The 113,618-nt window shown below is 63.0% G+C and carries 104 protein-coding genes, 3 tRNA genes, 1 other RNA gene and 1 pseudogene (2 of these 109 only partly in view); 38 read left to right on the forward strand and 71 right to left on the reverse strand.

The genetic code is table 11. From position 1 onward, the window contains the following. The 9 genes from EB812_RS05960 to EB812_RS06000 all read right to left on the reverse strand — a co-directional run. Positions 1-257, reverse strand: the start of a protein-coding gene (locus EB812_RS05960; protein ID WP_130957931.1) for a branched-chain amino acid ABC transporter substrate-binding protein. The gene continues 877 nt to the left of window position 1, outside the view; the window shows 257 of its 1,134 coding nt (coding positions 1-257); the start codon lies at positions 255-257; the stop codon falls past the left edge of the window. A gap of 94 nt (positions 258-351) precedes the next feature. Beyond that, on the reverse strand, positions 352-1,749 hold the full coding sequence (gene der / locus EB812_RS05965) for a ribosome biogenesis GTPase Der (RefSeq protein ID WP_118229211.1): 1,398 nt from the start codon (positions 1,747-1,749) through the stop codon (positions 352-354). 95 nt (positions 1,750-1,844) lie between these two features. After that, positions 1,845-2,999 carry an RluA family pseudouridine synthase gene (locus EB812_RS05970; RefSeq protein ID WP_242621216.1) on the reverse strand — a complete coding sequence of 385 codons (1,155 nt, stop codon included), beginning with the start codon at positions 2,997-2,999 and terminating at the stop codon, positions 1,845-1,847. 102 nt (positions 3,000-3,101) lie between these two features. Continuing rightward, positions 3,102-4,475, reverse strand: coding sequence for a sensor domain-containing diguanylate cyclase (locus tag EB812_RS05975; protein ID WP_118229210.1), 1,374 nt, complete (start codon positions 4,473-4,475; stop codon positions 3,102-3,104). A 140-nt stretch (positions 4,476-4,615) separates the two neighbouring features. Further along, positions 4,616-5,365, reverse strand: a complete 750-nt coding sequence (locus EB812_RS05980) for an energy-coupling factor ABC transporter ATP-binding protein (protein WP_118229209.1) — start codon at positions 5,363-5,365, stop codon at positions 4,616-4,618. Continuing rightward, positions 5,358-6,119, reverse strand: a complete 762-nt coding sequence (gene cbiQ / locus EB812_RS05985) for a cobalt ECF transporter T component CbiQ (RefSeq protein WP_130957932.1) — start codon at positions 6,117-6,119, stop codon at positions 5,358-5,360. Before cbiQ ends, EB812_RS05980 begins: the two co-directional genes overlap by 8 nt. Before the next feature lie 10 nt (positions 6,120-6,129). Continuing rightward, positions 6,130-6,834: a cobalamin biosynthesis protein CbiL gene (locus EB812_RS05990; RefSeq protein WP_242621217.1), complete on the reverse strand. Its 705-nt coding sequence runs from the start codon at positions 6,832-6,834 to the stop codon at positions 6,130-6,132. A gap of 28 nt (positions 6,835-6,862) precedes the next feature. Continuing rightward, positions 6,863-7,471 carry a cobalt transporter CbiM gene (gene cbiM, locus EB812_RS05995; protein WP_118229207.1) on the reverse strand — a complete coding sequence of 203 codons (609 nt, stop codon included), beginning with the start codon at positions 7,469-7,471 and terminating at the stop codon, positions 6,863-6,865. Between the two features lie 71 nt (positions 7,472-7,542). Continuing rightward, entirely contained in the window at positions 7,543-8,313 is a 771-nt protein-coding gene (locus EB812_RS06000; RefSeq protein WP_118229206.1) for a DUF4198 domain-containing protein, read from the reverse strand. Between the two features lie 266 nt (positions 8,314-8,579). On the opposite strand from EB812_RS06000, the gene EB812_RS06005 reads away from it, so the two are divergent. Together EB812_RS06005 and EB812_RS11665 are read left to right on the forward strand one after the other, a co-directional pair. Next, positions 8,580-9,281, forward strand: coding sequence for a glutamine amidotransferase (locus EB812_RS06005; RefSeq protein ID WP_130957933.1), 702 nt, complete (start codon positions 8,580-8,582; stop codon positions 9,279-9,281). Positions 9,282-9,539: 258 nt separating this feature from the next. Further along, a complete protein-coding gene (locus EB812_RS11665) occupies positions 9,540-9,683 on the forward strand; it encodes a hypothetical protein (RefSeq protein ID WP_165450900.1) in 144 nt (47 codons plus the stop codon). Between the two features lie 626 nt (positions 9,684-10,309). Here EB812_RS11665 and EB812_RS06010 read toward each other — a convergent pair. Genes EB812_RS06010 through EB812_RS06045 form a run of 8 tightly spaced genes read right to left on the reverse strand, consistent with a single transcriptional unit; the run spans position 10,310 to position 17,873 of the window. Beyond that, complete coding sequence (locus EB812_RS06010; protein ID WP_118229204.1) at positions 10,310-11,023, reverse strand: ferrous iron transport protein A; 714 nt, start codon at positions 11,021-11,023, stop codon at positions 10,310-10,312. Then, a complete protein-coding gene (locus tag EB812_RS06015; protein ID WP_118229203.1) occupies positions 11,017-13,179 on the reverse strand; it encodes a heavy metal translocating P-type ATPase in 2,163 nt (720 codons plus the stop codon). The genes EB812_RS06010 and EB812_RS06015 overlap by 7 nt, the downstream gene beginning before the upstream one ends. Next, entirely contained in the window at positions 13,176-13,409 is a 234-nt protein-coding gene (locus EB812_RS06020; protein ID WP_118229202.1) for a hypothetical protein, read from the reverse strand. Before EB812_RS06020 ends, EB812_RS06015 begins: the two co-directional genes overlap by 4 nt. Continuing rightward, complete coding sequence (locus EB812_RS06025) at positions 13,393-13,737, reverse strand: YtxH domain-containing protein (RefSeq protein WP_130957934.1); 345 nt, start codon at positions 13,735-13,737, stop codon at positions 13,393-13,395. The genes EB812_RS06020 and EB812_RS06025 overlap by 17 nt, the downstream gene beginning before the upstream one ends. Positions 13,738-13,750: 13 nt before the next feature. Then, complete coding sequence (locus EB812_RS06030) at positions 13,751-14,143, reverse strand: magnetosome protein MamC family protein (RefSeq protein ID WP_118229200.1); 393 nt, start codon at positions 14,141-14,143, stop codon at positions 13,751-13,753. 37 nt (positions 14,144-14,180) lie between these two features. Next, complete coding sequence (locus EB812_RS06035) at positions 14,181-15,332, reverse strand: hypothetical protein (RefSeq protein WP_130957935.1); 1,152 nt, start codon at positions 15,330-15,332, stop codon at positions 14,181-14,183. A gap of 13 nt (positions 15,333-15,345) precedes the next feature. Next, a complete protein-coding gene (locus EB812_RS06040; protein WP_207287325.1) occupies positions 15,346-15,663 on the reverse strand; it encodes a hypothetical protein in 318 nt (105 codons plus the stop codon). After that, positions 15,660-17,873 carry a heavy metal translocating P-type ATPase gene (locus tag EB812_RS06045; protein WP_130957936.1) on the reverse strand — a complete coding sequence of 738 codons (2,214 nt, stop codon included), beginning with the start codon at positions 17,871-17,873 and terminating at the stop codon, positions 15,660-15,662. Before EB812_RS06045 ends, EB812_RS06040 begins: the two co-directional genes overlap by 4 nt. Before the next feature lie 510 nt (positions 17,874-18,383). Between EB812_RS06045 and EB812_RS06050 the strand changes: the two genes are divergently transcribed. From EB812_RS06050 to EB812_RS11830, 3 genes and pseudogenes are all read left to right on the forward strand, one after another. Further along, on the forward strand, positions 18,384-18,638 hold the full coding sequence (locus EB812_RS06050; protein ID WP_130957937.1) for a type II toxin-antitoxin system HicA family toxin: 255 nt from the start codon (positions 18,384-18,386) through the stop codon (positions 18,636-18,638). After that, positions 18,635-18,973, forward strand: a complete 339-nt coding sequence (locus EB812_RS06055; RefSeq protein ID WP_118229197.1) for a type II toxin-antitoxin system HicB family antitoxin — start codon at positions 18,635-18,637, stop codon at positions 18,971-18,973. Before EB812_RS06050 ends, EB812_RS06055 begins: the two co-directional genes overlap by 4 nt. A 289-nt stretch (positions 18,974-19,262) precedes the next feature. Continuing rightward, positions 19,263-19,385: pseudogene (locus EB812_RS11830) on the forward strand (tyrosine-type recombinase/integrase); the annotation flags it as partial. A 135-nt stretch (positions 19,386-19,520) separates the two neighbouring features. Here EB812_RS11830 and EB812_RS06065 read toward each other — a convergent pair. The 18 genes from EB812_RS06065 to EB812_RS06150 all read right to left on the reverse strand — a co-directional run bounded on the left by EB812_RS06065 (position 19,521) and on the right by EB812_RS06150 (position 35,311). Beyond that, positions 19,521-19,596: transfer RNA gene (locus EB812_RS06065), tRNA-Val, on the reverse strand. Between the two features lie 21 nt (positions 19,597-19,617). After that, complete coding sequence (locus EB812_RS06070) at positions 19,618-20,049, reverse strand: ACT domain-containing protein (RefSeq protein ID WP_118229196.1); 432 nt, start codon at positions 20,047-20,049, stop codon at positions 19,618-19,620. A 27-nt stretch (positions 20,050-20,076) separates the two neighbouring features. Further along, on the reverse strand, positions 20,077-20,289 hold the full coding sequence (locus tag EB812_RS06075) for a twin-arginine translocase TatA/TatE family subunit (RefSeq protein ID WP_118229195.1): 213 nt from the start codon (positions 20,287-20,289) through the stop codon (positions 20,077-20,079). Between the two features lie 141 nt (positions 20,290-20,430). Beyond that, positions 20,431-21,726, reverse strand: a complete 1,296-nt coding sequence (rho, locus tag EB812_RS06080) for a transcription termination factor Rho (RefSeq protein ID WP_118229194.1) — start codon at positions 21,724-21,726, stop codon at positions 20,431-20,433. Between the two features lie 177 nt (positions 21,727-21,903). Continuing rightward, a complete protein-coding gene (locus tag EB812_RS06085; RefSeq protein WP_130957938.1) occupies positions 21,904-22,419 on the reverse strand; it encodes a CarD family transcriptional regulator in 516 nt (171 codons plus the stop codon). 396 nt (positions 22,420-22,815) lie between these two features. Next, on the reverse strand, positions 22,816-23,415 hold the full coding sequence (pth, locus tag EB812_RS06090; RefSeq protein WP_130957939.1) for an aminoacyl-tRNA hydrolase: 600 nt from the start codon (positions 23,413-23,415) through the stop codon (positions 22,816-22,818). Positions 23,416-23,546: 131 nt separating this feature from the next. Continuing rightward, a complete protein-coding gene (locus EB812_RS06095; RefSeq protein WP_130957940.1) occupies positions 23,547-24,449 on the reverse strand; it encodes an alpha/beta fold hydrolase in 903 nt (300 codons plus the stop codon). 88 nt (positions 24,450-24,537) lie between these two features. Continuing rightward, entirely contained in the window at positions 24,538-25,143 is a 606-nt protein-coding gene (locus tag EB812_RS06100; protein ID WP_130957941.1) for a 50S ribosomal protein L25/general stress protein Ctc, read from the reverse strand. Between the two features lie 74 nt (positions 25,144-25,217). Next, positions 25,218-26,165, reverse strand: coding sequence for a ribose-phosphate diphosphokinase (locus EB812_RS06105; protein WP_118229190.1), 948 nt, complete (start codon positions 26,163-26,165; stop codon positions 25,218-25,220). Between the two features lie 95 nt (positions 26,166-26,260). Then, a tRNA-Gln gene (locus tag EB812_RS06110) sits at positions 26,261-26,335 on the reverse strand. Positions 26,336-26,340: 5 nt separating this feature from the next. Then, a complete protein-coding gene (gene ispE / locus EB812_RS06115) occupies positions 26,341-27,246 on the reverse strand; it encodes a 4-(cytidine 5'-diphospho)-2-C-methyl-D-erythritol kinase (RefSeq protein ID WP_130957942.1) in 906 nt (301 codons plus the stop codon). 26 nt (positions 27,247-27,272) lie between these two features. After that, positions 27,273-27,806 carry an ATP-dependent protease subunit HslV gene (hslV, locus tag EB812_RS06120; protein WP_118229188.1) on the reverse strand — a complete coding sequence of 178 codons (534 nt, stop codon included), beginning with the start codon at positions 27,804-27,806 and terminating at the stop codon, positions 27,273-27,275. Beyond that, the gene (locus EB812_RS06125) at positions 27,806-29,215 is read right to left on the reverse strand and encodes a beta-barrel assembly-enhancing protease (protein WP_242621218.1); all 1,410 of its coding nucleotides are present in this window, start codon (positions 29,213-29,215) and stop codon (positions 27,806-27,808) included. Before EB812_RS06125 ends, hslV begins: the two co-directional genes overlap by 1 nt. A 317-nt stretch (positions 29,216-29,532) precedes the next feature. Beyond that, positions 29,533-30,984, reverse strand: a complete 1,452-nt coding sequence (gene cysS / locus EB812_RS06130) for a cysteine--tRNA ligase (RefSeq protein WP_118229187.1) — start codon at positions 30,982-30,984, stop codon at positions 29,533-29,535. 27 nt (positions 30,985-31,011) lie between these two features. Beyond that, positions 31,012-31,449: a ribose 5-phosphate isomerase B gene (rpiB, locus tag EB812_RS06135; RefSeq protein WP_118229186.1), complete on the reverse strand. Its 438-nt coding sequence runs from the start codon at positions 31,447-31,449 to the stop codon at positions 31,012-31,014. A 44-nt stretch (positions 31,450-31,493) separates the two neighbouring features. Next, on the reverse strand, positions 31,494-32,288 hold the full coding sequence (locus EB812_RS06140) for a hypothetical protein (RefSeq protein WP_118229185.1): 795 nt from the start codon (positions 32,286-32,288) through the stop codon (positions 31,494-31,496). Continuing rightward, positions 32,285-34,048: a tetratricopeptide repeat protein gene (locus EB812_RS06145; protein WP_118229184.1), complete on the reverse strand. Its 1,764-nt coding sequence runs from the start codon at positions 34,046-34,048 to the stop codon at positions 32,285-32,287. The genes EB812_RS06140 and EB812_RS06145 overlap by 4 nt, the downstream gene beginning before the upstream one ends. Continuing rightward, complete coding sequence (locus EB812_RS06150) at positions 34,049-35,311, reverse strand: sigma-70 family RNA polymerase sigma factor (protein WP_242621219.1); 1,263 nt, start codon at positions 35,309-35,311, stop codon at positions 34,049-34,051. Positions 35,312-35,510: 199 nt separating this feature from the next. On the opposite strand from EB812_RS06150, the gene EB812_RS06155 reads away from it, so the two are divergent. The 6 genes from EB812_RS06155 to EB812_RS06180 all read left to right on the forward strand — a co-directional run bounded on the left by EB812_RS06155 (position 35,511) and on the right by EB812_RS06180 (position 41,745). Beyond that, positions 35,511-37,919 (forward strand): homocysteine S-methyltransferase family protein, encoded by a 2,409-nt coding sequence (locus EB812_RS06155; protein WP_130957943.1) that lies wholly within the window; start codon positions 35,511-35,513, stop codon positions 37,917-37,919. 88 nt (positions 37,920-38,007) lie between these two features. Next, entirely contained in the window at positions 38,008-38,478 is a 471-nt protein-coding gene (locus tag EB812_RS06160) for a TlpA family protein disulfide reductase (RefSeq protein WP_118229182.1), read from the forward strand. Next, positions 38,475-38,978, forward strand: a complete 504-nt coding sequence (locus tag EB812_RS06165) for an N-acetyltransferase (protein WP_118229181.1) — start codon at positions 38,475-38,477, stop codon at positions 38,976-38,978. The genes EB812_RS06160 and EB812_RS06165 overlap by 4 nt, the downstream gene beginning before the upstream one ends. Next, positions 38,971-39,519, forward strand: coding sequence for a hypoxanthine phosphoribosyltransferase (hpt, locus tag EB812_RS06170; RefSeq protein WP_118229180.1), 549 nt, complete (start codon positions 38,971-38,973; stop codon positions 39,517-39,519). Before EB812_RS06165 ends, hpt begins: the two co-directional genes overlap by 8 nt. A gap of 84 nt (positions 39,520-39,603) precedes the next feature. Continuing rightward, on the forward strand, positions 39,604-40,317 hold the full coding sequence (locus tag EB812_RS06175) for a zinc-ribbon and DUF3426 domain-containing protein (RefSeq protein WP_130957944.1): 714 nt from the start codon (positions 39,604-39,606) through the stop codon (positions 40,315-40,317). Positions 40,318-40,353: 36 nt separating this feature from the next. Beyond that, on the forward strand, positions 40,354-41,745 hold the full coding sequence (locus tag EB812_RS06180) for an amino acid permease (protein ID WP_118229178.1): 1,392 nt from the start codon (positions 40,354-40,356) through the stop codon (positions 41,743-41,745). A 328-nt stretch (positions 41,746-42,073) separates the two neighbouring features. On the opposite strand, the gene EB812_RS06185 is transcribed toward EB812_RS06180, so the two are convergent. The 6 genes from EB812_RS06185 to EB812_RS06210 form a co-directional block, all read right to left on the reverse strand. Next, entirely contained in the window at positions 42,074-43,285 is a 1,212-nt protein-coding gene (locus EB812_RS06185; protein WP_118229177.1) for a cyclic di-GMP phosphodiesterase, read from the reverse strand. 197 nt (positions 43,286-43,482) lie between these two features. Then, complete coding sequence (locus EB812_RS06190; protein WP_118229176.1) at positions 43,483-44,667, reverse strand: HD-GYP domain-containing protein; 1,185 nt, start codon at positions 44,665-44,667, stop codon at positions 43,483-43,485. Positions 44,668-45,145: 478 nt separating this feature from the next. Beyond that, positions 45,146-46,369: an aspartate kinase gene (locus tag EB812_RS06195; RefSeq protein WP_118229175.1), complete on the reverse strand. Its 1,224-nt coding sequence runs from the start codon at positions 46,367-46,369 to the stop codon at positions 45,146-45,148. 107 nt (positions 46,370-46,476) lie between these two features. Beyond that, positions 46,477-46,959, reverse strand: a complete 483-nt coding sequence (gene tsaE, locus EB812_RS06200) for a tRNA (adenosine(37)-N6)-threonylcarbamoyltransferase complex ATPase subunit type 1 TsaE (RefSeq protein ID WP_118229174.1) — start codon at positions 46,957-46,959, stop codon at positions 46,477-46,479. Next, the gene (locus EB812_RS06205) at positions 46,947-48,692 is read right to left on the reverse strand and encodes an NAD(P)H-hydrate dehydratase (RefSeq protein WP_130957945.1); all 1,746 of its coding nucleotides are present in this window, start codon (positions 48,690-48,692) and stop codon (positions 46,947-46,949) included. The genes tsaE and EB812_RS06205 overlap by 13 nt, the downstream gene beginning before the upstream one ends. 2 nt (positions 48,693-48,694) lie before the next feature. Next, positions 48,695-49,066: a holo-[acyl-carrier-protein] synthase gene (locus EB812_RS06210; RefSeq protein ID WP_118229172.1), complete on the reverse strand. Its 372-nt coding sequence runs from the start codon at positions 49,064-49,066 to the stop codon at positions 48,695-48,697. 86 nt (positions 49,067-49,152) lie between these two features. Between EB812_RS06210 and EB812_RS06215 the strand changes: the two genes are divergently transcribed. The 5 genes from EB812_RS06215 (at position 49,153) to EB812_RS06235 (ending at position 54,171) form a co-directional block, all read left to right on the forward strand. Then, on the forward strand, positions 49,153-50,547 hold the full coding sequence (locus EB812_RS06215) for a UDP-glucose dehydrogenase family protein (protein WP_270229153.1): 1,395 nt from the start codon (positions 49,153-49,155) through the stop codon (positions 50,545-50,547). A 163-nt stretch (positions 50,548-50,710) separates the two neighbouring features. Beyond that, complete coding sequence (locus EB812_RS06220) at positions 50,711-50,914, forward strand: dual CXXC motif small (seleno)protein (protein WP_118229170.1); 204 nt, start codon at positions 50,711-50,713, stop codon at positions 50,912-50,914. A 187-nt stretch (positions 50,915-51,101) separates the two neighbouring features. Then, positions 51,102-52,094 (forward strand): ATP-binding protein, encoded by a 993-nt coding sequence (locus EB812_RS06225; RefSeq protein ID WP_130957946.1) that lies wholly within the window; start codon positions 51,102-51,104, stop codon positions 52,092-52,094. A gap of 10 nt (positions 52,095-52,104) precedes the next feature. Further along, the gene (locus EB812_RS06230) at positions 52,105-53,496 is read left to right on the forward strand and encodes a vWA domain-containing protein (RefSeq protein WP_242621220.1); all 1,392 of its coding nucleotides are present in this window, start codon (positions 52,105-52,107) and stop codon (positions 53,494-53,496) included. A 192-nt stretch (positions 53,497-53,688) separates the two neighbouring features. After that, entirely contained in the window at positions 53,689-54,171 is a 483-nt protein-coding gene (locus EB812_RS06235; protein ID WP_118229167.1) for a hypothetical protein, read from the forward strand. Between the two features lie 8 nt (positions 54,172-54,179). On the opposite strand, the gene EB812_RS06240 is transcribed toward EB812_RS06235, so the two are convergent. After that, positions 54,180-54,416: a zinc ribbon domain-containing protein gene (locus EB812_RS06240; RefSeq protein ID WP_118229166.1), complete on the reverse strand. Its 237-nt coding sequence runs from the start codon at positions 54,414-54,416 to the stop codon at positions 54,180-54,182. A gap of 151 nt (positions 54,417-54,567) precedes the next feature. Between EB812_RS06240 and EB812_RS06245 the strand changes: the two genes are divergently transcribed. After that, positions 54,568-55,149: a DJ-1/PfpI family protein gene (locus tag EB812_RS06245; protein WP_118229165.1), complete on the forward strand. Its 582-nt coding sequence runs from the start codon at positions 54,568-54,570 to the stop codon at positions 55,147-55,149. Positions 55,150-55,392: 243 nt separating this feature from the next. On the opposite strand, the gene EB812_RS06250 is transcribed toward EB812_RS06245, so the two are convergent. The 5 genes from EB812_RS06250 to EB812_RS06270 all read right to left on the reverse strand — a co-directional run bounded on the left by EB812_RS06250 (position 55,393) and on the right by EB812_RS06270 (position 60,254). Beyond that, positions 55,393-56,112: a flagellar basal body L-ring protein FlgH gene (locus EB812_RS06250; protein WP_118229164.1), complete on the reverse strand. Its 720-nt coding sequence runs from the start codon at positions 56,110-56,112 to the stop codon at positions 55,393-55,395. 47 nt (positions 56,113-56,159) lie between these two features. After that, a complete protein-coding gene (flgA, locus tag EB812_RS06255; protein ID WP_130957947.1) occupies positions 56,160-57,431 on the reverse strand; it encodes a flagellar basal body P-ring formation chaperone FlgA in 1,272 nt (423 codons plus the stop codon). Between the two features lie 14 nt (positions 57,432-57,445). Then, positions 57,446-58,231: a flagellar basal-body rod protein FlgG gene (gene flgG / locus EB812_RS06260; RefSeq protein ID WP_118229162.1), complete on the reverse strand. Its 786-nt coding sequence runs from the start codon at positions 58,229-58,231 to the stop codon at positions 57,446-57,448. 33 nt (positions 58,232-58,264) lie between these two features. Further along, a complete protein-coding gene (flgF, locus tag EB812_RS06265) occupies positions 58,265-59,062 on the reverse strand; it encodes a flagellar basal-body rod protein FlgF (protein ID WP_118229161.1) in 798 nt (265 codons plus the stop codon). Between the two features lie 199 nt (positions 59,063-59,261). Beyond that, positions 59,262-60,254, reverse strand: a complete 993-nt coding sequence (locus EB812_RS06270; RefSeq protein ID WP_130957948.1) for a spidroin-2 — start codon at positions 60,252-60,254, stop codon at positions 59,262-59,264. A 335-nt stretch (positions 60,255-60,589) separates the two neighbouring features. Between EB812_RS06270 and EB812_RS06275 the strand changes: the two genes are divergently transcribed. The 9 genes from EB812_RS06275 (at position 60,590) to EB812_RS06315 (ending at position 66,865) form a co-directional block, all read left to right on the forward strand. Further along, a complete protein-coding gene (locus tag EB812_RS06275) occupies positions 60,590-61,174 on the forward strand; it encodes a manganese efflux pump MntP (protein WP_118229159.1) in 585 nt (194 codons plus the stop codon). A 58-nt stretch (positions 61,175-61,232) separates the two neighbouring features. Further along, positions 61,233-61,643 carry an OsmC family protein gene (locus tag EB812_RS06280; protein WP_118229158.1) on the forward strand — a complete coding sequence of 137 codons (411 nt, stop codon included), beginning with the start codon at positions 61,233-61,235 and terminating at the stop codon, positions 61,641-61,643. 66 nt (positions 61,644-61,709) lie between these two features. Continuing rightward, positions 61,710-62,123: an OsmC family protein gene (locus EB812_RS06285; protein WP_118229157.1), complete on the forward strand. Its 414-nt coding sequence runs from the start codon at positions 61,710-61,712 to the stop codon at positions 62,121-62,123. A 36-nt stretch (positions 62,124-62,159) separates the two neighbouring features. Continuing rightward, entirely contained in the window at positions 62,160-63,512 is a 1,353-nt protein-coding gene (glmU, locus tag EB812_RS06290; protein WP_118229156.1) for a bifunctional UDP-N-acetylglucosamine diphosphorylase/glucosamine-1-phosphate N-acetyltransferase GlmU, read from the forward strand. 269 nt (positions 63,513-63,781) lie between these two features. Further along, entirely contained in the window at positions 63,782-64,027 is a 246-nt protein-coding gene (gene zapB, locus EB812_RS06295) for a cell division protein ZapB (protein WP_092153856.1), read from the forward strand. A gap of 6 nt (positions 64,028-64,033) precedes the next feature. After that, positions 64,034-64,306, forward strand: coding sequence for a cell division protein ZapA (zapA, locus tag EB812_RS06300; RefSeq protein ID WP_118229155.1), 273 nt, complete (start codon positions 64,034-64,036; stop codon positions 64,304-64,306). 8 nt (positions 64,307-64,314) lie between these two features. Next, positions 64,315-64,499, forward strand: a non-coding RNA gene (gene ssrS / locus EB812_RS06305) — 6S RNA. A gap of 210 nt (positions 64,500-64,709) precedes the next feature. After that, positions 64,710-66,269: a ribonuclease Y gene (gene rny, locus EB812_RS06310; RefSeq protein WP_118229154.1), complete on the forward strand. Its 1,560-nt coding sequence runs from the start codon at positions 64,710-64,712 to the stop codon at positions 66,267-66,269. Further along, positions 66,266-66,865, forward strand: coding sequence for a TRIC cation channel family protein (locus tag EB812_RS06315; protein WP_118229153.1), 600 nt, complete (start codon positions 66,266-66,268; stop codon positions 66,863-66,865). Before rny ends, EB812_RS06315 begins: the two co-directional genes overlap by 4 nt. Before the next feature lie 276 nt (positions 66,866-67,141). On the opposite strand, the gene EB812_RS06320 is transcribed toward EB812_RS06315, so the two are convergent. Further along, positions 67,142-67,609 (reverse strand): hypothetical protein, encoded by a 468-nt coding sequence (locus EB812_RS06320; protein ID WP_118229152.1) that lies wholly within the window; start codon positions 67,607-67,609, stop codon positions 67,142-67,144. A gap of 263 nt (positions 67,610-67,872) precedes the next feature. Between EB812_RS06320 and EB812_RS06325 the strand changes: the two genes are divergently transcribed. Continuing rightward, positions 67,873-68,148, forward strand: a complete 276-nt coding sequence (locus tag EB812_RS06325; protein ID WP_118229151.1) for a DUF2325 domain-containing protein — start codon at positions 67,873-67,875, stop codon at positions 68,146-68,148. A 165-nt stretch (positions 68,149-68,313) separates the two neighbouring features. On the opposite strand, the gene EB812_RS06330 is transcribed toward EB812_RS06325, so the two are convergent. Next, a complete protein-coding gene (locus EB812_RS06330; protein WP_118229150.1) occupies positions 68,314-69,747 on the reverse strand; it encodes a MiaB/RimO family radical SAM methylthiotransferase in 1,434 nt (477 codons plus the stop codon). Positions 69,748-69,807: 60 nt separating this feature from the next. Between EB812_RS06330 and EB812_RS06335 the strand changes: the two genes are divergently transcribed. Beyond that, positions 69,808-70,722, forward strand: coding sequence for a M15 family metallopeptidase (locus tag EB812_RS06335; RefSeq protein WP_118229149.1), 915 nt, complete (start codon positions 69,808-69,810; stop codon positions 70,720-70,722). 46 nt (positions 70,723-70,768) lie between these two features. On the opposite strand, the gene EB812_RS06340 is transcribed toward EB812_RS06335, so the two are convergent. From EB812_RS06340 to EB812_RS06350, 3 genes are all read right to left on the reverse strand, one after another. Then, positions 70,769-72,040, reverse strand: a complete 1,272-nt coding sequence (locus EB812_RS06340) for a DUF2207 family protein (RefSeq protein ID WP_118229148.1) — start codon at positions 72,038-72,040, stop codon at positions 70,769-70,771. 340 nt (positions 72,041-72,380) lie between these two features. Then, a complete protein-coding gene (gene typA / locus EB812_RS06345) occupies positions 72,381-74,210 on the reverse strand; it encodes a translational GTPase TypA (protein WP_118229147.1) in 1,830 nt (609 codons plus the stop codon). A gap of 57 nt (positions 74,211-74,267) precedes the next feature. Then, positions 74,268-75,146: a purine-nucleoside phosphorylase gene (locus EB812_RS06350; protein ID WP_118229146.1), complete on the reverse strand. Its 879-nt coding sequence runs from the start codon at positions 75,144-75,146 to the stop codon at positions 74,268-74,270. A gap of 254 nt (positions 75,147-75,400) precedes the next feature. On the opposite strand from EB812_RS06350, the gene EB812_RS06355 reads away from it, so the two are divergent. The 5 genes from EB812_RS06355 to EB812_RS06375 all read left to right on the forward strand — a co-directional run bounded on the left by EB812_RS06355 (position 75,401) and on the right by EB812_RS06375 (position 80,930). Continuing rightward, a complete protein-coding gene (locus EB812_RS06355; RefSeq protein WP_270229131.1) occupies positions 75,401-76,840 on the forward strand; it encodes an ATP-binding protein in 1,440 nt (479 codons plus the stop codon). 91 nt (positions 76,841-76,931) lie between these two features. Beyond that, a complete protein-coding gene (locus tag EB812_RS06360; RefSeq protein WP_118229145.1) occupies positions 76,932-79,184 on the forward strand; it encodes an acetyl-CoA carboxylase carboxyl transferase subunit alpha/beta in 2,253 nt (750 codons plus the stop codon). Positions 79,185-79,190: 6 nt separating this feature from the next. Continuing rightward, the gene (locus EB812_RS06365) at positions 79,191-79,841 is read left to right on the forward strand and encodes a biotin attachment protein (protein WP_130957949.1); all 651 of its coding nucleotides are present in this window, start codon (positions 79,191-79,193) and stop codon (positions 79,839-79,841) included. Positions 79,842-79,903: 62 nt separating this feature from the next. Continuing rightward, entirely contained in the window at positions 79,904-80,242 is a 339-nt protein-coding gene (locus EB812_RS06370) for a hypothetical protein (RefSeq protein ID WP_118229143.1), read from the forward strand. Between the two features lie 127 nt (positions 80,243-80,369). After that, positions 80,370-80,930, forward strand: a complete 561-nt coding sequence (locus EB812_RS06375; protein ID WP_130957950.1) for a single-stranded DNA-binding protein — start codon at positions 80,370-80,372, stop codon at positions 80,928-80,930. Positions 80,931-81,136: 206 nt separating this feature from the next. On the opposite strand, the gene EB812_RS06380 is transcribed toward EB812_RS06375, so the two are convergent. From EB812_RS06380 to EB812_RS06395, 4 genes are all read right to left on the reverse strand, one after another. Then, positions 81,137-83,464: a sensor domain-containing diguanylate cyclase gene (locus tag EB812_RS06380; RefSeq protein WP_130957951.1), complete on the reverse strand. Its 2,328-nt coding sequence runs from the start codon at positions 83,462-83,464 to the stop codon at positions 81,137-81,139. A 789-nt stretch (positions 83,465-84,253) separates the two neighbouring features. Beyond that, positions 84,254-85,450 carry an aspartate aminotransferase family protein gene (locus EB812_RS06385; protein WP_118229140.1) on the reverse strand — a complete coding sequence of 399 codons (1,197 nt, stop codon included), beginning with the start codon at positions 85,448-85,450 and terminating at the stop codon, positions 84,254-84,256. An 80-nt stretch (positions 85,451-85,530) separates the two neighbouring features. After that, positions 85,531-86,262, reverse strand: coding sequence for a dUTP diphosphatase (gene dut / locus EB812_RS06390; protein ID WP_380059455.1), 732 nt, complete (start codon positions 86,260-86,262; stop codon positions 85,531-85,533). Positions 86,263-86,524: 262 nt separating this feature from the next. Beyond that, positions 86,525-89,794 carry a DEAD/DEAH box helicase gene (locus EB812_RS06395; RefSeq protein WP_118229139.1) on the reverse strand — a complete coding sequence of 1,090 codons (3,270 nt, stop codon included), beginning with the start codon at positions 89,792-89,794 and terminating at the stop codon, positions 86,525-86,527. A 117-nt stretch (positions 89,795-89,911) separates the two neighbouring features. Between EB812_RS06395 and EB812_RS06400 the strand changes: the two genes are divergently transcribed. Together EB812_RS06400 and EB812_RS06405 are read left to right on the forward strand one after the other, a co-directional pair. Continuing rightward, a complete protein-coding gene (locus EB812_RS06400) occupies positions 89,912-91,576 on the forward strand; it encodes a peptide-binding protein (protein ID WP_118229138.1) in 1,665 nt (554 codons plus the stop codon). Positions 91,577-91,681: 105 nt separating this feature from the next. Further along, a complete protein-coding gene (locus EB812_RS06405) occupies positions 91,682-93,841 on the forward strand; it encodes a RelA/SpoT family protein (RefSeq protein WP_118229137.1) in 2,160 nt (719 codons plus the stop codon). Positions 93,842-94,039: 198 nt separating this feature from the next. Here the strand turns inward: EB812_RS06405 and recJ are convergent, their stop codons facing one another. From recJ to EB812_RS06440, 7 genes are all read right to left on the reverse strand, one after another. Beyond that, positions 94,040-95,773: a single-stranded-DNA-specific exonuclease RecJ gene (gene recJ / locus EB812_RS06410; protein ID WP_118229136.1), complete on the reverse strand. Its 1,734-nt coding sequence runs from the start codon at positions 95,771-95,773 to the stop codon at positions 94,040-94,042. Continuing rightward, complete coding sequence (locus tag EB812_RS06415) at positions 95,770-96,705, reverse strand: tetratricopeptide repeat protein (protein ID WP_118229135.1); 936 nt, start codon at positions 96,703-96,705, stop codon at positions 95,770-95,772. Before EB812_RS06415 ends, recJ begins: the two co-directional genes overlap by 4 nt. 87 nt (positions 96,706-96,792) lie before the next feature. Next, on the reverse strand, positions 96,793-97,554 hold the full coding sequence (pyrF, locus tag EB812_RS06420) for an orotidine-5'-phosphate decarboxylase (RefSeq protein ID WP_130957952.1): 762 nt from the start codon (positions 97,552-97,554) through the stop codon (positions 96,793-96,795). Between the two features lie 21 nt (positions 97,555-97,575). Then, positions 97,576-98,184, reverse strand: a complete 609-nt coding sequence (gene gmk / locus EB812_RS06425; RefSeq protein WP_118229134.1) for a guanylate kinase — start codon at positions 98,182-98,184, stop codon at positions 97,576-97,578. Continuing rightward, positions 98,181-98,438, reverse strand: a complete 258-nt coding sequence (locus EB812_RS06430; RefSeq protein WP_118229133.1) for a DUF370 domain-containing protein — start codon at positions 98,436-98,438, stop codon at positions 98,181-98,183. The genes gmk and EB812_RS06430 overlap by 4 nt, the downstream gene beginning before the upstream one ends. Positions 98,439-98,441: 3 nt before the next feature. Beyond that, the gene (locus EB812_RS06435; protein ID WP_118229132.1) at positions 98,442-99,323 is read right to left on the reverse strand and encodes a YicC/YloC family endoribonuclease; all 882 of its coding nucleotides are present in this window, start codon (positions 99,321-99,323) and stop codon (positions 98,442-98,444) included. 479 nt (positions 99,324-99,802) lie between these two features. After that, positions 99,803-99,878, reverse strand: a tRNA-Lys gene (locus EB812_RS06440). Between the two features lie 83 nt (positions 99,879-99,961). On the opposite strand from EB812_RS06440, the gene EB812_RS06445 reads away from it, so the two are divergent. Both EB812_RS06445 and EB812_RS06450 read left to right on the forward strand, forming a co-directional pair. Further along, a complete protein-coding gene (locus tag EB812_RS06445; protein WP_242621221.1) occupies positions 99,962-101,914 on the forward strand; it encodes a protein-disulfide reductase DsbD family protein in 1,953 nt (650 codons plus the stop codon). 140 nt (positions 101,915-102,054) lie between these two features. Then, complete coding sequence (locus EB812_RS06450) at positions 102,055-102,531, forward strand: chemotaxis protein CheW (RefSeq protein ID WP_118229131.1); 477 nt, start codon at positions 102,055-102,057, stop codon at positions 102,529-102,531. Positions 102,532-103,222: 691 nt separating this feature from the next. Here the strand turns inward: EB812_RS06450 and EB812_RS06455 are convergent. From EB812_RS06455 to EB812_RS06470, 4 genes are all read right to left on the reverse strand, one after another. Continuing rightward, entirely contained in the window at positions 103,223-103,471 is a 249-nt protein-coding gene (locus tag EB812_RS06455) for a hypothetical protein (RefSeq protein ID WP_118229129.1), read from the reverse strand. Between the two features lie 2 nt (positions 103,472-103,473). Next, on the reverse strand, positions 103,474-104,094 hold the full coding sequence (locus EB812_RS06460) for a GDSL-type esterase/lipase family protein (RefSeq protein WP_118229128.1): 621 nt from the start codon (positions 104,092-104,094) through the stop codon (positions 103,474-103,476). A gap of 7 nt (positions 104,095-104,101) precedes the next feature. Next, positions 104,102-106,849: a TIGR03960 family B12-binding radical SAM protein gene (locus EB812_RS06465; protein ID WP_130957953.1), complete on the reverse strand. Its 2,748-nt coding sequence runs from the start codon at positions 106,847-106,849 to the stop codon at positions 104,102-104,104. Between the two features lie 239 nt (positions 106,850-107,088). After that, positions 107,089-107,436: a hypothetical protein gene (locus EB812_RS06470; RefSeq protein ID WP_118229126.1), complete on the reverse strand. Its 348-nt coding sequence runs from the start codon at positions 107,434-107,436 to the stop codon at positions 107,089-107,091. Positions 107,437-107,538: 102 nt separating this feature from the next. On the opposite strand from EB812_RS06470, the gene rnc reads away from it, so the two are divergent. Continuing rightward, positions 107,539-108,258, forward strand: a complete 720-nt coding sequence (gene rnc, locus EB812_RS06475) for a ribonuclease III (RefSeq protein WP_118229125.1) — start codon at positions 107,539-107,541, stop codon at positions 108,256-108,258. Between the two features lie 119 nt (positions 108,259-108,377). Here the strand turns inward: rnc and EB812_RS06480 are convergent, their stop codons facing one another. From EB812_RS06480 to EB812_RS06495, 4 genes are all read right to left on the reverse strand, one after another. After that, positions 108,378-109,274, reverse strand: a complete 897-nt coding sequence (locus tag EB812_RS06480; protein WP_118229124.1) for a flagellin N-terminal helical domain-containing protein — start codon at positions 109,272-109,274, stop codon at positions 108,378-108,380. A gap of 303 nt (positions 109,275-109,577) precedes the next feature. Beyond that, positions 109,578-111,977, reverse strand: a complete 2,400-nt coding sequence (locus EB812_RS06485) for a flagellar hook-basal body complex protein (RefSeq protein ID WP_118229123.1) — start codon at positions 111,975-111,977, stop codon at positions 109,578-109,580. Between the two features lie 89 nt (positions 111,978-112,066). Continuing rightward, positions 112,067-112,822, reverse strand: a complete 756-nt coding sequence (locus tag EB812_RS06490) for a flagellar hook assembly protein FlgD (RefSeq protein WP_130957954.1) — start codon at positions 112,820-112,822, stop codon at positions 112,067-112,069. A gap of 17 nt (positions 112,823-112,839) precedes the next feature. Next, on the reverse strand, positions 112,840-113,618 hold the 3' end of the coding sequence (locus EB812_RS06495; protein WP_118229121.1) for a flagellar hook-length control protein FliK. Its footprint extends 1,081 nt past the window's final position; 779 of the gene's 1,860 nt are visible here — the last part of the coding sequence; its start codon lies off the right edge, out of view; its stop codon occupies positions 112,840-112,842.

Genomic DNA, 113,618 nt, shown 5'->3' on the forward strand with positions numbered 1-113,618 from the left:
GCGTTGGTGGCCATTTCGGGCTTGCACTGGTCGTCCTGAGAGATGACCTCAATTTTGCGCCCAAGTACGCCGCCCTTGGCGTTGGCCTTGTCAACCACGATTTTCACCGCGTTGAGGCTGGGCACGCCGTAGGAGGCCAGGTCGCCGGAATGAGCGCCCTGCACGCCGATTTTGATAGAGTCCTCCGCCGCCAGGGCGGGCGCGGCGGTTGCCACGCAAAAGGCCATTGTCGCAAGCCAGGTCACAGCTTTGTTCATTATGCCCCTCCCACGGGAAATAGAGGTGTGCGCACGCGCGCAACGGGATGAAGGCTTTTCTATTGCCCCATTGCTGGCGTGCTGTCAATGCGGCTCATGCTTTGGCTGCGCCGCGCTGGCCTTTATCGCCGCCTTTTTTGTGGCTGGAGCGCAGGTGCAGACGCATGGGCGCGTGGGTGATGCCGAACATCTGCCGCAGGCTGCGTTCCAGGTAGCGCACGTAACTTTCGGGCACGCGTTCGGCGTCGCTGACAAAAAAGACAAAGGTGGGCGGCTCTGTTTCCGCCTGGGTGAGGTAGAAGAACTTGGCCCGCACGCGTTTGACCACCGGGGGCTGGTGGCGGGTGAGCACGGCTTCCATGGCCCGGTTGATCTGGCCGGTGGGGATGCGCACGGAGCATTCTTCATGGATTTTGCGGGCCAGGGGCAGGATTTTGCCCAGGCCCAGGCCCTTAAGGGCGGAAACCGTGAGCAGGGGCACATGCGGGCAGAAGGAAAGAGCCTGACCCACATTTTTTTTGAGCTGTTCCAGCGAGGCGCGCGGCACCAGATCGCACTTGTTGATGACCACCATGAAGGGAATTTTGCGGGTATTGAGCATGTCCATGAGCCGCTTGTCCTGCTGGCTGACGCCCTCGGTGGCGTCCAGGGTGAGCAGGGTCACATGGGCCTTGCTGCCGGACTTGATGGCGGCGTTGACGGAGTAGCGTTCCACACTGTCGGTGATCTTGGTGCGGCGGCGCACGCCGGCTGTATCCACAAAGACGTAGTCCAGGCCGTCGCGGGTCAGGCGCACATCCACGCTGTCCCTGGTGGTGCCCGCCACATCGGAAACGATCATGCGTTCCGTCCCGGCCAGGGCATTAACCAGAGAGGATTTGCCCGCATTGGGGCGGCCCAGCAGGGCCAGCCGCAGGGTCGGGGGCTCCGGCGGCGCGGCGTTTTGCGCGGCTTCTTCGGGCAGCAGGCCGGCCAGGGCCGCCGCCAGAGCGTTAATATTGTGCCCGTGCTCAGCAGAAACGGAAAGCAGCGGAAAACCCAGTACATGAAATTCGGCCAGGTACTCGTCCTCGCGTTCCGCGCCGTCCACTTTGTTGACCACGCACAATGTAGGCAGCCCCTTGCGCCGCACATGCGCGGCCAGGTGTTCGTCCAGGGGCAGCAGTCCGTCCCGGCCGTCCACCACAAAGGCCACGGCCGCCGCCGTGGTCAGGGCTTCCTCCGTCTGGGCCAGAATGTGGCGCTCAAAACCGCGAATGCCTTCGGGGCCCTCCACCACGGCGGCGTGGGCGTCCAGGGTGATGCCGCCCGTGTCCACAATACCAAAGGCGGGCAGGCCATTGCGGCGCACCAGGCCTTCCATGCGGTCGCGGGTGATGCCCGGCCGGTCGTGGGTAATGGCGCGGTTGCTGCGGATGAGACGGTTGAAGAGGGTGGATTTGCCCACGTTGGGGCGGCCCACCAGAACGATGCGGGGCAGGGTGTCGGCCATGATGTATCCTTGGAACCGCGTGATCGGGACGGGGCGTCCCACGCGCGGCAGCCGCGGGCGGGGCCGCCGCCCGGAGCGGGACCGGGTAGGGGGCGTTACTGCAAGGGCGGATTTATAGCACGATTTTTGTCCGGAGGAAAGGGCCCTTCGGAGGCCCCCGCCGGGCCGTACGGCAAGGGATCGGGCATCTGGGTCAGAGCGTGCGGCCCTGTCCAGGGGGGCAGGCAGGCAAAGGCGCGGCCGTCGGGCAGGACCAGCCGCAAGGCGTGCAGCAAGAGCGGGCGGCTGCGTTCCGCTGCCGGACCGTATTTGCCGTCGCCCAGCACGGGGTGATCCAGTGCGGCCAGTTGCGCCCGGATCTGATGGGTGCGGCCCGTAAGCAGGCGTACCTGCACCAGGCTTTCTTCCTGCCCGATGCGCAGGGGCCGGGCCAGGCAGAGGGCTTCGCGCGCGCCGTGCGCGTCGGGGGCCGCCGTGTGCATCTTTTCCTGCCCCAGCCGACCTTCCTTGCGCAGATAATGACGCAGCAGGCGGGTTTCCGCATGGGGCCAATGCCCTTGCACCCAGGCCACATATTCCTTGACCAGCCCGCCACTGCGCAGGGCTTCCTGGGCTTCAACCAGGGCTTCGTAGGAGGCCGCCACCAGCAGCGCGCCGGAGGTGTCTTTGTCCAGCCGATGCGCAGGTGTGGGGCGGAAGGGGGCGGCGGCAAAATGTCTGGCCAGGCGCGTGGCCAGGCTGTCTTCATGGCCGCTGCCGGGGTGGGTGGGGAGCCCTGCGGGCTTGTTGAAGACCCACCAGTAGCCCGATGTGCCCAACAGAGGGGGCAGGTTGCCTTCCGGAGCGCAGTCGGGGGCATCGGGCGCGGCTTCGGCCGCGGCCATTTTCAGGGCAAACGGCGGCAGGCGTACACTGTCGCCCGTGTTGACGCGGGTAAAAGGTTTGCAGCGGGCGCCATTGACGCGCACTTGTCCTGTGCGCACCCAGCGGTGCAGCATGGACTGGGGCAGTCCCAGGCGGCGCTGCAGAAACTGGAGCAGCTTCTGACCGCTTTCGGGCTCGCTGACGGGGGGAAATGCGTCGTCCGCCACAGGCATGGATGCCGCCGCCGCAAGGGGGGGGAGCCGGGCGTTGCCCTGGGGGGCCGCAAAGGGTTCCCGCTCGGAGGCCGGGGCGTCCCCTGGGTGGGGGCGGGCCGCTGCCGGAAAGCGGGACAAGGGTGTAGGCGGAGGATTGTCTTCCGATTGCATGGCTGCAGTCTGGCCCAAAGAACAGGCCACGTCAAGGGCCGACGGCCACAATCCGCCCCAGGCTGTTCCGGACCGGAGTCGGGAGAAGGGTTTGGCGTCGGATCAGTTATAACGACTGTCGTCCAGACTGACCGTCACGTCCTGATGGTTTTCGATCCATTTTTTGATCCGCAGGTGCATCTCCGAGCGGGTGGCGAACTTGTGCCGCAACATGGCGCGGTCGGCGTTGGCCAGAGTCTGATGGATGTTCACGTCCTGGCTGTCCGTGCCGGCACAGCCGATGGACAACAGGGTGGGCACCTCGTCGGGGGTGGCGGCGTTGAAGGCTTCCTGCCGTTTGCGCAGATCGTGCACGATGCTTTCGGCTTCTTTCGGCGAGCAGTGGGGCATGAGGACCGCGAACTCGTCTCCGCTCATGCGGGCCACGCAGTAGGAGGGGGAGAGGTTCGTGCGCAAAAAAAGGGCCGCACGGCAGAGCAGGGCGTTGCCCTGGGGGTGGCCCAGATAGTCGTTGACTATCTTAAGGCCGTTGACGTCGGTGACGATGATGCTCACGGGCCGGAGGCCCTGCTGCTCCAGCCTGTCCGCCTCCATGCCGTAAAAGGTGCGGCTGCGCAGGCCGGTGAGGGCGTCGTTGCGGACCATATCCTCCAGTTTGGCTCTGTCGCCCTGCGCGGCGCTGATGTCTGTATGCAGGCCGATGATGCGGGTGGCCCGGCCAAAGGCGTCGCGGTGGGTCACGTACCCGCGTGAGAGTATCCAGGCCCAGCGGCCATCCCTGCGCCGCATGCGGTAGGTGTAGGTAAAGGTGTCGCCTGCGTCGGGCGAAGTCACCATGCGCAACTGCGGCAACATCACGTCGTCGTGGTCGTCGGGGTGGATTCTTTCGCTCCAGGAGTCCAGCGTAGGGGCGAATTCACCGGGGCTGTAGCCCAGCATATTCAGATAGGCGGGGCTGTAGTAAACCTCGTTGGTGAGCGTGTCCCAGTCCCAAAGGCCGTCGCCGGTGGCGTTGAGGGCCATGAGCAGACGCCCGGAGTCGTGCGGGGGGTTGGATTCCAGCACCTCCTTGGGGTGCGGCGCGGCCATGATCTGCTGGCGCTGGCAATCCACCTGCGTGCCCGCCATGATGCAGGTGCTGCCCACCACGCGGGTGGCGCGGCCGGCGCTGTCGCGGGCCACGACCAGCAACTGACCGCGCACCAGTTTGTCATGCATGGGAAAGATGCACTCCATGTGCGGGCCGCTGAGGCCGCAGAGCACGTTTTCCAGCACCTGCAACACGCGCACCAGGCGTTCCAGGGGGCAGTGGGTCAGAAATTCCTGCATGCTGCGGGGAGGATCGCCTTCCAGTTGCAGTTTGCACAGGGCGCCGGCGCTGAGAAACAAGCTGTCGGAAGGGACATGCCATTCCCAGATGGGGTCTGGAGAATCCATCTGGATAAGGCATTGCGTCGGGCAAGACTGGTCTGGCATGCGTTGGCCTCCAGCCGCATAACGCCGGCCCGGGCCCCTGTGCCGGCCGATGGGCGCGGGCGGGAGCCGTGGGCTGACGGTCTGAAAATTGGGCGAATACAAGAGCTGCGGTTGACAATAAACCGCCTTGGGGGAAAATGCTAGCCGTGATCGTGGGGCCGGTTGCCCAGAGGGTGGGCGTGCAGATGGGCGTGGGCCAGGGAGGGGGCGCAGGTGTCCAGGCGGCCGTTATCAATGGTAAGGTATTGGGAAGAGGTGCGCTCCAGAAAGTCCCAGTCGTGCGAAATGGTGATCCGCGCCGTGTCCAGTGTTTGTAGGATTTGAATGATGCGTTCGCGGGCTGCATTGTCCAGCCCGTTGGTGGGTTCGTCCAGAAGCAGGGCTTCGGGCTTCATGGCCAGCACTGTAGCCAGGGAAACCAGTTTTTTTTCGCCGCCTGAAAGGCGGTGGGTCAGGCGTTGTTCAAAGCCCGCGAGCCCCAGGCGTTCCAGCGTTTCCAGAGCCCTGGCGCGGGCGGCTTCGGGCGTAAGCCCCAGGTTCAGCGGGCCAAAGGCCACGTCTTCCAACACGGTGGGGAAAAAAAGCTGATCCTCGGCGTGCTGCAGGACAAAACCCACGGCGCAGCGCAGGACGTAAAAATCTTTTTCGTTGTGTAGCGCGCGTCCGTGAAAACGCACTTCGCCCCGTTGCGGCCGGGCCAGACCGGTGATGCAGCGAAAGAACGTCGTCTTGCCGCTGCCATTGGGGCCGTACAGCCCCACATGCTGCCCCGGCCGAAGGGCAAAGTCCACCCCGCACAGCACGCGCCGCGCTTCTTCTCCCTGCCCGTAGGCGTAATGTACGCCCTCCAGGCAGAAGATAGCCTGCGTCGTTTCCTGCGTTTCAGGCATGCGTCCTCCCCAGATGTTCCATATACAAAATGGCCGTCAGGGCGGCCAGAACCCCCAGGGCAAAAAGCGCGTCCACAGGGCGGGCCCGGAATGCCGCAATCGAGCGAAAATGCCCGGTAAAGCCCCGCAGCACCATGGCCTCCCGTACCCGCAGGGCGCGATCGTAGCTGCGTACCAGCAAAAGTCCCAGCAGGGAAGCCAGCGTGCGGTAAGTGCGCAGGTCGCTGCGGGGGCGAAAACCGCGCAGCCGCGCCGCCACCAGCAGCGTGTGCCACTCCTGCGCCAGCACATGAATATAGCGGGCCGTGAACAGGAACAGAAAGACCAGCTTGGGCGGACAGCCCAGACGTTCCAGGGCGTGCCCGGCCGTGGGCGCGTCCATGCTGGCTGCCAGCGCCAGAAAGGCGCAGACAATGGCGTTGGATTTGACCGTCACCAACAGGGCCAGACGCACGCCCGGAGCCGTAACGTTGAAAAAACCCCACTGCGCCAGAACCGGGCCGGGCATGGTCAGGGGCGTTACACACCATAAAAACAGGATGAAGATGTTGACCGCGCCCAGACGATGCGCCAGGGGCAGGAGCGGCGGCCGGGCAGCCGCCAGAAGAACGCAGCCCAGGGCCAGGCCCAGAGCGCAGGCCGTGAGGGTCTGCAGCGGCGCAAGACACACGGCAAACAGTCCGGCGCAGGCCAGACGCACCCGTGGGTCTACGCCCTGCAGGAGCGAGGGGCGGACAAAGGGCTGGTCAAACACCTTCCCGCCATTACCCCCGGCGGCCTTTGAAGTAAAGCCCCAGACCGGCCAGGCCCACCAGCCAGCCTATGCCCCCCACTATTTCCGTAAGCCGGGGGCCCTGGGCCCGCAGCTGGGCCAGGTCCCGGCGCAGGGGGGCCAGCTTTTGCTCCAGGGCCGTGTCCACGATCTGCCGGACAGTCTCGGGCGAAAGGGGAGCGGAAGCGCCGTCGGCCACGGGCGCGGGGGAAGCGGAATCGGCAGCCGACGGCGCAGAGGGGGCTTGGGTTGCGGCAGTTACGGCGGAGGCGGGGCTTGGGGCAGAAGCCGCCGCCTCCGATGCCGTGGGTTGCGCTGTGGCGGCCAGTTCGGCGGCGTCCAGAACCCACTCGTTCTGGTGCCCCTCCCCGGCGTTGACGCGGATGCGCAGGCCGTGTTGCCGACCTTGCGGCGGCGCGTCAAAACGGAAATTTCCCTGCTCGTCGGTGCGGCCTTCCAGCAGTTTTGCGCCGGTGGCGGCGTCAAAAACGGTGATCAGCCCGTGGCGCACGTTGCTGCCGCCGCTGAAACCGCATTCTACAGCCACCTGCCCGCCTTCCGTCCAGGCAAAGACATTGACCCTGTGGGCCATACCGGGGGTCGGAAACAGCAGCAACAGGCACAGCGCGCCAGACAGCACGGCGGCGGAAAAAACGGCAGGAAGAAAAGAAAAAATCGGCGCACGGAACAGGGACATGGTGCATTCTCCAGACGTATGCAGACCCTCAGACAGCCAGACGCAGTAGCTCTGGCCGGACTTTGGCGATAAAATCCACGGTGAACATGGTGATCAGCCCCTCTACCAGCATGATGGGCAGGTGAGCCAGAAAAAGCAGCCTGGCGGCGGCGGCAAAGCCTTCGTCGCTGGCGCTCAGGGCCAGGGCTGTGAACAGGGCCGCCGCCAGCACGCCCAGCGCGCCACAGCAGAAGGCCGCTGCGCGGCGGCCTCCGGCCGAGGGCATGATCCGGCACAGACCGCGAAACATGTACCAAGAAAGCACGGCGGCAAAGCCCATGGTGGCGGTGTTTACGCCCAGCACGGTGAAGCCGCCGAACTGGAAGAGCAGGGCCTGCAGGGCAAGGCCCGCCAGAATGGCGGGGATGGCCGCCCAGCCCAGGATGACCCCCAGAAGCCCGTTGAGAATGAGGTGGGCGCTGGAAGGGCCAATGGGCACATGGATAAGCGAACCCACAAAAAACGCCGCCGCCAGGATGGCCACGGTCATGAGACGGTCGTAGTCCAGCCGCCGCAGGCCCACGGCCGTGCCCGCCGCGGTAAGGGCATAGCCCGTGAGCAGCACGGCGGGGGAAAGGACACCTTCGGCAATGTGCATGGTTGCGCCTTTTGCACAGACGGCCGACCGGGGATATCCCGCCGCCGGTCGGCCGTCTGTCCGGGGAGGTATTACTTGCGGACCGGTGCGGCAAAGTTGGTCCAGAGCACCGCGCCCAGTTCAATGGGTTTGGCCGTGCCTTTGTAGTCCAGCGTTTCCTTGGCCGTATTCAGGGCGGCAAAGCCCCACCAGCCGGCCCAGGGTACGCCGTAGGCGAACACGCCGTTCTGGTCGGCCCTGACCACCTGGGTCACATACAGCTCATTGGGGGCCGCGTATTTCTTGTCCTTGTTGTAGTATTCCACTTCCACTTCCGCGCCGGGCACAGGCTTGCCGTCCAGCAGCACTTGGCCGCGAAAAACGTTGCCCGCGTAGTTGGCAAAGGGGCGGGTCAGGGGCACTATTTCGGTCTTGAGGCCCAAGGGTTCGGCCCAGCCTTCCTCTTCGCCGAAGGCGGCCACCACGGTCTTGGTGTAGTGAACGATATAGGTGTCTTCCGCCGGCTCAAAGTAGGGGGCGGGCTCCACGGCAAACTGGTACACGCCGGGGCGGGCGATTTTGTAGGCGGCCTGCCAGGCCTTGTGGCCCATGATGGCGGCGGGCTTGAGGGTGGCCTTGAGGTCTTCGGTCTTGCCGTCGTGCGTGACGGTAAAGGCTTTGGGCACGGCCATATCCATGCCCTGCAGCTCCATAGGATGGGCAAAGGCGATATCCAGTTTGAGATCAGCGTCTTTTTTGGCGGAAACCGTGGGCGTCGAGGGAATGACCATGCCAAAATGGGCCTCGGCCTGGGCGCTCATGCAGAGCAGCAGGGCGAGCGCGGCACAACAGTTTTTCCACATGGGGGCATCCTGAGGTTGAAGGTGACGGCAGGCATCCCGGGTTGCGCAGCCGCAAACGTTGCTTGCTTGATAACACAAAAAATAAAAAGGTAGCAATAGAAAAAACAGGCATACGTCGGACATTGCGCTTGTGGGGCGTCCGGTTTATAAAAAAATAACGGCGTCGGCGCTTGCGCGCTGGCCCGTTCCTCCTTCCCCCCCGTGACAGCGCGGAGCGGCTTTTTGTTGCTGGCTCCCCAACCCTTTCATCTTCTGTGGAGACGCTTATGAAGCGGTGTGTGGCGGTGCAGCATGTGGCTTTTGAATCTCTGGGCGCTTTTGTGGCCCCGCTGGAACAGGCGGGCTACGCCATAAGCTATGTGCAGGCCGGGGTGATGCCCCTTGGCCCGGAAATCTGGCACGAGGCGGACCTGGCCGTGGTGCTGGGCGGTCCCATAGGCGTGAATGAAAAGGACCGCTACCCCTTCCTGGGCGCAGAACAGGCCTTGGTGGAGGCGCGTCTGGCTTCGGGCCGCCCCCTGCTGGGCGTCTGCCTGGGCGCGCAGCTTATGGCCGCAGCCCTGGGCGCGGCCGTGTACCCCGGCCCGGCCAAAGAAATAGGCTGGGGCGGCGTGGACCTGACCCCGGCGGGCATGAGCGGGCCCCTGGCTGAACTGGCGGGCGCGCCGGTGCTGCACTGGCACGGCGATACTTTTGACCTGCCCCGGGGCAGCGCCCTGCTGGCCTCCAGTCGGCTCACGCCGCACCAGGCCTTCCGGCCCGGGAAGGGGCAACTGGCCCTACAGTTTCATGCGGAAATGGACCCGGCCATGATGGAAACATGGCTCATCGGCCATTGCTGCGAACTGGCCGCCGCCGGGCTGGACCCCCGTACCATCCGGGGGGACGCCCAAAGCCTGGGCGCGGCCGTCCGCACCGCAGGCCTGGCCTTCTTCCGTCGCTGGCTGGCCGAAGAAGTGCTGGGGTAGGCGGGAAGCTGTATGCGCGGAAGGGGCGGTTGAACGCTGCTGTCTTCGCCCGTAAATTTTAAGGTCGCAGGGCTGAGGCAGAACAACAGTTTCCTTCCCAAACCCCACATCTTAGCTTTTTTGCATTGCTGCCGCGGCGTTACTGGCTGCGGCCTCTTCCTTTTTTTCTCCTTCCTTGGTATGTTATCTCCATTTTTTACAGGAAGGAGGGCAGTTGTCGTGCATAGAACTTTCGATTGGTGTGACAGGGTGGAGAGTGTGACGTTTCTGCAGGCCAAGCGGCAACGACGCGATCCGCGCGCCTTTGCTTTGGGAAAACAGGTCGAACCTGCTGTCAATCCATATTTTTTTGCGCGACGGCGCAAGGGCAACCTGCCATTGGCACAGACGGCAGTTGCGTAGAAAACGCATGGGCAGAGGGTTCTGCCCGCCGCGACCTCCATCGGACACTTGAAAGCTGACTTCCGTCTAGCCCGCAACTATCTCAAAGGCACAATTGGCGATGCGATAAACCTGCTTATGGCCGCTCAGCCTTCAACTGCGCAAGATAGATGAAGGCTATGGCCAAAAGCCTATTTTTTGCACTCGTAGTGCTATGGGGATTCATTCACCGAGATAACGACCACATACCTATAATGGAATGAAACCGTTTTTTAAGGGGCGATTATTTATCCAGTATTGAACAAGGATTGTAATCTGTCAATGCGCTCCCGGCGAACAGGTGCCGCCGTGGTTTGGGCAGGCGGCAGCCTGGGGCACTGCACCGTTGAAATGCCTTAAACGGGATGGCGTTTGGGGCGTCAGACCTGTACGGTAGCATGCGGAAGGAAAGCGCGGCCTGGGCTTGGCGGCGTTTGCAAAAATCCGGAGCGTTAGCGGACGCAGCAGCAGTCTGTGCCGTCTGCCTGGCAGTGTTGCGACAAAGGCCGCATGAAGATTCCGTGGCGGCCGTGGGGTAAGCCCCCGGTTATTGGACCGGGCATGCCGCAAGGGGATCGGCTTCCTCGCTGGAGGCCGTTGCAGGGGCTTCACGCGGAAACGTGGATGCCCTCGGCGTCCTTGGCGTGAAAGTACAGGCGCAGCCCGTCCCGCGTGGAACAGACCACAGGCGTGTGGTGCGCAAAGCTCATGACCTGCGCAGCGGAGACCTGCACCAGGTTCAGCCTGCTGCCCACACGAACGCCCGAAAGCTCCAGGCTCTCGCCGGCGTGCGCGCCCCCCAGAATCTTGCGCACGGTAAACTCCTCGCCCACGCCCACAGAGCAGAACTGGGCCGGGCCCAAGGGCGTATCGCCAAAGATTTTTGCAGCCAGGCCCTCGTTGATCTGAATGGTGGTCGTGTCATCCACCACGGTCTTGTACAGCATGGGGGGCAGCCGCCGCAAAAAGGTGATGCGGTCATCCTCCTTGATGCCCAGGGTAGCCAGGGTTTCTTCAACTCCACGGTGACCGGTAATGCCCTCCACATGGCCGCTGTCGCCAGGGCTGCACTCCAGCAGAGGCTGGCGGCGGTCGTTGTCCAGGTGGATGACGACCCGTGCCGCCATGCCGCCGCCCAGGGTCACTTCCCCGTGCGGGCCGCGAATTTTTGCGGGGCCCACGGCCACACTGTCGTCCAGGCGCGTCAGAGACACGCCTTCATAAAGGCCCAGGCGCTGCAGGCGGGCCGCAAACTCTGGCCCCACAATGCGCTCAATAACCAGCGGCATGCCCACAGGAGCGGCGGCAAGCGTTGTCAGCATAGTTTCTCCTTACTGGGAACAGCGACGGCTTCTTTGGCGGATTCTTTGATGTCCAGGGGGCGGGAGGCTGCCATGGCCGCATAGCCCAGAATGCCGATGGTCGAGGCGTTGTGCAAGAGCGCGGTGACCACGGGCGGCATGCCGGCGGTGGCCATGAGCATGATCAGCGAGTTGCAGCCAATGGTGGCCCCGAAAGTCTGCCGGATGATTCTGATGGTGCGGACAGCCGCCTCGCGCGCCACGACCAGCGTGTGCAGGTCTTCCTGCAACAACAGCACCTGCGCCGCCTCGCGGGCCAGGTCCGCCCCCTTGGGCATGCATACGCCCACATGGGCGGTGACCAGCGCGGGGGCGTCGTTTACGCCGTCGCCCACAAAGGCCAGGACGCGCCCCTCTTGCTTCAGCCGGGCAATGACCGCGGCTTTGTCTTCGGGCTTCAGCTCGCTGTGCAGCTCGTCGATTTGGGGCAACTGGCGGCGCAGGGCCAGCCCCGTATCCTTATGGTCGCCCGTGAGCACCACAATGCGGCTGACGCCCGAAGCCTTAAGCGCCGTGAGCGCCGCTGCGGCCTCTGGACGCGCTTCGTCGCGCAGGGCTATGAGCCCCACCAGCAGGCCCTCCCTGGCCACATAGAGCAAGGATTTGCCCTGTCGGCGCAGTTTGGCGGCGGCCGCTTCCACTTGGGCGCAGGCCACGCCTTCGTCCTCGGCCACAAAATGGTGGCTGCCCACCAGCACATGTTTGCCGCCAATGGAGGCCGCCACGCCGTGGGCCACGATAAAGTCCACCCGGCTGATGGGCGGCAGGGCTATGCGACGGTTTTGGGCTTCGCGCACCACGGCCCTGGCCACGGGGTGGTCGTAATGCTCTTCCGCGCCGGCGGCAAGGGCCAGCACTTCTGCCGCGTCATAACCTTTCTGGGGCAAAATGTCGGTGACGGCGATGACGCCTGTGGTCAGGGTGCCTGTTTTGTCAAAGACGACGGTATCCACGTCGTACAAGGCGTCCAGCGCCGCCGCGCCTTTAAGCAGCACGCCGGCCTTGCCCGCAGCGTACATGCCGGAGCGCACGGCCACGGGACTGGCCAGCTTGACCGCGCAGGAAAAGTCTACGGTCAGTACTGAGGTGGCGCGCCTTACGTCATGGGTGACCAGCAGCATGAGGCCGCTGAGGCCCAGGGTTATGGGCACCAGCTTGTCGGCCAGGGCGGCGCTCTTGGTCTGAGTTTTGGATTTGCCGCGCAGCGACTGGTCGATAAAGCGGCCGATGCGCGCCATGGAGGTTTCTGCCCCTACCCGTTCCACCGTGATGATGAGCCGTCCTTCTTCAATGATCGAACCGGAAATGACCGGATCGCCGGGGCGGATGTGTACGGGCACGGATTCTCCGGAAATGGAGCTCTGGTTTACGGAGGCTTCGCCCTCGGCTACCACGCCGTCGATGGGAATGAGTTCGCCCGCGCCGCAGACGGCCTTGTCCCCCAGCTGCACTTTTTCCACGGGCAGTTGCTGTTCCACTCCGTCGCGCACTACCCAGACGCTGTCGCCGCCGGGGCGCATCAGGCCTTTCAAAAGTGCGGTAGAGCGTTGTTCGCTCTGGCCTTCCAGATACTGCCCCAGGGCCAGCATGGTGGTGATGGTGCCGGCAGTGAAGTAGTTGCCCCGCAGCAGGGCCAGGCTTATGGCCGCAGCGTCAAGAGTCTCCACAGTAATGCCGCGGGAAATAAGACTTTCTATGCCTTTGATGATGTCCCCGACGGCCATGCCCCAGCCCAGGGCTGCCGTGGCAGGGGGGGGCAGGGCCTGGGAAACGAGCGTGAGCAGGGCTTTGGCCGTCACCGCTGCACCGCTCACCGTCTGCTCGGCGTCGTGGTCCGCGGGGAAGGCCTCCTCAGGCATGTGTTTGAGGTTGAAGGCGATTTTTTCCCATGTGGCCGGTTGGCCATCGTACGCGACCACCAGGCTGCGCCCGGCGGCGTTGACGCGCGCTTCGGTCACGCCGCCCAGCGATTCCAGCAGCGCCTGAAAGTAGACGGCGTCAAAGGCGGGGTCGGCCAGCAGGGGCGACTTCAGCCGCACTCTCCGGGGCAGGGTGTGGGCCACCCGAAAGTGGCCCACCCGTGCCCCCGGCTCTGGAAAAGCCCGGGCTTGCTTCATGCCTTGCGTCCTTTCATGTGGGCGTTGTTTTGGTACAGCGTCACATGCCAGTAGGAAAAGCCGATGAGCGCCGCGCCGGAGCAGACGTGCAGCGCCCTGGCCCCCTGCTGCCACGGGCCGTTCAGGCGTGAGAGAATGCCGCTGGCCACCAGAGCGCCAAGCGAGAGCGTCATGCCCAGCTTGGCCTGTCTGCGGCGCAGAGCTACGGCGTCGTTATTTGGTATTGGCATCGGCTTTCATGCTCATCTCGGCCTTGATGTCCTCAATCTGCTCCTTTACCTCTTCAACGCTGCCCTGCACCGAGGACCACAGGGCCACTGCGCCCTTGACTACGGCGCGCTGCACCTTGGGGTTGGTCAGCAGGTAGGTGGCGGCCGCGCCAAGCAGCAGCCCCTTGATGTAGCCGGGGTCGTTGAAGGCCAGCCAGCCTTGTGTCCAGGAGGTCTGTGGAACGGGCGCGTAGGCCTGTGGCGTGGGGTAGCCGGTAGGGGCGGTCTGTGCGTACTGCCCGCTGCCTKTCGCATAGGGATAGTTGGGATACTGCGTAAATGTAGACATGACGTTTTCCTGTTCAGGCTTTTTTGGCGGCGGGCTTGGTTGACGCCGGGGCGGTGGCTTTTGCCTCGCAGGCAGCATTGGTCAGCCCGTCGTAAAGATATTTTGTGCCTATGCCCACAGCGGCCATGGTGGCCAAGGCCAGCGGACCGCTGCGGAAAAATGCGCCGGCCGCGGCCGTGCCCACGGCGGTGGCCAGGCCTGTGCCTACGGCTTCTTTAACCACCGTGCCCGCGACTTCGCCCCGGGTTTTTTCTCCGGCTTTGAGAGCCCGCATATCGCGGGCTGCAGTCACGACGCCGCCCAACATGGCGCCCACCATGCCCATGGTGGCGATGGCCCCCACCGGGAGGTTGGTCAGTCTTTGCTGCAGGGGATATTGCTGATTGTACTGATAGGAGGGATACATAGTTGTTCCTTTCCGGTTAAGGAGTGGCGCGGGCCGTTCAGGCCGCGGAATCGGGCTTGTCGCCGCCGAAAATGGCGGAAAAAGTTTCGCCCAAGGCGGATTTGACAGAGCTGTTGGTCAGCACAAAGGTCAATAACGCGCCCACCAGAGCGCCTTTCCAGAAGTGCGTGCCGCTTGCCGTGAGAAAAGAAAGGATTTTTGAAGGATCGGCCTTGCCCTGCATGAGTTCGGTGCACATGTGCAGCATTTGCCCGTACTGGTTCTGCAAATGCTGTGGGTCTTCGCCGTACTGTCCGGCCATGGCCGCAAAGGCGGGAGCGCCGAAACCGGGGAAGCCGAAGGGGGCGGCGGCAGGCCCGCTGTGCCCGCTGCAGCCTTCGTGTTCGGGCTGCGGCGCGGGGCCGGTCGGCTGGAATTGCGGCCCGTAAGGCATACCGGGCTGTGGGCCATAGGGCATGCCGGGATTGGGCCCGTAAGGCATGCCGGGAGCATAGCCGGGCTGGGGAGCATAGGGCATGCCGGCAAATTGGGGAGCGCCCTGCGGTGCGCCGGGAAACATGCCGGGCTGCGGACCAAAGGCCATGCCGGGATTGGGACCGGGCTGCGGGCCGTAGGGCATGGCGGGGTTGGCCCCTTGCGGCGCTTCGGGCGCGGCAGAGTGGTGGCCGCAAGTGCATTTGTGCTCGGAGGGCGCGTGCTCTGCCGGGCCTTCAGGATGGCTGTGGGGCGTGGCGGGCCCTTGTGGGGCCGCAGAACCCTGAGGTGCTGCATAGCCCTGAGGGGCCGCATAGCCTTGGGGAACGCCGTAGCCCTGGGGCGCGGCATATCCCTGCGGTGCGCTATAGCCCTGGGGCGCGGCAAACTCTTGCGGAGATGCAGCATTGCCGTAAGGAACGCCGTAGCCCTGAGGGGCTGCATAGCCTTGCGCGGGGCCGCCCTGAGGCGCGTCCGCAACAGAGGAAGGGTGCGCGCTGCAGCCGCCTTCGGCCGCAGGTTGTGGCGCGCCCTTGGGGGCTGTTGCAAAACCCTGGCCGATGGAATCCGCCGCCTGGGGCTGGTGTTGCGGTTCGCCCTGCTGCGGCGTGGCCGCCTGTTCGGACCGGCCTGCCGTTTCCTGCCGCGCTGCGCCCTGGGGGCCGCCCGTAGTCGGGGTTTGGGCATAGCCTTCCTGATACGTGGGGCTTTCCATTCTGATTTCTCCTCTATGATTGAGGTGTTACGCCAAAAATTTTGGCGAATTGCTCGGCCAGCGCGGCAACGCGGGCGTCGTCCGTGCCGGCCAAAAATTCTTCCAGAAGGGCTGGAGAAATTTTTGCGCTGTCGTATTCAATGACCAGAGAGCGCGCCAGGGGGTTCAGGCGTGTGGCCAGGATACCGTGCTCATTGGCGCGCAGGTTGCCCAGTTCGGCGGCGGCCGGCAGGGAGCGTACCTGTGGGTCCAGCCGCAGGCGCACGCGGCCTGGAACATGGTGCGCCACTGTAATCAGGGCGCGGATAGCGAGAATTTCTTGCAGAGTCATGCTTTGGCTGATTCCTTTGCTGTGGGGGCGGTCGTTGCGGCGGGCACAGACGCCGCAGGTGCGGGGTGGAGCAGCAGCGGGCGTGAGGAATTGGCCAGCACGCCCAGGGTGTGGACAATATGGATGAGCCCCGCAGCCACGGGAGAGAGCACGCCCAGCGCCCCCGCCAGGGCCCCGCCCAGATTGGTGGATGTGGCTATCCAGAAGTTTTGCCGGGCGATGCTGAGGGCCTGGCGACTCAGGCGGCGCACGTAGATGATGTCAGCCAGATCGTCCCGCACCAGTGCTATGTCTGCCGCTTCAATAGCCACATCGGCGCCGCTGGCGCTCATGGCAATGCCGATGTCGGCTTCGGCCAGGGCCAGAGCGTCGTTGATGCCGTCGCCCACCATAATGACTTTGTGCCCGTCGCGTTGTAGGCGGGTGACGATTTCGCCCTTCTGTTCGGGCAGAATGGAGTGGTAGCACTGGTCGATGCCGAGAACGCGGCAGAGGTCGCGGGCGGTTTTTTCCGTATCGCCGGTAACCAGCGCCAGAGTGCTCACGCCGCCGGCCGTAAGTGCGGCCACTGTGGCGGCGGCGTCGGGCCGCAGCTCGTTGGAAAAAGCCAGGGCAGCCAGGAGCTCTGTATTCTTTGCCAGGAAGATGACGGTCAGCCCGCGTTCAATGAGCCCGGCCACTTCCCCGGTGCGTACATCGGTGTTGATGCCGTTTTCGGCAAAATATTTTTTGTTCCCTAGCCGGATTTCGTTCCCGTTGATCACAGCGCGCACGCCTTTGCCCAGGGTGAATTCGCACACGGCGTGAGAGATTGGGTCGATTTCCCGGGCCACGGCCGCGTTGCGGATGGCCAGGGCCAAAGGGTGGTGGTTGTGCATCTCCGCCGAGTAGGCCCAGCGCAGCAGCTCCGTTTCGTCATGAGCGGAAAAATTGAGAATGCGTTCAATGCGGGGCTGGTTACTGGTGAGCGTGCCGGTTTTGTCAAAGCAGACTGTGTCCGCCTTGCCCACGTCTTCAAGATAGCGTCCGCCCTTGATGAGAATGCCCCTTTTGGCGGCGGCGGCAATGGCAGCGGAAACGGCCGTCTGGGCCGAAAGCACCGTGGCGCAGGGGCAGGCCATGACGAGCATGACCGTAAAAGCCCGCCATGCGCTGCCGGTGATCAGCAGGGTAAGGCCGGTGGCGGCCAGACCCAGGCGCACCATGGAGCGGGCCAGGCCGTCGGCCACGGATTCTATGGGGGCTTTGGTGTCCAGCGAGTCTTCCACCTGGCGCATGATGCGGGCCAGGTAGGTCCGGTCGCCTACGCACTGGGCGCGCACATGAATGATGCCCTGGCGCACGTAGGCGCCCGCAAAGACCTTGTCGCCCTCATGCACATGGGCCGCTTCCGCCCGGCCCGTAATGGGCGAATCGTCCAGCAGCGCTTCGCCGGAGACCACGCAGCCGTCCACGGAAATCTTTTCCCCCGTATGCAGCACCACGATGTCGCGCGGTTTGACGGCGGTGACGGGCACTTCCACTTCCACATCTCCCGCCAGAATAAAGGTGTTTTTGGCGGTGAGGTCCAGAATGGCGGAAATGGACTTGCGGGAGCGTTCCGAAACCCAGGCTTTKAGGGTTTCTGCGCCACTTTGGATCCACAGGATTTCCAGGGCGGTGAGGGCCTGACCGGAAAACGTGGCCGCGGCGCAGCCAGCCGCCAGGAAGCCTTCCAGTGTAAAACGCTTTTCCCGCATGTGGCGCAACGATTGGCGCACAACCGGCACGGCGGCCAGCAGAGAAATGACGCCCAGAGGGGACAGGGCGGTTTCGGCCACGGCGGTTTTCAGCAGCACCTTACGCACAAAGACATAGGCCATGACGCCGGTAAGCGTAAGAAATCGCGCCAACTGTCCGCGCACACCTGTTCCCGCAGGCTGGGGCGCAGCGCAGGCGCAGCAGCTCGCGCGCGGAGCCGGGGCCCGACTATCCGGCTGCCGCGGTGCGGCAAGGGCCTGCAAAATGGCTTCGGCACTGGTCTGCGCAGGCTGGTAGGTCAACACTACGGCGGCGCAGGCAGGGTTGACGCGCACAGACTGCACCCCAGCCAAGGACCTGCATACTTCTCCCACCTTCTGCGCCTGCGAGGGCGGGGTTACGCGCAGACGCAGGCGACCTTCCATGGCGTGTCGCAAAAAAACTTTGACAGAAGCGGCGTTGTTTCCCATTCCTTCTTCCATGTGTTGTGGCAGCCGCGCAGCAAGACGCCTTTGTGTTGAGGCGCCGTTGCAGGATGCTGAATAATATATAGTTGACGTATTCTATCCTGATTGTACTAATTTAGTCTGCTAGTAACAGATAATTTAACAACGATTGTACTGCAGTATATTGCATATGCCGGTTGTTCCCGCAATAGTATTGCTGGGTTTAAATGAAAATTAAATCCATTTTTGATTTTCTGTCAAGGGTCATTAAATTATATATAATAAATCATGATAAAAATAATCAAAATATAAAAGTTGTCTGTAGGAGCGCAGTCTTGCGTAAGAGTGTCGGTTAACGCCTGCTTGGCGGACTGTGCGGCCAAAGGGGAAAAGCCCACGCTTGTTTGCGGTGGTGAATGAAAGGAACTGCCGGGAGCTAAAAACCGCGTACGAGCGGCAGGCAAGGGTGGGGCAAGGGGCAACCCGTCTGATAAATTACCTTGACATGATATCATTAAACAATATCATATCTACATGAAGGGCAAACATGCAGCCACCCCCACGCAAATTTTTGCACGGCCAGTTCCCAGCGGCATCCGGTGGGCAGACATTGAAGCGCTGTTTATTGCGCTTGGGGCAGAAATTAGCGAGAGAGAAGGCTCAAGGGTAAGCGTGTTTTTGTTCGGCGAGGTCAAAGTTTTTCACCGCCCACACCCTGCGCCAACTACAGACAAAGGGGCGGTTGCCAGCATCAAGCGCTGGCTGGAAGCACACGGAGTAGAACCATGAAGAACGTAATGAACTTTGAAGGCTATAAGGCTGTTATTGCCTATGACCCGGAGATAGAGATGTTTCGCGGTGAATTTGTGGGCCTGAGCGGTGGCGCGGATTTTTATGCAACTGACCTCTCCGGCCTGCGCCATGAGGGTGCTGAATCCTTGCGCGTCTTTCTTGACGAGTGCGCCAAGCATGGCGTTGAGCCACAAAAACAGAGCCGGGGGAACTTTGCTCTGCGTCTTGACCCCGAAGTATACCACCGGGCCAGCATCGCAGCTGCGGCAGAGGGCAAGTCTTTGAACGCCTTTATTGCCGACACGGTAAAGCAGGCCGTTGCGCAGCAATAAAGTAGCGCAGCAATAAAAGTGAAGGCCGGGTTGCCCCGGCTTTTTTTGCACCCTGCGTCGGCGCGCCGGGCAGTCCCTTTGACCTTACCCCTAATGGTCGCATCCAGAAGGTCTGGTTGTTCTCCCGCTCCACGCACCTGCGGGTGCGGGTAAGGAACCCCGGCCGCAGGCTCTCAAACGTGGCGTAGCCGATGGCGTAGTCAAAGGCCGTGCGAAACCACCACAGGTTGTTCCCCGGCACGGAGTTCAGCCTAGAGCATTTAACACTTGAAATGCTCTAAGAACCGCTGGCATCACGTGGCACAGGCCATATGACCTACGCCATGGATTTGCAACAGAGGCTATCGCCGCCGATGTAGATGTGGGGACAGTGGCCACGCTCATGGGACACAGCAGTCCGTCCATGGTGTGAAAGCACTATCAGCATGTGCGTGACTCTCAGAAAAAGGCAGCCGTAGAGGCCCTTCCGTCCCCGCCGAAACCTGTACAAAATGACCTGTACAAAAATTAAGGGGTCACGGACTTAACCGCAACCCCTTGATTTATTTGGTGGGCAGTGAGGGGCTCGAACCCCCGGCCCCCGCCTTGTAAGGGCGGTGCTCCACCAACTGAGCTAACTGCCCGGGAAATGCTGTGCCGGGCCGTTACTGAGCGCAGAGCTGCGCGGCGGGCAAGATGGTAAAGTTGTTGGCTTGCAGCACGGTGATGGCCTGTTCCACATTGTCAAAGCGGAAGATCATGACGGCGCTTTCAGCTGCGCGGTGCACAAAAGCGTACATGTATTCCACATTAATGCCGTGGGTGGAAACCAGCTGCAGGACGGAATCCAGGCCGCCCGGCGTATCCGGCACTTCCACGGCCACCACGCTGGTGCGGCCCAGAGTAAAGCCCTTGGCCTTGAGCACGGCCTGGGCTTTTTCGTGGTCGCAGACAATCATGCGCAGGATGCCGAAATCCGAGGTGTCTGCCAGGGAAAGCGCGCGGATGTTGACCCCCGCTTCCGCCAGTGCATGCGTAACTTCGGCAAGGCGTCCCGCCCTGTTTTCCAAAAATACGGAAAGCTGTTCGGTCATCATGGGGCGATCCTTTGCAACACTGTGTGATCAGGCTTTGTGGCTGGTGTTGTCGTCGTTGTTACTGGACGTTTTTTTGTCCTTGGGAGTGATGTCGATTTCGTCCGGCTCCGACGAGGCACGGCGGAAGTTGCGGATGGCCCGACCCAGCCCGCCGCCGATTTCCGGCAGTTTGTTGGCGCCGAAGATCAACAGCACGACCACCAGAATGAGCAACAATTCTTGCATGCCAATGCCGAACATGCGGCAAGCCTCCGTTGGATGTTGGGCTGCAGGCAGCCTGACGGATTGCTACCATAAGCCGCACGGGCTTTGAGGTCAACCGTGCTGCGGCGGCGGTAAAGCGCGCCGCAAAAGGCCCTGTCGCCCGGAGCTGCGCCCCGGCTATTTGCCCATGGCGTTGAGAAAGTCCTTGTTGGACTTGGTGCCGCGCATTTTGTCCAGCAGAAATTCCATGCTGTCGATGGGCGACATGGGGGCCAGAATCTTGCGCAGAATCCAGACCCGGTTGAGTACGTCGTCGGGCAGGAGCAGGTCTTCCTTGCGGGTGCCCGTGCGGTTGATGTCAATGGCCGGGAAGACGCGCTTTTCTGAAAGGTGGCGGTCCAGATAGATTTCCATATTGCCCGTGCCCTTGAATTCCTCAAAGATCACTTCGTCCATGCGCGAACCCGTGTCGATAAGGGCGGTGGCGATGATGGTCAGGCTGCCGCCTTCTTCAATATTGCGGGCTGCGCCGAAAAAGCGTTTGGGGCGCTGCAGGGCGTTGGCGTCCAGGCCGCCGGAAAGCACGCGGCCGGACGAGGGCGTGACTGCGTTGTAGGCCCGGCCCAGACGGGTGATGGAATCCAGCAGAATGACCACATCGCGCTTGCGTTCTACCAGGCGTTTGGCCTTTTCCAGCACCATTTCACAGACCTGAACGTGGCGCTGCGGCGGTTCGTCAAAGGTGGAGCTGATGACCTCGGCCTTCTGCACGGTGCGTTCCATATCCGTCACCTCTTCCGGGCGCTCGTCAATGAGCAGCACGATGAGGTAGACTTCAGGGCTGTTGGCGTTGATGGCATTGGCCAGAGATTGCAGCAAAATGGTCTTGCCCGTGCGCGGCGGGGCCACGATGAGCCCGCGTTGACCGCGTCCAATGGGGGCCATGAGGTCGATGACGCGGTTGGAAAGGTTTTTCTCGCCATTTTCCATGACGAGCTGGTGGTCGGGATAGATGGGGGTGAGGTTGTCAAAAAGGACAAGATTTTTGGCGTGTTCCGGGGGTTCAAAGCCGATTTCCGTGACCTTGAGCAGCGCGAAGTAGCGTTCGCCCTCCTTGGGCGGGCGGATCTGCCCCGAAACAATGTCGCCTTTGCGCAAAGAAAACCGGCGGATCTGTGAGGGCGAAACATAGATGTCGTCCGGACCGGGCATATAACTGCACAGCGGCGAGCGCAAAAAGCCAAAGCCGTCGGGCAGAATTTCCAGCACGCCGTCGCCGTAAATGGTGCCGTTCTGCGAGGCACAGGTAGAAAGCAGGGCGAAGATAAGTTCCTGCTTGCGCATGGAACTGGCGTTTTCAATTTCGTACTGCTCGGCCAGGTCCATGAGCTCCTGCATGCTGCGGGTTTTGAGATCCGTCAAACTGAGGGCGCTGTCGGACAACAGTGTGGAAGACGTTTTCTTTTTGCGCATAACAATCCGATCGTTTAGGAAATGTATGCCACATACAGTGCATAGGCACTGCAGTGCGTAAGCGGATAAGATAGGGAACTGAAAAGAGGTGCGAAAATGCGATTAGCCCATCTTTTGCCATATGGCAAGGAAAAATATGACGCAGCCCGAAAAAAAACTTCGTCCGGCAGGCGTCGGTCAGTGCGAAGCCGCCTCCGGCAGAGCCGGCGGGGCGTAGATTTCCAGCAGCTCATCGCGAATGGCGTCTTCGTCAAGCCCCAGCACCTGGGCCAGCTCGCCGGTCACCAAGCTCATGGCCTGTTCCTGCAGGCGGCGTTCGCCGAACGAAAGCTCCTTGCCGCGGCCGATGAGCAGCAGCTCGCGCAGCACCCCAGCCACCACAGCCAGCTCCGGGCTTTTGAGGCGTTCGGAATATTCGCGGAAGCGGCGGTTCCAGTTCTGCCCGGTGTAAACGGTCTTTTCCGTCTGGGCGCGCAGGGCGTCCAGGATCTCCTGCGCGCGGTCCGGCGGCGTGAGCTTACGCAGGCCCACATGGGCGGCGTTGTTCACGGGGACCATCAGCGTGACGTTGTTGGCCTGAATGCGTACAATATAGAACTCGCAGGCCACACCACCGATAACCTGGCTGTCTACGCGTTCTATTTTGCCCACACCCTGGGCCGGGTATACCACGAGATCGTCGGAAGTGAACATGATGCCACCGTGCGTACCATACGGCACGCCCAGCCCGAATTTCGGGCGCATGTGCGGCTGAAAGTCGCGAATGGTTATAGAGAAAAAGGCGAGTCTGATAGCAACTCTTCAGAGAGCCTAGCGCAAACGCAGCGAAGAGTCCAGCCCCAAACCCCGAATCTTTCAGCAGGAGAGGGTAAAAGGGACCTGCAAGGGAAGCTGCATCGGGCTTGCGGCGCGGCGCGCATGGTGCGCCCGGTCTCCCGCAGGACATGGCAACGCCGCAATACCCTGGCGATTGCGTCAGCAGACGTCCGCCGTGGAGGCGCAAAGGCAGGTTATTGGCGCGGGTAAGCGCCGGAATGCAGCCGCAGCGTTGCACCTGTTGTCCATCAGTCTCTCCGGCCATTGTGCAGGTTACGTCCCGGCCTGGCGGGCCAGGCGCGTGGCCGCCTCCAGCCCCTTGGCTGCAAAGGCGCAAAGCACATCCAGGGCCAGGGGCAGGGCTGTGCTCATGCGCGCGGCGTCGGCCGCATCGGGGCGGCCCAGCACCCAGTTGGTGACTTCGCCCTGGTGCGGAGGACGACCGATGCCCAGGCGCAGGCGATAGAAATCCGGCGTGCCCAGCTGTTCTGTGATGGATTTGAGGCCGTTGTGCCCGGCATTGCCGCCGCCGCGCTTGAAGCGCAGCTGGCCCGCCGGAATGTCCAGCTCATCGTGGGCCACCACCAGCACTTCCGGCGGCAGGCGGTGCCAGGCCAGCAGAGGCTGTACGCTCTGACCACTGCAGTTCATGAAGGTCTGGGGCTTGGCCACCAGCCACCAGCCCCCCAGTTGCGGCAGGCGCGCCCGCCACAGTTCGCAGGAAAACTTGCCGCCGTTGAGGGCCTCCGCCTGGCCATCCTGCCGGGCCTTGTCCAGCAGGGCGTCCGCCAGGGCAAAGCCAAAGTTGTGACGGGTGCCGGCGTAGCGTTGGCCGGGGTTGCCAAGGCCCGCCAGCAGTCCTTCATAGTCCATGAGTGTATCCTTGCTGCAACGCTGCAAAAAACAGCGGAAAAAGGGCAGATGGCCTGCGCCGGGCACGCCGTTCCGGGGCGTGTTCGTGCGAGGGCGGCGCGCCGCTTCCTATGCTGCCCTCCGGGCCCGTTTTACCTTGGCCATGCGGCTTCTGCCAGCATTTCTTCCCCGGCGCTCAGGCGCAGGGGCAGCCCTTGGCCGGCGCAAAAGGCCGCCGCGTGCCGGGCCAGAAAGGTGCAGGTTTTGGGCTGCATGGCGGCCAGATGCCCACCGCCGGGCAGCCAGACCAGCTTTTTGGTCGGCGCTTCCAGCAGGGCAAACACACTGTTTGTCAGCGCGGGGGTAAACAGGGCGTCGTCCGGCGCGGCAAACAGGCAGACCGGGCAGCGCGGCCGTGGCGGCACCCTGGCCTGAAACAGACTGGCCAGAAAGGCCAGGGGATAGCTGTAGCGCACTTTGCGGCGGCTGGTGCGCACCCCAAAGGCGTTAGCCGTAATGCGCCTGGCGGAAAGATAGGCCTGTACGGGCAGGGGAAGACGCGGCATCAGGCGCGCGGCCCCGGCGATCAGGCGCACCAAGCCTTCCCGTTGCTGCGCAAAGGCGGCAAAGTGGGTAATGCTGATGGCTTCCGACTGCTGGGGCAATATGGCGCCCACAGGCAAGGCGGCCGCCAAATGGGCGCTGGCCGCCGCGTGCGCCAGGCAGAGGATGCCCCCCTGGCTGTGGCCGCATGCGGCCAAGGCCGTGTGCCCCTGTCCCCGCAGCCAGGCTTCAGCTGTAAATGCGTTGCCCAGCAGGTCGTTGAAGGTGAAGCCCACACGGTGCGGGTTAACCCCGTGCCCCGTATAATGCAGGGCAGCCACAGCCAGCCCCGCCCGGCGCAGGGCCAGGAGCAGGGGGCGGTACTGCAATGGGGAGAGCATGGTGCCGGGGTAAAACAGCACCACGCCTGCGCCGGGGTTGGGCCAGTATTCCAGGCTGCAGGCCCGGCGCCCCTGTCCCAGTCTGTGGGTGTCGACAGCAAACGGCGGCATGGCATCGTGGCATCGGCAGACGCAAAAACGCGCGGAAGCCCCAGAAAACCAGGCTCTTTCGCGCGTTTTTACGCTGTGCCTGGCGCGTTTAGGCTTCCGCTTCGGCTTCGTCGGCCGCGGCGTCGTCCTTGGCCTTGGCCAGCACGCTCACCACGGCAAAGTTCTGATCAAACACGGCGGCCACGCCTTCGGGCAGTTTGAGGTCCGCCACATTAACCGTGTCGTTGATATCCATTTCGCTCACGTCCACCACGATTTTTTTGGGCATGTTCAGCGGCTTGCTCTGCAAGGGGATCACTTCGCGGTAGGTTTCCAGAATGCCGCCCAGCTTCACGCCGCGGGAAACACCCACGATTTCCAGGGGCACTTCCACGGTGACGGTCTTATTCAGGTCCACGCCGTAGAAATCCACATGGGTGAAGGCCTTCTTGTAGGGATGGGACTGCACCTGCCAGAACATGACGGGGTGCACGTTTTTCTGGCCGTTGTCGTCGATTTCCAGATTAAAGACCGTAGTACGGCCCACTTCTTCAAACAGTTTTTCCAGGGGCAGGGCCGGGGCCTGTACGGCCACGTTTTCGCCCTTGGCGGTGTAGAACACGCCCGGAATCAGCTTCTGGGCGCGCAGACGGCCGGCAGGGCCCTTGCCGCAACCCTCGCGCTTCTGCACAGACAGTGTTTTTTCAATGCTCATGGTCCACTCCTTGGCTTGCCGCCGCCTGAAACGTGCGGAAAAAGTTCGGTACTGACAAAATGTCCTGGCGCAGGCTACACAAACAACACGCTTACCGAGGAGCCGGTATGGATGTTGTGGATGGTTTTGCCCAGCAGGGCGGCCACGGAAATAACCTGCAGTTTGGGGCAGCGTTCCAGCTTGTCGCCCAGGGGGATGGTATCCGTGACAAAAACCTGTGAAAGAGCCCCGGTGCTGTTGATGCGCTCAATGGCCGGGCCGGAGAGCACCGGGTGGGTGGCGCAGGCCACAATCTTGGTGGCGCCGTTTTTGAGCAGCACGTCGGCCCCGGCGCAGAGCGTGCCGGCGGTATCGATCATGTCGTCCACCACAATGGCCACCCGGCCCTCAACCTCGCCGATGACGTGCATGGCCTGGGCCTGATTGGGCTTGTCGCGGCGCTTGTCCACAATGGCCAGGGGCGCGTTGAGCCGCTTGGCGTAGGCACGGGCGCGCTCCACGCCGCCGGCGTCGGGCGAAACAATAACCACGTTGTCTTCGTGCATCTGGCGCAGGGCGTCCAGCATGACGGGCACGGCAAACAGATTGTCCACCGGGCAGTCGAAATAGCCCTGAATCTGTCCGGCGTGCAGATCAATGGTGACCACCCGTTCCGCCCCGGAAACGCTGATGAAATCTGCCACCATCTTGGCGCTGATAGGCGCGCGCGGGCTGACCTTGCGGTCCTGCCGGGCGTAGCCGTAATAGGGAATCACGGCCGTGATGCGGCCCGCGCTGGCCCGCTTGAGGGCGTCCAGCATCAGGCAGAGCTGCACCAGGTTGCGGTTTACCGTGGGCGGACAGGTGGGCTGCACCACAAAAACGTCGTCGCCGCGCACGTTGTCGCCGATTTCAATCCGCAACTCGCCGTCACTGAAAGTGGTAGCCAAGGTGGGCGTCAGCTGACAGCCCAGGTGGTTGCAGATGGCCTTGGCCAGATCCGGATTGGATGACCCGGTAACGATCTTGAGATCGCTGAACATGAACCTGTCCCGCCTTGCGCGCCCAAGGGGCATTTACGGTTGGACACGGCCGCCAGCGCGGCCCAAAGCCGCGTCCGGCGCCGGACGTGGGGCTGTGGCTGGGATGGAAGGGTTCGAACCTTCGAATGACGGAGCCAAAACCCGTTGCCTTACCACTTGGCTACATCCCAGTATTTCACAGCGTAAGCGCGTAGACGCGCCAGCCCTCCTCCTGCAGCACAGCCGCCGCGGCGCGCGCTTCCATCAGGGCTTCCAGGTGAAAGAGTCCCAAAATGGACGAGCCGCTGCCGCTCATGCCCGCCGCAAAGGCGCCCAGGCGCAGCAATTGGGCCTTAATGGCCGCCAGCTGCGGGTGGCGGGCAAACACAACGGCCTCCAGGTCGTTGTGCAGATCCACCACAGGCTGCGCCTCGGAGAGAAACGTTCCATTAGCCCCGGCTTCGGCCTTTGTCAAGTTATTTTGCCCCGCAGGCCCGGCCGCGGTCCCGTCAGTGCGGGCAGCGTCAAAATCCGCATAGGCCTGGGCCGTGCTCACACTGTGCGCCGGGCAGACCAGCACCAGGCGCAGGCCGGCCAGGTGTTTTCCGGCCGGTTCCAGCTGCTCGCCCACGCCGCGCACCCGGCAGGCTTTGAGCTGCGGCCCCGGCTGCAGAAAAAAGGGCACGTCCGCTCCCACCTGCAGGCCTGCCTTTGTCAGTGCCGTGTGCTCCAGGGGCTGCGGCGCGTGGGCATTGAGCCAGCGTAGAAGGGCCGCGGCATCGCTGCTGCCGCCGCCCAGGCCCGACCCCACGGGAATGCCCTTGCGCAGAGTGATTTCCAGTGCCGGCAGGGCCTCCGGCCCCGCTCCCGTGGCCGCGGCAAAGGCCGCGTAGGCTCTGGTGAGGGTATTGTCCTCCGGGTTCAGGCCCGGCGTATCGCAAAGGACGCGCAGGCCGCTTCCTTCCGTGATGCGCAGGCGCAGGCGGTCACAGGGCCGCGGCAGCGGACAGAAAAGCGAATCCAGCTCATGGTATCCGTCAGGCCGCCGCCCGGTGATGCGCAGGCCGAGATTGATTTTGCAGCCGGCCACCAGAGTATTCATGACGCCACCTTTCCGGCACAGGCCGGTTACAGTACCTCTATGGTGATATGGTCGTTGGTGTAGACGCAGATTTCTGAAGCTATACGCAGGGATTCGCGGGCCACGGTTTCGGCGTCCATGGTGCTGTGCCGGGTCAGGGCGCGGGCCGCGGCCAGAGCGTAAGGGCCGCCGCTGCCGATGGCCGCCACGTTGTCGTCCGGCTCAATGACGTCACCCGTGCCGGAGAGCAGCAAAATGTGCTCTTTATCCGCCAGTAGGAGCATGGCCTCCAGTTTGCGCAGGTATTTGTCCTTGCGCCAGTCCTTGGTCATCTCCACGGCGGCGCGCACCATGTGGCCGCGCAGTTCCTTGAGCTTGGCTTCAAAAAGTTCAAACAGGGTAAAAGCGTCGGCCGTGGCCCCGGCAAAGCCCGCCAGGATCCGGCCGTTGTCCAGGCGGCGCACCTTCTGCGCGCCGTGCTTCATGATCATATTTTGGCCCAGGGTCACCTGGCCATCCCCGGCCAGAGCCGTTTGCCCGTTGGTCCGAACGGCCAGAATGGTAGTTGCGTGCGTGTCCATCAATTTGATTCCCATAGCTCCTTGCGTTCTTTGTAGACATTTTCCAGGCGCTGCAGGGCTCGGGCATCGCCGCCCTTGCCGGCCCGTGCGCGGGCCTGCGCCATGTAGCGTTCGGCCATTTTGCGGTTGTGGGCATAGATGGCGCTGTAGGCCAGGTGGATATAAGCATTGGCCGTATCGCCCGTTTTGCCCAGAGAACGACTGAAGGCCTCGTGTACTTCTGGGTCGTCGGGCACGGCGCGCAGCACGTCCCGGTAGTAGGGCGCGGCCTCGCGGGCGCGGCCCGTTTCGTCCAGCATGCGGGCGTAGAAAAAGGCGGCCATATAGTCGCGCGGATCCTGGCGCAGAGCCTTGCGCAGCAGGTCTCCGGCCAGGTCCATGTCGCCTTTGCGGTAGTGAAAGGCTCCAGCCTCGCGCAGCACCAAGGGGTCGTTGGGGGCGGCGGCCAGGGCCTGGTCAAAGGCCGCGCTGGCCTCATTGACCCGGTTTTGCCGGGCCAGCACCATGCCCGCGCCCATGCGCGAAAGGGCGTCCTTGCCCGCAAAGCGCTGCAGGGCGGCCTGCGGGTCGCCGTAACGCCCCCAGAGCAGGGTTTTGACCCGTAGAAACTGGCGGTTGTCCTGCTTTCTGTCCAGCACGGCCTTGGGCATGGTCTGGATGCGGGCCTGCAAGCCGTTGATGCGGTCGCCGATGGCCGGGTGGGTGGAAAGGTAGGCGGGCACGTTGGTGCCGCTCATCCAGCTTTTCTGGCGCAGGATTTTGAAACCGCCCACCATGCCCGTGGGCGGGTAGCCCGCGGCCACCAGGTACTGCAAGCCAATGTGGTCGGCTTCGTTTTCGTCCATACGGCTGTAGTTGAGCATGGCGGACTGCCCCGCGCCCATGGCTCCCACGGCCAGCGCCCCGCCGCCCTGACCGCCCACAGCTATGCCCGCTACGGCCAGCAGCAGGCTGCCCAGAGTGAGGAACTGGGCGCGCTCCAGACGGGAGGCCACATGCCGCTGGGTCACGTGGGCCAGTTCGTGGGCCAGCACTCCGGCCAGCTGTTCCTCGCTGTCCAGATTCATGAGCAGGCCGGTAAAGACGTAGACGTAGCCGCCGGGCACGGCAAAAGCGTTAAGCGAGTTGTGCAGGATGACCGTTGCTTTGAAGGTGTAGGGCTGGGGCGGCATGGGGGCCGTCAGCCTGGTCACCACCTTGTTGACGTAGAGGCTCACCTCCGGGTCGTCCACCACAGCCAGACTGGCGCGCAGCATGGTGTCGAATTTGCGGCCCATCTCCTTTTCGTCCTTGATGCCCACGCCGCCGAAAAAGAAGGCTGCGGCGGGCCCGGGCGTGCACAAGGTCAGCGCAAAGGCCAGCAGAATCAGCAGCGCGGTACGACGGCGCAAGGCCTCATGCTGGAACACGGGCGATACCTCCATGCCGGGGAGGCCGCCGCAGGGGCGGGCATTCACCAAAGCAAGACCCGTCCCCACGGGACCGCCGCAACGGCGTTATTTTTCGGGAACCGTTCGAGACCGGCACGACCTGCGGCCGGGCAGTCGGCCCAGCGGTCGGCCTGTACCCTGCCGTCGGGCATTGCGCCTGCGTCCCGCTTCCTGAAGCGCGGCCCCTTGCAGCGGCGTACACGTGTTGCAGCCCACCGCGGGGCGGTCTCCCAAAGGAAGGGAAACTCTCAGGGATGTGTCCCCCAAACGCCCCATTCTGCCGGACGTCAAGCGCGCTATTCCAGATCCCAGACCTGGCCTTCAGGGGTGTCGCGCACGCTCACGCCCAGCTCCTGCAGGTTTTGGCGCAGGGCGTCCGAGCGATCAAAGTCTTTGGCGGCGCGGGCCGCACGGCGCTCTTCCAACAGGGCCTCCACTTGTGCCAGGTCAATGCCGCGCCGACGGGCGCGCAGGGTGCGCAGGTCGTGGAGAAAGGTTTCCGGTTCCTGGCCAAACAGGCCCAGTTGAGCGTCCCAGTCACGGGCGTTGCCCAGAAATTCCTGCAGCAGGGCGCGGGCTTCCTCGCCGGCGCGCAGCCCGGAGTCTTCCAGCAGACGGTTGATGATCCGGACCTGGGAAAAGATCTGACCCAGGGCCTGCGCCGTGTTGAGGTCATCGTTGAGGGCGGCCTCAAAGGTAGCGGCCAGGGGCCGCCATTCCTCCAGCAGAGCCGGGGGCAGGGGCGTTTTTTTCCATTTGGCGCGGGTCAGGGCGCGGCGGGCCGCCAGCAGTGCACTGTAGACGCGGTGCTGGGCCCTTTCGGCCTCGTCCATGCCTTCGGCGCTGAAGTCCACGGGGCTGCGGTAGTGCTTGCCCAGGAGGAAAAAGCGCAGGGTTTCCGGCAGATAGCTTTCCAGAATATCCCGAATGGTTTTGAAGTTGCCCAGGGATTTGGACATTTTTTCGGCGTTGATCTGCACAAAGCCGTTGTGCACCCAGTAGCGAGCCAGTTCGCAGTGGCAGGCTGCCTCGGACTGGGCAATTTCGTTTTCGTGGTGGGGAAAGACCAGATCCTGGCCGCCGCCGTGGATGTCCAAGGGCAGGTAGGGGGCGCTCATGGCCGAACATTCCACATGCCAGCCGGGCCGACCCCTGCCCCAGGGGCTTTCCCAGGAAGGTTCGCCGGGCTTGGCGGCCTTCCACACGGCAAAGTCCAGAGGATCTTCTTTTTCTTCGCCGGGGGTCACCCGTGCGCCGGAGAGCAGCTCATCCAGACTGCGGCCGGAGAGTCTGCCATAGGCGGGGTAGGCCCGCACCCGGAAGTAGACGTCGCCCGAAGGCGTGGCATAGGCCGCGCCCTCTTGCACCAGTTTGCCGCAGAGTTCGACGATCTGGGGGATGTAGTCCGTGGCGCGGGGTTCCGCATCGGCGCGCTGCACGCCCAGGCGGTCCATATCTTCGTGAAAGGCGTCAATATAGGTCTGGGCCACTTCGCGCCAGTCGCGCTGTTCTTTTTGGGCACGGTTGATAATTTTGTCGTCCACATCGGTGAAGTTGCGTACAAACAGCACCTTGAGCCCCAGGTGGCGCAGATGGCGGGCCAGCACGTCAAAGACCAGGGCGGAGCGGGCGTGGCCGATGTGGCAGTAGTCGTAGGCCGTGATGCCGCAGACGTACATCTGCACCTTGCCGGGGCGCACCGGCACAAAAGGTTCTTTTTTTCGACCCAAAGAGTTGTAGATCTGCATGGCTGTCCTTTAAGGCTTTAACCTGGCTCAGGCGGGCAGGTTGATGCGGTCCAGACGGCGTTGGTGTCGGCCCCCGGCAAAATGGCCGTCCAGAAAGGCGTCGGTAATGGCGCGGGCCAGTTCGTCGCCGATAATGCGCGCGCCCAGGCAGAGCACGTTGGCGTTGTTGTGCTCACGGGCAAGGCGGGCCTGCAGCTCTGTGGCACAGAGTGCGGCGCGGATGCCGGGGTGGCGGTTGGCCGTGATGGAAACGCCGATGCCCGTGCCGCAGATGAGCACGCCCAGGCCTTCGGGTTCCGCTTCCACGGCGGCGGCCAGAGCGTGGGCCAGTACGGGATAGTCGCAGCTTTCCGTGGAGTGGGTGCCGTGGTCTTGCACGGCGTAGCCGCGAGATTCCAGATGCCTGGCCAGCAGGCCCTTGAGGGCAAAACCGGCGTGATCCGAAGCCAGATGAATGGTGCGCATGGGGCCTGTCTCCTGCACAGGGCCGCCGGGCGGGCGGCGGCGCGTTAACGTTGCTTGAATTGTGAAAGGGGCAGCAAGGGCACGTCTTCGGGCAGCGGCAAAGAAAGCTGGGCCTCGGTGAAGGCCTGGGCCGGCTTTTCCCTTTCCTTGACCAGTACAATGGCGCGCTTGCCGTTGCTGTGGGTCAGATTCAGGCGGCGGGGCAGGGGGCTGGCGTCATCCGTATAGAGGATTTCCATGCTCCAGCCTTTCGCGCCGTGGGCGTTTTCACTCCAGGCCACGGGCAGGCCCTGTGCGCTGAGGGTCAGGCTGCCGCCGGGTTTTCCCTCCAGCGTGTACCGGGCCAGGCCGTCGGCCTGGACGGCGGCCTCTGCGTAGTCGCGACCGAAGACCTGGGCGTAACGGCCGTTGAGCAGGTCTGCCAGATGGTCCAGATTGAAGGGTACGGGCACGCCTACCTGCAACAGGGGCTTGTTGGCCCCCTGATGGAAATAGGCTTTGTGTTCGTTGGGCGCAAAAACCAGAAAATGCTGGCCGTCTTCAAGAATATTGGCCACCGTGGCGCCCACGCCGGCCATAACGTCCATGCGCAGTTTGCGCTGGCCGTTGCCCCAGAACAGGGCCGTGACCCGGCGGGTATCGCCTTCTGTGCCGAAGCGCAGGCTGAGCTGCAGGCGGTAGGGGGCAGGAACCACGGCGTCGTCGGCGGCCGCGTAGCGCTGCCAGGTTTGTTCCAGGTGGGCGCGGGCCTCTGGCGAGGGCGTTTCCATAGCTGGTTGGCGGGCGCAGGCGCAGAGCAGAACCAACGTGCAGAGCAGGGGGAGGCTGATGTGTTTCATAGCTGTGAAAGGCGCTGCCGGAGGGCTTCGGCATTGGCGGGTTTGAGTTCCAGAGCTTTACTGTATGCGGTGCGGGCTTCGTCCTTGAGGCCCAGACGCGCGGCAATATCGCCGTAATGCTCCCAGATGGAGGGGTCTATCCGTTCCCCCAGTTTGACGGCGCGGCGGATCTGGGTCAAGGCTTCCTCCAGCCTGCCGGATTTGAACAGGGCCCAGGCCAGGGAATCGATAATATAGGACTGATTCGGAGAAAGCTCGTCGGCCCGCCCCAACAGCTGCAGGGCCCTGTCCAGGTCGCGGCCCTGTTCCGCCAGGGTATAGCCCACATAGTTGAGGGCCTGGAAATTGTCGGGCTGCAGGGCGATGACCTTTTCCATGATTTCCATGGCGGCCTTTTTGTCGCCCGATTCGTCCAGTACGGAACCCAGCAGAAAAGCCAGCTCCGCCTGGTCGGGCCAGAGGGCCGCCCCGGTTTTGGCGGCGAGAAGGGCTTCGGGCATGCGTTTGAGCCGGGCCAGCAGGCGGATTTCGGCGTCGCAGAGCTCAGGGGCGTCCGCTGTTTTGCGGCGTGCGCGCACGGTGGCCAGGGCGGCTTCGTTCTGGCCCGCTTCGGCCTGCAGTTGGGCGCGCAGCAGGGTGGCGCGTCCGGCGGCTTTGCTCTTGGCCGGGATATGGTCAAGCCAGGCCAGAGCCACGTCCAGTTCGCGGCGTTGGGCGTAGGTGAGGTCCGCCAGCAGCAGATAGACTTCGTCGGGCGCGTTGCCTTGGGCCGCCAGCTGCTTGAGGAGGCGCTCGGCCTGCAGGTAGTGGCGCGAATCCATCAGCATGCTGGCCACGGTGAGCCTGAAGGGCGGCGTGTCCGGCCCCTGGCGCATGTATTTGAGGGCCCGTTCGGGCTGGTTCAGGCGCAGAGAAATGTGGATGAGCCGCAGGAGCACATCCTGGGGCGAGAAATCCAGCTTGAGCAGCTTTTCATACGCTGCGCGGGCCGCCGGGAGGTTGCCGCGCTGCTCGTAAACAAAGGCCAGCTCCGCCAGGGCCTCCACAAAGTCCGGGGCTTTTTTGACGGCCTTCTGCAAGTAGGGGACGGCCGCATCCGGGCGGTCCATGCCCAGCAGAGCGCGGGCGTGGTAGTAGTCCACCAGGGGGGTGCGCTGCTGTTCGGGGATGGCGTCGAGCAGCTCTCCGGCCTCGGTGAACTGTTTGTCCTTGACCAGCAGCAAGGCCAGCTCCAGACGCGCGTCCAGGGATTTGGGGTGTTTTTTGAGGTAGGCCCGCATGAGGGCCACGCCCCGTGCGGCCTGCCCCTGATCGGCTAGGGCTTCGGCGTGCAGCAGGTTGAGGGACATGTCCTCCGGCCAGGTGAGCAGAGCCGCATCCAGATAGGGCACGGCCACGGGGGATTTGCGGCTGACCAGCCAGACGCCGCCTTCCAGCCAGATGCCGGCGGGCATGCGGGCGCGGGACATGAGGGGCGCGGCCGCGGCCAAGGCGCTTTCGTCTTCATTGTTGAGGCCGTGGGCGTAGACGAGAAAGGCGTAGGTGTCCAGGGCGTCGGGCGAGAGGGCTTCAGGAGCGCGGGCCTGGGCCGCCTTTACGTGCGACGCGGCGGGCGCGGCGGTGTCCGTCGCGGTGGTCTGGTCTTTTGCGCCTTCCCCTTCGTGGCGGGAACCGGCGCAGCCGCCGCAGCCCAGAAGGGAGAAGGGCGCCAGGGTTACCAGAACCAGGGCGCAGAGCAGGGCAAGGTGCTTACGTTTCATTCAGGATTGTATCCATGCGTCTGAAAAATCCTTGATGTCCCCGGCCAGGTGCTGGCGGATTTTTTCCAGCAGCCGTGTCTCCAGCTGACGGACGCGTTCGCGCGTGACGTTATACCGTTCGCCTATCTCGCGCAAGGTGACGGGTTCGTCCGTGAGCAGGCGGTTGTTAAGGATGTAGAGCTCTTTTTCATTCAGTTTGGGGATGATGGTCTTGAGCCGGGAACGCAGCAGGCCTGCAATTTCGTCCGAGGCCAGGCTGTCTTCTATGCCGGGGCCCAGGGCGGGCAGAAAGTCCATGCGCGTGGCCCCGCCGCTTTCTTCACCCACCTGGGCGTTGAGGGAGACGTCGTTGCCGGCCAGGCGCTGGTCCATTTCTTCAATTTGTTCCGGGCTCACGCCCAGGCGTTCCGAAAGCATGGCCGCGTCCGGGTCAAAGCCCTGCATGATCAGCTTTTGCCGTTCCCGGTTCAGGTTATAGAACAACTTGCGCTGCACCTGGGTGGTGCCAATTTTGACCATGCGCCAGTTGTCCATGATGAATTTGAGAATGTAGGCCTTGATCCAGAAAGAGGCATAATAGGAAAATTTGATGCCCTTGTCCGGATCAAACTTGTTGACCGCGCGCATGAGGCCCACATTGCCTTCCTGCACCAGATCCAGGACGTTCTGCATCCAGCGGCGCTGAAAATCCATGGCGATGCGCACCACCAGGCGCAGGTGGGAGGAAACCAGGCGAAAGGCCGCGTCCGGGTCGTTGTGGTCGCGCACGCGCAAGGCCAGTTCGTGTTCCTCGTCCGGCTTGAGCATGGGAAAGCGGCTGATTTCACGCAGGTAGAGACGCAGGCTGTCGCGCGGGCCCACGGCGGGCAGGTGTGTGGTGGCCGGGGCCGGCAGGTCGTCGGCCGGTTCCTCCTCCAGGGCCAGGGGCGCAGGGGCGTCGCCCTCGGATGCGGCGTCAGCCGGGGCGTCGTCCGGATCTTCGGGCAGGTCTGCCGGCAGCCCGTCGGGCGCGGCGTCCAGGTCGTCGTCGTGTTCGTCCAGGTCGTCCACGTCCAGCACGGGGCCTTTGGCGGCGGCTTCCGGGGTCCCCTTGGCGGCGGTCGGGGCAGGGCCCCGCGTCCGGCGGCGTTTTTTTTCGGGGTGAGGGGGAGGCAGAATTTCTACCGACGCGGCGTGCGCATCGGGCCGGACGGCGGCGTCCCGTGGCTGTGGCGCGGGGTTTCCGGTGGGGACCGGAGCGGCTGTCTTGCTATTTTTTTTCATGCTGTCCATATTGGGCCATCGCGGCCTGCCGGGCGCGAGGGTCAGGGGCCGGAATTTCAGATTTGTTCTTTGTTCCGTTTTTCAGTACTACAGGGCCTGCCGCGCGGCGGCAAAGCTGAAAAGACAGCATACAGGCATTGCGGGCGGAAAGCAAAGCCCCCCGCAGCCCCTTCCGGCAACCGATTCTGATGAGGCGGTCATGACGTTTTTTCCTCCCTCGGGCCTTGGGCGGCCCCTTCTGCTGGACGGCGCCATGGGCACCATGCTCCAGGCTTCCGGCCTGCCCGCCGGCGTGAGCCCCGAGGAATTTTGCATGGAGAATCCCCAGATTCTCCAGAACATTCACCGCGCCTACCTGGAGGCCGGCGCGGACATCATCACTACCTGTACCTTTGGGGCCAGCGCCTATAAGCTGCCGCGAAGTCTCGACGTCTTCCGTTTTAACAAGCGCATGGCCGAGGTGGCCCGCGCGGCGGCGGCCGCAAGCCCCCGTCCTGACGGCGCGCCGGTTTTTGTGGCGGGCAACGTGGGCCCCACGGGCCAGTTTGCCAAGCCCCTGGGCGCGGTAGAACCGGCCGAGCTGCTGGAGGCCTTTGCCCGGCAGATAGAGGGGCTGGCGGCCGGTGGGGCGGACCTTATTTTTGTGGAAACCCAGTTTGACCTAGCCGAGGCCCGGCTGGCCGTGGCCGCCGCCCGGCGGGTCTGTCGGCTGCCGGTCATGGTTTCTATGACCTTTGAACAGGGCGTCAGCCTGACCGGCTCCAGCCCCGCCATCTTTGCGGAAACCATGCAGAATATGGGCGTGGACGTGGTGGGCACCAACTGCAGCCTGGGGCCGGAGCAGATGCGCCCCGTGGTGGCGGATCTGCTGGGGGCCTGCACCTGCCCGGTCATGGCCGAACCCAACGCCGGTCTGCCGGAGCTGCGCGGCACAACAACGGTCTTTCCCCTGGGTCCGGAGGATTTTGCGCGTGAAACCGCGCCCTTTGCCGGTATGGGGGCCGCCGTGCTGGGCGGCTGCTGCGGCACCACGCCCGCGCACATCGCTGCTCTGGCCCAGACCCTGCGCGGAACAGAGCGCGTGGACGCCGCCGCCGTACCCCGGCCGGGCATCTGCCTGACCAGCCGTTCGCAGCTGGTGCGGGTGGGGGCCGGGGAGCCCATTGTCATCATCGGCGAGCGCATCAATCCCACGGGCAAAAAAGCCCTGACCCAGGACCTGCAGAACGGGGTCTTTGCCACGGCCATGGACCTGGCCGACGCCCAGGTGCGGGCCGGGGCGGGCGTGCTGGACGTGAACGTGGGCGCGCCGCTGGTGGATGAAACGGTTCTTTTGCCGGAGCTGGTGCAGCAGCTTACGGCGCGGCTGACCCTGCCCCTTTCGCTGGACTCGCCCAATGCCCAGGCCATTGCCAACGCTCTGCCGTACTGCCCGGGTTCGTTTCTGGTTAATTCCATCAGCGGTGAGGCCGGGCGCATGGACGTGCTGGGCCCGCTTTGCCGGGATTTCGGCGCGCCGTTCATTTTGCTGCCCATTGAGGGCGCGCGCCTGCCCAAAAAGGCCGCCGAGCGCATCCGCACGGTGGAAAGCCTGCTGGTCCGGGCCGAGGGGCTGGGCATTTCGCGTCGGCTCATGATGGTGGACATACTGGCATTGGCTGTTTCCTCCAGTCCGGACGGAGCTCGCCAGTGCTTGGAGATGGTGCGCTGGTGCACAGCGCAGGGGTTGCCCACCACGTTGGGGCTTTCCAATCTTTCTTTTGGTCTGCCCGCGCGGGAGCTGCTCAACGCCACCTTCCTCTGCTACGCGGCCGGGGCGGGGCTGACTTCCTGCATAGCCAACCCTTCGGCCCGACGAGTACGCGAGGCCGTGGACGCCCTCAAGGTGCTGGGGGAGCACGACCCCCACGCCGCGTCCTTTATCGGCGGCTACGCCGCATGGAAGGCGGACAGCGGGGCAGTGACCCTGCGCGCGGCCGGGGCGGGCGCGGCCCGCACCCTGTCCGAGGCCGTGCTCAATGGCGACAAGGAAAACGTCGTGACCCTGCTGGAGGCTGAGCTGGCCGCCGGAGCGGACCCTTTCAGCCTGGTGCAGGATACGCTTATCCCGGCCATCACCGAAGTGGGCGCGCGCTATGAGCGGCGGGAATATTTTCTGCCCCAGCTCATCCGTGCCGCTGAGACCATGCAGACGGCCTTTGTCCGTCTGAAGCCCCTGCTGGAGGCCGGTCGCGGCCCGGAAAAGCGTCCTGTGGTGGTCATGGCCACGGTGGAGGGCGATATTCACGACATCGGCAAGAATATTGTTTCTCTGCTTCTGGGCAACCACGGCTTTGAGGTGGTGGACGCGGGCAAGGACGTGCCCGCTGAGGACATCGTGGCTTGCGCCCTGAAGCACAACGCGCGTATCATCGGTCTGTCGGCCTTGATGACGACCACCATGGTGCGCATGGAAGATACCGTAAAACTGGTGCGGGATCGCAACCTGCCCATCAAGGTGATGGTGGGCGGGGCCGCGGTGACGCAGGCCTTTGCGGACGCCATCGGCGCGGACGCCTACAGCCCTGATGCCGTGGGGGCTGTGCGGGCCGCCCGTCAGTTTTTGTAACCCCGATTTCCCGTCCTTGCTCTGCAGTTGTACTGCAGGCTTTTGGGCGGCGTCACCTTCAGCAATCAGGTTTGACCTGCGGTGCGGTATGAAAAAAGTCCTTCTGCCCCTCCTGCTTTGTCTGCTTCTGCCCTGCTCGGCCCTGGCCGCCGCGGCGGACGCTGTGCCCAAGCTCAATCTGAGCGGGCTCACGGACCTGTTGGCCAAAAACAAGGGCAAGGTGGTCATGCTCAATTTTTTTGCCACCTGGTGCCCGCCCTGCCGGATGGAAATTCCCGAACTGGTCAAAATGCACAAAAAATACGAAGGTAAGGACGTGGTCATCATCAGCCTTTCCGTGGACGAAAAGCCTGAGGTGGTGCCGCCCTTTGTGCGCAGCATGGGCATGGACTACCCTGTGTACATGGCCGGGCGGGATATTACCCGCGCCTTCCAGGTAAGTAGCATCCCCCACAATGCTTTTTACAGCAAAGACGGTCAGTTGGTGCTTTCCGAGCCGGGGGTGGCCGACGGTGAGATTATGGAGATGGTTTTCAAAAAGCTGCTGAGCGCCCAATGAGCGCATTTACCGTGCGCAAGGCCCGCATGGAAGACGTGCCGGCCATGCACGGCCTGCTGCTGGCCAGTGCGCGTCAGGGCCTGCTGCTGCCGCGCGCGCTCATCCACCTTTACGGGCATGTGCGTAACTTTATGGTGGCCGCAGATGCGGCAGGCCGTACGGTAGGCTGCTGCGCTCTGGCTCCGGTATGGGAAGATCTGGCCGAAATCTGTTCTTTGGTGGTGCAGGACGACCTGCGCCGTCAGGGCGTGGGGCGGCTGCTGGTCCGGGCTTGTCTGGAAGAAGGCCCGACTCTGGGCATAACCAGAGTCTTTGCCCTGACCTATCAGGAAGCCTTTTTTGCACGCCTGGGCTTCGCCGTTGTGGACAAGAGCGTGCTGCCGCAAAAAATCTGGGCCGACTGCGTGCACTGCGCCAAGTACCCGGATTGCGATGAAACTGCTGTTTTTTTGAATCTGACGGCCCCCGTGGCCGGTGTGCAAGGAGGAAACCATGTCTGAAGAGGCCGCCCTGACCCCCGTCAAGGCTTTGAAATCCGTGTTCAGCCAGGAAATGATCGCCGTGCGCGTGCGCGAACTGGCGGCGGAAATCGACGCCCTGTACGGGCAGGAACCCCTGGTGGCCGTGTGCGTGCTCAAGGGGGGCTTCATTTTTTTCAGTGACCTGGTACGCGCCTTGCATAATGAAAAGATGGAACTGGATTTTGTGCGCCTGTCCAGCTATGGCAAAAAGGCGTCCAGCTCCAAGCACGTCATCTTCAGCAAGGATGTGGAGATTGACATTGCCGGCAAGCATGTGCTGATTGTAGAAGATATCGTGGACAGCGGCTACAGCATGCAGTTTTTGCTGGGTCAGTTTGCCGCGCGTCGGCCGCGCAGCGTGCGCCTGGCCGCCTTGGTGGACAAGGGCGAACGGCGCGAGGTGGACGTAAAGGTGGACTTTGCCGGGTTTAAGCTCAAAGAAGGCTTTATTGTTGGCTACGGCCTGGATTATGCCGAGCACTACCGCATGCTGCCCGGCGTTTACGAGGTTACGTTGTAGCCTTCGCTGCGGGGCCGTCCTTTGGCCGCGCCCCGCTTACAGCAGGCCGCCGGCCCCGGCGTCGGCGGAAGACGGGAGAAAAAAATGGAAGTGAAGTGCCCCCACTGCGCCAGCCGTTTCAAGTTGCCGGACCAGCTTGCCAAGCCGGGCGTCAAGCTGCGCTGCTCGGTCTGCTCGACGGTGTTTCCCTATACGCCCCAGGCCGACAATCCGGCTCAGGGGCCGTTGCCGGATATGCCCATGAAGCGCCGCCGCGTGGGCGGCAAGTGGGTCTTGTTACTGCTGCTGGCACTGGTCTGCGCGGGCGCGGGCGGCTATTGGTACCAGACGCGCGGGGCCGCTCAACGAACCCCGCCGCCCACGGAGCAGGAAATCGCCCAAAAGGTGGAACTGCTCACCATGCGCAACGTGCGCCAGTATTATGTGGATAACGACAAGGTAGGCAAGGTCTTTGTTATTGAGGGCCGGGTGGTTAACGAATTTCCGCAGCCCAAGGAATTGGTTACAGTGGAGGCCGCCATCTATGACAAGGACAAGAAACCCCTTTCGGTGAAACGGCAGATAGCCGGGGCGCAGCTTTCGCTCTTTCAGCTGCAGGTGCTGAGTGAAAAGGAGATGGAGGCTTTTCTTACCAACAAGGTGGAAATTCTCACCAACAACAGCAACGTGCCCCACGGGGGCGAAGTGCCGTTTATGGTCTTGTTTTATGCGCCGCCCGAAGGCGTGGCCGAGTTTGGCGTGCGCATTGTGGACGTGCAGGACGCGCCCGCCCCTGCGGCGGCGGGCGGTGACAAGTAACGGCCGCCTTCGGACGCGCCACAACCCCAATTTTTCATGAAAACAGACACCCCCCATCTCAAGCGTGCGTTAAAAAACAGACATATCCAACTCATCGCCCTGGGCGGGGCCATCGGCACGGGCCTGTTTCTCGGTTCGGCGGGTACCATCCAGATGGCTGGCCCCGCCGTACTGCTGAGCTACGCCGTGGGCGGCTTCATCGCCTTTCTGATTATGCGTCAACTGGGTGAAATGATGGCGCAGGAGCCTGTGGCCGGCTCGTTCAGCAATCTGGCCCACAAATACTGGGGCGACTTTCCGGGGCTGCTTTCCGGCTGGAACTACTGGATTTTGTATGTGCTGGTGGGCATGTCGGAACTGACGGCCGTGGCCGTATATGTGCAGTACTGGTTTCCCCAGGTGGAGCCGTGGCAGACCACGGCTTTTTTCTTCTTGTGCATCAATGCCATCAATCTGGCCCAGGTGGGCTTTTTTGGCGAAATGGAGTTTTGGTTTGCGGTCATTAAGGTGGTGGCCATTGTGCTGATGATCGCCCTGGGCTGTTTTTTGCTGGCCAGCGGTCAGGCCGGGCCCGAAGCGGGCCTGAGCAATCTGTGGACCCACGGCGGCTTTTTCCCCAATGGCTGGGCAGGGGTGGTCACTTCTTTGGCTGTGGTGGCCTTTTCCTTTGGCGGGTTGGAACTGGTGGGCATTGCCGCCGCCGAAACGGACAACCCGCGCAAGACCATCCCCAAGGCAATCAATCAGCTCATTTACCGCATTCTTCTTTTTTACATCGGTGCGCTGGCCGTGCTCTTGAGCCTGCACCCTTGGAACATGCTGGGCGCGCCCGTGGACAAGAGCCACTGGGCCGAGGCCATGATTGCCAGCCCCTTTGTGCAGATTTTTGACCTCATCGGCATTCCTTCCGCCGCCGGGGTGCTCAATTTTGTGGTGCTGACGGCGGCGCTCTCAGTCTATAACAGCTGCGTATACTGCAACAGCCGCATGCTTTACGGCCTTTCCCTGCAGGGCAATGCCCCCAAGGCCTTGGGCGAGGTGAGCGCGCGGGGCGTGCCCGTGTATGCCCTGCTGGTGTCTTCCGGGGCCACGCTGGTCTGCGTGCTGCTCAACTACTTTATGCCCAAAAGCGCTCTGGGCGTGCTTATGGGCCTGGTGGTGGCGGCGCTGGTCATCAATTGGGCCATGATCAGCCTGACCCACCTCAAGTTCCGCGCGGCCAAAGAGCGGGCGGGCGAGGCCCTGGTCTTCAAGGCTTTCTGGCATCCTTTCGCCAATTACCTCTGCCTGGCCTTTATGGTGCTGGTGCTGGCCGTGCTGGTCTACATCGGCGAGGGCATTTCCGTACTGCTGGCCCCCCTGTGGATAGGCTTTGTCTGGCTGGGCTACAGGCTGAAGTGCCGCCGTCAGGGGCGGAAGGCCGCATGATATTCCAGGGCAGAGTACCTTTGCGAATATGTATTCGCAAAGGTACGGCACGCTCGTTCCGGCGCTTACGCACGCAAATGCATAGCGCTGTCGTCTTTACCCGTAACTTTTTTCATCGTAATGGGCTAAGCTCCTGCGTTGCAACGGCTGAAGCTGCGCTTGCGCCTCCCCGGCGGACGGCAGCTCACGCAATTGCCAGGGCGTTTTAAAGTTGAAACGCCCTGAAAAGCAAAGGGGACGGCGACAAAAGCTGTTTTGACGGCCTGGGGGGGAATCCTTCGGGCTGTCTTTTTTGCGGAGGCAGCGCCGGGGCGCGGTCGGGCAGCGGTCAGGCCTGACCGTAGCGCTTCAGGGGCAGGCCCAGCAGGCCGGGAACATCCAGAGGGGCGCTTTCTTCGCGGGAGAGCGGGCGGGTGATTTCCAGTCCGTTGGCCTGGGTCAGGTCCACTATGCTGGTGGGCTGCAGGGGGCGGCCTGTGGGGTCCAGGGCCAGTTTAACCTGTGGTTTGGCCGGCGACTGCTGATTGGAAGCGCAGACCACGCCGCGCTGGCCGTTGGAAAGCTCCACCGCTGAGCCTACAGGGTAGATGCCCATGAACTTGACGAACAGGTCCACATCCTGTGGTGTCCAGGCCTGGCCGCGCATCTGGTACATGATGGCCAGCACCTGATGGGGCGAAAGGGGCCTTTTGTACACGCGCCAGGAGGTCAGGGCGTCGTACACGTCGCTGAGTGAAAGGACGCGCCCGTACAGGCTGATGTCGTTGCCCGCCAGGCCATAGGGATAGCCCGTGCCGTTGAATTTTTCGTGGTGCTGCAGCACGCCGAGCAGTACTTCGGGCGCAATGGCCTTGTCTGCTTTGAGCCTTTCGTAGCCGCGCAGCACGTGTGAATGCATGATTTCCATTTCCCAGGGCTTGAGGGCTCGGGGCGCGTTGAGGATAGCCGCGGGCACCAGGGCTTTGCCGTAGTCGTGAAGCAGCCCAGCCATGCCCACGGCATACAGGTCGTGGGCATCCAGGCCACGAAAGCGGGCGTAGGCCGTGGCAAAAATGCTGACATTGACGCTGTGCCCGAAAGTATATTCGTCTGAAAGGCGCAACTTTGCGAGAAAAATAAGGGCGTCCAGGTTGCGGTCCAGGCTGCTGATGATGGATTCCACCAATGGCTGCGTGGCCGTCACGTCCAGGGGCGCATTGGTGGCACTGTGCATGAACTGTTTTACGTGTTCCAGCGAGGCCGTGTAGACGTCGTGGGCGCGGTGCAGCTCTTCCTCCAGGGGCACACGGTGCCCCCAGACGGAGTCGGGCGTTGTCAGGCGATCCAGAGCGCCCCCCACCATAGGGCGAAAACGGTCCGTATCATGGTAGATCATTCTGTAACCTTGGTTTGCAATGCGCTGGATTTCCTCCTGCGAGGTGATGTACCCCGGCGTGGCATAAAGCAGGGGCGCCTTGGTCCAGGGAATGCCCACATCCACCACGTACATGCCTGGCTGTAAATTGCTAATTGATATTTTTACTATTGGCATGAACATCATCCTTTCACTACGGCGTTACGCAGAAGTTGGGGCACGATCGTGTGCTCCCGTGTTCATGGATGAAAGCGCGGTAAGGTTGGGAGTTCTACGGCTGGCTGCCGTAGAAGAATAACGTGCTTTGCTAACAGAAAACGTTGCTACTGGCAAGGGGGTGGGGCGTCGGCGCGCCAGCAAGTCAGGCGGGTCGCGCTGCGCGTTTAGTCAAGAGGCTTTGCCAGCTGCAGCAGGGTGGCCACGTCCAGAGCGGCGCAGTCCTGAACGGGAAGGGCGCGGGCTACTTCGAGGTCGCGGGTTTTGGACAGATCCAGGGTTTTGGGAGGGAGGGGGCGGCCCTGATTGTCCAGGGCCAGCACGACCTGGGGCCGGGTAGGGAAGCTGGTGTTGGTGCGGCAGACTACCCCGATGCGGCCGTCAGCCAGTTCTACGGGCGAGCCCACGGGGAAAATGCCCATAAATTTGATGAAGTGCTCCACCGTGCCCGGCGCCCAGGATTTATTGCGCATGGTGTACATGATGGCCAGGGCCTGGTGGGGAGGAACGGCGCTTTTGTAGACGCGAAACGATGTCAGCGCGTCGTAGACGTCACTGAGGGAAAGAATGCGTCCGTATTCAGAGATATGCTTGCCGGCCAAACGGTATGGGTAGCCTGTGCCGTTGTGCTTTTCATGGTGCTGCAGCACGCCCTGCAGCGATTCCGGCGTGATGCCGTCCAGCCGGGAGAGCTTTTCATAACCGCGCAGCACATGAGACTGCATGATTTCCATTTCTCCGGGGGTCAGGCGGCGGGGAGCGTTGAGGATTTCCTGCGGGATGAGGGCCTTGCCCAGGTCGTGGAACAGACCAGCCACTCCCATGGACTGCACCAAATCGTCGGCCAGTCCCAGAAAGCGGGCGTAGGCCACGGCGAAGATGGTGACATTGACGCTGTGGGTGAAGGTGTATTCGTCGGTAGTGCGCAGCTTGGAAAGCGAAATGAGGGCGTCCACATTGCGGTCCAGGCTGCCGATAATGGCTTCAACGTATGGTTGGGAGGCAGCCACGTCTATGGGCGCGGCTGGTGACTGCATAAATTTTTTGACATGCTCAAGGGAGGAGGCGTAGGCCTTGCGGGCCTGAACCAGTTCTTCCTCAAACGGCGTCCGGCGGCCCCAGGTGGCGGGCGAGGGTGCTATTTCGGCCGCGTCCGCAGGCAGCGGGCGGAAGCGTTCGGGGTCGTGGAACACTTCGCTGAAGCCCTGCGCTATAATGCGCTCCACCTCGTTCCGCGAGGCGATGGGGCCTTCCTCAGCATAGAGCAGCGGCGCTTTGGTCCAGGGCAGGCCCGTATCGACAACGTACATGCCCGGCTGCAGCGCTGTAATGGGAATTTTACAAGCAGGCATGGCGTACCCTCGTGCGATTGCTTCGTCACGCGGTGTGGGGCCGACCCGCAGGCTGTTCCCGCGACATAAGGCCGACTTCTGCACCGCGCCATAAAGACCCGCACAGGCAAAAATGCCAGGGGCAAGCAGTGCGGATCCTGCCTCAAAGCGGCAGTATGCAATTCAGGGCAGAATCCCTTGTGGATAAAAAAAAGTCAATAAAATTGTCAGGGCATTGCAATGTTGCAATGCCCTGACGGTTGCGGAAGCCGCCGCTCGCCGTGGAGGCGCAAACGCAAGTTATTTGCGCGGTTAAGCGCCGAAACGAGCGTACTGTAAACTTCGAGAATACATATCCTCAAAGATAATATTCTCTAGAGCATTTAACACTTGAAATGCGCGCTTACGGCAGGCAAAAGCCTGCCTTCTCGCATTTCGTGGCAAGGATTTTCAAGAAAATTCTTGCAGAGCAGTTAGCTCATTTTATTCGCTAACTGCTCTAGCCGATATCCCAGTCCAGGCCGAAGGTGTCGTGCAGAATGCGCACGGCCAGTTCCAGATATTTTTCCTGAATGAGCAGGGTGATTTTGATTTCAGAGGTGCTGATCATCAGGATATTGATGCCTTCCTGGGTCAGGGCGGCAAAAGCCCGTGCCGCCACGCCGGAATGGTTGCGCATGCCCACGCCGATGGCCGAAACCTTGGCCACGCTCACGTCGTGCAGCACTTCCGAAGCCCCGGTTTTTTTGGCGACTTCGTCCATGATGCGCAGAGTCTGGGGCAGGTCTTTGCGCGAGATGGTGAAGGTGATGTCCGTGTGGCCGTCCAGGCTGGTGTTCTGCACGATCATGTCCACCAGGACGCCCTTTTCGGAAAGGGGGCCGAACACGGCGGCAGCCGTGCCGGGCACATCGGGCAGGTCGCGCAGGGTCACGCGGGCCTGGTCTCTGTCGTAGGCGATGCCGGAAACAAGTACGGCTTCCATGCTGGAATCCTCCTGGGTGACGAGGGTGCCGGGGTCGCTGCTGAAGGTGGAGCGCACACGCACAGGCACTTTGTATTTTTTGGCAAATTCCACGGAACGAATGTGCAGCACCTTGGCCCCCATGCTGGACATTTCCAGCATTTCTTCATACGCCACGCGGTCCATTTTGCGCGCGGTGGAGCAGATGTTGGGGTCTGTGGTGTACACGCCGTCAACATCTGTAAAGATGTGGCATTCCGCCGAGCCCAGGGCGGCGGCCAGGGCCACGGCCGAGGTGTCGGAGCCGCCGCGCCCCAGCGTGGTGATGCGGCCGTCCTCGGTGCAGCCTTGAAACCCGGCCACCACGAGCACATCATAGTTTTCCAGCTGAACGCGCAGGGCCTTGCTGTCAATGGAGCGGATGCGCGCCCGGCCGAAGTCGTTGTCCGTGGTGATGGGAATCTGCCAACCCAGCAGTGAGCGGGCGCGGATGCCCGCGTCCTTGAGCAGCATGGTGAACAGGCTGATGGAAACCTGCTCGCCCGTGGAGACCAGTACGTCACAGGCCGCCCTGTCCGGCGTAGGCGACCATTCCTCGGCCAGGGAGAGCAGCTTGTTGGTGTCCCCGGCTCTGGCGGAAAGCACGGCAATGACCTTGTACCCCTGGGCAAGGCCCTCCAGCACTTTTGTCTGCACCTGGCGCATACATTCCAGGTTGGCCACGGAAGTGCCGCCGAATTTCTGGACCAGAATTTTCATGTCCGTCATCCATATGTCCGCAAGTGTTCCAAAGGGGCGGGTGCAAGTCCTGCAGCCATCCGTACAGTCGCGGAAACCCTTGCCGCGCCAAGCGCCGCAAGGGTTGTTCAGGCTTCCCCGCCCGGCCATTGGCCGCACGTCTGACGCAACAGGGCTTCGGCCCTGGGGCCGTGGGCCGTCAACGTCAGCAGACGCCCTTTCTCGCACGCATCAACCGATATGTCCAGATATTCTTCAGGTAAAAGCTGCGGCGGCAGGTATTCTGCCCATTCCAGAATGACCTGGCTGCGGCCGTCGTCCAAGGCTTCCTCAAGCTCTTCTGGGGGGCTGCCGGGGCTGCGGTAGAGATCAGCGTGCAGCACGGGCGGCGTGGTGGGGTAGTAGTTGCAGATGGTGAAGGAGGGGCTGCCCACTTCGGCCAGATCGCCGCCGGGCAGGGCGGCCGTCAAGGCTGCGGTAAGGGTCGTCTTGCCGCTGCCCAGAGGGCCGCGCAGCAGCAGGGCCACCGGACCCAGCTCCCGCAGGCCCGCCGCCAGCAGACGGCCCAGGCGGCGCGTATCCGCCAGCGAATGCAGGGTCACCACGGCCATGCCAGCAGATCCTCCGGGCTGCCCGGTGCAGATGCGCGGGGGCGAGTCTGAATGCCGTCGTCGGTTTCAGGCGCGTATTCAGGCGTGAGGTTTTTCGGCGCGGCCCAACGGGCCAGGGCCTGCGGCAGCAGGTCCGCTGTGGTGGAGGCCACATTGCCGCGCAGAGGCCAGGTGTGCGCGGCCTGACGGCCGGCCAGGGCGTGCAGGGCCACGGCCTGGCCCGCTGTGAGTTGGGCAGGGCGCAGGGGAGCGGCATCCTTTGCGTCCGTGGCGTGCGCCGCCAGCAGGCCGCCCAGGCAGCCCGCCAGCACGTCGCCGGAGCCGCCTGCGGCCAGTTGGGGCACGTCGTAAGGGCAAAGCAGCACGGGCGCGCCCGCCTGGCCCACAAGCGTGCCCGCGCCTTTGAGCACCACCACGCCCCGGCAGCGGGCGCAAAGTTCGCGCAGGGCGGCCCATCGGTCGGCCTGCACGGCGGCGGCGGGGCGGCCCAGCAGCAGTCCGGCTTCGCCGGGGTGGGGGGTAAGCACKTCGTCCTTGCGCACCAGATTGAGCAGTTCGGGCTGCGCGGCCATAAGGGCCAGAGCGTCCGCGTCCAGCACTGTGGGGGGCCGATCGGGCAGGCGCAGGAGCGCGCCCAGAAAGGCTGCGGCGTCCGGGCTTCGTCCCAGGCCGGGGCCAGCCACCAAGGCGGTGCAACGGGCCGCCAGCGCAACCAGGGCCGGGGGCGGGGCGTCCGGCCAGCAGCCGTGCGGGCCGGGAAGGGCCAGGGTCATGATTTCGGCCCAGCCGTTTTTGATATCCGTCAGGGCGGCGTCCGGAGCCGCGGCCGTGACCAGTCCGGCCCCGGCGCGCAGGGCCGCCCGCGCCGCCAAGTGGGCCGCTCCACCGTAGCCGGGCGCGCCGCCCGTTACCAGCACATGACCAAAGGCGTTTTTGAAGCCGTTGACCAGCAGGGCCGCCAGGGGGGCCAGGCAGCGGCCGTCCAGCAGGTAGGTGGAGCAAGGGGCCGCCCTTTGCACCACGGCGGGGATGCCGATGGGGCGGACGTGCACCGGCCCTGTCCAGGCTCGCGCCTGCGGCGAGGCCAGACCCGGCTTGCCTGCGGCAAAGCTGACGGTGGCCGTGGCCCGTACCGCTTCAGGCTGCGGCGCGCCCGTGCGTCCGTCCAGGCCGGAGGGGATGTCCAGGGCCAGCACAAAGGCGGCCTGCAGGGCGTTGACAGCGCGGATCAACGCCAGCATGTCCGGTCGCAGGGGACCGTGAAAGCCCGTGCCCAGCAGACCATCCACCATGATGTGGGGTCGGCCTTCCGGCAGGCGGAGCGGCGGTGAGGCCGACGGCAAACCCGCTGCGGCCGGGCCGGAGCGCCGTCCTTGCCGCAAGGGGCGGAAGGGCACGCCCGCTGCCCGCGCCACGCGCATGTGACGGCCGCACTCCCCTTTATAAGAACGCAGGGGATGGGTGTGCAGCACCAGGGGGTCGGCCCCGGCGTCCAGCAGGTGGCGGGCCAGACAGGCGGCGTCGCCGCCGTTGTTGCCGCCGCCCATGAGCAGCCAGACTTTCATGCCCGCCAGGCGCGGCGCAGAGGCGCGCAGCACGTCAAAAGCCGCGCGGGCGGCGTTTTCCATCAGAATGTCCCCGGCAAGGCCCAGATCGACCGCGCCCCGGTCCCAGGCGCGCACTTCGTCGGGCGAGGGCAGAGGAGGCAGGAGCGCAAAGGCGGATGGCGTCATGGTCAATCCTCCAGTACCACCAGGGCTACTGCCGCGCCTCGGTCATGGCTCAGGGAAACATGGCGGCGGCGTACGCCCAGGGCTTGCGCGCGGCGGGCCGCGCAGTCCAGAAAGCGCAGTTGGGGTTTGCCTTCTGGCGTATTGCAGATCTCAATCTGGCGGGGTCCGATGCCCTGGCTGAAGCCCGTGCCCAGCGCCTTGACCGCCGCTTCCTTGGCGGCGAAGCGGCCGGCCAGATAAGCTGCCGGCGCGTGGGGCAGGCGGCGCAGTTCCTCCGGGCTGAGGATTTTTTCCGCAAAGCGGCGGCCGAAGCGCGCGTAGATATTGCGGATGCGGTCCAGATCGGCCAGATCCACCCCCAGGCCCACGATCACAACGACCCCCGGCGCGCGCCCAGGGCGGCGCGCCGCCTTGATTCGGGGGAAGAAATGCCGTATGCAGATTTTTTCATGCCACTATTCTGAACCGTTCACGGCACTGTCGTCAAGGGACGACGGCCGGGAAAGGATGGAGAAAAACTTTTATGAAACTGTGTATCATCGGCACCGGCTACGTGGGCCTTGTCAGCGCCGCCTGCTTTGCGGAAATGGGCAATACCGTCACCTGCGTGGACGTGAACCCGGCCGTGGTGGAAAAACTCAACGCCGGTTTCGTGCACATCTTCGAGCCGGGGCTGGAGCCGCTGGTGCAGCGCAGCCGGACCGACGGGCGGCTGACCTTCACCACCATGCTGGAAGATGGCATTGCTGACGCGGACTGCGCCTTTATCTGCGTGGGCACGCCCCCGCAGGCCGACGGCTCCTGCGACCTGAGCTACGTGCGCGAAGTGGCGCGGGAGATCGGCCGCCACATGCAGAAGGATCTGGTCGTGGTGGATAAATCTACCGTGCCGGTGGGCACGGCAGACGAAGTGCGCGCCATTCTCGCCGGGGAACTGGCCGCGCGCGGCAAAGACCTGCGGGTGGACGTGGTCTCCAACCCCGAATTTCTTAAGGAAGGCGACGCCATTTCCGACTTTATGAAGCCCGACCGGGTGGTACTGGGCACGGATTCTCCCCGCGCCGCGGCCCTCATGCGCGAGCTCTACGCCCCCTTTGCCCGCACCAGGGATAAAATCATCGTCATGGGGGTGCGCAGCGCGGAAATGACCAAGTACGCCGCCAACTGCATGCTGGCCACCAAAATTTCGTTCATCAACGAAATCGCCACCATCTGCGAAAAAGTGGGCGCGGACGTGCGGGACGTGCGCACGGGCATCGGTTCGGATTCGCGCATCGGCTACCAGTTTATCTACCCCGGCGTGGGCTACGGCGGCTCCTGCTTCCCCAAGGACGTGAAGGCGCTTATCCACACTGCTGAAAAAGCCGGTGTGGAGCCCAAACTGCTCAATGCCGTGGAAGACGTCAACGCCCGGCAGAAAAAGCACATGGCCACGCGCATCATGGAATATTTTGCGCCTCAGGGCGGCGTGCAGGGCAAGACGCTGGCCCTGTGGGGCCTGGCCTTCAAAGCCAATACCGACGACATGCGCGAAGCCGCCGCCATCAGCATCATTAATGAGTTGACCGCTGCGGGCATGCGCGTCCGCGCCTTCGACCCGGTTGCCGCTGACAACGCCCGCGCCATTTTTAAGGACAACCCCCTGGTGGAAGTGGGCACAGACCAATATGAGGTGTGCCGGGGCGCGCAGGCCCTGCTGGTGGTTACGGAGTGGAACCAGTTCCGCAATCCCGATTTTGAGAAGGTCAGAGGGTTGCTCAGCGCGCCCCTGCTCTTTGACGGACGCAACCTGTACTCGCCTTCCTCCATGGCGGAACACGGTTTTGCCTATTTCTGCATCGGCCGCCGCGGCTGAGGCAGGGCAATCGGGCAGGCTCCGGCGGGCGGTGAACGCCTGCCGGCAGGGCCTGGCAGAGCGTTGGCGGCAGAGCAGCCGTACTGTTGCGTTTATGAATGCGGGGCGCGGGCCTTTGCCTGCGCCCCAGGTTTCTCTTCACCCTGTCACCCAAGGAAGTTCCATGGCTCTTTTTGCCGCCCGTGATGCGGAAACCAGCCTTGTCTGCCCCCGCTGCGGGGCCCATCTGCACATTGCCCGCACCTGCCATGAAGTCTACATGCATTGCCCGGCCTGTCAGGCGCGCTTTGCGCTGCAGGAATATATCAGTCAGGCTGATGACGCCATGGAGCACTTTTTGGAAAATGTCTACTGTGACCGTGTGTAGTGACGGCCGCGCCGGTGGCGGCGGCTGACTTTTTAAAGATATTGACATTCACTTTCATTTTTATCATGCTGTGCACGTTAGTGCGTGTTTTTTCAGCGATGTGGTCTGTGTCGCTGTTGACGCGTGCAAGGGCTTCCCGTCTTTGGGCAGTCCATGACCTTGGAAATACGCCATTTCTGGAGCCGGCATGACCCCTTCGCAAATCGTTTCCGCCCTGCGTTCACTCCTTGCCATCCGCCAACCGGCCTTCTTGTGGGGGCCGCCCGGCGTGGGCAAAAGCCAGGTGGTGGCCCAGGTGGCCCGGCAGAACGGCCTGGCCCTGCGGGATATCCGCGCCGTGCTGCTGGATCCCGTGGACCTGCGGGGCCTGCCGCGCATCAGCGCCGACGGGCGGTCTGTCTGGTGCCCGCCGGCCTTTTTGCCCGGCCCGGCTGACCCTGAGCGGGGCATTGTCTTTTTGGATGAGCTTAACGCCGCGCCGCCCCTGGTGCAGGCCGCCTGCTACCAGCTGGTGCTGGACAGGGCCATAGGCGAATACCGCCTGCCCGATGGCTGGAGCATTGTGGCCGCCGGCAACCGGGAGGGGGACAGGGCCGTGGCCTACCGCATGCCCTCGGCCCTGGCCAACCGCATGGTGCACCTGGATTTTACGCCCGACCTGGAGGACTGGCTCGGCTGGGCGCAGGGGGCGGGCATCCGTCAGGAAGTCTGCGCGTTTTTGCGCTTCCGTCCGCAGTTGCTGCACGACTTCGACCCTGCGCGCGGGGAGCGGGCCTTTGCCTCGCCCCGCTCCTGGGAATTTGTTTCGCGCATTCTGGACGCCGCCCCCACACGGGATGTGGAGGCGGCATTGCTTGAAGGCGCGGTGGGCGCGGGCTGCGCGGCGGAGTTCAGCGGTTTTCTGGCTGTCTGGCGTGATCTGCCCACGGTGGAAGAAATTCTGGAAGCTCCGGAAGGCGTCCCGGTGCCCGAAGAGCCCGCCGCCCTCTACGCCACTTGTGAGGCCTTGAGCCTGCATGCGGACCAGGACACTATGGAGGCCCTGGCCACCTATGCCGCGCGTCTGCCTGCCGAGTTCGGCGTACTGCTCATGCGCGACGCCGTGGAGCGGGACGCTGCTCTGGTGGAATCGCCGGCTTTTGCCCGCTGGGCGGAACAGAACGCCGCCGTGCTCATGTAGGGGCAGGCGCGTGTCCGTCCTGTGTGCCGCACAGCAAAGCCTGAGCCTTCGGGCCGAACGGGCCATGCGCCGGGCCCGATCCGCCCTGGTGCTGGACCATCCTTTTTTTGGCGTGCTGGCCCTGCGTCTGCGCCTGCGGGAAGATACGACCTGCCGCGACCTGTGGACGGACGGTCTTACCCTGGCCTACAACCCGGCCTTTGCCGCCACCATTCCGGAAGCTGCCCTGGTGGGGGCCCAGGCCCACGAAGTGCTCCACCTGGCCTTCAATCACCATCTGCGCCGTCAGGACAGGGACAAAGATCTTTGGAACCGGGCCTGCGACCTGGCAGTGAACCAGATTTTGCTGGAGGCGGGTTTCAGTCTGCCCCAGGGGTTTTTCCATGACGCGGCCTATGCGGCAATGGCCGCCGAAGAAATTTACGCCGAACTGGCCGGTCTGCGGGAAGACCCGGCTCCGGGCGTAGACCTGGGGGGCCGGGCGCGGGCCGGCGGTCCCGGCGGCACAGGGGCCTCCGGCGGCGGCGCGTCGGACGGAGCGAGCGTGCCTTTGCGCCCGTCCGCCCAGATGCGGCATGCGCCCACCCGGCCCCCCAGTTCCACGCCCGGAACGGGCGACCAGCAGACGCGCGCTGGGGCGCGCCCCAAACCCAAAAAAGAAGAAAACAGCCCAAAAAATGGCGGCCAGAGCGGTTTTACGGGCGAAGTGCGCGATCACCCCGGTGCGGGGCAGGAGGAAAGCCCGGCTTTTAAAGATGCGGAGCGCGAGGCCCAGGCCGCTCTGCACCAGGCGCTGCGGCGGGCGCGGCACATGGGCGATTTGCCCGCTGGCCTTAAACGGCACTTCACCGACCACGCCCGACCGCATCTGCACTGGCGGGCCCTGCTGCAGCGCTTTCTGGAACAGTGCGCGCACAGCGACTACACCTGGACCACCCCCAACCGGCGCTACCTGTTTCAGGATATCTACCTGCCCTCGCGGCGGGAGGCGCGCCTGCCCTTGGCAGCCTTGGCCGTAGATTGTTCCGGCTCCGTGGACGCGGCCACGCTGGCGTACTTTATGGCCGAACTCGCCGGCGTGCTGGACGCTTACGATACCACCCTGGCCATACTTTTTCACGACAGCCAGGTGCACGGCCCGGAACTGCGCACCCGCATGGACAGGGACGCACCCCTTACGCCCGTGGGCGGCGGCGGCACGGACTACCGCCCTGTGCCCGCCCGCCTGGAGCAGGAAGGCCTGGCCCCCGCCTGCCTGATCTGGTTCACAGACCTGCAGTGCAACCGTTTTCCGCCGCCGCCGCCCTATCCGGTACTCTGGGTCTGCAGCGACGCCGCAGCGGAACCGCCGCCCTTCGGCAGCGTGCTGTTCCTGCCGCAGGCAGGGGAGGAAAGGGGGTAAGGAGAAAAAGTTCCTTCCCCCCCATCCTTCAAAAAATTTTTTTCGCATGTGATGCGCCGGGCGCGTCTTGAATGGGGATGCGGTTTTTTCCTACAGGCTGGTCCGGGACAGTGGGGAGAAATGCCGACTTCCGTCGGCGTTGCAAAGCCGGAATGTTTTGGCGTTTCCTGAATAGAGGAAGAGAGGAAGGATATGCGTATTGAGTGGAAAATAACAAAAAAGCGCGGCAACCTGCGCCCCGTCCTCCACTACAGTGTGGAGCTGGAAGAACACGAAAAAGCCCTGGCCCTGCCCACGGTGTCCGTTCTTTCCAGCATCCCGCAGCCGGAAGAAGGACGGCAGGACTACTGCTATCCCGACATGCTGGAGCGCGCGGCAGGCTACAGGCCCACGGCCTTCCATACTCTGGAGGCCCCGTCGCACAAGGGCCATTCCTGGACCCATACGCTGTTGTTGCCCTGGCGGGCAGACAATGCCTACCCGGAGGTGGAAGCCTCATTCAGGCAGCTGCGCGAAGCCCTGGAAAAAGAACTGGGGCGCGCCTATAACAGCGCGCCCCTGCTTCTGAACGGCGCGGAACGAACCTCGCCCGCGCTGCGGCGTGTGCTGGCGCCGGGCGTGCTGGGCGCGCGTCTCCTGCGCGCCGCCGCCAGCCGGGAAAATGCCGCAGATTAGCCGTTGTTTCAGGAAAAGCCGCCCGTGCCGCAGCCTCCGGAGGCGCAGCTCGGCGGCCGTCCCTGGCCCATGGGCCGCACCGGGCCCGGCTTGAAGGGAAAGGCCCCGGTTTTGAGGGGGCTCGGCGCACTTACCTGGCGCTCTGTGGCGGCCCCGCAACGGGGGCAGGGCGGCGTGGCCTCGCCGCTGACCAGGTCTTCAAAGGTGTGCCCGCACGCGGTGCAGACAAAATCATACATGGGCATGAACACTGCCTCCTGTTGGAAAAATGGCGCAAAAACGGCACGGACCACCCTCGGCAAGGCACTTGCCCAAGGGCTTCCCAGCCCTATATAAGTATGTATGCGCGCAAGGCAAGCGCGCCAACCGCTCCCTGGGAGCCTGATGGAGGACACAATGAAAAAAATTCTGGTACTGGCCGGCGACTATGTGGAAGACTACGAGGTGATGGTTCCTTTCCAGATGCTGCAGATGCTGGGCTATGAAGTCCACGCCGTCTGCCCGGGCAAAAAGCCTGGCGATACGGTGCGCACGGCCATCCACGATTTTGAGGGTGACCAGACCTATTCCGAAAAACGCGGCCACAACTTCGCCATCAACGCCGACTTTGATCAGGTGAAGGTGGCGGACTACGCCGGCCTGGTCATCCCCGGCGGACGCGCGCCGGAATATCTGCGCCTCAATGCCCGCCTGCTGGAAATCGTGCGGGAGTTCAACGACGCCAAAAAACCCATTGCCGCCGTGTGCCATGGCCCGCAGATTCTGGTTTCTGCCGGGGTGCTGCGCAACCGCCAGTGCACGGCCTATCCCGCAGTGAAGCCCGATGTGGTGGACGCGGGCGCTACCTGGTGCGATTTTAACGAAACCCTCACCAGCGCCACCGTGGACGGCAACCTGGTGACGGCCCCGGCCTGGCCCGCGCATCCGGCCTGGATTGCCGCTTTTGTCAAACTGCTGGGCGCAAAGATCAGCATCTAGAGCAGCTAACGAATGAAATGAGTTAACTTCTCTGCAAGGATTTTCCTGAAAAATCCTTGCCACGAAATGCGAGCAGGCAGGCTTTTGCCTGCCGTCATCGAGCATTTCAAGTGTTAAATGCTCTAGCAGCGCAGCGTCTGAAAAAGCAGGGGGCTGCCCCCGGTGAGGATGGCAGTTTTCTGCAGGCCGGGGAGGAGGAACGTTTACGTTTCCCCCTCCCCGGCAGCCGCTTTTTACCCCATCTTAAAATGGCCAGATATTGTCCATGAGTCTGGTGAACCAGCCGGGCTTCTGCTTGTCCGAGAGCACGCCCTTGCCGTAGTATTCAATGCTGGCGTCGGCGATCTGGGTGGAGAGCACGCTGTTGTCGGCACTCACGTCCTTGCTGCGGATCATGCCGCGCACCACCATATATTCGGTTTCTTCATTGACGCGGATTTCGCGCGCGCCTTCAATTTCCATCAGGCCGCCGGGCAGCACGCGAATGACGCGAGTGGCCAGGGCGGTGGTCACGTAGTTTTCGCGTTTGGTCTTGCCGGTGCCGGTGAGGTCGCTTTTGGAGCCGGTGTTCAGCACGGGCAGGCCCACGGTGCTCTGGGGGCCGATGCCGGTGAAGGGAAGGAAGCCCACCTTGCTTTTGCCGAACATGGCGCTCACCTGGTAGTCGTTGCTGCTGTCCTTGTCTGCCGTGGTTTCAGCCTTGTTCTGGGCTTTGGTGCTTTCCACCAGTTTGACCACCACCAGGTCGCCCACGCGGCGGGCGCGACTGTCGGAAAAGAGCGTGTCCTGTTCGCTGGCGGCAAAGATGGAGCCGGGGTTGTCCGCGGCGTTGGTTTCCTGCCGGTATTCCTGGGGCGGGGCCGCCGGGGGGTGCAGGGCGGGCCGCCGGTGAGGGCTGCCGCCGCAGGCGGCGCACAGCATAAAGGTCAGCGCCAGAAGGGGGATGGTGTAACGTGCCTGCATGGCCTTCTCCTGTTGGGCAGGGCGCGGCATCCGGCAAAGGACGCGCGCTAGTGTATTTCCACGGTGCTGCCGTCGCGCACTATGGCATAGACCTGCTTTTTGGTTTGCAAATTCCGCACCGGAATAGTGGCTCCCGGTTCGCCGTCGTTCAGGGCCTGGGCCTGGGTAGTGATGCGCAGGTTGCCGCGCGCGTAGATCAGGTTGACCACGTCGCCGCGCCGTACCATAAGCTGGCTGGCCAGGTCGCTTTGCAGTATGGGTTCGCCCGCGCTGAGCCCGCGCGTGAGCTGCCAGGGACCGCCGCGCCCGTCCCAGGGCACGGAACGCAGCTGACTGGCATTGACCTTGAGAAAGGTGACGGACTGGGCCGTGAGAGCGTCGCCCTTGTTCATGGCCTGAACGGCGGCAGGCACCGTGACCCAGAGGGTCAGGTTGGCCGTGCCCGCCAGGCGGCGCAGCACCGTGCCGTCGGCTTCTTCCACGGCAAAACGCAGAGAAACGCGCCCCGGTGAAAGGCGGCCCGGCTCCAGCTGCACGCGCTGTCGGCTGTGGGCCAGAAAAATATAGTCAGGCAGGCGAAATTCGTTCAGCTCGGCTTCGCCGGGCATGGCGGCCAGCTGCGGCGTCAGGCTTTTGACGACGTAGGCCCGCAGATCATCTTCCTGAAAGACCAGACCGCCGCGCTGGATGGACAGCGATGTGGGCAAAATGCAGCGGCCGGCCACCTCCGGCCCCAGGGCCTGGCGCAGGGCGTAGGAAAGTCGTGAACGGTTGACCTGCAGGGGTTTGCCCTCCTGCGTGGGAGCGGGCCACAGCGGCTTGGCGCGCAGCTGCTCCCAGAGGGATTGGTCCATGCGGCCCAGGGGCACGGCTATTTCGCCCAGCAGCACCGTGTCGGCGTGGACCACGGCGGCGGGCAGGATTTTAAGCCGCCAGTCGTCCTGTCCAAGGATGCTGACCTGGCCATCGGCCGCCAGGGGCGTCTGGCCATTGGCCAGCAGAGTCCCGGTCCTGGCGGCGCGTACCTTTTGGGCGTCGGGGGGCAGGGCGATGCGCGCCACGTTGTCTTGTTGGCCCAGCTGGTGTTTGATCTGGCTGGGGGAGCGCCGATGGTCGCGGTCGTTGTCCTGCCATACGGCCTGCGGCACGCCGCCCGTGGGCCCGGCCAGGGACGGCCGCGCCGACACAGAGAGCAGCAGGGTTGCCGCCAGCAGGAGGGGCAGGGCGCGGCGTCCGAAGCTGTGGAGCCGTGCGGTTGCAGGCGTCGGGGCCGTGCCGAAAACCGGTCTGCCGCAAAGGGATAGCAGGGCGCGCCACATAGTCCGCATCCGCCTTAGCTGCGCTTGAGCTGCACCGCGATGCCCAGCATGGAGTCAGAGGTCTGGATGGATTTGGAATTGACCTCATAGGCGCGCTGGCCCACGATCATGTTGACCATTTCGTCCACCACTTCCACGTTGGACATTTCCAGAAAGCCCTGAGCCAGGGTGCCCACGTTGTCCGTGCCGGGCACGCCTTCCACGGCGTCGCCGGAAGCCTCGGTGGGGGTAAAGAGGTTGCGGCCGCGCGCGTCCAGCCCGGCAGGGTTGATAAAGGTATAGAGGGGTATTTCGGCCCCGGCCAGTTCCTGCCCCTGGGCGTCCAGAGCCGCAATGTGTCCGGAAGAGGAGATGGAGACGGTCTTGGTTTCGGCGGGCACGGCAAATTCCGGCTGGAGGATATAGCCGTTGGCCGTGACCACGGTGCCGTCCTGGTTGAGCTTGAAGGAACCCGCCCTAGTGTACATGAGCTCGCCGTTCACATCCACCTGAAAGAAGCCGTCGCCTTCAATGGCGACATCCAGGGCGTTGCCCGTATTCTGAAAGTCGCCCTGGGTAAAGAATTTGTGCACAGCCGTGGGGCGGGTGCCCAGGCCCACCTGAATGCCTACGGGCAGACGGTTGTCGCCTTCAGTGATGGACCCGGCCATGCGCATGGTCTGGTACATAAGGTCTTCGAATTCAGCGCGGCTTTTCTTGAAGCCCGTGGTGTTCACGTTGGCCAGGTTGTTGGAAATGACGTCTATGTTGAGCTGTTGGGCCACCATGCCGGTGGCGCCTGTCCAGAGAGAACGCATCATAAGAGAAGCTCCTTGCTGTGCGGCGCGTCGGGGTTAGCCCTGGCGGCGGCCGACCTTTTCCGTGGCGTTGCGGTCCAGGCTGTCGGAGGTCTGCATGACTTTTTGATAGGCCTCAAACTGCCGCTGCACTTCGATCATGTTGACCATTTCCGAAACCACCTCCACGTTGGCCGCCTCGGTAAACCCCTGTTCCAGACGCGCGCCGTCCAGGTAGGCGTTGCCTTCGGCCACCTGCACATTCTGCCGGGGCCGGTAGAGGTTGTCGCCCTGTTTTTCCAGATTCTGCAGGTTGTCCACATTGACCAGGGCCAGCTGGTCCACCAGCGCGCCGTCGGCCAGCACTTGCCCGTCGCCGCTGATCTGAATGTTGCGCGTGCCGGGCGGGATGACGATGTTGCCGCCGCCCAGCCCCTGCACCGTATAGCCCTGCGGCGTCATGAGCACGCCGTCGGCATTGAGCGAGAAGGCTCCGTTGCGGGTAAGAAAGGCCCCATTGGGCGTGGTCACGCGGAAAAAGGCGTTTTCGCCGTTGATGGCCACGTCCAGCGCGTTGCCGGTAAACTGCATGGACCCCTGAGAGAAGTCCGTGCGCGCTACGGCTATGCGCGCTCTGGCGGCATTGTGCGGCTCCGGGAACAGGGGCTTGGAGCGCAGGTTGAGAATGGGCTCACGGATTTCGTCATGGGCGTAGGTGACCATGGTATCCTTGAAGGCCAGGGTGTCGCGCTTGTAGCCGCGCGTGTTCACGTTCGCCAAATTATTGGCGATGAAATTCATCCGGTGTTCGGTGGTCAGCGCGCCGAACAGCCCGCTGTACATGCCCGCCTGCATAGTCTTGCTCCTTGGTTGGCAGCCCCGCGCCGTAGGGCGACGCGGCTGTCGTGCGCGGACCTGACGGCCCTTGGCAGATTTGTATGCAAAGAGCGAGCCAGAAAAGAAAAAAAACGGAACGCCCCGGCGCTTGCGGCGGCCGGGGCGATTGCTGCGGGTAAAAATTGACGAACTGTTCCGCCGCTGGGGCGGGTGCGGCCTACTGCGCCAGACGCAGCACAAAGGGCAGGCTCTGGCGTACCAGCAGAAAAAAGATGGCCAGGAAGTTGAGCCAGAGAATGCGGCGCGGCGCGCGCAGCGCGAAAATCAGAATCCAGCAGGCAATGGCCAGGGTCAGGGGCGTCAGGCCCAGAGCCTCCGCCGCCACGTCCGGGGGCAAGGGGCCGGGCCGCAGAGAAATGCCCACAAACAGGCCCCAGCGGTCCAGACAGCGGGGAATGTAGCCGAGAAAGGCCCACAGGGCGCACCAGCGCCCGGCCTTGCGTAAGGCATCCGTTTCAAGGGGCGTGCCTTCCGGCCCCTTGCGCAGCCGGGTCAGAACCAGCAGGGCCGCCGCGCCCGCCGGGCCCAGAGCGGCGAACAGGTCGTGGAGGGATGTGGAAAGCACGGCCTGAGCAGCCGTGCTCAGTTCCATACCTTGCGGCAGCCCGGCAAAGGGCCAGCGCGGCAGGGTCAGGGCGGTAAAAAAGCAGATCAGCGCCGCCAGAGCCAGACACAGGCGGCTGCGAAATTCCGGTTCTTCCCATTGGCTCAGGGCCGGGTCCGGGGCGATTTTTTTGCCCTTGGCGCGACGCTGGTCCACCGGCGGCAGGGCGGGCAGGGGGGCTGCGGCGTCTGCCTTCAGATAAAAAAACAGGCAGACCATGCCCGCCAGCCAGGCCAGCACGGCAGTGGTGGCGGGCAGCATGACCGGGTGCAAGGGGTAAAGGCCCGTAAGCCCGGCCGGGCCGCGCAGTTGCACCAGCAGGCCCAGGTGCTCGCCCAGCGTGCAGACGATGCCCAGGGGGGCCAGGCGGAAGGCCAGCCGGGCCATGCGCCCGGCCCCGAAGGCGCAGAGACGGGCGTTGCCGCGCCGCCCGGCCAGCAGGGTCAGGATCAGGATGCCGGGCAGGCCCGCAGCGGCCGCCGCCCCCAGGGAAAGGATGCTTAACAGCCACTGCCAATAGAGAAACCAGGTGGAAAACGTGTGCATGGCCGCTCTTGTATCTTGTAGCGGCTTTGGCCGCAAGGGCGGGGGCCGTGCGGCCATGCCCGCAGTGCTTCCGCGTTGGGTGTTTCCAATAGGACCGGCCACCCCGTGGTGCAGGCGCGACCGCAGTCGCCCGACCCTTGCAGGCTGCCATGTGCGGCCAAATCTGCAGCGTCCGTGCGCCCGGCCAGAGCCGGACAAGTCTGAACGTCGCGGAACCAGTCCGTACAGATGCGGGTCGGCAAGGCCGTGGGCCACGCTCTTGCGGGGTGTTCCTTCCTGACTTATACTCATGGCTTGCGGCCCGTTGCGGGCCATGGGTCGGAAGAAGGAGCGTTATGTCTGTCCTCGCCATTCTTGGGTTGGCCCTGGCCCTTTCCATGGACGCCTTTGCCGTGGCTGTGGCTTCGGGCTGTGCGCTGCGCGCGCCCAGTGCTGGGCAATATTTGCGGCTTTCAGGGGCCTTTGGTTTTTTTCAGTTTGCCATGCCGGTGCTGGGCTGGGGTCTGGGCCTTTCCGTGCGGGGCTACATGGAGGCCTGGGACCACTGGATAGCCTTTGCCCTGCTGGCCTGGATCGGCGGCAAGATGGTGTTTTCCGGCTCTGCCGCCTGGCGGGGGCGTGCGGCCTGTGCGCGCCCCGCTGTGGACCCGGCGGCCGGGCGCAATTTGCTGTTGCTGAGCGTGGCCACCAGTGTGGACGCCCTGGCCGTGGGTCTTTCCTTTGCCATTCTGGGCACTCCGGTCTGGGGTCCGGCGTTCTGCATCGGCCTGGTCTGTGCATTGGTTACGGCCTGCGGCGTATTTCTGGGCAAGACTCTGGCCAACATCTGTTCGCTCAACGCCTGGGCCGAACTGCTGGGCGGGCTGACCTTGCTGGTCATAGCCTGTAATATCCTGCGGGAGCACAGCGCCTTCGGCTGAGGCTTTGCTCCGGCCGTCCCGGCGCAGCATGGTTTCATCTACTGATGGAGGAATTGTTATGGCAACCGTCAGCGCCACGTATCTGGGGGATCTGCGTGTGGAATGCGTCCACAACCAGAGCGGCACCAGAATCATCACCGACGCCCCCACGGACAATCAGGGCAAGGGCGCGTCCTTTTCGCCCACGGACCTCTGCGCCACAGCTCTTGGGGCCTGCGCCATGACCATCATCGGCATTTATGCCCAAAGCCACGGCGTGGACATTACTGGCACAACCATGAACATCACCAAGACCATGAGTGCAGACCCGCGCCGCATCGGCAAGGTGGAAGTGGTCTTTGACATGCCCGACAGGGACTATTCCCAGAAGGAAAAGACCATTATGGAACGCTGCACCCAGACCTGCCCCGTGCACTTGACCCTGCACCCGGACGTGGAGCAGGTCTTTACCTTCCACTGGCAACGCTGACGGGGACGGCCCGTCTTTGCGCCCTTTTGCCGCGCGGTCGCACCGCGTGTTTTTATGGAGGTTCCCATGAGCAACGCCAGAATCAAGTACCTTGGCAATATGCGTATGGAATGCGTGCACCCCGGCAGCGGCGCACGACTGGAAGTGACGCCCACCAAGGATCACGGCGGCCAGGAAGACAGCTTCTCGCCCGTGGATCTTTGCGTGGCCTCCCTGGGCTGCTGCGCTTCCACGGTGATAGCGGGCTACGCCGCCCACCACAACCTGGACGTGACGGGTATGGAAACGGACGTGAACGCCGTCATGCACGAAGGCTCGCCCGCGCGTCTGGGGCGGGTGGAAGTGGTCTTTCATATGCCGGATCGGCCCTTCAGCGCCAAGGACAAGACCGTGCTTGCGCGCGTGGTTCAGACCTGCCCCGTGCACCACAGCCTGCACCCCGATGTGGAGCAGGTCTTTACCTTTGATTGGAAGAAGTAGCGGACGCGCAGTCCGTTATTTTTCAAGGAGCAAACCATGCCGAAGACTGCGGCGTTGATTCTGGCGGCGGGCAAGGGCACCCGCATGCATTCCGACAAGCCCAAAGTGCTGCAAACCCTTCTGGGCGAGCCCATGCTGGCTTGCGTGCTGGAGGCCCTGCGCCCCGTTTTTGGCGAGGACGTCTGGATTGTGGCCGGGCACCGGGCCGATCTGGTGCAGGCCGCCTTTCCCCAGGCGCGCTTCGTGCTGCAGAAGGAACAGCTGGGCACGGGCCACGCCCTGCTGCAGGCCTTGCCCGCGCTGACAGAAGCGGGCTGCAGCCAAGTGCTGGTGGTCAACGGCGATGTGCCCTTGCTTTCTGAAAGTCTGGTGCGCCAGTTCCTGGCCGAGGGCATGGGCGCAGACCTGGCCTTCGCCACCATTGAGGTGGACAATCCCGGCGCTTACGGGCGGGTGGTGCGGCGGGACGACGCCGTGACCGCCATTGTGGAAGCTAAGGATTACGACCCCGCCCTGCTGGGCCCCGCAAGTAACGAGGTCAACGCCGGCATGTACCTGTGCGATCTGGCCGCCGCGGCGCAACTGCTGCCCCAGGTGGGCAACAAAAACAAAAGCGGCGAGTACTACATCACAGACCTGGTGGCCCTGGCCGTGGCCCGCAAGTACCGGGTGCGCGGCGTGCGCTGCGGGCGGGACGCGGCCCTGTTGGGCGTCAATGCGCCGCGGGAGCTGGCGCAGATGGAAGAGACTCTGCGGACCAGAATAGTGGAAGGGCTGCTGGACGCCGGGGTCATGCTGCACGCCCCTGACGCCGTGCGGGTGGGCCCCAGGGCGCTGGTGGAGCCGGGCGCGGAGCTCACCGGCCCGTGCGAAATCTATGGCGTGAGCCGCGTGGCCCGCGGGGCCAGTGTGGCTTCGCACTGCCTAATCCGGGATTGCGAGCTGGCCGCCGGGGCCGAAGTGCGGTCTTTTTCGCATCTGGAAGGGGCTGTGGTGGGGCCCGGCGCGCTGGTGGGGCCCTTTGCCCGCCTGCGGCCCGGCGCGGTGCTGGAAGAAGCCTCCCATGTGGGCAACTTTGTGGAGCTGAAAAAAACCCGCCTGGGCAGGGGGGCCAAGGCCAACCACCTCACCTATCTGGGTGATGCGGCCATCGGTGCGGGCAGCAATATCGGCGCAGGCACTATTACCTGCAACTACGACGGCAAGCACAAATACCAGACCTTCATTGGCGAGCGCGCCTTTATCGGCAGCAATACGGCCCTGGTGGCGCCCGTCAGCGTGGGCGAAGGCGCCCTGGTGGGGGCGGGTTCAGTCATCACCAAAGATGTGCCCGCGGGCGAGCTGGCCATAGCCAGGGGACGACAAAAAAACCTGCCCCGCAAAGGCTAGAGCAGTTAGCGAATGAAATGAGCTAACTGCTCTGCAAGGATTTTCTTGAAAATCCTTGCCACGAAATGCGAGAAGGCAGGCTTTTGCCTGCCGTAAGCGAGCATTTCAAGTGTTAAATGCTCTAGTGCGGCTCTCGCGGCATCGCGCCGCAAGCTGCGCGGTAAAGGTTGCACCGCCTGTAAAAAATCCCCGGCACGCTCCGGGGTTTTTTATGACCTTGGGGCATCTCCTTTCTTGCCAAGGGCCTGCCTCGGTGCTAGATTGGACCCATGGAACTTCTGGAACAGCTCGAAAAGCAAGTCGCGGCACTTTTGGACAGGCTCGACCGCCTCAAGACGGAAAATGCGCGTCTGCGCACGGAGTCTGCCGCTATGGGGGCGGACAAGGCCGCATTGGAAGAGGAAAACCTGAGACTGCTGGAAGCTCTTGAAAAAGAGGAGCAGACGCGTAAGGCGGCCCTGGGCCGCATCGACGCCCTGCTGCACGATATTCAGGAGCACGACAGCGTCGAGTAGGTCTCTGTGAATCAGGATGCCATCAACCTCTCCGTTCTCGGGTTGAGCGTCGACTTCAAGCCCGGCGCGGACATGAAACGCGTGCGGGAAGCTGTCCGGCTGTTGGAAGAACGGTATGCTGACCAGGAGCAGAGGTTCTCTAAAGGGCAGACCAAGGATATTCTGCTGACCTTTTTGGCCCTTGGGCTGGCGGATGATTTGTTGCAATCGCAGAAGGAGCTCGCCGCGTTGCGCCACGGGGTGCACGGCCTGCTTTCAAAGATAGAGGAGTCCGCGTGACTCCCGGCGTTTCCCTGGGGTGTGCGTGATTTATGCCTCGGTGCTAACCTGACAAGTATTGTTAAAGGGAGCCGTCACTGTCTCTTGTGTGCACGCCCGGCGCGACCGGGAAGCCTGAGAGGGGCACACAGGCGCCCGACCTGGGTATCCAGGTTTCTGTACCGCAAGCATGACACGGCGCTCTGGGGAAGCGTCAATCTTTCCCGGTTGTTGTGGTGTTCCGGCTCCGGCCGGAACGCTTTTTCTGTGCAACGCCATCCTTATGCCGCGTTCGGCGGCGCATCCAGCCAGGGCAGCAGCCCCTTGGGGCGCTATTGCTACGGCTTCCGACGCCAGTCGGTTGCCGGTGTTCTCCGGGCCGACCCCTGGTCGGTCCCGTCTTGATAAAAGAGAGGCTGGATTCATGGACCCATTGTTGATTCTTGCGCTGGCGGCGGCAGCCGTGTGCGGCGTTGCGCTGGGCGTGGTCGTGGACCGACGCGCCACAGCAAAACGCCTGGGCGATGCCGACGAACTGGCCAAGCGCATAGTGACCGAGGCCCGCAAGGAGGCTCAGGCGCAGAAAAAAGAAATCCTCGTTCAGGGGCAGAACGATCTTTTCAACCAGAAGCGTGAGCTGGAAAACGAATTCAAGGAGCGGGAACGCGAGCTCAAGGCCCGCGAACGTAAACTGGAGGAAATGGGCAATCGCCTGGAAGAAAAGCTGGAAAAAGCCACCGCCAGGGAACAGGACCTCTTGGCCTCCGAAAAAGACCTGGCCCGCAAGGAACGCCAGCTTGTCGAATCCGAAACCTTTTTGCAGACCCGCATTGAGGAGCAGGAACAGCGCCTGGCCCAGATTGCCGGCTTCACGGCCGAAGAGGCCAAGGCCAAACTTTTTCAGGAGATTGAGGCCAAAACCCGGCACGAATCAGCGCGCATGATCCGCCAGATCGAAATGGAAGCGCACGAAACAGCCGATCGGAAAGCCAAGGAAATCCTCTGCAACGTCATTCAGCGCTACGCCGGCGACTACGTCAACGAGCAGACCGTCACCGCCGTGACCCTGCCCAGCGAGGACATGAAGGGCCGCATTATCGGCCGTGAGGGCCGCAATATCCGCGCCCTGGAGGCTGCCACCGGCGTGGACCTGATCATTGACGACACGCCGGAGACCGTCATCCTTTCCGCCTACAGCCCCCTGCGCCGCCAGGTGGCCAAGATGGCCCTGGAACGGCTCATCCAGGACGGCCGCATCCACCCTGCCCGCATTGAGGACGTTGTCCAGAAATGCGAACAGGAGCTGGACGCCCAGGTGCGTGAAGTGGGCGAACAGGCTACCTTTGACGCCGGCGTGCACGGCATCCACCCGGAGCTGGTCCGACTGCTGGGACAGCTGCGCTACCGCACCTCCTTCACCCAGAACGTCCTGCAGCATTCCCTTGAGGTTTCCGCCCTCTGCGGCATGATGGCTGCCGAGCTGGGCATGGACGTGAAAAAAGCCAAACGCGCTGGCCTGTTGCACGATATCGGCAAAGCCGTGGACCACGAAGTGGAAGGCCCCCACGCCCTCATTGGCGCAGACTTGGCCAAAAAGTACAATGAAAGTCAGGAGATCGTCCACGCCATTGCCGCACACCACGAAGACCAGCGCCCCTCTACCGCCCTGGCCGTGCTGGTGCAGGCCGCCGATTCCATTTCCGGCGCTCGCCCCGGCGCCCGCAAGGAACTGCTGGAAAACTACGTCAAGCGTCTGGAAGACCTGGAGGGCATCGCCACCAGCTTCTCCGGCGTAAGCAAGGCCTACGCCATTCAGGCTGGGCGCGAAATCCGCGTCATGGTCAATTCCGACCAGGTGGACGACGACGCCACCTATCTGCTCTGTAAAGATATTGCGGCCAAGATCGAAAAGAACCTGACCTACCCCGGCCAGATTCGGGTCACGGTTATCCGAGAGCGCAGGGCCGTGGAGCTTGCCAAGTGACCTTAAGCGCTACGGGCTTTGGCCCGCTGCTTTTCCTTGATTTGGCGGCCGGCTTTATGCTGGCCGCCGCCGCATCCTGCCTGGCGCGCACGGGGGGCGCCCGCGCGGGCGGCGCATTGGCCCTGGCCTGCCTGGCCGGGTTGGCCCCGCCCTTGCTGCGCGACGCCCTCCTGGGTATGCCCCTCCTGGCCCTGGACCAGCCCGCCTGCCTTGCTGCAACCCTGGCGGGCGGCCTGCTTGGCCTGCCGGCGGCGCGCTCTTGCCGCTCCGGGCGGTTTTTTTTTCTGGCAGACGCCTTTGGTCTGGCCCTGGCTACCGGCCTGGCCGCCGCCAAAAGCGCTGCCCTGGGCCTGGAAGCCACAGGCGCTTTGATCCTGGGCCTTGGCGTGGGCCTCGCCGGCAGCCTCGTGCGCGATATCCTTCAGGGGAATACCGCTCTGGCTCTGGAGGAAGACCTCTACGCCACCGCAGCCGCCCTGGGGGCTGCCGTCAGTCTGGTCCTGGTCCGTCAGGTCCATTTGCCCCCCTGGCAGTGCGCCTTTGGCGGTGCAGCCTGCATTTTGCTGCTGCGCGCTTTTCGCCTGCGCCGGTGGTAGGGAAGATCTCCCCTTCCCCCCACGCCCCCCATCCTTCAAAAAACTTTTTTCAGGTAATGCAGAAGCCGCGCCCCGGCCGGGAGCAACGAGGAAGGGGTTGGTCTTGTCCCTTTAGTGGCCATCAGCCTTTCAGGGCATTACAATTTTGCAATGCCCTGATGGTTGCGTAAGCAGCCGTCCGCCGTGGAGGCGTAAGCGCAATTCATTTGCACGGTTAAGCGTTGGCACGAGCGTGCCGTGACCGTTGAGAATACCAATTCGCAAAAATAACCTGCTCTAATGCACGGCTATAATCCTACGCAGCAGCGCGTCCACGGCCGGGTCTTTGCCCTTGGCCGAGTTCAGGGCCGTTTTGAGGTCTTCAGGCCACTGGGCGCGCCGCATATCCGTATACATGGTAATCATATGGTCGGCGTCGGCCAGGACGGTAACGGCATAGGGAACGGAACGCCCCGTGACGTTGAAACTCCAGGCCCCGTCTGCAGCGCGTACAGCGCCGCCGTTCTGATTGGCGGCCAGCGTGGCGGCGTAGGCTGCCGGATCCGTGGCGGCGTCCACGGGTTTGATATCCAGGGTAAAAAAGTGGTTGTTGTCGTCCTGGACAAAAATGGCCCCTTCACGCGGCATAAAGTGGCAGGAATCGGGAATGTCCATGGTGACGAAGGTAAACTGGTACTCTTTGGCCTGGGCCGCGCCAACAAGGCAAAACACCAGGGCAAAGAGCAAAAGGCCGGAACGGAGCATGGCTTCCTCTTGCAGTAGGTGGTGAAACGCGCGTCCAAGGGGGCGCGCAGGGAACCGGGGCAGCATATCGTGGGGGGCGCGTTTCGCCAAGTCCTGGGCATGACCTTGAGCCGCCGCGGGAGCTGGGGCAAAAAAATATGGATGATAGGAAAATAATCGGAAATTTTGCTTGACTTTGAAATTCAATTTCAATTATACAAAGGGCAACGACAACGTCAAAACAGCAAGGGGCGTCGTAGACGACGGCCAGGCAGGAGGACAAAATGTGCGTTACCCTCATCGGCGGTATGGACCGACTGAAAAAAGACTATATGGCGGCGGCGGAGCAGGGTGGGCATTCCCTCAAGTTCATCACCCGCAACGAGCGCAATTTTGTGGACAAGATCGGCAACCCGGATGCGCTCATTGTCTTTACCAACAAAATTTCCCACGAGGCCAAGCGCAAAGCTGTGCAGGTGGCCAAGTCGCGCAATATCCCCTTGCAGATGGTGCATTCCTGCGGCGTTTCTTCTCTGCGGGAATGTCTGCGAACCGCTTAGGGCCGTGCTCCGGGCCGCGGTCAGGCGCGGCGTCCGTGGGGGCGTGCAGGCCTTTTGCAGAAGTAAACGCTGCCATATGGGCGGAAGTGCGCGGCAATCCTTGAGGGATTGCCGCGCACTTTGACGTCAGACTCTGGGGGCCGTGAACTGTAATACGCGGGCGCGTCAGGACGCGGAGCCCGCAGGCAGCACTTCCACCAACAGTTCTTTTTCCAGCACAGCCACGGGGCGGACGGGCAAAAGCCCGTTGGTATCGTGGCTTTTTTCTTGTGCTGTGGCGGTTGCCGGTGCTGGGCGCAGGCGGCAGGCGGCGTAGTATTCGTTGACGCCGTGGATCAGACCACCTTTTTGCCCGGCGGGCGGGCCGCTTTGGCGGGCGTCCGGGGCCAGAAGCATGCGGGGCAGGGTCAGCTGGGCTTGCAGAAAAGCCTGCTGTTTGCGGGCCGCCAGAGCGCGCAGGCGTGCGGCGCGTTCCAGCTTTTCCTTGTGGGGCAGCTGGTCGGCAAAGCGGTCTGCCGCCGTGCCCGGCCGTCGTGAATAGGGAAAGATGTGGGCATAGGTGAGGGGCAGGGCCGTCAAAAAATCTTCCAGCAGGCGCACGTCCGCTTCCGTTTCACCGGGAAAGCCCGCAATGATGTCCGCCCCCAGGCCCATGCGCGGCCAGTGCCGGGCCAGCGCCTCCACGGCGTGGGACAGCATGGCGGCGGTGTAATGGCCGCGCCCCATGCGTTTGAGCACGCTTTGGCTGGCGTGCTGCAGCGAAATGTGCAACTGCGGGCAGAGCAGACGGCAGGAGCACAGGGCGTCCAGCCCGCGTTGGTCCAGCTGGCCCGGCTCCAGAGAACTGATGCGCAGGCGCGCCCGCCCCGCATACTCCGGGGCCAGGGCAGCGTCCAGGGTGGTCAGCAAACTCCAAAAGTCCCCGGTAGCCGCATCACGCCCGTACTGGGCCAGGTTAATGCCCGAAAGCATGATTTCCGCGTGTCCGGCCGCCAGCAGGCGGCGGGCTTCGGCCACAATGTCCGCCACAGGGCGGCTGCGCGGGCGGCCGCGGGTCAAGGGCACGATGCAGTAGGTACAGCGGTGGGCGCAGCCGTCCTGCACCTTGAGCACGGGGCGGGCACGCTTGAAGCGCGCAATGCTGAAGGGCGGAAAGGCGGCGTCCGGAGTTGCGTGCGGAACTGCGGCGGGGGGCCTGCCGCCCGGCTTGTCGGGGAAAAGGGCCGTCGCAGCGGGCGCGTCAGGGGCGGGCCAGGGGCCCTGCAGAAGCAGGCTTTTGTGTTCCTGCGGCAGCAGCAGGTCCGGTGCGGCCCAGAAAGCGCCGGGGCGGGGCTTATAGTCCGCGAACAGGCGCGCGGCGCAACCCGTGAGGATCAGACGCGCCTGTGGGGCCGTGCGCCGCAGGCGGTAGACGGCGTTGCGGGCGTCTCGCTCGCCTTTGGCGGTGATGGCGCAACTGTTGACGCAGATTACCGCAGCCTGGGCCGGGTCGTCGCATTCCTCGCCGCCCAGGCGCTGCCAAGCCTCGCGCAGGGCTTCGGTTTCGTATTGGTTGACCTTGCAGCCGAAGGTGACAAGAAAGAATTTCCAGGGGGACATGGCGCAGGTGTACGCAAAAGCGCTTGCCTTGACAAGGCGGCGGCGCGTAGGCTTGTCCGCATGGCGCGTTATTTTTTCTTCATCGTGTTGGTGCTGTGTGGGGCGCTGCCGCAGGTTACGCGGGCCGCACCCCTGGAGGATGCGGCTGCCGCCCGCTCCGAGGAGGCCGCCGTCCTGGATCAGCTGGACGACGCGGCCGTGGCCCGTCTGGACCTTTACTGTCTGCGTATGGCGTATCCGCAGATAAAAGGCTTTGCGGACGACGCGGAGGGCCGCTGGCTGCTGCTGAAGGACGGCCGGCGCGTGCTTTACGCCGCGCCCCTGGCGGCCGACGCGGCTGCTTTGGGGCTGGCGCTGGCGGATCCCGACGCCGACGCCCTTTGGGATGTGGACGTGCGCAGCAGTATGGCCGAGCCCTACCCGTTGGAGCCGGACAGGCCGGAAACGCCCCTGGGCGTCTCGCCGGGGCGGCGACGTTCCTACGCTCTCTTGCGCGCGTTGTACGGCGAAAATCAAGCGGCCGTGCGCGCCGGGCTGCAGGCCGCGCGTTTTCTGGGGCAAGGGCTGCAACTGGCCGCGCCTGCGGCCAGGGCCCTGCGGGACGTGGACGCGCGCCTTGCCCTGGCGGTGCGGCAAACGTCCGCCCTGCGCCCCCTGCTCAAGATGGACGGTGGCTTCACCTGGCGGCGCATTGCCGGCACCAGCCGTCTGAGCCCGCACGCCTTCGGCATTGCCCTGGACATCAGCCCCGGCATAGCCACCTACTGGCGCTGGAGCCCCCTGCGGCCCCATCCCCTGCAGAAGGGCTACCCCTCGGCCATTGTGGCGGCCTTTGAGGACGCGGGCTTTATCTGGGGCGGCAAATGGCACGAGTACGACCTTATGCACTTTGAATACCGGCCTGAACTCGTCTGCAAGGCCCGCGTGCTGCGTGGCGTGTGCAAGGTTCTGCCGCCGGACGGGAACGGATTTTGAGCGGATTTTGAAGGTACAGCCGTAAGGGCCTTGTGTTGCAATGGGTTTATGCGTCGCTATCCGCAAGGCCGGGGAGACTTTTCCGGGATGCGGGCCTGGGAGAGGCCATGGCCGCGTCCACTGCCTGTCTGAAGCTGCGCAAAAAGTGTCCCCAGCCGCGTCGGGTCAGGTCCGCGTCCACGGCCACGTCTTGCAGCGCGGCGACGTCCCGCGGGGCGGCACAGCGGTCGCACCAGGCTTTTTCCAGCCCCAGGGCCAGGGCATAGGGCAGCAGGCGGCGGAAGGCGGCGGACGGGGGCTCCAGTCCGGCCGTATGGTCGGTGCGTTCCCTATCCGGGCTTCCGGCGTCGCGGAGATACAGGGCAAGGCCTTCAATGCCGTCCAGGGCTGTTCGCGCGGCCTGGCTGGGCGTTTTGAGGGCGGCCGTGAAGATCAGGGCCGTAAGCAGCGTAAGCGCGGGCAGTACCCACTGCACGCTGGGCAAAAATCCCTGCACATGGAGCGCCCACAGGCCGCCGCAGAGCAGTCCGCCCGCCGTCAGCCCGATGAGGCAACGCCAGGCCGTCCCCCTGGGAGCCATCGCCAGGGACGTGGCCAGGACCGTGCAGAACAGGCCGCAGACGGCGGCTGGCGTGGTTTCCGGCGGCAGCCCAGCCGCGGCCGTCAGGCCCACAAGATCCGTCTCCAGCACGCTGACGACGAGCGCCGGCGGCAAGAGCACAAACCAGCCCGCCACCGCCGCCCGCGTCTGGAGCCTCCAGGCGGCGGGAAAGCGACGCTGCAGGCAGTGACGTGCTGCGGCCGCTATGGCGCGCAGGCCAGCCTGGCAGGGGCGCAGGACCAACCTGCCGTCGTCGGCCTGGCGGATCAGGGCGTCGTAGACCGCGCGTTCTTCGTCGGCCAGAGCCTGCGCTGTCCGTTCCGGCAAGGGGCGCGGTTCCAGAACGTAGCCGCCTGTGTCGGCCTTGTGGACGGCGCACAGGCCCTTGAGGGTCAGGTCCAGAAAGGCGGCGGCCAGGCCACGGCCGCTGATGCGGGTGGCGTTGCGCAGATAATCCACAGCCAGGGGGGAAAGGGGGGAGGCGTCCGCAGACGTTTCGCGGCAGAGCTGCCCGGCAACAGGCGGGCAGGAGCGGGGGGTGATGGCGCCCTTGGCCGGGGCGGGCCCCAGCTTTCGCCAGAACAGAAAAAAGTAAAGAAAGACCGCGCAGAAGGCCAGCATCTGCACGGGAAGGCGCGGATTGTCGGCAAACAGGGCGGCCAGCGGCCCCAGCGTTACAGCGTCGGCAGTGGGAAAAATGGCGGCAATCCGGTTCATGGGGATGAAAGCCTCCGTACAACGGCACAAAATACGAGGGCGCGCGTTGTTGCCGCACGCCCTCGCGAGGTACACTATGAAAACCGGCTCATCCTGCACGGGCAACCGCTTTCCCCAAGCGTCTTTGGGAAGAACCGCCGGGCCGGGCTCAGAACAGGTTATTTTTGAGAATTTCTGTTCTCAAAATTTCAAGCGGCCCAGTCCGGCTGTGGACAGCGCAACTGCCCGGTGCTGCTGTCTTTGCCCGTAGCTTCCTTCGTCATAACGGGCCAAGCCGCGCTTACGCCTTTATGGCGGATATCGGCGCGCGCAGCCGCCAGCTCAATTTCAACGTCACGCGCTAGCTCTTGGCTTTTTTGCCGGCCATCTGGTAGCGCTTCTGGGCGGAAAGCTCCAGTTTGCGCAAACGGAGGGACTGCGGGGTCACTTCCACCAGCTCGTCTTCACGCACAAAGTGCAGGGCGTGCTCCAGGGTCATTTTTTTCACCGGAGTAAGGATGACGTTTTCGTCCTTGCCCGCTGCGCGCAGGTTGGTGAGTTTCTTTTCTTTGGTGGCGTTGACGTCGATATCGTTTTCACGGTTGTGTTCGCCCACGATCATGCCCTCGTAGACCGGGTCGCCGGGCTCCACAAAGAGCACGCCGCGCGGTTCAAGGTTGAACAGGGCGTAAGCCACGGCGCTGCCGGGTCTGTCCGCCACGATGGAGCCCGTGTAGCGGGAGGGGAAATCGCCGCGCCAACGGTCGTAGCCTTCCAGGTAAGAGTTCATGATGCCGGTGCCCTTGGTGTCCGTAAGAAATTCGTCGCGGTAGCCAATAAGCCCGCGCGACGGTACGGAAAATTCCAGCCGCACCCGGCCCGTGCCGTTGTTGACGCAGTTGAGCAGGCGGCCTTTGCGCTGGGCCAGCTTGTCCGTCACCACGCCCATAAAGGTTTCGTCGCAGTCCACATAGAGGCGTTCTACCGGCTCAATGACAGCGCCGGTTTCGTCCTTTTTCAGAATAACCTGCGGCCGCCCCACGGAGAGTTCAAAACCTTCGCGGCGCATGGTTTCGATAAGGATGGCCATCTGAAATTCGCCCCGGCCCTTGACCAGAAAGGCGTCCTTGTCCGCCGTGTCTTCCACGCGGATGGCCACGTTGCGCAGGGTTTCCTTGATAAGCCGGTCATGGATGGCGCGGCTCTGCACGATTTTGCCTTCGCGTCCGGCCAGAGGAGAGGTGTTGATGCCAAAGCGCATGGCCACGGTGGGCTCGTCCACGCGGATGCGTGGCAGGGCGCGGGGGTTCTCTCGGGTGCAGATGGTGTCGCCGATGGTCACGTCCTCAATGCCGGCCATAACCACGATGTCGCCGGGGGTGGCTTGTTCCACCTCCGCCAGCTGCAGGCCGTCGTAGACCTGAATTTTGGTGGCGCGCAGGGGGCGGGCCTGGCCGCCTTCGCCAATGCAGGCCAAGGTGTCTTTGGCGTGCACGGTGCCGTGCATGATGCGGCCCACGGCCAGGCGGCCCAGGTAGTCGGAATAGTCCAGATCCGCCACCAGCATCTGGAAGGGCTGGTCCGGGTCGTGCACCGGTCCGGGAATATGGCTGAGGATGGCCTCAAACAGGGGGGTAAGGTCTTTTTGTTCGTCGTCCAGGGCATTCATGGCCACGCCCTTGCGCCCGATGGCGTAGAGCACGGGGAACTCCAGCTGATCTTCGCTGGCGTCCAGGTCGATGAAAAGGTCATAAATTTCGTTGAGCACTTCCTGAGGGCGAGCGTCTTTGCGGTCGATTTTGTTAATGACCACCACCACGGGCAGCCCGGCTTCCAAGGTTTTGCGCAGCACAAAGCGGGTCTGGGGCAGGGGCCCCTCAGAAGAGTCCACCAGCAGAATGGCCCCGGTGGCCATGGAGAGGGAGCGCTCCACCTCGCCGCCGAAGTCGGCGTGGCCGGGCGTGTCGATAATGTTGATTTTTACGCCGCGCCAGGTGACGGCGCAGTTTTTGGCGGCAATGGTGATGCCGCGCTCGCGCTCCAGATCCATGTTGTCCATGACGCGCTCGTCCACCTGCTGGTCAGCGCGGAACACGCCGGCCTGCTTGAACAGCGCGTCCACCAGAGTGGTCTTGCCATGGTCTACGTGGGCGATGATAGCCACGTTACGAAGATGTTCGTTGTGCTGCATGAAAAGGTGCCTCTATTATCTCTGCAAAAATGTGTAGGGGGCGCTTGTACGCATTTTTCAGAGTTTTGTCATCAGGGCGCGGATAAGCCGGCCCAGCTGCTTGCCCGTGGTCTGCGCCACAGCGATGACTTCTTCCAACGGCGTCGGGGTCATACAGTCGGGACGATTTTTATTGGTCAGACAGGAAAGCCCCAGCACCCGCATGCCCAGATGTCGGGCGGCAATGACCTCCAGCACGGTGCTCATGCCCACGGCGTCCGCCCCCCACTGGCGGTAGAGGCGCGTTTCCGCGGGGGTTTCCATTTCCGGGCCGTGCACGCCAATGTATACGCCGCGCTCCAGGCGCAAGCCCATCTTACAGGCCGTTTCCAGGGCCAGGGCACGCAGGTCGGGGTCAAAGGGTTCGCTCATGTCGGGAAAGCGCGGCCCCCAATCCGCGCAGTTGGGCCCGGCCAGAGGAGTGGCCCCGGTGTGGTTGATCATGTCGCTCATGCACATGATGGAGCCCACGTCAAAATTGGGGTTGAGGGCCCCGGCGGCGTTGGTGACAATGAGCGTGCGCACGCCCATGGCGGCCATAACCCGCACGCCCATACAGACCTCGGCCGGGTTGCGGCCTTCATAAAGGTGGCAGCGGCCCTGCTGGATGAGGGCCGTGCGGCCCTGGCCGTCGTCTTCGCCACAGCGTGCGGGAAAGCGTCCGCACACAAAGGCCCCGGCGTGCGAGGCCACGCTGGATGCGGGAAAGCCCGGCAGCTCGGCATAGGGAACGGCAATGGGGTCGTTCATCTTTTCCGCCAGGCCGGAAAGCCCCGTGCCCAGAATGACGCCCACGGGAGTCTCCTTTGCAGAGGTTGTGGCGAGGCTGCGGCGGCCAGCGGCCATGCGTCGGGCCAGCTCTGCGGCCACGCTCTGGACTTCCTGCGGATTTTGCATAACATTATCCTTCCTTGGGCATGTACCCGTGGCGCGCGTTCGGGGCTGCGCGAATTTTGCGCGGAGCCCGACCCGCGCCTGTGGATTTTCCTGTCGAAAGCGGCTATATTGAGCAGCTGCAGCGTATGTATAGCCCGCACGGCCCCGTCCCACAAGGGCCGAGGGCGTATGCGCCCGGGGTCGGCGGCACTGCGCCGGCCGGAACAACCGCCACTGAGCGCCGCCCGGCGCGGATTTTTTACAGGAGATACGGCTTGGATACCGTTCAGGAAGGCACTGCCTTGCAAAACCACAAAGTCCTGGTGGCTAACCGGGGTGAGATAGCCATGCGCATCATGCGGGCCTGCGGCAAGCTGGGCCTGCCTTTTGCCGCCGTGTACACAACGGAGGATATGGCCTCCGGCCATGTGCGCCTGGCCCGTGAGAGCGGGGGCGAAAAAAGCCTCTACCGCGTCGCTTCCTACCACGACGCCAATGAGCTTATGGCCGTGGCCGACGATGCGGGCTGCACCGCCGTGCATCCCGGGTACGGCTTTTTTGCCGAAGACTTCCGCTTTGCCCGGCGCGTGACCAAGCGTGACCGCAAAATGATTTTCATCGGCCCCTCGTGGAAAATCATCCGTGAGCTGGGCGATAAAATCAACACCAAACGCCTGGCCCGCAGCCTGGGTGTGCCCACGGTGCCGGGTTCAGACAGGCCCATCTACGATGAGATGGAAGCCGAGCACATCGCCAAAGATATTTTCGAGTTCCAGGCCCAGCAGGGCATTAAGCGGCCTCTGGTGTTGGTTAAGGCTTCGGCGGGCGGCGGCGGCATGGGCATTGAGGAAGTGTACGACCCGGACCAGTTCCGCTCTGTGTTCCGGCGCGTGCGCAGCTACGCCCTGCGCCAGTTCAAGGACGAGGGCGTGCTTATCGAGCAGCGCATCACCGATTTTAATCACCTGGAAGTGCAGGTGGTTTCTGACCGCAGCGGAACAAACCCGGTGCATTTCGGCACGCGCAACTGTTCCATTCAGTCCACGGGGCGGCAGAAACGCATTGAGGTGGCCCCCGGCTTTGCGCCTGAAACTCTGGAGTACACCTTTGACGCGGCCAAGGTACTGCACGACATTGTAGACTACTCCCTGACCATGGCCCGCAAGGTAGGCTACGACAACGTGGGCACCTGGGAATGGATCGTGACCCGGCAGGGCGACCCCTTCCTCATGGAGGTGAACACCCGCATCCAGGTGGAAAACGGCGTTTCCGCCCGCATTTCCAAGGTGCGCGGTCAGGGCGACGTAGACCTTATCGCCGAGCAGATCCGCATCGGCCTGGGCCAGCCCCTGGGCTATGCCCAGGCGGACATAGAGTTTGAAGGCGTGGGCATAGAATACCGCCTTATCGCCGAAGACCCGGACAACAGCTTCACCCCCTGGGTGGGGCGCATTGAACGCTTTGCCTGGCGTGACCAGCCCTGGCTGACGGTGCTGACCCATGTGCCCGGCACCGAGCCTTATGAAATCCCCACTGAGTTTGACCCCAACCTGGCCTTGGCTATCATCTGGGGTAAAAACCTGGAGGAAGCCAGGGCGCGCGGCCTGGAATTTTTGCGCGACCTGCGCCTGGAAGGGCACAACAACGCGGGCGAGGCCCTCAGGTCCAACGTGGGCTTTCTGACGGCCAATACGGAACGCATCCTGCGTTTTTAACGTGCGGTATGCGGTTTTTGCCCGGCGACAGCGGCGCGCATGCGAGCCTTTCGCCCATTTCAAAAAAACAGTCTAGCTGGCCGTACCCATTATGGACAATACGATAGAAAAGCATATTCAGAATCTGCGTGACAGACTCACGTATCTGGCAGACATCTTTGTCGGCAAGCACAGGGACAATGCCCAGCTGCTGGAAGAAAAACTCGCGGCTTTTGAGGCCCGCGCCCGCGCCGGCCAGCTGGAGGACCCCTTTGCCGAGCTGGCCACGGTGGAAGACCTCTTTGGCTATGTGGAACGCCGCCTGGAAGCGAGCATTACCCCCATGGATCGGGTGCGCATTGTGCGCCACCCCCAGCGCGTCTGCCTGCGCGACATTCTTGAAAACGTCTACGACAACTTTACCGAGGTGGGCGGTCAGGACGAACACAGCCTGGACCCCAGCATGCTCATTGCCCGCGCGGTGATTACCCGCCGCCGGGGCAAGAAGACCTATACCCAGTCGGTTATGGTTATCGGTCAGGAAAAGGGCCACGGCGCGGAGTTCCGCAACGGCGGTTCGGTAAAGCCCTGGGGCAACGCCAAGGCCCAGCAGTATATGCGCGTGGCCGAAACCGAGGGCATCCCCATCCACACCTACATTTTTACGCCCGGCTCTTTTCCCATTGAGGACTATCCCGGCGCGGCCCAGCAGATCGCCCGCAACATTTACAGCATGGCAGGGCTGCGGGTGCCGGTCATTACGGTCATTTCCGAGGGCGGTTCCGGCGGGGCCGAGGCCATTGGCCTGGCGGACAAGCGGCTGATGCTTTCGCACGGCTACTATTCGGTCATCTCGCCCGAAGGGGCCGCCGCCATTGAGGGCCGCCTCAAGGCCGGGCAGCGCGCCACGCCGGAGCTCATTGAGCACTGCGCCGATCACCTCAAAATCACCGCCCAGGACAACCTGAAATTCGGCTACATTGACCGCATTGTGCAGGAGCCCCCCCTGGGGGCGCGGCCCTGGCATTTTGATTTTTTTCGCCAGCTGCGGCAGGAAGTGCTGCGGGCCACGGACGAAGTGGTCATTTCCACGCGCAAAATGCCCGTGCTCAAGCGTCTGGCTCTGGCCCGCGTGCGGCGGCCCGAAGCCAACCTGGACGACATGTACACCCGCTGGGGGCTTTCCTCTGCGGCCAAGGACCGCCTGCGCGAAAAGCGGCAGCAGAAGTTTCTGCGCCTTTCGCGTCAGGCTGCGCGCGACCGTCGTCCCTTTCTCACCAAGATGGCCGCCGCCACCTGGGATTGGGTTTCCAAACCCTGGATCAGCTTCAAGTACGATTTTTACCGCAAGCACCAGCGGCAGATCCGCACCTTTGTGGAGGAAATGGGCAATGAGTGGGAGGTCTTTAAGGGGCGGCTGCTGGCCCCCTGGCACAAACTTACCCACAAGCTGCCCAGCGCCCGTACCGAAAGCAAGGCCAAGGAGCTCACGGCCCTTTCCACCTGGTCCGACGACGGCCGCCGCAGCAAGTGGAATTACATTTCGCCGCGCTACAAAATCGATCGTGCCGTCACCTGCCCCAACAGCGCCTCGTACGGCTGCCTGGACCTCTGGGGACCGGACCTTTTTGCCGAATTTGCCGGGGTGTGCAGCCACTGCGGTTACCATTTCCCCATGGAACCGGAATGGTACGTGAAAAACGTCTTTGACCTGGGCTCAGTCTTTGAGTTCAACAGCGAGATCGAGGCGGGCAACCCGCTGGACTTCCCGGACTTTGGCGCGCGCATCGCCGCCGCCCAGAAGAAGACCGGGGCCAAAAGCGGCTGCATGACCTTTGAGGCCCGCATTGACAACATAAAAATGGTGGTGGCCATGCTTATGGGCACCTTCCGGGGCGGCTCCGTGGGCGCGGCCGAAGGCTACAAGTTTGTGGAGGCCGCCCAGCGCGCCGCCAAAAAGCGCTATCCTTTCCTGGCCTATGTGCACGGCACCGCCGGCATCCGCATTCAGGAGGGCACCCACGGCGTCATTCAGATGCCGCGCTGCACCGTGGCCGTGCGTCGTTATATTGAATCCGGCGGCCTGTACATGGTGCTCTACGACACCAATTCCTTTGCCGGGCCCGTGGCCAGTTTTCTTGGCTGCTCGCCCTACCAGTTCGCCGTGCGCTCGTCCAACATCGGCTTTGCCGGGCCGGGCGTCATCAAGGAAACCACGGGCATGGACGTGCCGCCCAAATACCACCGGTCCTATCGGGCCCTCTCACGCGGGCACATCCAGGGCATCTGGGACCGACGGCAGATTCGCGCCAACCTCAAGCAGGCCCTGCTCACCATCGGCGGGCGGAACCTGTATTATCGTTAGGACGTTATGATCAATATCTCCGCACTGCTGGACGAAATCAAGGCCGCGCCCTACCGCGAAATCGTCATCAGCACCCCGCATACGGGGCGCGTGACCTTCGCCGGACTGCACCAGGGGGACATGGCCCTGGGCCCGCAAGGCCTCTGGAAGGAAAAACCCGGCTCCCTTGTGGCCACGCTGGAGCGCGAACGTAACCCCAAACCCATCTGCGCCCCTGAAAAAGGGGAAGTAAGCCATATTTATACAGATCTGGAAGGCACGTTTGTGGAGGCGGGCACGCCCCTGGCCGTGTTGCGTCACAAACTTACCCGCGCCGAGGTGGAGCACATTATTCTGCAAAAAGCGCTGCACCTCTTTCTTGCGCCGGAGCGGGCCAAGTACTACTTTACCCCTGAGGTGGACAAAAAAATCCGCGCCGCCGACGCGCAGTCTGTAGCGGTGCGCGACGGCATGGAAATCCTGATCATGTCGCGCATGAAACGGGAGGTTCCCCTCAACTATGCGGGGCCGGACGGCGTCATCTATGCCGTCTACTTCAAATACAATGAAAATATGGACGCGGGCGCGCCGCTCATCGGCGTCTGCCCCAAGGACCAGCTGGCCGCCATTCAGGAGGTGGTTATGCGTGTGCGCACGGAGTGGACGGAAACGGACTAGCCTGCGCCGTAGGCTGTTTTTTGGGGCGCGGCCCACAAGCCATGCTTTTGAGGAGGGCGTTTATGGGCAAAGCCCTGCAGATACGCGTCACAGCCGTGACCTGGAATGAAGACCTGCTGGAGCAGCTCTGGCCGCAATTGAGCGAACTGGCCTTCAGCGTTCCCATCAAACACGAAAACCACGGCGTGCTGGAGATGGTGCGGGCCCTGGACGAGGGCCTGCAGTTTCTGCCCTGGTCCCAGGCCCGACGTGCGGCTCTGGGCCCCGGCATCCATGAGGCGGCCCGCATCAAGGCTGCGCTGGAAGCCGCCCTGGCCGACTGGCAGCCGCGCGAGGCCAATGTCTTGAGCGATAAGCTGGAAGACGTGCTGGATGACCTGGAACGGGCCTTTGTGGCCTGATTCCGGGTTGCGCTAGCCCTCGCCATAACACGCCCCCTTTGCCGCGTGCCCGCGCCTGCGGCACGGGCGGCAAAACCGCAACAAAAAAACTTTCGCAAAGGCACAATGCCCCAACGGAGAAGACTCCATGCTGAACAAAGTCATGATTATCGGGCGACTGGGCCGCGATCCGGAGCTGCGCTACACCCAGAGCGGCTCTCCTGTGGCCTCGCTCAATGTGGCCACGGACGAATCTTATGTGGACCGCGACGGCAACAAAGTGGAACGTACTGAATGGCACCGCGTTTCCGTGTTTCAGCGGCAGGCTGAAAATTGCGCCACCTACCTCAGCAAGGGCAGTCTGGTCTATGTGGAAGGCAGCCTGCAGACCCGCAAATGGCAGGACCAGCAGGGGCAGGACCGCTACACCACGGAAATCAAGGCCCAGCGGGTGCAGTTTCTGGACCGCAAGGGCGACGGCCCGCGCGGCGGCGGCCAGGGCGGGTATGAGGACGACTACGGCGCACCGGCGCAGCACCGCGGCAGCCCGCGCAACGCGCAACCCGCAGGCCCGCGCGGCGGACAGGAAGGCGCGCCGCGCAGCAATCAGGGCGGCAGGCCACAGGCCCAACCACCCCGCCAGCAGGAAGAGGATTTGGGCCCGGCCTTCCCTTCGGAGGCGTCCAATATGGACGATGTGCCCTTTTAGAGCAATCCGCGTCGGCGGCAGCGCAGTGTAACGAAGCGCCCCATGGGCCTGTTGATCAGGTCTGCGGGGCGCTTTGCTTATGGCAAACGTGGGTGGGACGCGCTTTGCGGCATGCAATCAGTGGCGTGGGGGCCTGTCCGCCATGACCGCCGCCTTGGCGCAGGCAAGGCCCGCTCGCCGTGGGGCATCACACGTCCGCGCTTGGGTCAGTCTTCCAGGAGAGGCACGGCATCGTCGGCGTTTTTTGTTGTCGCAGCGCGCACCGCCGCCGGACTCGTCGCATCACCGACGCCTAACTCGTCAAAAAAGACACAGCGGTTCCGGCCTTGACGTTTGGCTTCATAGGTGGCCATATCCGCATGGTTGAACAGGGTGGCAAAGTCTTTGCCGTCCTGCGGGTAGCAGGCCACCCCCAGGCTGGCGGTAAGCGAGAGGCTGTCTTCGGAGGCGCGGCACTGGGTGTGCAGCTGGCTGACCAGCTGCCGGGCGCGCTGGCGGATCTGTTCTTTGTGCATTTTTGCCGTGCAGAATACCAGAAATTCGTCCCCGCCTACGCGGCCGACAATATCCGTATTGCGAAAATTTTTGCTGATGATCTGGGCCATCTCAAGAATGGCTCTGTCGCCGGCCGCGTGCCCCAGTCTGTCGTTAATGCTTTTAAAGTTGTCAAAATCGATCATAAACATGGCGTAGCCTTGGGCATCGTCGGGGACTTCTGCATGTCTGTTGAGCATATCCAGCACCCGCGCGGCGGCCTGTTCCGTGGCCATTTTATTGCGCATGCCCGTGGCGCTGTCCCGATTGGCCTGGGAGCGGAGCTGCAGCTCCAAGGCCTTTTGCTGGTCAATATCTGTAATGATGCCAAAAATATAAATGGGCTTTCCCTGGGCGTTGGTCAGGTTTGAGGCCTCAATGCGGTACCAGCGAAGGTGCCCTGCAGCGTCGTGCAGACGCAGCTCCAGTGATGTTTTGACGTGGTGCGCTTCCTGGCGTACCGCATTCTGGAAAACAGCCAGGCGTGTCCGGTCGTTTTTGTGCACAGGAATAAGGGTGTGCCGGGGATCGGGTTCCAGAATGTTGAATACGCGGCCGAAGGTCTGCAGCCATTGGGCGGAGCAGGAAAAATGCCCTGTTTCCAGATTTTGTTCAAAAATGATGATGTCGTGCTGCTCCAGAATAAAATGGTAGCGCTCGTCTGAAATGCGCTTGGCCTGGGCTGCTTCTCTGTTGTGGGTAATGTCAAAAATAATGCTCTGGATGTAGGGGGCGCCGTGGTCCACACTGACCGGTGAGCCTTTGTGGCATATCCAGATGAGCGCGCCGCTCTTGGAACGTATGCGGTATTCCACGTCAATGTGCAGTCCGCTTTCCAGCTGTTGTTCCATCGTGCGCAGGGCCATATCCCTGTCGTGTTCGTAGATGGTGGCGGAAAAGTCGTTGCCGAACAGGCGCAGGAATTCTTCTTTGCCGTAGCCGAGTAACCGTAAAGAATTGGGACTGAGAAAAAGGAAGGGCCCGTGCAGCCCGGCGAACTTGATGACCCCACCGGAAATACTGGAGATAATGGAGCGATAATCTTCCTGCTGCAGGCGCATTTTGTGCAGTGTCCGTCGCGCCAGGAAAAGCAGCCCCAAGGCCAGCAGCGCTCCCACCAGAATGATGCGCCAGACAAGGGTGGTGGTGATGGCGTTTTGCCGGGCTACAAGGGCAGTTTCCACTTTCTGCGGCAGCAGAGAAACCACCTGCCAGCCCGTTTCCGGCAGCGGACTGTTACATAGGTACAGCCCGCTGCCGGAAACGGCATCTTCAAAATGCACCACCTCATTGCGGCGGCCCTTGGTAAAGCGCTGCTGCAAAAAATCGCGCAGCGATGGCGGCAGCCCCTGTTGGGCAAACAAAGGCAGCAGGTCTTCCATGCGTTTGTCCGGTGGGGGCGTCCAGAATAACGATCGCGCCTTGCTGTCCAGCACAAGGGTATAGATGCTGCTGCCGAAGGCCAGCGATTCCAGCCGCTGTTCCAGCCTTTCCGGCTTGGCGCCGCCCATAAGCACTGCCGCGACAATACCATTGCGGCGCACGGGCACGGCCATGATCAGACATCGGTTCTGCGGCTTGTCTTCACGCACGTTGAAGCCGACGTCGCCCGCTTTGGCCCGCAAAAAAGCCGGCGTGCGGCTGTGGTCCACCCTTGCGCCGTCCAGGTCCGTTCCTTGGCCGTCCAGGTCTACAAGGCTGAAGCGCCGCACCCCCTGGGCGCGCAGTACGGGGCCCAAGGAGACCAGCACGCGGTCTGCTTCTTCCATGGATTTGTCGTTCAGTACGGCGGCCACGCCTTTGAAGGCCGTAAGTTGTTCGGCAATAGCCCTGACGAAGCTCTTGGCGTGGCGCTGATGTATTTCCTGCAGCCTGGTGACTATACCCTGGTTAAGATTGCCGGTAGTTTCGTTGGCGTAGTCGTGCACAAAAAAAAACAACACCATAAACAGTGCCGGCAACAAGAGCGCAGCGGCTATAGTGGTAACAGGCTTGGACATGCGTACATCCGATTGTAAGGTCGCTACAGATTACTATTTTTGTCAACCAAAGGGAAGTGTTCGTCCCCTTCAGGAAATGGATTTTAGGCCTAAAAAATGTAAAAAAGGGCTTGTAAACCCAAAATGGGAGCTTTGGTGCCCAATTGTGGGAAGAGCCGTGCTTGAGGGTGTGTCGCACTGTCCACAAGCTGTTGCTGTTTGCAATAGTCGTGGCAATGCTGCAGGCAGCCAGGTATCAATATTTTTTGATTAACTGATAGTTATTAATAAATCATTGCTGCGGTATTTCGACTTGGTGGGGGATGCTGCAAGCCAGGGCTGCAACGCCGGTTACGGTTAGAGGCAACCGCGTCCTGCTATTCGTTGTGGCGCGTCTGGGGCGCTGCCCTTGTCCACGCAGCCGCCCGCTACGCAGGTATAAACGCAGCTTCAGTCGTTGCGACGCAGGAGCTTGGCCCGGTATGACGGAGGAAGTTACGGGCAAAGACAGCAGCGCTCTGTAGTTGCGCTGGTAACCACATGGGCTAACATAGCAAATTTTTGAGAATGTCTATTGTCAACGTTGCAATGCTCTGGAGAAGAAAACAGAGGCCGCAGCCTTGCTGCACGGGCATGCCATAAACCGCGTGGTGCGGACATGCGCGGTTTGTGCGGACTGCGGGGAAGCCGTTTTGTATGTGAGGGGGAGGCGGCGTGAAGATGGATGGCGCATGACATATTCCCGCAGCCAAAAGCCGAGGCTTCCGGCTGCGGGAATATGAGTATGCCGCAAAAATGCTGTGTGGTTGGTCAGCTGCGCAAAATGGCTTCCAGGGTGGCGGTGAAAACGTCCAGATCGGCCTCGTCAATGGTCAGAGGGGGCAGGAGGCGCAAGGTGGTGCCGTGGCTCAGGTTGCAGATGATGCCCCGGCGCAGCAGTTCCTCCCACACGGCCTGAGCGGGCACGGCCAGCTCCACGCCGATCATCAGGCCCAGTCCGCGCACTTCGCGAATTTTGTCCGGCAGGGCGGCCTGCAACCCCCGGAGTGTCTCCAGCAGGCGTCCGCCCAGCGCGGCGGCCCGGTCTGCCAGATGGTCGCGTTGCATGATCTCCACCACTTTGGCCGCCACGGCGGAGGTCAGGGCGCCGCCGCCGAAGGTGGTGGCGTGGCTGCCGGGGCCGAAGCCTTTGGCCATTTCGTCCGTGGCCAGCATGGCCCCCATGGGCAGACCGTTGGCCAGGGACTTGGCTATGCTGATGGCGTCCGGGGTGAGCCCGAAGTTCTGGAAAGCCCAGAACTTGCCCGTGCGGCACATGCCGGCCTGCACTTCGTCGCAGAGAAAAAGGATGTCGTGGCGGCGGCAGAGGGCCTCTACCCCGCGCAGATAGGCTGCGGGCAGGGGCACGATGCCGCCTTCGCCCTGCACTACCTCCACCAGCACGGCTGCGGTGGCCGGGGTGACGGCGGCCTCCAGAGCCGCCAGATCGCCCGTGGGCACCTGCACAAAGCCTTCTGGCAGAGGGGTAAAGCCCTCACTCAGACTCTCGCGCCCCGTGGCCGCCAGGGTGCCCAGGGTGCGCCCGTGAAAACAACCACCCAGTGAAATAATGGTGTAGGCGTCCCGTTTTTTGACCGTGCGCATGTAGCGGCGGGCCAGCTTGATGCAGGCTTCGTTAGCCTCGGCCCCGGAATTGCAGAAAAAGGCCTTGCCGTGGTGGCTGGTGGAAAGCAGGCGGCGGGCCAGATCCAGCTGTTCCTCCTGATAAAAGAGGTTGCTCACGTGCCAGAGTTTGCGGGCCTGCTGTTCCAGCGCGGCGCAGATTTCGTCGTTGCAGTGGCCAAGGGCCGTCACTGCAATGCCGGCCAGCAGGTCGATGTATTCCTTGCCGTCCACGTCCCAAAGTCGGGCGCCTTTGCCTCGGACCACAGCCAGGGGATAACGGCTGTACGAACGGCAGAGCAATTGCTCTTCTGCGGCTTTGACGGCGGCAAAGGCTTGTGACATGGCGGTGCTCCTTTTTGAAGGACGGCAAAGGGTTGGTAAAAGGCCGCAGCCAAAGAAAAACGGCGCGGCAAGGGGGCGGATCAGCGGCCCGTGTGTCCGAATCCGCCCGCGCCCCGGGCCGTAGCGGCCAGGGACGGGACTTCGCGCCAGCAGGGGCGCGTTATGGGCTGAAAAATGAGCTGGGCTACGCGGTCGCCGCGTTTAATGCGCAGGGGGTTTTCCGACGTGTTCAGGAGGTAGACCAGGATTTCTCCGGTATAGTCCGGGTCCACCACGCCCACGCCCTGCGCCACGGTGAGGCCGTCGCGCGCGCCCAGACCGCTGCGGGAATAGATAAAGCCCGCCACGTCCGCGCAGTGCGGCTGCACGCTCAGCCCCGTGGGCACTGCCAGCCGTGCGCCGGGCCGCACCACGGCCTCGTCGGCCGTAAGGCAGGCGCGCAGATCCAGGCCAACGGCCTGGGCTGTGGCCGGGGCAAGGCCGGCCTCAGGGTCGGCCAAATACAGAGCCCGTGCGGCGGGAGACACAAAGGCCACGTTCACGTCCAAGGCGGCCGTGGCGGCGGGAGGCACAAAGGTGGGGTGGGGCGTGTTCATGCCCGTGTAGTAGCGCAGGTTGCCCCTGGGGGCAAGCGCGGAATGGCGGCCCGCCCCGATGCTCCGGGTTTTTGTCTGTCCCGCCGCGGCAACGGCCTCCCATAGCGGGGCAAAGTCCGCTGCCGGGGAAAAGCATTCCCGGCCGCAGACTTTTGGACAGGGGGCAAAACCGCCCGTCAGGCGGCTCTCCAGGTGTCCTTCTGGAGCATTTAACACTTGAAATGCTCGCTTACGGCAGGCAAAAGCCTACCTTCTCGCATTTCGTGGCAAGGATTTTCAAGAAAATCCTTGCAGAGCAGTTAGCTCATTTCATTCGCTAACTGCTCTGACCGCGCGCCCGGCCGCATTGCCTGCCGGTGCGGGGCAGGCCAGGGTATGTCAACGTTGCAATGCCCTGGCGGTTGCGTACGCGCCGGAACGAGCGTGCCATAACCTTTGAGAATATCTATCCTCAAAGGGAATCTGCTCTAGTTCGGCCTTACACCTCGAAGAGCATTTCCAGATCCTCGCGAGTGAGGGACTTCCAGGCGTCCTGACCGGGGATGATGGCTTCGGCCACGCCGCGTTTGGCCTCCTGCAGCTTGAGGATTTTTTCCTCCACCGTGTTCTGGCAGATGAGCTTGTAGGAAAAGACCTGCCGGGTCTGGCCGATGCGGTGGGTGCGGTCTGTGGCCTGGCTTTCCACCGCCGGATTCCACCACGGGTCGTAGTGGATGACGTAGTCCGCCGATGTGAGGTTAAGGCCTGTGCCGCCCGCCTTGAGCGAAATGAGGAAGATGGGAATGTCCGGGCTGTTGTTGAAGCGATCCACCTGGTCAAAGCGGTCCTTGCTGGCTCCGTCCAGATAGCAGAAGGGCACCTGCGAGAATTCCAGCCACTGCCGGATGATATGCAGCATCTGCACAAACTGCGAGAAGACCAGCACCTTGTGCCCGCCCTCCACGATTTCCATGACCATGTCTTTGAAGGCGTCGAATTTGCCGGAAGGCAGGTTATTGGAAAAACCGGGCAGGTCCAGTTTGAGCAGGCGCGGGTGGCAGCAGATCTGGCGCAGCTTAAGCAGGGCGTCCAGGATGGACATCTGGCTTTTGGCCAGGCCTTTTTCGTCCACGTCGGCCAGCACCTGGGCGCGCAGTTTGCGGGCCAGGGCGGCGTAGAGTTCGGCCTGGGCGTCCTCCAGGGCGCAGCAGGTGACGCTTTCCACCTTGGGCGGCAGGTCTTTGGCCACCTCGGCCTTGGTGCGGCGCAGGATGAAGGGCCGCACGCGGGTGCGCAGGTAGTCCAGGGTTTCGGCGTCGCCGTCTTTGATGGGCTTGACGATGCCGCGCTGGAAGGCATGCTGCGAACCAAGAAAGCCGGGCATAAGGAATTCAAACAGGGACCAGAGCTCAAAGAGGTTGTTCTCAATGGGCGTGCCCGAAAGGCAAAGGCGCATGCGGGCGTTGATGCGGCGCACGGCACGAGCCGTGATGGTATTGGGGTTTTTGATGTTCTGGGCTTCATCCAGAATAACGGTGTTAAACTCGTATTTTTCCATCTCCTCCAGGTCGCGCCGCAACAGGGCGTAGGTGGTGATGATCAGATCCGAGCCTGCAATGTGTTTGAACATGCCCTCGCGCCTGGTGCCGTAAATGGTCAGGCGCTTGAGTCCGGGCACAAACTTTTCCGCTTCCCGTTCCCAGTTGGGCAGCACGGATGTGGGCACTACAATAAGGTTGGGGCCCTCGTACCGGCGTTCCGCCATGTACTGGATAAAAGCCAGGGTCTGTACGGTTTTGCCCAGGCCCATTTCGTCGGCCAGAATGCCGCCGAAGCCGTATTCCGACAGAAAGTTGAGGTAAGAAAGCCCCTGCGCCTGGTAGGCGCGCAAATCGGCGTTGAGGCCCTTGGGCGGGGCAATGGGCCGCACCTCGCGGAAGGAGCGGATTTTTTCGCGCAGGTTGTTCCAGAAGGAGTCCGTGGCCGCGCCGGGCAGATCTTCCAGCAGGCTGTCCAGCACCGGGGCCTCGAATTGTTTGAACTTCTGCTGCGGCGGCTTGCTGGGGTCCAGGCCCAGGGCCGTGAGCTTGTGGGCCAGCTTTTCCAGCCAGGTTTCGGGCAGGCTGGTGTAGGAGCCGTCCTTCAGCTGCACATAGCGCTTGCCGCGCGTCCAGGCCTTCCAGATTTTTTCCAGCGGCAGGGACTGGCCTTCGTAGTCCACGGTAATATCCAGCGAAAACCACTTTTCCTTCTCATTGCTGGTGACCTGGGCCGTGATGTTGGACATGGCCGTGCGCACCTTGTAGCGCGAGAGGGCCTTTTCACCATAGACGCGGTAGTTTTCCACCAGCTTGGGGTAGGAATCCAGCAAAAAGGCAATGGCCTCTTCCGGTTCCAGAAACCAGAGTTTGCTGGAGCGGGCCTGGAAGCCCATGCCCGTCAGTTCGCTCATGAGCTGGGCTTCTTCTTCCTGGTGGCGGCGGACCAGAAAAGTCTGTCCTTCATAGCCGTAACTGCCGGTCTGGAAGTCAGGGTTGGGCCCGTTGAGGGTGAATTCGCCGTGGCGGGTTTCATAGACGTTGTCGATTTCCAGGGTCAGCAGGCTGCCTTCTTCATCCAGAAAGAGCTTGGGGTTGTAGGTGGCGGGCTGGAAGACCGGCTCCATGAGCTTGAGGAACTGCTGCGGCTCATAGAGCTCCGAGGCGGGCAGGCGGGTCCAGACCCGGTCCAGAAATTCCGAAATTTCTTCGTGGGGCACTACGGGGCGTTCATAGATCAGGTTGCGCACCAGGGAAGGGTAGAGGCCCGTTTGCACCGGATAGAAATTGTGCTGGTAGCAGACCCACAGGGGCATCTGCCCGTGAAAGGTGATGGGCGCGTCTTCGGGGGCAGAGCTTTCAGGCTGGCTGCTGCCGCGTTCGTTGCCCGTGATGCGGCCGGCCCGGATGGGCAGGGGCGGGCGACCCTCCCGCTTGAGCAGCACGTCAAAGTGAAAGCCCGAGTCGTCCAGAATGGGCCTGAGCTTGAGGGAAAAGGGCGTGCTCTCTATCCGGCAGGGCATGTCCGTGTCTTTCCAGAGCAGGTAATATTCCTTGCGCACAGACCAGAAAAACCAGGAGGTCAGCCCCTGGGGGATTTCCACCCGGTGGCCGTAGTAGTCGAGGTGCTGGCCGATCTGCCGGGCCACGTGCGGCAGCTGGGGAGAGAATTCGCACCATTCAGGGTTCTGGATGATCTGCTCCAGCGTGATTTCGTTGTGCACGCTGGACAGGCCGGATTTGTTCTGCCTCCCCCGGAAAAAGGAAACCAGCAGCCGCCCCTGTTCCGGTTCGAAACGGAAGATGAGATAGTGGCGGCCGGGTTCCGGCTCCATGTCCGTGGAAAAAAAGTTGCGGAAGCTCTGCTTCCAGTCCGTGCTGGGGGGCGGGGTGTCTTCCGGGTCGCCCTGTTCCTTGCGCAGTTCTTCCACCAGGCGCAGAGCCAGGGCCGCCACATGGCGGCAGATGCCCGTGAAAGCGTCGGAGCAGTTGCACTGGTGGCGCGTGCTGCGGTCGGTGATGGTAAAGCTCAGGCTGGGCGTATAGACCTGCAGGTCGCCGCCCTGGATGACGCCCTGCACGTCCCAGGTCTCGCCTTCCTGGATATTTATTTTTTGCACCTCTCCCTCGGAGAGGATATAGTAGGCCGCGTCGCGGATGTACTCCGGCACGCTGTCGTGCAGGAAAGTCTGGCACATTTCGCGAACGACGCTCTGTTCTGATCGGCTCATGCGTTCCTCAAAAAAGCCCCTGAATTCGCGTCCGGAACGACAGCTGCGGGGCGATGTATGACGTTTGCGACAAATAGCACAGGTGGGGGGGCAAAAGCAATATGAAGTGTCTGGCAGATGGAAAAAATATTTTTTGAGCGCTCAATCAAGGCGCTGACCGCGCTGCACGTGGCCTTGGTGGCCCTGGTCTGCGCCGCAGCTTTGTGGTGCGCGTCGGCCGCAGTTGCCGCCGCGCATGGGGAAGCCGCCGCCGCGCCTGTGGACGGCGGGCGCATTTTGTTCGGCACCATTGGGGAGGCTTCCAACCTCATCCCTTATCTTACGGCCGATGCGCCTTCGCATGAAATTGCCGACCTGCTCTACGTGGCGCCCCTGCGCTACGACAAAAATCTGCAGCCTGAACCCTGGGCCGCCCAGAGCTGGAGCCTGGAGGACGGCGGCAAGCGTCTGCGTTTTACCCTGCGCAAGGGCATCCTCTGGGAGGACGGCAAGGAACTGACCACCGCGGACGTGGCCTTTACCTGCAAGCTGGCGGCGGACCCGGCTACGGGCAGCCCCTATGCCGAGGATTTTTTGCGCATCAAGGATCTGCGCATTATCGACCGCTATACCTTCGAGGTCACGTACGATCAGTTTTTCGCCCGGGCCGTAGCTACCTGGATGAACCCCATCCTGCCCAAACATATTCTGGAGGGGCAGAACATCCGCACCACGGATTTTGCCCGCAAGCCTCTGGGCGCGGGCCCGTACCGACTCACGTCGTGGGAATCGGGCAGCCGCATGGTGCTGACCGCTTCGCCTAGCTATTTTATGGGGCGACCGCACATTGATAAGATAGTCTACCGTATTATCCCCGACACGGCCACCATGTTTATGGAAACGCGGGCCGGGCGGCTGGACGTCATGGACCTTTCGCCCCTGCAGTATCTACGGCAGACCTCCGGCCCGGTCTGGGAGCGGGAATTTCGCAAATACCGCTATCTGGCCTCCATGTATGTTTTTCTGGGCTTTAACCTGGAGCACCCCTTTTTCAAAGATGTGCGCGTGCGGCGGGCCATTTCTCTGGCGCTGGACAGGGACGCCCTGATCAAGGGCGTGCTGCTGGGGCAGGGCATTCCGGCTTTCGGCCCTTTTAAGCCCGGCACCTGGGCCAGCCACCCCACGCTCAAGCCCCTGCGGCAGGATTTGGCCGCCGCCCGCGCCCTGCTGGCCCAGGCCGGCTTTGCCGACCACGACCACGATGGCATTCTGGACCGGGACGGCAAACCCCTGGCCTTTACCATCCTTACCAACCAGGGCAACGAACAGCGTATCCTCACGGCCACGGTCATTCAGTCCCAATTGCGGGCCATAGGCGTGGACGTGCGCATCCGTACGGTGGAGTGGGCCGCCTTTATCCGTGAATTTGTCAACAAAGGCCGCTTTGACGCCGTACTGCTGGGCTGGACCATCCCGCAGGATCCGGACATCTATCAGGTCTGGCATTCCTCCCAGGCTGTGGAGGGGGGCCTCAACTTTACCCACTACCGCAATCCGGAGGTGGACACACTGCTGGAAGAGGCGCGCTCCCTGCCGGACCAGGACCAGCGCGCCCGGCTCTACTGGCGCATTCAGGAAATTCTGGACCGGGATCAGCCCTACTGCTTTCTTTTTGTTCCTTACGCCCTGCCCGTGGTGCAGCGCCGCTTTCAAGGCATAGAACCGGCCCTGGCGGGCATCATGTATAATTTTGAACAATGGTGGGTGCCCAAGTCTCTGCAGCGCAGCGCCCTTGAGCCCTGAGCCGCCCGCGCGGCCTTGTCCCTCATTGACAAGGCCGCGCAAGTCGGCACATAGTTTATGCAAGGCCGCCTCTCAGCGGCATTTTTGTCCGCAATGGGGCTATGCATGATCCGTATCCAGGAAATTCTCGACAAAGTGGCGGCCAACAACAACGACGCCGATCTGGAGCTTATCCAGAAGGCCTATGTGTTTGCCGCCACAGCCCACGCGGGTCAGACCCGCCTTTCGGGTGAGCCCTACCTCTCCCACCCCTTGGCCGTGGCCGATACCCTGGCCGAAATGGGCTTTGACGAACCCACCGTTGTCGCTGGTCTGCTGCACGATACGGTGGAGGACACCAAAGCCACCCTTGAGGAGATTGAAGAAAATTTCGGCGAAGAAGTAGCCGACATTGTTGACGGCGTTACCAAGATCAGCAAAATTTCTTTTGAAAACAAAGAAGAAGCCCAGGCGGAAAACATCCGCAAGATGATTCTGGCCATGAGCCACGACATGCGCGTGCTTATGGTCAAGCTGGCTGACCGGCTGCACAACATGCGCACCCTGGACTTTCAAAAAGCCTACAAGCAAAAGCGCATCGCCCAGGAGACCATGGATATTTACGCCCCGCTGGCCAACCGGCTGGGCCTGTATATCATGAAGCGCAATCTGGAGGATCTGAGCTTCAAATACCTGCGGCCGGACATCTACAACCAGATCGACCACTGGCTGGACAAACACCAGGTGGTGGAAAAGCAGATTATTGAAAAGGTGGTGGCCCTGATCAAGGATCTACTGGCCGCCAACGATATCATTGGGCAGGTCTACGGCCGCATCAAGCACAAGTACAGCATTTACAAAAAAATGCAGTCCCAATCGCTGACCCTGGACGAAATGCACGACATTATGGCTTTTCGCGTGTTGGTCAAGGACATCAGGGACTGTTACGCCGTGCTGGGGCTGGTGCATTCTCAGTGGCGGCCCGTGCACGGACGCTTCAAAGACTATATCTCCATGCCCAAAGCCAATGGCTACCAGAGCCTGCACACCACGGTCATTGGCCCCGACGGAGAACGTATTGAAATCCAGATTCGGACTGAAGATATGCACCGTCAGGCCGAACACGGCGTGGCCGCCCACTGGCTGTATAAAGAAAAAGGCCGCGTCAACAGCAAAGATCTGGAGCAGTTTGCCTGGCTGCGCGAAATTTTTGAGCGCCAGAGTGAAGAGAGCGACTCCCGCGAGTTTATGCACTCCCTGAAGATGGATCTCTTCAAGGACGAGGTTTACGTCTACACGCCCGCCGGCGACGTGAAGGAACTGCCCGAAGGGGCCACACCGCTGGACTTCGCTTTCATGATCCATACCAACGTGGGCCAGCACTGCGCCGGGGCCAAGATCAATGGGCGGCTCATGCCCCTGGGCACGGAGCTCAAAAACGGCGACGTGGTGGAGATCGTCACAGACCCGTCGCGCAATCCCAACCGGGACTGGCTCAAGATAGTCAAGACAGCGCGGGCGCGCAGCCGCATCCAGCGCTATCTGCGCACCGAAGAACGCAGCCATGCCGTAACCCTGGGCCGCGACCTGCTGGAAAAGGAAGGCCGCAAGGTCAGCATTAACGTGGGCAAGACCGCCAAGGAAGGGCAGCTGGCCCTGGTGGCCCAGGAGATGAATTTTGACAGCGTGGACGACCTGGTGGCTGCCGTGGGGTACGCCCACCTGACGCCGCGTAAGGTGCTCAACCGCCTCTATGCCGTGCTCCACCCAGAGGCGGCTGCCGCGGCCGAACCCGCGCCGCCTTCGGTCAAGGAAAGCAAGGAGGCCGCCGCCCGCAAAACCGAGGGCGTGGGCATCTCCGGCGTGGACGGCGTGCTTATGCGCTTTGCCAAGTGCTGCAACCCCGTGCCCGGCGACCCCATCATCGGCTACATCAGCCGGGGGCTGGGCATCAGCGTGCACCGGGCCGACTGCCCCAATGTGGCCAATATGGAGCCGGAACGTCTCATTTCCGTCCACTGGGACGGCATGGAAGAAAAACCCTACGAGGCCGGCATCTTCATCATTGCCAAAAACGAACAGGGCGTGCTGGCCACCGTGGCGCAGACCATGGCTAAAAACGGCGTCAATATCACCGGCCTGAACATGGATAACCTGGTGGACGGCCGGGCCAAACTGCGCTTTACTGTGGAAGTGCGCGACGCCACACAACTCTACCAGCTCATCGAAGCCATCCGCTCTCTGCCCGCCATCCTCGAAGTAGTGCGCGACGCCGAAGACGCCTGAAGCCCGGCACACGGGGCAGCCGTGCCGTTCAGACGTGTGCCCGCTGCTTTTTGCGTAGCTCCCCGCGAAAAATTTTTCTTTCTGCCAGGGTACGTCCGGCGCGTTCCCTGAGGGAAAGAAGTTTTTTGAAGGATGGGGGGTGTGGGGGGAAGGGAACTTTTGTTCACAAAAGTTCCCTTCCCCCCACAAAATTTTCCCCTAAACGGGCTGCCAGTCTTTGATGCCTACGTCTACGGAGGCGACGCCGTTGTAGGTATCCAGCCTGGGGGTATAGGCCACGCGGATGCGGCGGCCCACCAGGGCGGGGGTGAGGTCTTTGCCCAGACCCCAGGCTTTGGCGCTGAGGGTGACGCCGCAGTTTTCGTCCTGGAGGCGCAAGCGGGCGTGTTCCGGGTTGCGGCCCAGGGGGGCGCGGTCGCGCACCAGCAAAGGCGGGGAGGCGAAGACGGGTTCGGCATTGCCGGGGCCAAAGGGGCGCAGCAGTTCCAGCTCTTTGAGAAAGTTGCGGTTGCTGGCTTGGTCGAAGCCCAGTTCGCCTTCCAGGGTGAGGCTGGGGATGAGGGGGGTAGGGCCGAGGATATCCGCGCACACGGCTTCAAAAGCGGCGCGGAATTCGGCGATTTTTCCAGGGGTGAGGCGCACGCCGGCGGCCAGACGGTGACCGCCGAAGCCCAGCAGGCAATGGGCCGTGCGGGCCAGACCCGCGTGGAGGTCAAATTCCCGCACCGAGCGGCCGGAGCCTTTGACGCCGCCGCCGTCATCGCAGAGGATGACAGTGGGGCGGTAGAATTCTTCCACCATGCGGGAGGCCACAATGCCCACCACGCCGGGGTGCCAGTCCTTGCCGTAGAGCACCAGACCGGCGCGGGGTTCGCGGCCCAGCAGGTCCAGGGCCTGGGCGCGGGCGGCAAGGTGGATGCGTTCTTCTTCTTCGCGGCGGCTGGTGTTGAGGGCGTCCAGCTCCTGGGCCAGGGCGGCGGCCTGGGCGTGGTCTTTTTCCCGCAGCAGGCGCAGGGCAAGGGCCCCCTGGCCCATGCGGCCAGCGGCGTTGATGCGCGGCGCCAGGCGAAAGACGGCCTGTCCGCTGCTCAGGGCGGCGGCGGGGTCCAGTTTGCTCACGGCCTTGAGGGCAGCCAGGCCAGGCCGGGCCGTAGCGGCCATGTGGGCAAGCCCGCCGCGCACCAGAATGCGGTTTTCGCCCTTAAGGGGCATAACGTCCGCCAGTGTGCCCAAGGCCACCAGGTCCAGCACGTTGTCCATGCGATGGCGGCGGCCCGTGTGCGGGGCCAGGGCTGCGTTGAGCGCGCCCATAAGATAAAAGGCCACGCCCACGCCGGCCAGGTGGGGGCAGGGCAAGTCCGCCTCTGCGCAGAGGCGGGGGTTGCAGAGGGCCTGGGCCGGGGGCAGGTCCGGACCGGGCAGATGGTGGTCTGAAACCACCACGGTCATACCCAGTTCGCGGGCGCGGGCCACGGCGGCCACGTCGGCAATGCCGCAATCCACGGTGAGCAGCAGGCCGCAGCCCTGGGCGGCCAGAGCTTCCATCTGGGGCACGTTGAGGCCGTAGCCTTCGCTGCGGCGGTCCGGGATGTGCCAGTGGGCATGGATGCCGTGGCCTTCCAGCACGTCCAGCACCAGGGTTGTGGCTGTGATGCCGTCCACATCGTAGTCGCCCCAGACAGCCAGGGATTTGCCGGCCAGCAGCTCGCGGGCCAGGAGGTCGGCGGCTTCGGGAATCTGCGGCCAGCGCGAGGGCGGGGTAAGGGATCCCAGGCGGGCGGAGAGGAAGGCGTCTATGTTCTCTTTGCAGGTAAAGCCCCGTCGCCAGAGCAGTTCCAGAAGGGGGAGGGAAATGCCCAATTCTTCGGCCCAGGCCGGGGGCGGCGCAGGGGGCTGCCCCGCGGGCGCTTGCCGTTTGTGCCAGATTTTCACGATGGCGTTCCGCCTCTCGGTGAAGGCAGAGGCGCGGCAGCGGGAGCGGCTTGCGCGGCTGCGGCGGCCGGTGCGGCGGCTTTGCTGGCGGCCTGGAGGGCCGCGCGCACATCGTCCACCCGTTCGGCGGGCACTAGTTGCTTCTGGATGAGCCAGGCCAGGAATTTGAGTGAGGGTTCGTGGCGGGGGGCTAGGCGTAGGGCGTGCAGCAGGTTGTCGATGCAGCTTTGCAGATCTTTGGCTTCCAGCTGCACGCGGGCCATATTCATGTAGAGATTTTCGTCGTTTTGGGTCAGCTCCAGGGCGCGGCGGTAGTAGGCCAGGGACTGCTCCAGCATGTGGTTTTTGCGCAGGTTGATGCCGAATTCGTTGAAGAGGTGTTTGTGCTCAGGCTCAAAGGCCCCATCCAGCTTAACCAGGCGCTCGAAAATATCCTGGGCGCGGGCTGTGTCGCCGCGTTCCAGGTAGGTGAGGCCGATGCCGAAGTTGGCCCGCACATTTTCTTCGTCGATTGTAAGGGCGTGGTCGTATGCGTATTCCGCAGTGAAGGTATCGCCTTTTTCGCGGTGGCTGTCGCCGTTTTCCACGCTGCGCTGCAGTTCCATCATTTTTGGAAACACGGAATTGAGATAAAATTCCGGTTCCGGGGCGAATTTGCTGAGCAGTTCGTCCAGGGTGATTGTGCGCTTGGGGCCGCTGGGCACATAGTTGGGGTTGAGGGGTTGGCACTGGATGACGTTGCCCTGCTGCTCCACAAACCAGAAATTTTTTTGCACGGTTTTGCGGGTGGTGGTGCCGGTGCCCACCTTGCGCACCTCTTGGGTGGAAAACACGCCGCGCACCTGCGTTTTGCCGTTGGCGGCAGGGGCGGCGCCGGGCGCGGGGGCCGTGGCGGCGGGCTTGGGAGCGGATGTGGGATCGGATGCGGCCATGATTTCCTCGTCTGCCGAATTCCGGCCAGAAAAGGCTGGCCGGAAGGCGTGCAATGTACGTCCGGAGCGCGGTTGCGGCCAGGGGCCTTATGCCGGTGCGCCGCCCGGACCGGAAGGCTGTTGCCCGGTAAAATCCGTGGCGGCCAGGCGGATGGCGTCTGCCATGTCTTGCGCAGTCTGAACCGGGTCCGGCGCGGTAAGAATGGGCCTGCCGACCACCAGGTAGTCCGCCCCGGCAGCCACGGCCATGGCCGGCGTCATGACCCGGCGTTGGTCGTCGGCGGCAGCGCCCGTCGGGCGGATGCCGGGGCAGAGGCAGCGCAGGTCCGGACAGCGTTGTTTGATCTCCGGGGCCTCGTGGCCGGAGCAGACCACGCCGTCCAGGCCCCAGGCCGCTGCGCCCTGGGCCAGGGAGAGGGCGAATGCCCTGGGAGTGGCGGCAATGCCCGGCATTTCGTCCTGGGCAAAACTGGTAAGCACCGTGACGCCGAAGAGCAGCGGCCCGCCGTTGGGCAGGCCCGCAGCGGCCTCGCGCGCCGCGCGGCACATGCGTTCCCCCCCCTGGCAGTGCAGGGTGAGCAGATCTGCGCCGCCGGCAGCGGCAGCCTTGACGGCCTGTGCCACCGTGTGGGGAATGTCATAGAATTTCAGGTCCAGAAAAACCTTGAAGTCCAGGCCGCGCAGGGCTTCCAGCAGGGCTGGGCCAGCCAGGGTAAACAGCTCCATGCCCACCTTGCACCAGGGCACGATGCCGCGCAAGCTCCGGGCCAGGGAGAGGGCACGGTCTTTGTCGGGCAGGTCCAGGGCCGCCACCAGTTGGGGGCAGGGGAGGGCGCGGGTCGAGGGCATATTTTCCTCAAACATACGGTTTCAGCGGGTCAGCAGGGCGTCCACCAGGCCGGGGTTGCGCGCCGGGGCCAAGGTGGCCGCGAGGTACACGGCCCGCAGCTGGTCGTAGGCTTGATCCAGGTCGTCGTTAACCACCAGAGCGTCGTACCAGCGGGACGCGGCCATTTCCTGCCGGGCATTGGCCAAACGGCGCTGAATGCTCGCCTCATCGTCCAGCCCCCGTCCGCGCAGGCGGCGTTCCAACTCGTCCAGACCGGGCGGCAGGATGAAGACAAAGACGGCCTCGGCGAGGCTGAGCTTGAGTTGGGCGGCGCCCTGCACGTCGATATCGAAAAGCAGATCCGTGCCTTGCCGCAGAGTCTGCTTTACCGGATCCAGCGGCGTGCCATAAAGATTGCCGTGCACTTCGGCCCACTCGGCAAACTGCTTTGCGGCGCGGCGGCGTTCAAATTCCGCGCGCTGCAAAAAGTGGTAGTCCTTGCCGTCCACCTCACCCGCACGGGGGGGCCTGGTGGTGCAGGAAACGGAGTAGGCAAAGCCGGGAAATTCCTGCTGCAGACGCTTGACCAGGGTGGTCTTGCCTGCGCCGGAAGGGGCGCTCAGAACCAGGGCGATGCCTTGGCGGGTCATCGGGTTTCTTCCTCTTGCGCAAAACGTTGACTGATGGTCTCCGGCTGAATGGAGGAGAGGATTACGTGGTTGGAATCCGTTACCAGAATGGAGCGGGTTTTGCGCCCCTGGGTGGCGTCGATGAGCCGCCCTTCGGCCCTGGCGTCCTCGCGCAGGCGTTTCATGGGCGAGGAGGCGGGGCTGACAATGCCCACCACCCGGCCCGCCAGCACATAGTTGCCGAAGCCGATGTTGATAAGTCTGTCACGGGGCATGGATTATTCCAGATTCTGGACCTGTTCGCGGCATTTTTCCAGTTCGTTCTTAAAGTCCACCACCAGGCGGGAAAGCTGCACGTCGGGCAGTTTGTTGCCGCAGGTGTTGATTTCGCGAAAGCATTCCTGCAGGGTGAAGTCCAGCCGTCGCCCGGCGTCGCCCCCGGACTGGAGCAAATCGTGCAGCCGGGCCAGGTGTGTGCTGAGGCGAGTGAGCTCTTCGCTCACGTCCAGTCGGTCGGCCAGGGTGACGATTTCCTGCAGAAAGCGGCCTTCGTCCAGCTCCTGACCATTCTGGCCCAGGGCCTCGGCCAGGCGATCGCGCAGCTGGACGGTTCGTTCGTCGCGGATGGCCGGCGCGCGTTCGGCGATAAGGCCGGTCCATTCCTCCATGCGCAGAATGCGGGAATGCATGTCCGTGGCCAGGGCACGGCCTTCGGCGGCGCGGGCTTCGTTCCAGTCTTCCAGGGCCAGAGACAGGCCTTCTTCCAGGGCGGCGGCGGTGTCTTCGTCCAGTTCTTCGCCGTTGTCGCCCCACAGGGCGCTGATGCCCAGCAGCAGGTTGTAGTCCGGGGTAAAGTCGTCCCCGCGGGCCAGGGCCAGGGCCTGCAGGCCGTCCAGCATGGCCGCGGCCTGGGGCGCGTCAAAGCGCGTGGCCGGCGCGCCGCCCGGGGCGTACTGGAGCATAAGGCTGATGTCCACCCGGCCGCGCGAGGCATAACGCCGCACGACCTTTTCCAGCCGCGCCTCCAGGCTGCGCAGAGCGGGGGGCAGACGCCATTTGAGGTCCAGGTGGCGGCTGTTGACGCTTTTTACTTCCCACTGCTGGGTGAAAAGGGGGCTTTCCACCACACAGCGGCCAAACCCGGTCATACTGCGAAGCATGGGGATCCTTCCTGCATTTAATTAAGCAAGTGTAGGCCAAGGCAAGGGCGAATGCAAGTGGCCCGCCGGGCGGAGGCTGTTCCGCCTGCACGGGAGGGCGCAAACCGTTTGGAGCGCAGACCGGGCCTGTCGTCAAAAAGGGGCAGAGCGGTCCGGAGAAAGCGCTTGCCCCTGTCGTTGAGGTACTCCGTAAACCGTGGATATCCACTTTGACGCTGCGCTGCCCGGCATGATAAAAGTGGCCTAGCTGATGGTTATGGCGGGGATGTATGCAAGCTGGCTATCGGTTGTCATGGCCAATAGTGCGATTTTATTGTTAATACGCTTGGTCATGCTGGCCTGGGCCGCACCTGGTGAACCGTGGCGTCACAGAGCGGCGGGAAGCCCAAAGGCAGTGCAGGAGTATTCGGAATGAGCCCTTCTCAGAGAAATAAAATAAAAAAAGGACTTAGATTTTACTCTAAGTCCTTGCTTTTCTTTGGTGGGCCATCAGGGACTCGAACCCCGAACCAACTGATTAAGAGTCAGCTGCTCTACCAATTGAGCTAATGACCCGTGCAACGTGAAAAGGGGTTTACCCGCATGGGCCGTCTCTGTCAAGAGAAAAGGAAAAAAATTTGTCAAAACGGTGTGATTTAGTGAAACAAGAGCAGGGCCTTCCCGCAGAATCGGGCGTTTTTTCCCGGCCTGAAGCACGGCTGTGGGCGGCATGTCTGGGCGTTTTGGCGCTGCTGCTTTTGTGCGGGCTTGGGCGGCCGGGCGCGGCTGATGCCGCCAGGCTGGGGCGCCAGCTGGAGGTGGCCCGCGACGGCCAGAACCTGGTGTTGGCCCTGCGGCTGCACATTCCTGAAGGCTTCCACGCCTATAGCCATGAGCCGGGCGACGCGGGAAGGCCCACGGTGCTGACCCTGGAGCCTGCGGGCGGGCCGGCCGCGCCGGTCTGGTATCCGACGGGGGCCGTGCAGCGCGACTATTACGACCCTTCGGTGACGGTTTCCGTATATGAGGGGGAAACCCTCCTCTTTGCGCGCGTGCCCGCGGCAGCGGCGGGCAAACCGTATACGGGCGCGCTGAGCCTGCTTTTATGCTCTCCGCGTCAGTGTCAGCCCGTGGACGAAACCCTGCAGGGCGCTCTGCCTGCGGACCCGCCCCCACTGGAGGCGCAACCCTGGGCCGGTCAGTGGCGGCGGGTAAGCGCGCAGCCGCCGGCCCAGGCCACAGGTGAAGAGACGGCGCAGGAGGACGGTGCGGCAATACCGCCGGGCGCTGTCCGTGCCCCTGCTCCCGGCACGACTGTCGGTCTGCCCCCTGGCGACGTCCTCACAGCGCCGCAGGCCGCCCTGCCGCCGCCCGACGKCTTTGACCTGAGCCTCACGCCGCGCTATCTGGACGCCAGTCTGGAAATTTCCGGTCTGGGCAAGGCCTTGCTGTTTGGCATGCTGGCCGGGCTTTTGCTCAATATCATGCCCTGCGTGCTGCCCGTACTGACCTTTAAGGTCAGTGGGCTGCTGCTTATGGGCGGCGGCGGCAAGGAGGGCCTGCGGCGCTTTCGGCAGCACAATATCTGCTTTGCGGCCGGGGTTATGACCTTGTTCAGCGCCCTGGCCCTGGTTCTGGGCCTGGCGGATCTTATGTGGGGGCAGCTGTATCAGAATCAAGCCGTGCTCATGGTTATGCTGCTGCTGGTTTTTCTTATGGGGCTTTCCATGCTGGGGGTGTTCACCCTGCCGGTCATCGACCTCAAGGCGGGCGCACAGAGCAAAAATCCCTGTCTGCAGGCTTACGCCAGCGGGCTGGTTTCCACCTTTCTGGCCACGCCCTGCAGCGGGCCTCTGCTGGGGGGCGTGCTGGGCTGGGCCTTTACCCAGCCGCTTATCGTGGTTGTTGTTGTGTTCTGGTCCGTGGGGCTGGGGATGGCCTTGCCCTATGTTTTGTTCAGCATCTGGCCGAACCTGGCCCGCATTTTGCCCAAGCCCGGCATGTGGATGCGTATTTTTGAGCGCATGGTGGGCTTTTTGCTGCTGGGCACAGCGCTCTATCTGCTTTCCATTCTGCCGGTGGAGCGGCACATGCAGGTACTGAGCATGCTGCTGGTGGTGGCGCTTTGTGCCTGGCTGTGGGGGCAGTTTTGCGGTGTGGACGCGCCGCCCCTGCGGCGGCGGCTGGTAGGCGGCCTGGGCGGGCTTTTGCTGGCTACGGCCATGGTGCTGGTTTTGCGGCCCGTGGCGCCTTTGCCCCAGTGGCGGACGTTCAGCCCGGAAGTTTTCAGCGCCTCGCTGGGGCAAAAACCGTTGTTGCTGGAATTTACGGCGGACTGGTGCCCCAACTGCAAATTTATGGAAGCCACAGTGCTTACTGACGAGCGTATGCGTGGCCTGCAGGCCCGTTACGGGCTGGAACTGGTGCGTGTGGACCTGACCCGCGCCGACGCCTATGCTGTGCGCCTGCTGGAGGCTTTAGGCAGCAAGAGCATCCCGCTCACCGCGCTTTTCCCGGCCGGGGCGGGTGCGTCGCGTCCCCTGGTGCTGCGTGACGTGTACGGCGTGCGGGCTCTGGAGTCGGCTTTACAGCGGGCTTTTGACGGGAGCTGATTTTTTTATGGTCTTGAGGCCTATGGTTTTTTACGGTCAGGCCGATACAAACCAGTGTGTGCCACGAGGGCCCGCGCCGCGGCCTGCCCGCCGCAGCGGCACGGTTGTGCGTGGCTTGGCGTTCTGACAAGGGAGCGGATATGGATCTGAACCAGAAAAAACAGGAAGACGAACTTCTGCAGCTGGTGACCTTCAGCATCGGCGAGGAAGAGTTCGGGGTGAATATCCTGAAAGTGCAGGAAATCATCCGCACTATGGAGATCACCAAGGTGCCCCGGGCTCCGGAATTTGTGGAAGGCGTCATCAACCTGCGCGGCAAGGTCATTCCGATCATCGATCTGCGGCGGCGTTTCGGCCTTGCCCCCAAGGCCCACGACAAGAACACGCGCATCATCGTGATCGAAATCAACAACATTATTGTGGGTTTTGTGGTGGACGCCGTGTCGGAGGTGCTGCGCATTCCGGCAAGCACGGTGGAACCGCCGCCGCCGGTGGTGGCCGGGGTGGACTCGGACTACATCAGCGGCGTGGGCAAACTGCAGGACCGTCTGCTGATCATGCTGGATCTGGACAAGCTGCTTTCCAGCGAAGACATGGACATGTTGAGCGCCGTTTAAAGCCGGTTGCCTTGCGAGAGGCCAAGGCCCGCAAGCGCTTTGGCGGCGGAACCTGCTCACGCAACTGCCGGACCGATTCCGGAAGGGCATTGCTCCGTCGGGCAGGCTCCTGCCCCATACCGAACAGTGCCGGTGGAACGCGCGTTCCACCGGCACTGTTGTTTTACGCGACAGCCTGTTTTTTTTGCTAGAGCATTTAACACTTGAAATGCTCGCTTACGGCAGGCAAAAGCCTGCCTTCTCGCATTTCGTGGCAAGGATTTTCAAGAAAATCCTTGCAGAGCAGTTAGCTCATTTCATTCGCTAACTGCTCTAGAGTGTAAGCATATTACCTTTAAGAATATGTATCCTCAAAGTTGAACAGGCTCGTTCCGGCGCTTGTCCGCGCAAATACCCAGCGGTACTGTCTGCATCCGTAACTGGTGCTGCTGTCTTGGCCTGTAACTTCCTTCGTCGTAACGGGAAGCTCCTGCGCCGTAACAGCTGAAGCTACGCTTGCGCCCCACGGCAGGCATCTGCTCATGCAGTCGCCAGGGCAATTTCAAAGTGAAATTGCCTTATTACAGCCGCCTGTGCCCGGCTGGGCGCACAAACGCCGCGGCCGCGCGTCTTTCACGGCATATTTTACGGGCGGCATCCCCCGGGAAAAACAGCGCAAAAAGCAATAGCGCAAAAACCAGCGTCCTGCGAATTACAGCCTTACGGAGCGCAGCGCCGAGGCGTGGCCGCCCTTGGCGCGGCGGGAGGAACGCAGACGCAGCTCTTCCACAATCAGGCGCTCATAGTCCGGGGCAATGGTGATTTCCGTGTGCAGTTCCGCGCTGATCATACACTCAATCTGCTGGGTTTCTTCCCAGATTTCCAGCAGTTCGTCCTCAGCCAGGTTTTTGACGCGTTCGGCAAAGGGCTTTTCGTCGGGAAAGGGCATACAGGATCCCATGATCATGCTCCTGATAAGCTGAAAAAACGGCGTACGCAGGGTTGCGCCAAAAGGGTTTTTGCCATAAGCGCGCAGCCTTGGGGGCCGGGGTGCAGGCCGTCGCTCAGGTCTTGCAGATAGGTTTTGTCGGCGGCCAGAGCGCTGTATGCCTCCGCAAAGGGCAGGCCCAGGTCGGCGCAGATTTTTTTCTGGCCCGCATTCAGGGCGGCCAGACGTTGCCGCGTGTCCGCGTCGGCCACCGGCGGCGGGCTGACCACCAAGGTGGGGGCCAAGGCCTGGGCTGCCGTCAGCATAGGGCGCAGGTCCGCCAGGACTGCATCCTGGTTGCGTGGCGTGCCGCCTCCGGGCGCGGCCATATCCACTACCCCCACACAGAACACCAGGCGCGGTTCCATGCCGGGGATGCGCCGGGCCTCCATTTCTGTCCGCCAGCGGCGCGCCACGTCCGCCGTGCCTTGCCGCCGTGCGCCCAGATTATAGAAGGTGGCGCGGGGGATGCCGTACAGACCGACTTCACGCCCCAGTACGGCCAGCCGGCTGACCCAGCCGCCGGGCATCTGGTCGTCGTTCACTCCCAAAGTGAGCGAATCTCCAAAAAAGAACCAGGTCGGCGTACGGGACATGGGCTCCTCACGGACGGGTCTGCCCGTCGGCAAAGATTTGCGCGGTCTTGCACAGATGCAGCCGGGGCTGCAGGGAAGTTTCTTCCCCCAGAGGCTCCAGAATGGCCAAACACAATTTTAAAGGCGACAGATATGCACTACCCCAGTCGGCCACAAATGTCACGGCACCGTCGCCTTTCGCCACATCCCAGCGCGCCAGCAGGGGGCGCAGGTCTGTGGTGCGCGGTCCCTTTTTGGTTTCACGGCTGCGGGGGCAGGAATCCAGAGCGGCAAAGGCGGCAAAGCAGTGGGCGACCTCGCGGTTTTCCGCTGCTGTGGGCAGGCGGCAGCAAAAAGCCTCGGCCACGGCCTGTTCTGTGCGCGCCTGTTTGGTAGTGCGTTCCACAGCGGTCACTTCCATGCCCAGCGGCAGGTGCGGGGCCAGCTGGGCGGCCACGGCTTCGGGCGGCAGGTTCTGGTGCAGGGTCAGGGCAAACCATTCCGCTGCGCTTTCCACGCCCACGGGCAGGGCGCGGCCAAAGGACACCAGCGGCATGGGGTGGAAGCCCTGGGAAAAGGCCAGGGGCAGGCGCGCCCGGCGGAGTGCCCGGTCCAGCACGGCCTGCAGCTCCAGCTGACTCAGCCAGGCGCTGCCGGCGACCCTGCTGTGCCAGACGCGGTACTGAGCCGCCTTGACGGTCAGCTCCGGCGCCACGCCGGGGGGCCGGTTGCCCTGAACGCGACAGACAATGCGGCCGGTATCGTCGCGTCGGGGCTGATGGGCCGCCTGGTCGCGCTGGGCAAAGACCAGGCGGTTGCAGTGCCGGGCGGCGTCGGGCCAGGCCGGCGCGCCGAAGGGACTGTCCGCCTGGCGTGCGGGGGGCGCGTCTGCGGTTGCCGTTGCCGGTGCGGCCTGCATGCCGTCCGCGTCCGTGGGGTACGCCGTTTCCGGTGTGGGCGTGTGGGGCAGACGGGAAGAACCGGCCCTGGTGTCGCAGGCCCCGCACTGACGGCAGGCCCCGTAGCGGCAATCGTCGGTGATTTTGCCGTCCAGGGCGCGGCGGTATTCACGCAGCAGAAAGTCTTCGGAAACTCCGGCTTCCAAATGGCTCCAGGGCAGGGGCGCGCCGGGCTCGCGCGGGCCGGTATAATCCTCGGCCCTGAGGCCGCAGGCTTCCAGGGCTTCCAGCCAGGGGTTCAGGTCAAAGCCTTCGGCCCAACTGCAGAACACGGCCCCTTTGCGGTAGGCCAGCTCCACCACGTCGGCCATGCGCCTGTCCGCGCGGGAAAGGATGCCCTCCAGGTGGCTCATGGCGGGTTCGTGCCAGCGCAGTTTGAGGCACTTCAGCCCGCGGAAGGCGTCGCGAACCAGGTTTACCCGGCGGCGGATTTCGTCCTGACTGCTCTGCGCTACCCACTGGAAAGGGGTGAAGGGCTTGGGCACAAAGGGGGAGAGGGCGGCGGTTACCTGCAGGCGGGGGCCGCCGGGGCCGGCGGCGTCGCGCACCTTGCGGCAGAGGTCGGCAATGGCCGTGAGGTCCGCGTCCGTTTCCGTGGGCAGGCCGATCATGAAGTAGAGCTTCACCTGCCGCCAGCCATGTTCCAGCAGTTTTTGCACGTGCAGCAGCAGGCCTTCTTCGCTTACGCCCTTGTTGATGACGTCGCGCAGGCGCTGGCTGCCGGCCTCTGGGGCCAGAGTGCAGCCTGTGCGGCGCAGCTCGGCCATGCGTTCCATGATGGCGTCGTCGATGGAGCCCACCCGCAGCGAAGGCAGGGAAAGGCTGATCTGTTCTTCGGCGCAGCGGTCCAGCACGCTCAGGCTCAGGGTCTTCAGGGCGGAATAGTCTCCGGTGCTCAGAGAGAGGAAGGAAATTTCGTCAAAGCCTGTTTCGTCCAGGCAGCGGCGCAACAGGCTGTGAATATTTTCCAGGGAGCGCTCTCGCACAGGGCGATAGACCACGCCGGCGTGGCAGAAGCGGCATCCGCGCGTGCAGCCGCGGGCGATTTCCAGCGAGAGYCGGTTGTGCACGGCCCCCACGGGCACCACTTGGCGCACGGGATAGGCGGCCTTATTGATGTCTGCCACAATGCGCCGTGCCGGGCGGGCATAATCCGCCACAAGGGGGCGCAAAGGCGCGCCGGGCGCGGCCGACACGGGCGTGAACAGAGATGGCACGTACACGCCGGGGATGCGCCGTGCCGCGTGGAGCAGTTCCTTTCGGGTCCAGCCCCGGTCGCGGGCTTTTTCCAGCAGTTCCAGCACGTCCGGCAGGCTTTCTTCGCCGTCGCCCAGAACCATCAAATCCACAAATGGGGTCAGGGGCTCGGCGCTGAGCAGGGCCCCGCCGCCGGCCATCACCAGCGGACAGGCGTCCAGACTTTCTGGCCGGTCCGCGCTACGCAGGGGAATACCCGCCAGGTCCAGCATATAGAGCACGTTGGTATAGCACAGCTCGTGGGTGATGGAAAAACAGAGGGCATGCGTGCGGACAAGGGGGGTATCCGACTCCAGGGTGGCCAGGGGGGCGTTGTGCTCGCGCAGCACCTGCGCGGCTTCACGCTCCGGAGCCATAACCCTTTCAGCCCACCATTGGGGCCGGGCGTTGACCACGCCGTAGAGGATCTTCTGGCCCAGGTAGGACATGCCCACCTCGTAGGTATCGGGAAAAGCCAGGGCTACGCGCAGACGGACGCGGGTGGGATCTTTGCGGCAAACGTTGTCTTCAATGCCCGCGTAGCGGCTGGGGCGTGGCAGCAGGGGCAGCAGCTCGCGCATGTCGTTCCTTGGTTAGGGGTACAAAAAGGGCGGCGCAGGGCCGCCCGAAAATAGCGCAAAATGCGGTGGGAGAATTTTTTGGCGGTGCGGCGCGTCTGTCGCGCAGCGGCCAGGATTCTTTGGTGAGCCAGTATGACGCCAAAACATTTTACCGCTGAGAAAGCCAATTCTCAACGGTAAAATGTCCCCAACAGGTTTTTGGCGTAAAGGGCGCACAGGCCGGGAAAGCCCGGCGGAAATTATTTGATGAGGCCGCCGCCCGCGCCGCCGCCGGCAAAGGGCTCTGAACCGAACTGCAGCTTGCCCAGGCCCCCGGCCACGGTGAGGTTGGTGCAGGCTTCGATATATTTGTCCTGCAGTTCCTTGGGGGTGTTGGCGTAGCGGTAGAGGAAATTTTTTCCCTCAAGAACGCCGGTAAAGTCCGGCTCAAAGGGATAGCCATAGGGCAACATCATCATCTGCACGCCCTGCTGGGTGGGAATGCTCTGAATGGCCGCCACTTCAGTGAGGCTGTCTTTGGCGGCGTCGTATTTGCCGATGACCAGTTCGCCGGTCACCAGTTTCATCAAGCGGATGTCATAAGCCATGCCTTTCTCCTACAGGGTTGATGGGCCATAGGTAGGCGCTGGCGTGGCGCATGTCAAGGCATTTTCTGTTGCCAAGCGGCGCGAAATGGCTACAGTACGGGCATGAACAAGACGCAAGCAGAGGCCGTCCCCACCCCTGACCCCCGCACTTTGCTGGGGCACGTATTTGCGCGTCCGGAGCTGCTGGAGAGGGCTTTGACCCACAGTTCCTGGGCCAACGAGTACGGGGCGGGGCCGGAACACAACGAACGGCAGGAATTTCTTGGCGACGCGGTGCTGGAACTGTGCGTTTCGTGGGAGCTGTACCGACGGTTTCCCGACGCGCGGGAGGGACAGCTGACCCGGCTGCGCGCCAGGCTGGTGAGCACCACAAGCCTGGCCGAGAGGGCGCGAGCCCTAGGGCTGGACCAGTGCATCAAACTGGGTCGGGGCGAGGAAAGTCAGGGCGGGCGTGAGCGCGATGCCGTGCTGAGCGACGCGCTGGAGGCAGTGCTGGCCGCCATTTATGAAGACGGCGGCGAGGTTGCGGCCAAGGCGGCGGTGGGGCGTCTGTTTGCCCAGTGCTGGCCGGAAGCGCCGCAGGCCACGGTGGTCAAGGACTATAAAACGCGGCTGCAGGAAGCCTCGCAGCAGCGTTTCGGCCAGGCCCCACTGTACACCCGGCTGGGGAGCAAGGGGCCGGAACACGCCAAAACATTTGAAGTGGGTTTGCGTCTGCCGGACGGGCGCGAGTTTCGGGCCACGGGCAGCAGCTGCAAAAAAGCGGAACAGACCGCAGCGCGTACGGCGCTTGCGGCTTTGCAATTAAAAGACCAGGACTGAGCGCGCCGCCTATTGGGGGGCGAGAGCGGCACAGCGACGGTCTTCTGGACCGGTCCGGGGGCAGATGCCCCCGGACCTCCCGTCTTTGGTCTGCCTCTGCCGCTATGCGCTTTCGGGGGTTAACCGCCGATGAGCTGCATGGCCATCTGAGGCAGCGAATTGGCCTGAGAAAGCATGGCCACGGCCGACTGGCTCAGGATCTGGTTGCGCACAAATTCCGTCATTTCCGTGGCCACGTCCACGTCCGAAATACGCGATTCGGCGGCCTGCAGATTTTCGGCCTGGGTGTTCAGGTTGGTGATGGTGTTCTCCAGCCTGTTCTGCATGGCGCCCAGGTGTGCGCGGATATTGTCCTTGGAAACGATGGCGTTGGTAATGCCCACCAGAGCGCTTTGGGCAGCCTGCTGGGTGGACACGGTAAAGGCCATGGAAGTGTTGGGGTCTGCGCTGTTGCCCACGCCCAGGGCCGAAGCCGTGCTGTTGCCGATTTTGATGTAGTAGTAGTCCTCGGCGGAATCATTGCCCGTGCCGAAGTGGATCTTCATCTTGCCCGTGGCGGTGATGCCCGACCCGTCGTGGGTGTCGTCGGAAAGGGTGCCGTCGAGCAGGTGGATGCCGTTAAAGTCCGTAGCGTTGGCGATACGGGTAATTTCCGAAGCCATGGCCTGGTATTCGGAATCGATCATGAGGCGTTGGGTGGAATCGTAGGTGCCGGTGGCCGCCTGTTCCGCCAGTTCCTTCATGCGGGTCAGTTTTTCGTCAATGACGCTCAGAGCGCCGTCGGCGGTCTGGATCATGGAAATGGCGTCGTTGGCGTTGCGCGCGCCCTGCTGCAGGGTGGCGATGTCGGCCCGCTGCAGTTCGCGGATGGCCAGGCCGGCGGCGTCGTCCGCCGCAGAGTTGACCCGCAGGCCGGTGGAAAGCCGCTGGGTGGATTTGCTCAGTGCCGCATAGTGACTGTTCAGATTTCTGGCCGTGTTGGCGGCCATCATATTGTGGTTAATGACCAAAGACATGGGACACCTCCTGGTGGGTTATGCTGCCCACCGAAATGCAATCCATGTGCCAAAAAAAAATACTTAATAATAACACTGCATTGAATATCTATTTTGTGCACGAGGAAAAATTTTCCAGGTGTGCTGCGGGCTTTTTTGACGCCGCGGGGCTGGGGCGCTGGTGGTTTTTACAACAAAAAACGCCGGTCCCGGATGATTCCGGAACCGGCGCTCCACGGAGGGAAAAGGCGCGGCGCTATCCCCAACGCCGTGGGGGAAGGGGTAAACCCCAGCCCCCGGCCTTGTGCTCTTATTCCTGCATGCCTACCGCTTCATGCCGATGACGGTTTCCAGCATGGTGTCCACGGTGGTTATGCCCTTAGAGTTGGCCTGGAAGCCGCGCTGGGTGGCAATCATCTGCACAAACTCAGTGGTCATGTCCACGTTGGACTGCTCAATGTTGTAGGCCTTGGTGGCCCCGAAGCCGTTATCCCCGGCCACGCCCACGCGGGGCTCGCCCGAATCCTGGGTGGCGGAAAAGAGGTTGCCGCCTTCGCGGTAGAGACCCTGGGTGCACTGGAAGTCGTAGAGAGCTATCTGATAGAGCGGAATGGTCTTGCCATTGGAATAGATGCCGTAGACCACGCCGGCTTCGTCAATATCCACATTGCTCAGCGTGCCGGAGGCGTAACCGTCCTGGCTGCTGGATTGCACGGTGTAGGATGTGGTATTGGCCGCGCTGGCGTATTCCTGCCGCTCCACGGTGGCCATGGTAGGCACAGTTGAACCGTAACTGATGACGTTCTTGAACTGGGGGATGCCCGAACTTGAACCCGTGGACTTGGATATAGTGGTCAGGCTGGCCAGGCTGTTCTTTTCAGAGGATGTGACGGCCTGCAGGCGCGTGCTGTCCAGAGGGGCAGTGGGGCTTTCGGGCTTCACGGCCGTGGTGGTGATGGCGGTAAATTCGCTGCTGGTCACATCCTGGCGCGTGCCGGAACCGTCAGTGTAGTAGTACCCCGTAGAGTCGTGCAGCACGTTGAAGCCGTTTGCCGTACCGTAGACGTCGTCTGATCCGGCCTTATAATACCAGCCGTAGCTGTTCTGGTAGGCGGGCGTTTCTGCGCCTGAAACTACTGTGGTGTTGTAGCACTTTGTACCGCTGTCGTCGATGTAGTAAGCGCCGTCATACATGACCTCTGTCCCGGCACTGGTCGTTCCGTAGATTTTATTTGTGCCGTCATAGTAATAATAGCCGGTGCTGTCGGCATAGACGTCGTGGCTACCGGAATCCTGCCCATACAGCTTTTCGTCGCCCACTTCCTGGTAGTAGCCGTATTTGTCCATCCCCATGCTGACTTCTGTGGCAGGGGCAGAGGGCCAGGTGCCGATAGGGTTGCCGGAGCTGTCTGTCTTGACCGTGGTGGCCGTGGGGTTGTTCCAGGCCGGGTTGCTCAGGTTTTTGAGGCCGAAATCCAGCTCTATGATATAGTCCTGGGCCTGACTCACGGGCGTGCCGCCGGCGCTGGTGCGCATGGTTTCGCTCACGCTGTTGGCCAGGGGCTGGCCGGAAAAGTTGGCTGTGAACACGGGCACGCCGTTGCTGGAGGTCTTGGTGGGCTGCCAGGACTTTTTGTCCGAGGGGTCCACGCTCACCTGGTCGTTGGCATCGGGCGTTTCCGTGGCCCCATAGCTGTAGGCCGTTTGGTTGACCAGCTGACCGCTGGCGTCAAAAATCATGACGCCGCTCATCAGTACGCCGGCATTTTTATTGGTGCCCTTGACGGGGTCGTCGTAAAACGACGTGGGTTCTGTGCCCCAGGTGTTGGTGGCGGGGTCGTAGTCCTGGCCGCCATAGCTGCGCCGATCTTCAGAGGGCGGAACGGTTACCAGGTATTCATACATGCTGTAGCCCGCGGGCAGCCCCTCAATGCTGTACAGGGTGTTGCCGTTGGAGTCCGTCTTGCTGGTGTCCACCTGGTCGTAATAGACGGTAAGGGTATGGGTGGCGCCGCCTTCGTCATACACGTCGATGCTGGACTGGGTGGCGTAGGCCGTGTCCGCCAGGGGCGGTTCGCTGGCGCCGTTCCAGAGGTCAAACAGGGCCGTCATGGGGCTGGTTTCACTGGTGGTGCGGTCGCCCGTGCCGTCGTTGGTCAGGCCCATGGTAAAGGTGACGTTGGTGGTTTGCTGGGGCAGGATGTTCCAGCTGTCCAGCACGATGTCTGTGGGCGTGCCGGAACCCACATAGGCGGATTCGCTGCTGCTGGCCGTGCCCAGGTTGGTGGAGCCGCTGTTGAAGGTGAGCTTTTTTTCGTTGTTCACCTTCCAACCCTGCAGCAGATAGCCTTCAGGGTTCTGCAGTTCGCGGTCATTGTTGAAATAGAAGTCGCCCGCGCGGGTGTAGTATTTTTCTTTGCTGTTGGTCTTGCGCACCTGAAAAAATCCGTTGCCGTCAATGGCGAGATCCGTCACCGAGTTGGTGCTTTCAAAGGAACCGGTGGAATAGTCGCCCAGAATGGCGTAAACGCTGGCGCCCGCGCCGATCTGCGAAGTGCCGCTGGCCGTGCCGGTGCTGCGGTACAGATAGTCGTTGAAGTCCATGCGTTGGCTTTTGAAGCCGATGGTGCTCACGTTGGCGATATTGTTGCCCACCACGTTCATCTTCTGTCCGTGGGAAAGCAGGCCTGAAACGCTGGCCCACATGCTGGCTGAAAGACCCATAACTTCCTCCGTGTCTGCTTGGGGATAGGGGGATATTTGTGTTGGCCGGGGCGCGCCTGGGGCGCGGCCGCCTGGCCGGAGTTTTGCCGTTAACTGCCGCTGCTGGCCTTCGAATCTGTGCTTGTGTCGGTATCCGTGCTGGTAGTGCTGGGCAACATAACCTGACGCACGTCGGAAAGGGCCATGAGCTGGCCGCCCTCCAGGCCCAGGTACACGGTGCCGTTGTCCGTAACCACGCCCGTGACTGTGGCGTCTACCACCTGATCGGAAAGTACGGCTTCGCCCGAGCTGTTGAGCAGAGAGAGGCTCACCGTGTACACGCCGTCCGGGGCCGTGGCGCCGGAGCTGGTCTGGCCGTTCCAGTTGAATTCATATGTGGTGCCGGAGCTCAGCGTGCCCAGGGTCTGGGTATAAACGGCCTTGTTGTCGCTGTCGCGCACAGTGATGGTGCCGCTGGCCACGGCGTCTGACGGCGCATAGCGGAAGCGGGTGATGGTGGCCGTCTTGGTTTCGGCGTCCGTAACCTTGCCTATGGCATTGCCCGACACGGTGAMGTTTTTGCCGATGTAGGAAGTGGCGTTGATCATCTGCTGGTTGTTGGTGGCGGTGGTCAGCCCTTCCATGCTGTCGTTCAGGTTCATGAGCTGCTCAAGGCTGGAGAACTGGGCCATCTGGGAGATGAACTCCTTATCTTCCATGGGATTGAGCGGATCCTGATACTTGAACTGGGTGACCAGCAGGAGCATGAAGGAATCCTTGTCCAGGCTGGAGCCGCTGGTCTGACTGCTCAGGGCCTGGCTGAACTCGTTATTGGTCTGAGTAATGGATTGCGTTATGCTGGACATGGTGTTCTCCCAACCGTTCAGGCCACCACATTAAGAGTTCCGGCGGCATATCCTGCCGCTCCGCCCAAAGAATGCACAGGCTGTTCCAATGTTGCAGATGTATCATTTTTGTTGTTATTACGAAATGTTGCCAAGTTTTTCAGACGGGCAAGCTCTTCCCGGCGGGCATCTTCTTCCTGCCAGGAATTGTGCTGCTGCAGGTCTTGCCAGGCAGAAGCGTCCTGCTGGTTTGAATCCAGCCGCACTTCCACCTTGTCTACCTTGAGGCCTTGTTGCTCCAGGTTAAGGCGGATATGCTCCACCTGGCGGTTGACCATGTCGGCAGTTTCGCTTTTTTCAGGACGGATCAGGGCGGTAACCTCGCCATTGCGCACGGTGAGGCTCAAGGTAATGGCCCCCAGCTCCTGCGGGTGCAGCTGCAGGTCCAGGCGGGTGCCGCCGTTCTGCATGGATGCAAGCAAGCCGCTCTCCACCTGTCCCGCCACCTGGCGCGCCAGTTGTGGCGGCGTTGCGGCGGCATTGGCGACGGCGGCGGGCGTTTCACCGGCAAGGTTCTGCGCGGCGTAAAGGGGCGCCTGGGCGTCGGCGCGCGCCGTGCTTGTGGCGGGGGCGGTCTTGACGGCAACGGTCTGCAGCAGGTCACTCCAGGCGTCCTTTTTGCCTGTGTTATCCTCTTTGCCTGCGTTATCGTCGGTTGCAGGCTGATCCTTTTTGCCCGTATTTGTCTGTTCCCCGCCCTGCAGTGCGCTGCTCTGCACGGACCTGGTCTGCTGCTGCAGGGATGCAGCGCCAGCAT

Source organism: Desulfovibrio legallii (assembly GCF_004309735.1).
GTDB classification, from domain to species: Bacteria; Desulfobacterota; Desulfovibrionia; order Desulfovibrionales; family Desulfovibrionaceae; genus Desulfovibrio; species Desulfovibrio legallii.

Coding starts and splice junctions, on each gene's coding strand:
- EB812_RS06460 (WP_118229128.1), bottom strand. CDS start 104,094: ATGTCCCGTACGCCGACCTGGTTCTTTTTTGGAGATTCGCTCACTTTG.
- EB812_RS06350 (WP_118229146.1), bottom strand. CDS start 75,146: ATGCAAAATCCGCAGGAAGTCCAGAGCGTGGCCGCAGAGCTGGCCCGA.
- cysS (WP_118229187.1), bottom strand. CDS start 30,984: ATGCAGATCTACAACTCTTTGGGTCGAAAAAAAGAACCTTTTGTGCCG.
- hslV (WP_118229188.1), bottom strand. CDS start 27,806: ATGGACACGCACGCAACTACCATTCTGGCCGTTCGGACCAACGGGCAA.
- EB812_RS06365 (WP_130957949.1), top strand. CDS start 79,191: ATGATCAATATCTCCGCACTGCTGGACGAAATCAAGGCCGCGCCCTAC.
- EB812_RS06010 (WP_118229204.1), bottom strand. CDS start 11,023: ATGCTGACAACGCTTGCCGCCGCTCCTGTGGGCATGCCGCTGGTTATT.
- EB812_RS06000 (WP_118229206.1), bottom strand. CDS start 8,313: ATGTGGAAAAACTGTTGTGCCGCGCTCGCCCTGCTGCTCTGCATGAGC.
- flgF (WP_118229161.1), bottom strand. CDS start 59,062: ATGCAGGCGGGCATGTACAGCGGGCTGTTCGGCGCGCTGACCACCGAA.
- EB812_RS06325 (WP_118229151.1), top strand. CDS start 67,873: ATGTGCGTTACCCTCATCGGCGGTATGGACCGACTGAAAAAAGACTAT.
- EB812_RS06140 (WP_118229185.1), bottom strand. CDS start 32,288: ATGAAACACATCAGCCTCCCCCTGCTCTGCACGTTGGTTCTGCTCTGC.
- EB812_RS06100 (WP_130957941.1), bottom strand. CDS start 25,143: ATGAGCATTGAAAAAACACTGTCTGTGCAGAAGCGCGAGGGTTGCGGC.
- EB812_RS06470 (WP_118229126.1), bottom strand. CDS start 107,436: ATGGCTTATGACATCCGCTTGATGAAACTGGTGACCGGCGAACTGGTC.
- EB812_RS06225 (WP_130957946.1), top strand. CDS start 51,102: ATGACCCCTTCGCAAATCGTTTCCGCCCTGCGTTCACTCCTTGCCATC.
- pyrF (WP_130957952.1), bottom strand. CDS start 97,554: ATGCCCTCGACCCGCGCCCTCCCCTGCCCCCAACTGGTGGCGGCCCTG.
- EB812_RS06185 (WP_118229177.1), bottom strand. CDS start 43,285: ATGATGTTCATGCCAATAGTAAAAATATCAATTAGCAATTTACAGCCA.
- EB812_RS06320 (WP_118229152.1), bottom strand. CDS start 67,609: ATGCTCCGTTCCGGCCTTTTGCTCTTTGCCCTGGTGTTTTGCCTTGTT.
- EB812_RS06335 (WP_118229149.1), top strand. CDS start 69,808: ATGGCGCGTTATTTTTTCTTCATCGTGTTGGTGCTGTGTGGGGCGCTG.
- flgG (WP_118229162.1), bottom strand. CDS start 58,231: ATGATGCGTTCTCTCTGGACAGGCGCCACCGGCATGGTGGCCCAACAG.
- EB812_RS06070 (WP_118229196.1), bottom strand. CDS start 20,049: ATGATGACCGAACAGCTTTCCGTATTTTTGGAAAACAGGGCGGGACGC.
- EB812_RS06040 (WP_207287325.1), bottom strand. CDS start 15,663: ATGACTCTGCAAGAAATTCTCGCTATCCGCGCCCTGATTACAGTGGCG.
- EB812_RS06050 (WP_130957937.1), top strand. CDS start 18,384: ATGAAGGGCAAACATGCAGCCACCCCCACGCAAATTTTTGCACGGCCA.
- hpt (WP_118229180.1), top strand. CDS start 38,971: ATGTCTGAAGAGGCCGCCCTGACCCCCGTCAAGGCTTTGAAATCCGTG.
- EB812_RS06195 (WP_118229175.1), bottom strand. CDS start 46,369: ATGAAAATTCTGGTCCAGAAATTCGGCGGCACTTCCGTGGCCAACCTG.
- EB812_RS06435 (WP_118229132.1), bottom strand. CDS start 99,323: ATGCTTCGCAGTATGACCGGGTTTGGCCGCTGTGTGGTGGAAAGCCCC.
- EB812_RS06280 (WP_118229158.1), top strand. CDS start 61,233: ATGGCAACCGTCAGCGCCACGTATCTGGGGGATCTGCGTGTGGAATGC.
- EB812_RS06455 (WP_118229129.1), bottom strand. CDS start 103,471: ATGGGATCCTGTATGCCCTTTCCCGACGAAAAGCCCTTTGCCGAACGC.
- EB812_RS06150 (WP_242621219.1), bottom strand. CDS start 35,311: ATGAAAAAAAATAGCAAGACAGCCGCTCCGGTCCCCACCGGAAACCCC.
- EB812_RS06020 (WP_118229202.1), bottom strand. CDS start 13,409: ATGCCAATACCAAATAACGACGCCGTAGCTCTGCGCCGCAGACAGGCC.
- EB812_RS06055 (WP_118229197.1), top strand. CDS start 18,635: ATGAAGAACGTAATGAACTTTGAAGGCTATAAGGCTGTTATTGCCTAT.
- EB812_RS05980 (WP_118229209.1), bottom strand. CDS start 5,365: ATGCCTGAAACGCAGGAAACGACGCAGGCTATCTTCTGCCTGGAGGGC.
- EB812_RS06220 (WP_118229170.1), top strand. CDS start 50,711: ATGGCTCTTTTTGCCGCCCGTGATGCGGAAACCAGCCTTGTCTGCCCC.
- der (WP_118229211.1), bottom strand. CDS start 1,749: ATGGCCGACACCCTGCCCCGCATCGTTCTGGTGGGCCGCCCCAACGTG.
- EB812_RS06285 (WP_118229157.1), top strand. CDS start 61,710: ATGAGCAACGCCAGAATCAAGTACCTTGGCAATATGCGTATGGAATGC.
- EB812_RS06395 (WP_118229139.1), bottom strand. CDS start 89,794: ATGAGCCGATCAGAACAGAGCGTCGTTCGCGAAATGTGCCAGACTTTC.
- flgA (WP_130957947.1), bottom strand. CDS start 57,431: ATGTGGCGCGCCCTGCTATCCCTTTGCGGCAGACCGGTTTTCGGCACG.
- EB812_RS06450 (WP_118229131.1), top strand. CDS start 102,055: ATGGATCTGAACCAGAAAAAACAGGAAGACGAACTTCTGCAGCTGGTG.
- EB812_RS06250 (WP_118229164.1), bottom strand. CDS start 56,112: ATGCAGGCACGTTACACCATCCCCCTTCTGGCGCTGACCTTTATGCTG.
- EB812_RS06480 (WP_118229124.1), bottom strand. CDS start 109,274: ATGTCTTTGGTCATTAACCACAATATGATGGCCGCCAACACGGCCAGA.
- rho (WP_118229194.1), bottom strand. CDS start 21,726: ATGCGCAAAAAGAAAACGTCTTCCACACTGTTGTCCGACAGCGCCCTC.
- gmk (WP_118229134.1), bottom strand. CDS start 98,184: ATGACCCGCCAAGGCATCGCCCTGGTTCTGAGCGCCCCTTCCGGCGCA.
- EB812_RS06105 (WP_118229190.1), bottom strand. CDS start 26,165: ATGTTCAGCGATCTCAAGATCGTTACCGGGTCATCCAATCCGGATCTG.
- EB812_RS06030 (WP_118229200.1), bottom strand. CDS start 14,143: ATGTATCCCTCCTATCAGTACAATCAGCAATATCCCCTGCAGCAAAGA.
- EB812_RS06155 (WP_130957943.1), top strand. CDS start 35,511: ATGACGTTTTTTCCTCCCTCGGGCCTTGGGCGGCCCCTTCTGCTGGAC.
- EB812_RS06240 (WP_118229166.1), bottom strand. CDS start 54,416: ATGCCCATGTATGATTTTGTCTGCACCGCGTGCGGGCACACCTTTGAA.
- EB812_RS06485 (WP_118229123.1), bottom strand. CDS start 111,977: ATGGGTCTTTCAGCCAGCATGTGGGCCAGCGTTTCAGGCCTGCTTTCC.
- EB812_RS06035 (WP_130957935.1), bottom strand. CDS start 15,332: ATGGAAAGCCCCACGTATCAGGAAGGCTATGCCCAAACCCCGACTACG.
- EB812_RS06175 (WP_130957944.1), top strand. CDS start 39,604: ATGGAAGTGAAGTGCCCCCACTGCGCCAGCCGTTTCAAGTTGCCGGAC.
- EB812_RS06165 (WP_118229181.1), top strand. CDS start 38,475: ATGAGCGCATTTACCGTGCGCAAGGCCCGCATGGAAGACGTGCCGGCC.
- zapB (WP_092153856.1), top strand. CDS start 63,782: ATGGAACTTCTGGAACAGCTCGAAAAGCAAGTCGCGGCACTTTTGGAC.
- typA (WP_118229147.1), bottom strand. CDS start 74,210: ATGCAGCACAACGAACATCTTCGTAACGTGGCTATCATCGCCCACGTA.
- EB812_RS06160 (WP_118229182.1), top strand. CDS start 38,008: ATGAAAAAAGTCCTTCTGCCCCTCCTGCTTTGTCTGCTTCTGCCCTGC.
- EB812_RS06015 (WP_118229203.1), bottom strand. CDS start 13,179: ATGAAGCAAGCCCGGGCTTTTCCAGAGCCGGGGGCACGGGTGGGCCAC.
- rpiB (WP_118229186.1), bottom strand. CDS start 31,449: ATGCGCACCATTCATCTGGCTTCGGATCACGCCGGTTTTGCCCTCAAG.
- EB812_RS06340 (WP_118229148.1), bottom strand. CDS start 72,040: ATGAACCGGATTGCCGCCATTTTTCCCACTGCCGACGCTGTAACGCTG.
- EB812_RS06005 (WP_130957933.1), top strand. CDS start 8,580: ATGAAGCGGTGTGTGGCGGTGCAGCATGTGGCTTTTGAATCTCTGGGC.
- EB812_RS06430 (WP_118229133.1), bottom strand. CDS start 98,438: ATGCCCCGTGACAGACTTATCAACATCGGCTTCGGCAACTATGTGCTG.
- EB812_RS05975 (WP_118229210.1), bottom strand. CDS start 4,475: ATGCCAGACCAGTCTTGCCCGACGCAATGCCTTATCCAGATGGATTCT.
- EB812_RS06245 (WP_118229165.1), top strand. CDS start 54,568: ATGAAAAAAATTCTGGTACTGGCCGGCGACTATGTGGAAGACTACGAG.
- EB812_RS06270 (WP_130957948.1), bottom strand. CDS start 60,254: ATGCACACGTTTTCCACCTGGTTTCTCTATTGGCAGTGGCTGTTAAGC.
- EB812_RS06385 (WP_118229140.1), bottom strand. CDS start 85,450: ATGTCACAAGCCTTTGCCGCCGTCAAAGCCGCAGAAGAGCAATTGCTC.
- EB812_RS06380 (WP_130957951.1), bottom strand. CDS start 83,464: ATGTCCAAGCCTGTTACCACTATAGCCGCTGCGCTCTTGTTGCCGGCA.
- EB812_RS06330 (WP_118229150.1), bottom strand. CDS start 69,747: ATGTCCCCCTGGAAATTCTTTCTTGTCACCTTCGGCTGCAAGGTCAAC.
- EB812_RS06415 (WP_118229135.1), bottom strand. CDS start 96,705: ATGGCCGCATCCGATCCCACATCCGCTCCCAAGCCCGCCGCCACGGCC.
- EB812_RS06145 (WP_118229184.1), bottom strand. CDS start 34,048: ATGAAACGTAAGCACCTTGCCCTGCTCTGCGCCCTGGTTCTGGTAACC.
- EB812_RS06375 (WP_130957950.1), top strand. CDS start 80,370: ATGCTGAACAAAGTCATGATTATCGGGCGACTGGGCCGCGATCCGGAG.
- EB812_RS06190 (WP_118229176.1), bottom strand. CDS start 44,667: ATGCCTGCTTGTAAAATTCCCATTACAGCGCTGCAGCCGGGCATGTAC.
- tsaE (WP_118229174.1), bottom strand. CDS start 46,959: ATGGCCGTGGTGACCCTGCATTCGCTGGCGGATACGCGCCGCCTGGGC.
- cbiM (WP_118229207.1), bottom strand. CDS start 7,471: ATGCACATTGCCGAAGGTGTCCTTTCCCCCGCCGTGCTGCTCACGGGC.
- EB812_RS06400 (WP_118229138.1), top strand. CDS start 89,912: ATGGAAAAAATATTTTTTGAGCGCTCAATCAAGGCGCTGACCGCGCTG.
- EB812_RS06405 (WP_118229137.1), top strand. CDS start 91,682: ATGATCCGTATCCAGGAAATTCTCGACAAAGTGGCGGCCAACAACAAC.
- ispE (WP_130957942.1), bottom strand. CDS start 27,246: ATGAATACTCTGGTGGCCGGCTGCAAAATCAATCTCGGCCTGCGCATC.
- pth (WP_130957939.1), bottom strand. CDS start 23,415: ATGGACTATGAAGGACTGCTGGCGGGCCTTGGCAACCCCGGCCAACGC.
- glmU (WP_118229156.1), top strand. CDS start 62,160: ATGCCGAAGACTGCGGCGTTGATTCTGGCGGCGGGCAAGGGCACCCGC.
- EB812_RS05990 (WP_242621217.1), bottom strand. CDS start 6,834: ATGTCCCTGTTCCGTGCGCCGATTTTTTCTTTTCTTCCTGCCGTTTTT.
- EB812_RS06235 (WP_118229167.1), top strand. CDS start 53,689: ATGCGTATTGAGTGGAAAATAACAAAAAAGCGCGGCAACCTGCGCCCC.
- rny (WP_118229154.1), top strand. CDS start 64,710: ATGGACCCATTGTTGATTCTTGCGCTGGCGGCGGCAGCCGTGTGCGGC.
- rnc (WP_118229125.1), top strand. CDS start 107,539: ATGAACAAGACGCAAGCAGAGGCCGTCCCCACCCCTGACCCCCGCACT.
- EB812_RS06370 (WP_118229143.1), top strand. CDS start 79,904: ATGGGCAAAGCCCTGCAGATACGCGTCACAGCCGTGACCTGGAATGAA.
- EB812_RS06075 (WP_118229195.1), bottom strand. CDS start 20,289: ATGTTCGGCATTGGCATGCAAGAATTGTTGCTCATTCTGGTGGTCGTG.
- EB812_RS05970 (WP_242621216.1), bottom strand. CDS start 2,999: ATGCAATCGGAAGACAATCCTCCGCCTACACCCTTGTCCCGCTTTCCG.
- EB812_RS06180 (WP_118229178.1), top strand. CDS start 40,354: ATGAAAACAGACACCCCCCATCTCAAGCGTGCGTTAAAAAACAGACAT.
- EB812_RS06275 (WP_118229159.1), top strand. CDS start 60,590: ATGTCTGTCCTCGCCATTCTTGGGTTGGCCCTGGCCCTTTCCATGGAC.
- EB812_RS06085 (WP_130957938.1), bottom strand. CDS start 22,419: ATGTTCACTTCCGACGATCTCGTGGTATACCCGGCCCAGGGTGTGGGC.
- EB812_RS06360 (WP_118229145.1), top strand. CDS start 76,932: ATGGACAATACGATAGAAAAGCATATTCAGAATCTGCGTGACAGACTC.
- EB812_RS06095 (WP_130957940.1), bottom strand. CDS start 24,449: ATGCCGCCGTTTGCTGTCGACACCCACAGACTGGGACAGGGGCGCCGG.